Below are 105,014 nucleotides of genomic sequence, written 5' to 3'. Positions count from 1 at the left end.
CCATTCTGTCATCGGTCATCGTCATCTCCATTCTTGGTTCAAGGTCTTGCAACCCGAACCTTCTCGAAGATCGGCGATGGCCGCCAGCGTCACACCCGGCCGCGCGCTGCGCTACGCCGGGGGCTCCGCGCGCGGCCTCCTACACCAAGCGTTGGGACACTACCTCTATTCCCAAAACCTTGATGTCCATCAGATGCTCCTCTCTCCACCTATGCCTGCCACGATGGCAGCGGGTTGGTGGGAAGGCAGTTCATCCCATTAGCTCAGTTACAGGATCACTGTTCAGCTACGTCGATCTTGAGGAGAGGATCCCGGCGCGGCATCCGCTGCGCAAGATCGACGTAGCTGAACAGTGATCCTGTAACCTCGTCCGATCCGCGCATCGCCACCTCCGTCCCTGCCGTCGTGGCGATGAATCATGTTTCTCGATGCGCGTCGAGGTCAGAGTTTTTCAGCAGCCTGTTAAGGGTGTGGCTTCTGTCACATGGCAGCAGGTCCTCCGAGCGCAAAATTTCATCATTGATCTGCCTTGAGCAAACTCCAACCACTAGATGTCGGGTTTGAACAGGTAGCCGTCCGATCCTGCACTGCTGCAGCGCTGCGAAACATTGCATTCTGGTGTCGGAATCGAACGAGGGTGCGATGAAGTATTCAGGCCTGCGCGTGATCAAGGAAGCCCTGACGGGGCACAAGGGCTGGACCGCCGCCTGGCGCGATCCGGAACCGCAGAAACATTATGACTTCGTGATCATCGGCGGTGGCGGCCACGGGCTGGCCACGGCCTATTACCTGGCCAAGAAGTTCGGCAAGAAACGCATCGCGGTGCTGGAAAAGGGCTGGATCGGTGGCGGCAACGTCGGCCGCAACACCACGATCATCCGATCCAACTACCTGCTCGATGGCAACGAGCCGTTCTATGAATACTCGCTGAAGCTCTGGGAAGGGCTGGAGCAGGAGCTGAACTACAACGCGATGGTGAGCCAGCGCGGCATCCTCAACCTCTATCACAATGACGCCCAGCGCGACGCCTTTGTGCGGCGCGGCAATGCGATGATCCTGAACGGCGCCGATGCCGAGCTGCTGAGCGTCGAGCAGATCCGCGACCGTTATCCGTTTCTCGACTTCGCCAATGCCCGTTTCCCGATCCGCGGCGGCCTGGCCCAGCATCGCGGCGGCACGGTGCGCCACGACGCGGTCGCCTGGGGCTATGCCCGCGGTGCCGACAGCCACGGCGTCGACATCCTGCAAAACTGCGAGGTCACCGGCTTTCGCATCGAGGACGGTGTCTGCAAGGGCGTCGAGACCTCGCGCGGCTTCATCGGTGCCGGCAAGGTGGCGTCTTGCGTCGCCGGCTCGTCGAGCCGGGTGATGGCGCTGGCGGGCATGCGCCTGCCAATCGAGAGCCACGTGTTGCAGGCCTTCGTCTCGGAGGGGCTGAAACCGGTGCTGCCGGGGGTCATCACCTTTGGTGCCGGGCATTTCTATTGCAGCCAGTCCGACAAGGGCGGGCTGGTCTTTGGCGGCGACATCGACGGCTACAATTCCTACGCACAGCGCGGCAACCTGCCCACCGTGGAAGACGTCTGCGAAAGCGGCATGGCGCTGATCCCGGCGCTGGGGCGCGCGCGGCTCTTGCGGATGTGGGGCGGCGTGATGGACATGTCGATGGACGGCTCGCCGATCATCGACCGCACACCGGTCGAGGGGCTCTATTTCAATGGCGGATGGTGTTACGGCGGCTTCAAGGCGACGCCGGCCTCGGGCATGGCCTATGCCCATCTGCTGGCCACCGACACCCCGCATGAGACCGCCACGGCCTATCGTCTGGATCGCTTCCGCCGCGGGCGGATGATCGACGAAAAGGGTATGGGCGCGCAGCCCAATTTGCATTGACCGTGAGTATCTCAGCAAAAGTGGGCGCCGGTTTTGCGGTTCGAGATACGAACCAACGAACCGCGCGTATCTCAGCAAAAGTGGGAACCGGTTTTGCGGTTCGAGATGCGAACAGAGGACACGCAAGATGATCATCAATCACCCCCTCCTCGGTCCCCGCGACGCGCAGGAATTCACCTATCTCGGCGACGCCGCCCTGATCGACCGCCCCGACTGGCAGGCCCAGGACGCCGTGGACCAGTTCCACGACTACCTCTACCTGCGCGACAACCCGGCGGGCGAGCATCGCGAGCTCTGGTTCCACGAGACGGGCGACCGCAGCTGGCTGGTCGTGACCCGAAACACCCTGACCCATGAAATCACCAAGGTAGAGCTGGCCCGCGACGTGGCCCGCAGCCGGGGGCGCAGCAAATGACGCAATCCAACCGACTTCAGGGCGGCCAGATCGACCGGTCACGCAGCCTCGACTTCACCTTCGATGGCAAGCGCTTCAAGGGCCATCCCGGCGACACGCTGGCCTCGGCGCTGATGGCCAATGGCGTGCGGCTTATGGGCCGGTCGTTCAAGTATCACCGGCCGCGCGGCGTGCTGACCGCCGGCAGCGAAGAGCCCAATGCGTTGGTCGAGTTGCGCTCTGGCGCGCGGCAGGAGCCCAACACGCGGGCCACCACCGCCGAGCTGTTTGACGGGCTGGAGGCCAAGAGCCAGAACCGCTGGCCCACGCTCAAGCATGACGCCATGGCGATCAACGACCGGTTCTCGAACTTCCTGACCGCCGGCTTCTACTACAAGACCTTCATGTGGCCCGCAGCCTTCTGGGAAAAGCTCTATGAGCCGATGATCCGCAAGGCCGCCGGTCTGGGCTCGCTGTCGCTGGAGGAAGACCCCGACCAATACGACAAGGGTTTCCTGCATTGCGACCTGCTGATCGTGGGTGGCGGGCCTGCGGGCCTCGCTGCGGCGCTGACTGCCGGGCGGTCCGGCGCGCGGGTCATCCTTGCCGACGAGGATTTCGCCTTTGGCGGGCGGTTGAACGCCGAGACCTTCACCTTGGGTGATGCCTCTGGTCCTGATTGGGTCAAGGCGACGCTCGATGAGCTGCGCGCCCTGCCCAACGTCAGGCTGATGTCGCGGACCACGGTGATCGGCGGCTTCGACCATGGCATCTACGGCGCGGTCGAGCGGGTGTCGGACCACCTGCCCGTGCCCGCCCCCGGCAAGCCGCGTCAGATCCTCTGGCGGTTCTATTCCAAGCGGACCCTGCTTTGTGCCGGCGCCATCGAGCGGCCGATTGCCTTCGCCAACAACGACCGTCCCGGCATCATGCTGGCCGGCGCGATGCGCGCCTATGCCAACCGCTGGGCGGCGACGCCGGCGCAGAAGGTGGCGGTCTTCACCAACAATGACGACGGTCACCGCACCGCCGTCGACCTGATGGCGCGCGGCGTCAAGGTCGCCGCGGTGATCGACGTGCGCCCGGATGCCCCCCGCGTGGCCGATTGCGAGCTGCTGGCCGGGGCGAAGGTGATCGACACCGCCGGGCGGCTGGGGCTGAGCTTCATCACCCTGCGGCTGGCCGACGGCTCCGAGCGGATCATCGAATGCGGCGCGCTCGGCGTCTCTGGCGGCTGGAACCCAAATGTGCACCTGACCTGCCACCAGCGTGGCCGGCCGGAATGGAACGAGGCCATCGCCGCCTTTGTCCCCGGCACCCTGCCCGCCGGCCAGAGCGTTGCCGGCGCCGCCGCCGGCGCCTTTTCGACCCATGCCGCGCTGCGGACCGGCACCGATCAGGCCGTCGCGGCGCTGGCGGACCTCGGGCAAAACGCCCAAGCCATCGAGCTGCCGCAGGCCGAGGATGCGCCGGTCAACCTGCAGCCCTTCTGGCATGTCACCGAGGGCAAGGGCCGCGCCTGGCTGGATCAACAGAACGACGTTACCGTCAAGGACGTGAAGCTTGCGCATCAGGAGAACTTCCGCTCGGTCGAACACCTCAAGCGCTACACGACGCTCGGCATGGCCACCGACCAGGGCAAGACCTCGAACATGGGCGGCCTCGCCATCATGGCGGAACTCGCCGGCAAGTCGATCCCCGGTGTCGGCACCACCATCTTCCGCCCGCCCTACACGCCCGTCGCCATGGGCACGCTCGGCGGCCGCGCGCGGGGCAAGGACTTCCACCCGGTGCGCGAGACGCCGAGCCACAAGTGGGCCAAGGAACAGGGCGCCGTCTTCATCGAGACCGGCAACTGGCTGCGCGCGCAGTGGTTCCCGCAACCGGGAGAGACCACCTGGCGCGAAAGCGTCGACCGAGAGGTGCGCGCCGTGCGCGGCTCGGTCGGGGTCTGCGACGTGTCCACGCTGGGCAAGATCGACGTGCAGGGCACCGACGCGGCGGAGTTCCTCAACAAGGTCTACGCCAACGCCTTTGCCAAGCTGCCGGTGGGCAAGACCCGTTACGGCCTGATGCTGCGCGAAGACGGCATTGCCATGGATGACGGCACCACCGCGCGGCTGGTTGAGGATCACTTCGTGATGACCACGACCACCGCCAATGCGGTCTCGGTCTATCGCCACCTCGAATTCGTGCGCCAGTGCCTGTTCCCGGACATGGACGTGCAGCTGATGTCCACCACCGAGGCCTGGGCGCAATACGCGGTGGCCGGTCCGAATTCCCGAAAGCTGTTGCAGAAGATCGTCGACCCCGAATTCGACATCTCCAACGAGGCCTTCCCCTTCATGGCCTGCGGCGAGATCACCGTCTGCGGCGGATTGCGCGCGCGGCTGTTCCGCATCTCCTTTTCCGGCGAACTGGCCTTCGAGATCGCGGTGCCGACACGCTATGGCGATGCGCTGATCCGGCGGATCATGGCGGCGGGCGAGGAATTCGACGTGGTGCCCTATGGCACCGAGGCGCTTGGCGTGATGCGGATCGAAAAGGGCCATGCGGCGGGCAACGAGCTGAACGGCACCACCACCGCGCTCAACCTCGGGATGGGGCGGATGGTGTCGAAAAAGAAGGACGCCATCGGATCGACGCTCTCGGAACGCGAGGGGCTGAACGCCGAGGATGCGCTGGCGCTGGTGGGCTTCCGGCCCCGGGACGCGACGCAGAAGATCACCGCCGGCGGTCACCTGATGGCGGCCACCGGCCCGGTCGATGCGGCGCATGACCAAGGCTATGTGACCTCGGCCGCCTATTCGCCGATCCTCGAGAGCTCGATCGGCCTCGGCTACCTGAAACGCGGGTCAGAGCGGCTGGGCGAGACGCTGCGGCTGGTCAGCCCGCTGACCGGCTCGGACATCGAGGTCGAGGTTGTCTCGGCGCATTTCGTCGATCCAGAGGGGGACCGTCTCCGTGCATGACATGATCGCACTCACCGCGCTTGGCGCGACAAAGCCGCAGGTCGATGACTTCGACGGGCTGCGGATTTCCGAGCGCCCCGATTGGGCGCTGGCCAGCCTCGCGGCCCGGTTGGGGCGCGAGGGGGATTTGGCGGCGGCTGCGCGCGGCTTCCTCGGGTCGGACCTTCCCGGCGTCGGGCGCTGCGTTGAAACACCGCCGTTCCACGTCTTCTGGACCGGGCCTGAGCAATGGATGATCGAGGCGCCGCATGATAGCCACGAGGACCTGGCCGCCCAGCTCAAGGCGGCGGTGGGCGACGCCGGCTCGGTCACCGAACAGACCGACGGCTGGGTGCGGTTCGACCTGGAAGGCGCGGCCTGTCACGACGTGCTGGAACGGCTCTGCAACGCGGATACGCGCGAGATGGCAGCGGGCAGCGCCACGCGCAGCCGGATCGAGCATCTGGGGTGTTTCCTTGTGCACCGGGGGACAGGGCATTTCAGCATCCTCGGGCCGCGGTCTTCTGCCCGCAGCCTGCATCACGCGCTGGTTATGGCGGCGCGGAGTGTGATCTGAGCGGGGTTTGGCTGCTAATGCGAAACTGGCCGCGCGGCAGGCCGTTATGGGAAGTTACCTAGGCCAATCAAGGCGAAACGGGTCTCACCGGGGAAAACGCCGCCCCGGACTTGATCCGGGGCCTCACGGCCGACGAGGAGGTCCCGGATCAAGTCCGGGACGCGAGGAGTTTATTGCTGAGCGGCATCCTTTGCCCCAGCGCGGAAGCAAGGCCGCAGGCCGCCGCGCATCGCCGGCGCGGCTTGAGGTCAAAGGGCGGCGCAGTGCCGGACCATGTCTCCTGCACCCAAATCACGACGGAATCGGCCGGTTCTTTTCCACTCTGAACAGGTTGATCTTCTGCCGGTCCTGCTGCGGCGTGGTGCCAAAGGCCTCGCGGTAGTGGCGCACCAGCGGCGCGGTGGCGGCGTAGCCGACGGCGGCGGCGATGCTGGTCATGCTGTCGTTGGAATAGAGCACCAGCTGCCGCGCCGCCGACATCCGCATGCTGCGGAAGTAGGCCGAGGGGCTCTGCCCGGTGGCGCTCTTGAAATTCCGTTCCAGCTGGCGCGGCGAGAGGCCGACCATCTGCGCCACGTCATCGACGTTGACCGGGTCCTCCAGGTGTTCCCCGAAGATGCCGATCGCCTGCCGCACCGAGGGCGGCAGCATGTCCGACGTGCTCTCGCGGCGCAGCGTCGGCACCTTCTGCCGCACGCCCTGACCGCGCATCAGCGGATGCTGGAACCAGCAGGCGACCTCGGTCGTGACCTCTTCGCCCAGCCGCGCGTCGATCAGCGTCAGCATCAGGTCAAAGACCGCCGCCGCGCCGGAGACGGTCAGCCGGTCGCGGTCGATGATGATGACGTCGCTCTCCATCTTCAGCCCGGGGAACTCGGCGGCAAAGGCCGAGGCGTAGCACCAATGCACGCTGCAGGTATGCCCGTCGAGCAGGCCCGAGCGCGCCAGCGGAAACACCCCGCCGCTGACCCCGCCGATGCGCACGCCGTGGCGGTTGAGGCTGCGCAGCTTGCCGTTCGAGCCGCGCGGGCTGTCGAATTGCGCCAGCGGGCCGGAGAGCAGGAAGAGATAGTCGAGCTCCAGATCATCGCCCAGCGCCTGGTCGGGGTCGAACCAGATATGCGCGCTCGATTCGACCCTTGCGCCGGTCTCGCCGATCAGCTTCCAGTCAAAGGCCGCCTCGCCCGAGATCTCGTTGGCGGCGCGCAAGGGTTCGATCGCCGAGGTCAGGCAGGACATCGGGAAACCGGGGAAGATCAGAAAGCCCAGGGTGGTTGTGCGGTCACCTTTGATCATGGGCACTTCCTGAGGGCAAAGTCCGGCGGGCTCAAGGGGTTTCGGCCTGCGGTGCCGCGCGTCGGCAAGGCCACGCGCCTCGGCCAACGCCGCGAGGGTACCGACAAAAGCGACGCTGCCCCACCCTCACCGGCGTGAAAGTTTATCCTTGACTTGACTGGGATACTAGTAATCATATGCCGTCAATCGAAGGCCGATCAGGCACGCCCCGGGAGGATGGGGCGGTGCCGCGGCCAGGGCGAGTGGAGGCGACAGGGGAGGGTCGCGGCTCACGTTATCCAAGGCGCGGCGGACCGACAACCGGCCACGCATGGATCGCAGGCGCGGCAAGCCCCGCCACAGGCCCACAGACTTTCAGACTGGTTACGATATCCAAGGGAGGACACCATGTACCAGAAACTTACCACCACGCTCTTCGGTGCGGCCGCGGCCGTTGCCCTGCTCGCGTCGGCTGCATCCGCCGCCGAGAACTGGCGCGCCTGGAACATCCACAGCGAGGGCCATCCCAACACTGCCGCGATGGACCGTTTTGCCGAGTTGGTCGAGGCCAAGACCGGCGGCGAAGTCACCATCGAGGTGTTCCACGGCGGCGTTCTGGGCACCCAGCCCGATGCGCTCGAGCAGGTGCGCCTGGGCGCCATCGAGGTCGGCAATTTCAACCTCGGCCCGATCGGCCCGATGGTGAAAGAGGCCAACCTCGTTTCCCTGCCCTTCATCTTCAAGAGCGTGCCGCACATGTTCCGCGTGCTCGAAGGCGAAGCCGGCGGCATGATCTCCGACGCCATGGGCGAAGCCGGCCTGCTGCCGCTGGCTTGGGTCGATGCCGGCGCGCGGTCGTTCTACACGCAAAAGCCGATCAATACGCCCGCCGACGTGGCCGGGCTGAAGATCCGGGTGATGAACAACGACCTCTACACCGCGATGATCTCGGCGATGGGCGGCAACCCCTCGCCGATGGCCTTTGGCGAGGTCTACCAGTCGCTGAAGACCGGCGTCGTCGACGGTGCGGAAAACAACTTCCCCTCGTTCAAGAACGTCGCGCACTACGAGGTGACAACCAACTACTCGCTCTCCGAGCACCTGATCATCCCGGAATGCATCTGCGTCAACACCACCAAGTACAACGCGCTGTCGCCCGAGCTTCAGGCGCAGGTCAAGGAAGCCGCCGAAGAGGCCGGTCTCTACCAGCGTGAGCTCTGGGCAGTGCAGTCCGAGCAGGCCCGCAAGGATGTCGAAGCGGCTGGCGTGATGGTCAACGAGATCGCCGACAAGACCCCCTTTCAGGAGGCGATGGTCGCGGTCTACGACGAGTACCTGGCTGCCAACCCCGACATGCGCAAGCTGGTCGAGATCGCCCAGTCGACCGAGTGACGCCTGATTGACAGCAATGCAGAAGCGCCCGTGACCCCAGGTTACGGGCGCTTTTCGAAAGAGAAGCGCAAATGAACGATACTCCCGAACTGCTGAAGAGCCTCAGAGCGCTGGAACGCGTGTTCGACGCCATCGTCTGGCTCTGTCGCGTGATTTCCGGCGTGGCGCTGGTGGTCATGACGGTGATCTTCGGCTGGCTGGTCTTCGGCCGCTACGTGCTCAACGACACGCCCACATGGGTCGAGCAATATTCGCTGCTGCTGGTGATGCTGATCGCATTTCTCGGGGCCTCGGTCGGGGTCCGCGAGAACACCCACCTCTCGGTGGTGGCCTTTCGCGGCATGGTGTCCACGCGGGTGCGCACGTTTTTCGTGATCGTGTCCGACCTGCTGATGGCGATCTTCGGCGGGCTGATGCTGTGGTACGGCGCCAAGCTCACGATCTTCAAGTGGAGCTCGCTGATCCCGCTGATCCAGATCAGCGAAGGCTATCGCTCGCTGCCGCTAACCGTGGCCGGCGGACTGATCCTCGTCTTCTCTCTCGGCCATCTGACGCGCGTCTTCCTCGGACGAGACAAGCGCGTCGACCACATCGAATAAAGGCAAACCCCCATGGGACTTCTCCTGCTTCTCGGGCTTTTTGCCTTCTGCGTCGTCATTGGCACGCCTGTGGCCTTTGCGCTGGGCATCTCGGCGATTGCCGCCTTCTGGTACGAAGGCCTGCCGCTGATGATCGGCTTCCAGCGCATCGTCTCGGGCATCAACGTGTTTTCGCTGATGGCCATCCCCTTCTTCATCTTTGCCGGCGAGCTGATGTTCCACGGCGGCATCGCCATGCGGCTGGTGCGCTTTGCCTCGGCCGCGGTCGGCGCGGTGCGCGGCGGGCTCGGCATCGTCAACGTGTTCTCCTCGATGCTCTTCGGCGGCATCTCGGGCTCGGCCATCGCCGATATCTCGGCGCTGGGATCAATCCTGGTGCCGGTGATGAAGGACAAGGGCTATGACGCCGATTACGCCGTCAACGTCACCGTGACCTCGTCGATCGCCGGGATCATCATCCCGCCAAGTCACAACATGATCATCTTTGCCATCGCGGCGGGCGGCGGCATCTCGATCTCCAAGCTCTTTCTCGCAGGCGTCGTGCCGGGCGTGCTGATGTGCCTCTGTCTCGCGGCGGCGGCGTACATCGTCGCGGTCAAGCGCGGCTACAAGGCCGAGAAGTTCCCCGGCTGGCAGGCCCTGGCCTTTACCTTCTTCAGCGCCATTCCGGGACTTCTGACCGCGGTGATCATCGTCGGCGGCGTGCTGTCGGGCGTCTTCACCGTCACCGAATCCGGAGCCTTCGGCGCGATCTATGCCTTCCTCGTGACGCTGCTGGTCTATCGCAACATCACATGGGAGAACTTCAAGATCGCGGTGTCGTCGTCGGTCAAGACCACCTCGATGGTGATGATCCTGATCGCCTGTGCGGCGGCCTTTGCCTACATGCTCACCTTCTACCGGGTGCCCAACCTGACGATCGAGCTCCTGACCGGGCTGACCGACAATCCGATCCTGATCCTGCTGATGATCAACGGCGTTCTGCTGCTGCTGGGCATGATCATGGACATGGCGGCGCTGATCCTGATCTGCACGCCGATCTTTCTGCCGGTGGCCAACAGCCTTGGCGTCGATCCCTACCAATTCGGCATGATCCTTCTGGTCAACCTCGGCCTCGGGCTCTGCACCCCGCCGGTCGGCTCCTGCCTGTTTGTCGGCTGTGCCGTCGGCGGGCTGCCGATGGAAAAGGCCGTGCGCACGATCTGGCCGTTCTACATCGCCATCTTCGTGGCGCTGATGCTGATCACCTTCGTGCCGGCCATCTCTCTGACCCTGCCGAACCTGGTCGGGTGAGCGTTCAATAACCACTTGTGAGGTAACAGACAGTGACCCAGACATTCGGACAGACCGATCTGAAAACCAGCCGCATCGTCTATGGCTGCATGGGCGGCGCCGGGGCCTTTGGCGCCCAGGAAGAACGCGATTCCATCGAGGCGCTGCAGGCGGCCTTTGACGTCGGCATCAACTTCTTCGACACCGCCGAGGCCTATGGCGCCGGCTATTCCGAGCAGCTGCTGCACCGCGCCCTTGGCGACAAGCGGTCGGAAATGGTGATCTCGTCCAAGGTGGCCGAAAAGAACGTGGCGCCCGACGACCTGATCGCCGCCTGCGAGCGCAGCCTGAAGAACCTCGGCACCGATCACATCGACCTCTACATGCTGCATTGGCCCAACCGCGAGGTGCCGCTGGAGGACAGCATCGGCGCGCTCAAGCAGCTGCGCGACGACGGCAAGATCCGCTACTACGGCGTGTCGAACTACGGCACCGAGGATCTGGATGCGGCGCTGGCGCTTGGCGAGATCTCGGTCAACCAGCTGCCCTATCACCTGTTCTTCCGGGCCATCGAGTTCGAGGTGCAGCCCAAGTGCAAAACCGCCGGCGTGCCGATCATGTGCTATTCCTCGCTGATGCAGGGTCTGCTGGCGGGCAAGTACCGCTCGCTGCAGGATTTCCCGGTCAACCGCGCCCGCACGCGGATGTTCGATCACCGCAAATGGGCCGAGGTGGTGCACAAGGAAGAGGGCGCCGAGGAGGCCGGGCAAGAGTTGCTCGACGCGCTCTGGGCGCTCACCGAAGAGACGGGTCTGAGCATGGAAGAACTGGCCATCGGCTGGCTGAAATCGCGCAAGGCGGTGGGCGGCGTGATCGTCGGCACCCGCAACGGCGAGCAGAGCCGTGGGCTGAAGAAGCTGCTGGATGTCGAGCTCGACGCCTCGGTGCTCAAGGCGCTTGATGACGCGTCAGAGCGGCTCAAGCAGGAGCTTGGCAAGGACATCGACATGTGGGGCAAGGGCCGCACCCGCTAACTGCCCTTCGCCGCGCTTCGCCCTCCCCGCCACAGTCGGCAGGGAGGGCGTTTTTTTGTTTTAACGGCCCTGTCAGATCGCCGGCAGCGAGGCCACCATGGCCTTGAGCACATCATCGGCGGGCCTGGTCCACCAGTTCTCGGCCGAGAAGATCTCGACCTCGACCAGACCGTCGAAACCCTCGGCCTCGACCATCTGGCGGAACGCCGGAATGTCGATCACCCCCTCGCCCATCATGCCGCGGTCGGTCAGCATGTCGCGGGTCGGGTTCATCCAGTCGCAGACGTGGAACGCGAGCAGACGTTCCTTGCCGGCGCGCTGGATCTGGGCGGCGATCGCCGGGTCCCACCAGATGTGATAGACGTCGAGCGCCACGCCGATGCCGTCGCCCAGCTGGTCGCAGATATCCAGCGCCTGGCCGGTGGTGTTCACGCAGGCGCGGTCGGCGGCATACATCGGGTGCAGCGGCTCGATGCCGATCTTGACGCCCTGGGTGCGGGCATAGTCCAGCGTCTTGGACAGTCCCTCGGTGACGATCTCGCGGGCGGCGACGATGTCCTTCGATCCCTCGGGCAACCCGCCCACCACCATCACCAGGCATTCAGCACCAATTGCAGCGGCCTCATCGACCGCGCGCTTGTTGTCGTCGATCACCTTCTGCGTCAGCGCGCCCTCGGCGGTGTACCAGCCGCCCCGGCAGAGCCCCGAGACACCGAGACCCGCCTCGCGGATCAGCTTGGCCGCGCGGTCGACACCACACTCCTGCAGCTTGTCCCGCCAGGGCGAGATGCCGCCGATGCCGTGACGGACGCAGCCCTCGATGCATTCCTCGAGGCTCCATTGCTTCGACACCGTGGCGGTGTTCAGCGACAGGTCCTTAGCGCTCAGCTCTCTCATGCCGAGATCCCCCGCGCCTGGAACACCGGGCGGGCGCGGCGCACCACTTCCTCGGGGTCGGTGAAGAGCTGCGCTTCGTTGGCCAGACGGATCGCCTCGGCCAGATGCAGCGTGGAGCGCGCGCTTTCCTGACCGGCGACCATGGTGAAGTGATCCTGGTGGCCCATCAGGTAGGCGAGGAAGACCACACCGGTCTTGTAGAACCGCGTCGGCGCCTTGAAGATGTGGCGGCTGAGCGGAACCGTCGGGTCGAAGGTCGCGTGATAGGTGGCCTCGTCGCCCTCGGCCAGCGCGTTCAGCGCCCGGCAGGCGGCGCCGGCGATGGGATCGAAGATGCCCAGCAGCGCATGGGAAAAGCCCTGGTCGTCACCCTTGATCAGCTCGGGGTAGTTGAAGTCGTCGCCGGTGTACATCACCACGCCCTCTGGCAGGCGACGGCGCATGGCGATCTCCTTCTCGGCCGACAGCAGCGAGATCTTGATGCCGTCGACCTTGTCGGCGTTGTCGGCGATGACCGAGAGGCAGGTCTCCATCGCCACCATGTGGTCGGCATCGCCCCAATAGCCCGCCAGCGCCGGGTCGAACATCTCGCCCAGCCAGTGCAGGATCGCGGGCTGCTTGAGGCCCGACAGAACGCGGCCATAGACGCGGGCGTAATCGTCGGGCGATTTTGCCGCCTGCACCAGCGCGCGGCTGGCCATCAGGATGACGCGAGAACCGGTGGCTTCGACCGCCTCGCATTGCATCTCGTAGGCGGCGATCACGTCGTCGATGGTGACGTCCGGTCCCGGCGTCAGGTGGTCGGTCCCTGCCCCGCTGGCGATCAGCGCGCCCTCGGGGGCCACGTCCATGCTGCGCTGGATCAGCTCGAGCGAGGTCGCCCAGTCGAGGCCCATGCCGCGCTGCGCGGTGTCCATCGCCTCGGCCACGCCAAGGCCCAGCGACCAGAGGTGCTGCCGGAAGGCCAGCGTCCGGTCCCAGTCGACGGCAACGCCATCGCCCGGGTCGACCTCGGCCAGCGGATCGGCCACCACGTGGGCGGCCGCATAGGCGGTGCGGGTCCAGCCGCCGCCCGGTGCGGGGACCGGGCCGGCGGTGATCTCGAGCGGCGCAGTGCCCTTGCCCGAGACGGGGAGGATCAGTTTTGCCATGTCAGCCCCCTCAGATGTCCAGCGCCGGCACGTCGAGCCAGCGACGCTCTTCCGAGCTCTTGTAGCCCAGCTCAGCCAGCTGCACGCCCTTGGCGCCTTCTTCCAGCGTGTAGGACCAGGGCGCATCCTCGACCACGTGGCGCAGGAACTGCTCCCATTGCACCTTGAAGCCATTGTCGAAATCGGCGTTGTCGGGAACCTCGACCCAATCCTCGAAGAAGTTCATGGTCTGCTTCTGGTCCGGGTTCCAGACCGGCTTGGGCGTGTTGGCCCGGGCCTGGGAGTAGCAGGTGTGCAGACCGGCCACGGCGCTGCCATGGGTGCCGTCGATGTGGAAAGTCACCAGGTCGTCGCGGCGCACGCGGGTACACCAGGAGCTGTTGAGCTGGGCGATGATGTCGCCCTCGAGTTCAAAGGTCGCATAGGCCGCGTCGTCGGCGGTGGCGTCATAGCGTTCGCCGTTCTCGTCCCAGCGCTCGGGGATATGGGTCACCGCGGTGCAGTTCACCGCCTTGACCGGCGCGACCACGTTGTCGAGCACATAGCGCCAGTGGCAGAGCATGTCGGACACCATGCCGCCGCCGTCCTGCTTGCGGTAGTTCCACGACGGACGCTGCGCGGGCATCCAATCGCCTTCGAACACCCAGTAGCCGAACTCGCCACGCACCGAGAGGATCTTGCCGAAGAAGCCGCTGTCGCGCAGGCGCTTGAGTTTCAAGAGGCCCGGCAGGTCGAGCTTGTCGTGCACGATGCCGTTCTTGACGCCCTTGGCCTTGGCGTGCTTTGCGATGGCAATCGCCTCTTCCAACCCTTCCGAGACCGGCTTTTCCGAATAGACATGCTTGCCCGCATCGATCGCCTTGCGCAGCAGCCCGGGCCGCATCTGGGTGCTGGCGGCGTCAAAGAAGATCGTGTCGTCGGGATTGGCCAGCGCCGCGTCGAGGTCGGTGGTGTAGCGCTCGACACCGTGTTTCGCGGCCAGTTCGGCGATCTTCTTCTCATTGCGGCCGACGATGATCACGTCGGGCACCAGGCGGTCGCCATCCTTGAGCAGAATGCCGCCCTGATCGCGGATCGCCAGAACCGAGCGGATCAGGTGCTGGTTCATGCCCATCCGTCCGGTGACGCCGTGCATGATGATGCCGATGCGTTGTGTTGCCATGGTCTCTTCCCTTGCTTGCATTCCGGCCGCCCCCTCGGGGTCCGGTCTCCTCCAACCCGCCACCCCATCGGTGGCGCCATCACGGACCTGCACGCTGGCAGGTGTTAATCTACCATTTAGTAGGTTAGCTGATTCCTGTCAATCACCCTCATGTTCGAACGGTGCGATTTGCCTGAAGCAGCTGCTGAGGAACGTGAGGCAACAGACTGTCATTGCGACAGAAATTCGGATCGTTACCTGCCAGCATTGCGCCCGCCATCGCCCCGCCCCAAAGCCAGCGGCCGCGAAAGCCCGCGGCCCGAAATCTCACCGGATCGCCCGCTCACAGGCCCGAAGGGTGGCGATGCCGATAGCGGCGGTCACGCTGGCATCAAGACAGCAACGGAAGGGCTCGACACCCACCGGCCGGTCCCAGCCCAGCTCGACCAGCGCCCTGACGATCTCGCCATGCGGATCGGTGCCCATGCCGGGCGCGCCGCGGTTGGTGTCATTGGCATGAACGTGGCCGATCAGGCCGGTCGGCACCCAGTGGCGCAGCAGATCGGCCACCGGTGGTTCGCTCTGTCCGGCGGCGCTCATGTCGATCATGGTGCGAAAGGCCGGGCTGTCGATCGCCCGCGCCAGCGCCACGCCCTGCGCCACCGAGGTCACGGTGTCATCCTCGGCGGGCGACAGCGGCTCGATGCAATAGGTCACGCCGCGCGCCTCGGCGGCCTGCGCCACCGGGGCGAAGAAGGCTGCCAGATGATCAGTCAGCGCAATGTCCGACATGCCCTCGGGCCGCAGCCGCTGTTTCGGCGAGCCATGCACCAGCACCGCCCCGCCGAGATCGGCACAGAGATCGACAAGCCCAAGCAGGATGTCGCGTGCCGCGCCCTGCCCTGCGGGATCGGTGATCGAGACCTCGGGGTAGCCGCTCAGCAGCCAATGCAGCACGGTCACCCGCAGCCCGGCGTCCTCGACCGTCTGTCGGATCTCGGCAATGCGCGTGGCGCTCAGCCGGTGCGGCGCGGGCCCCAAGGTCGATGGCGCCAGCTCCAGCCCCATGTAGCCCAGCGCGGCGGCGATCCGCGCCTGTTCGGCCAAGCTCTTGCCCTCGGCGGCCAAGAGCTCGTTGCAAAGGCTCAGCTCAAGCATTCCGCCGCGCCCCGATCCAGCGCAGCGGCGACAGCGCCAGCCGCCGCAACACCGGCACGTTCATCGCGATCGACAGCACGATCAGCGCCACGAAACCTGCCGAGACTGGCCGGGTAAAGAACGGCGCCAGCTCGCCGTCGCTCAGCGTCAGCCCGCGGCGCAGGCTCTTGTCCAGCAGATCGCCCAGAATGATGCCCAGCACCAGTGGCGCCATCGGGTATTTCATCTGCCGCAGCACAAAGCCTACCAGCCCGAAGAAAACCATGATCCAGATGTCGAAGATCCGCTGGCTGAGCGCATAGGTTCCGATCACGCAAAGCACGAAGACCACCGGCATCAGATAAGCATAGGGCACCTTGAGCACCTGCACGAAGGCGCGCGTCAGGGTCAGCCCGTAGAAGGCCATGAAGAGCGTGGCAATCACCACCATGGCGCTGATCTGCCCGATGAAATCAGGCTGTTCGATCATGATCAGCGGCCCCGGCCGGATGCCGTGGATGAAGAGCGCCGCGATCAACACCGCAGATGAGGCCGAGCCCGGCACCGCCAGGGTGATCGCCGGGATCAGCGAGCCGGGCACCACCGCGGAATTGCCGGTCTCGGCGGCAATCAGCCCCTCGTGGCTGCCGTGGCCGAACTTTTCCTTTTCCTTCGACGTCTTGCGCGCCGCGGCATAGCTGGCCCATGCCCCGATATCCTCGCCCACGCCGGGGATGATGCCCACCAGCGTGCCGATGATGCCGGACCGCGCGATGGTGACCTTGTACCGCCAGAGGTCCATCAGGTCCGGCAGGGTCCGGTCGCTCTTGTCCTTCTTGATCGCCAGTTGGCCGGCGCGGTTCCACATCGCCGTCAGCACCTCGGCAAAGCCGAAGGCGCCGACCATGGCCGGGATCAGCGCGATGCCGGCGTTCAGGTCTTGCAGCCCGAGGTTGAAGCGCACATGCGCGTGGATGCCCTCGGACCCGATCATCGCCACGGCAAGGCCCAGCAGCCCGGCGATATAGCCCTTGAGCGGCGTGGTGTCGGCGGTGAGCTGGCCGGAGATCAGGATGCCGAAGACCGCCAGCCAGAAGAACTCGAAACTGCCGAAGTTGAGCGCGGCCTCTGCCAGCGGCGGCGCCACCAGCACCAGCATCACCACGCCGGCCAATGTGCCCAGCGCCGAGCCGGCGGTGGCCAGCCCCATGGCATAGCCCGCCCGCCCCTGTTTCGCCAAAGGATAGCCGTCAAGCGAGGTGGCGGCGCTGGCCGGGGTGCCGGGAATGTTCAGCAGGATCGCACTGCGCGACCCGCCATAGATCGCGCCCACGTACATGCAGACCAGCACGAGGATCGCAGTGGTGCTGTCGAGCGAATAGGTCAGCGTGGTCATCAGCGCCACGCCCATGGTCGCCGTCAGCCCCGGCAGCGAGCCCACGACGATGCCCAGAAGCGTCGCCCATGCGGCGTGAAACAGCATCTCGGGCGCCATCAGCGTGCCGAACCCGGCGATCAGATCATTGAGACCGCTCATGGCAGACGCACCAGAAAGAGTTCCTGAAACAGCAGCGATGACCCCAGCGCCACACCGGTGCCGAGCGCCAATGCCGCCAGCGCGGCAATGGCCTGCGCCCGGCGCGGGGCGTGCAGCGGAAAGGAGAAGAGCATTGCAAAGGTGGTGGCAAAGATCAGCGTCGCCCAGAAGTAGGGCAGCCAGCCGACCAGCCCCAGCGCATAGACCGTGCAGATCGCCGCGGTCAGGCCCAGCCGGCCCCAGGACCCGCCCGACAGCACCATCGCCCGGCCCCGCTCATGCGCGCTGAAGGACGCGGCAAAGAGCAGCGCCGCGCAGAGCGCCAGCAGAAAGCCCAGGATCATCGGCACCAGCCCGGGGATCGAGGCCGGGTGGATCTGACGGATCTCGAGCCGGTCCATCGTGTAGCCACCATTCAGGAGTGCCAGCCCCAGAAGGAATAGGAGTGCCGCCGTCAGACGGTCGGCCATGGCCATGCGCATGAGATGCCCCTCGTGCTGAAATGCCGGGGCTGGCCCCGGCCGGAAAACCGTCCGGGCGCGGCGCAAGGCCACGCCCGGGTCGACAGATCAGCCCTCTGGGCAGTCGATGCCGATCTCGGAGGGGTTCACCACCGCCTCGCCACGGGTCACCCGGGCGCAGGCCTCGGCGATCACCACCGGCATTGCCTTGTCCAGCGCTTCCTGTCCGTAGCTCGGGGCAAAGACGGCGCCACGGTCGGTGGCATAGGACTTGAGCGCCTCGCTGGACATCACGTGATCCTGCCAGACCTGATTGACGGTGTCATAGACCTCTTGCGGGGCGCCCTTGGGGATGAATACGCCGAAGTAATCGGCCGCCACGTGGAACTCCGGCAGGAAGTCGGTGATCGGCGGCACCGGGTCGATGCCTTCGACCTCGAGCGCGGTGTCGGACAGCACGGTCAGCGCCCGCAGGCGGCCGGCGCGGATCATCTCGGTCTGCTCGACGGCAAGCTGCGTCGTCACCTCGACCTCGCCGCTCGCCGCGGCGATCACCGCCGGGTTGCCGCCGTCATAGGTGATCATCCGCGCTCCCGAGAGATCGCCCTCGGCGCTTTCCTTGATCGCCGCCAGCGCCATGCCGCCGGAGGAGTTCACGCCGGCGGTGCCGACAGTGACCGAGCCGGTCTTCATCGCCTCAAGCAGCGCCGGGAAATCGGCATAGGGCGCGTTTGCGTTGACGCTGACCACCGGCACGTTGGCGACGTGCAGGTAGATCTCGTAGTCCTCGATCGAGGTGTTCTCGATCAGGCCGGTCACCGCATAGGTGGCATTGTTGGCGATGGCGTTGGCGGTCCAGGTATAGCCGTCGCGCGGGGCGTCCAGCGCGGCCTTGGTACCGGTCGAGCCGGAGGCGCCGGGCTGGTTGACCACCACGACCTCGGTGCCCAGCGCCTCTTCGAGGATCGGGGCGACGACGCGGGTGACCTGATCGGTCGATCCACCGGCCGACCACGGCACGATGATGTTGATCGGGCGGTCCGGCTTCCAGCTGTAATCCTGGGCGGCAAGCGGGGCGGCAAGGGCGCTGGCGGCAGCCACGAGCGCGAGAGTTCTGAGAGCTGGCATGATATCTCCTCCGTTATCTACCATGTGGTAGGTTATGAAGACACACCGCACCTGTCAAATCCTTTGCGCGCCTCTTCCCCAGTTTCCTGCAGGCCGGCCATCAGGGTTGCGGCCCACGCCCAGCGCGCAACCGGGGACGGTTGACGGCGCGACCTGTCCGATCTGCCGCCCCCAGCCCTTCCCGTTACGGCGCAACAAAAATATTTTTGTCACGCCTAGTGATTAAAATCTGCAACCATCTAGCCAAAGCCGATTCCAGCGCATAATCTGGGGCGGCAAACTGGTTACTCTACAGGATATGGGGCCCTTGCCATGGGCCCGCCCCTTCCATCCTTCCGACCCAAGGCGCCGAGCACCCATGAACACTCACTTGCAATCGGACCTGAACTGGAACCTGCTTCGCATGTTCTACGTGATCGCCAAGGAGCAGGGCATCACCAAGGCGGCCAAACGGCTGGGGCTCAGCCAGCCCTCGGTCAGCAGCGCGCTGCAGAAGCTGGAAACCCAGCTGCATTGCCAGCTGGTGATCCGCGACAGCCGGCATTTCGAGCTGACCACCCGGGGCACCCGCATCTTTCAGGAATGCCGCGACATCTTTCAGAGCGCCGAGCGCATTTCGCATCTGGTCAGCGACGACGAGTTCGAAGAGCGGCCGCAGCTGCGCTACCAGATCGCCTCGAGCCTGGTCTCGCCGATGATCGACGGGCTGTTCCGGCAATACCACGCCCGCTTTCCCGCCGCGGTGTTTCAGGGCGAGGTCAAGAACAGCCAGTCGATCGTCCGCGCCATCCAGCAGGGCAAGGCGACGCTGGGCTTCGCCCTGCTGGTGCGGCCGCTCGACAACCTGCCGTCAATCCGCATGTTCCGGCGGGAATTCGACGTCTATTGCGGCAAGGGGCATCGCCTCTACGGCCACGAGGGGCTGAGCCTCGGCGAGTTGCAGATCGAACCGCTGATCTCTTACGGCTGCGCCACCGACGGGCCGGATCTCGAGCCGCTGACGCTGCTGCGCGGCGACATGCAGCTGGGCGAACAGATCAACGGCATCAGCACCAACTTCGAGGAATTGCGCCGCATGGTGGTGGCCGATCTCGGCATCGGGCTGCTGCCGCGCAAGACGGTCGAGGATGACGTGGCACGCGGCGATCTCTGGCCGCTGACGGTGGCCGGCGAAAGCATCGGCGCCGATGTCTACCTGGTGCATGCCCCGCGTGAGACGCTGACGCCCACGGAATGGGATTTCGTCGAGATGGCGCTCGAGGTCCGGGACCAATACCCCGACATCGCCTGAGCACCCTGCCCCGACCAAGGCGAAACGGCCGCCCGGTGTCCCGCGCGGCCGTTCTGTTTTTCAGGACCTCAGCTCTGGCTCAGAACCACTTGCCGTCGGAGATATTGTCCGGAATGGCAATCGGCTCGACCGCCGGCAGCGGGATCGATTCGAACTGCGCCTTGATGCCGGAGTTCCACAGCTTGGCCCGGCGCGTCAGGTTGCGCCGGTCGGTCTGCATCCGGCCCCGCGCCAGCACGCAGCCCAGATCGGCCCCGTGATAGCAGTAATCCCCGGCGGAATAGACCCGCAGGTAGAAGGCCTCGTTCTCGTCGCCCAGCGACTGGGGGTTGAGCGCCTGCCGGACGAATTCGACCCTGTCGTCGCTGGTCAGCCGCCAGATGCCCGATTGCGGCGCCTTGGTGATCAGCTCGACCTTGTCCTCGGTCTGCTTGAGCACCAGCTGCGTCCAGTTGTCGTAGTCGTTCCAGCGCGATTGCACCGCCTCGACATCGACCTCGTAATCGACGTCGAGATATTCCAGCAGGTGGAACAGGAACAGCGGGCAGCCGCCATAGGTCGAGGTGATCAGGTTGGTCGGCGGCGTCACGCCGGAGACCCGCGGGTTCAGCTCGCCCAGATAGACCTCGTTGGTGTCGGTATCGAGCAGGAAGTCGAGGCAGAAGACGCCCTTGTAGCCTTCCTTGTAGAGCCGGTCACCGAACTTGCGCGCCATCTCGCGCACCTTGTCAGGCACGCCTTCGGGCAGCAGCGCCGGCGAGGCGTCGTTGCCGCACCAGCCGCCCTTGTAAGGCGTGACCTCGACGAAGCCGGTGATGTCGGTCATTACCGGGCCCACGAAGGTGCCCAGCCGCGTGGCACAGCCCTCGATCGCGCCCGGCAGGTGGTTCAGACGCTTCATCACCTTGAGCTTCTGGTCGATGATCTTGGCGGAATACTTGTCCCAGTCCTTGCGCGACTTGATGAAGAAGGTCGTCCGCCCGCTGTCGCCATACGGCGTCTGCACCACCAGGTCCTTGCCCAGCTTGCCCTTCTCGGCCAGCTCCGTCAGCGCCTCGTAGCTGTCGGCCTCGCCCATGATGTTGGGCGCGCTGTCCACCCCGGCCTCGTTGCCGAGCTGGGTGGTGACGATCTTGCTGTCGAGCCGCTCGCGCAGCGCCGCCGGCGCCAGCGCCACCTCGACACCGATATCGGCGCAAAGCTTTTCCGTGGTCTCGTTGAACATCACGAAGATCGCCTTGCCGCCGGGGTTGGCCTTGGCCTTGGCGACGAATTGCGGATGGCTGACAAGATAGTTGCCGACATCCTCCATCGACTGGAACTCGTCATGCATGATCTTGGTCGGCACGAAGGATCGCGGATGGGTGCCGTCGAAAATGTCGAAGTAATTGATGTACTCGAGCCCGCCGACCCATTGGTCGAGCCCCAGAAGACTGTAGGGCGTGGGCGTGACGATATAGATCGGCTTGGTGTTCTTGCGAAGGTAATTGAAGATCTCGCTGAGGCCGGTCAGCTTTTTCCTGCGGGTGCGTTTCTTGGCGGGTGGCATGTGATTCCCTTTTTTGGTTCCCCAAGCGTCCCCCAGCACTAACAGGTTTGGCAAGGCTTGTGTTTTTATCCACACCTTCCAGCCTGTGCCCAACCGCCCGAAATCGGGCCATCGCCCGGAATTCAGCCAGCGCCGAAGGGGCCCGGCCCGACGGCTCCGGGCGCGGCGACGCGGGCGTTCTGTCGCCGCCGTGCGGCTCACTTCATCGAGGGGCCGCCCATCGGGCCGTCCCACTCCATCTCGACCGCATCGATGTCGTTGCGCACGTAGAAGAAGCGGAAGCCCATGCCGCGCAGCCATTTCTCCAACCGGTCAAGACTGGCCCATTCGCGGCGCAACCCGCGCGCCGATTCCACCAGCGCCCATTGGTCATCGACCAGGAAATAGACCGTCCAGGTGTTGGGGTGCTTCGACTGGTCGGCAAAGCCGCCGCCCGCCACCTCGCGGGCGGTGCGGACGGCGACGGGATGGTCGCCGATCCGTTTCTGCGACGCGAGGCCCGCCAGGTCGTTCTGCCGGATCGTGAATGTCGGCGCCGGGGTTTCCTGCATGGCTGTGGCGATCTCGTCTGCTGAGGCGTTTGACCCGTGATACGGCGCTACTCACCGCCTTTGCAACGCGATGTCGGCGTCAGCTCGGGCTGTCGGCCGGTTCGCTGGCCGGGGTCTCGCCCTCTGCCGCGCCCGCCTCTTCGGTCCGCTCGGGCGCGGCCTCTTCGGCCGACGCCGCGGCCCGCGCGGCGATCTGCGCCGGGGTCAGCGCCTCGACCCGGGTGGCCAGCGTCCAGACATGGCCCATCGGATCGCTCAGCGTGGCGCAGCGTTCGCCCCAATAGGCCAGCTCCGGCTCGGCCAGCACCTGTGCGCCTGCCTCGACGGCCCGGGCAAAGCTGGCATCGACATCCTCGACATACATGTGATGCGCGACCGAGGCCGCGCCCGGCGTCGGCTGGTGGCCATGACCGGCCCAGCCTTCGGTGACAAAGAGCATCGAGCTGCCGACCTTGATCGTGGCAAAGCGCGGCTCGGCCTCGCTGTCGCGGGCCTGCACCTTGGCGTCAAAGGCCGCCTCGTAGAACGCCAGCGCCGCCGGCACGTTCGCCACGGCCAAAGCGGCGGTGCAGGTCCGGTAGCCGCGCGGGGCAACTGCGGGTTTCTTCGGCATCATCTGTCTCCACGTCAGGCGGACGTCTGTCCGTTTTTTAAGCAATAACCTTGGGGCATTATCGCCACCATGGACCATGATGTAGCAGATTGCGCTTGAAACCGCAACACCATGACCCATAGTGTACCTGGTACTCACTGGATTCCCGCCACATGTCCCCCTTTGCCGTCCCACCCCCCGTGCCGCCCCGACCGGGCTATTCCCTCGAGCGCCGCTTTGCCGGCCGCACCGAGGAACGCCCCGGCGTGGTCTGGCAGGATCTGCTGGGCGCCCATTGGCCGGGCTGGCGCGACTGGTACCTGGCACGCGGCGGCACCACCGCCGAGACCAGCCGCGAGGCGCAGCGCGCCCTGCGCCGCCACATGCCGGAGATGACCCGACTGGTGGACACCCTGTCAGAAGCCCTGCCTGACGACCCGGTGCTGGGCGAATTCCTCACCTTCTGGTGCCCGCCGCGCTACCTGGTGAGCTGCACCCAGGCCGCCACCACCGACCTGTCCGGCCCGCTCCTGATGCGCAACTACGACCTCGACCCGGCACTGAGCGAGGCGACGATGCTGCGCTCGAACTGGCGCGGCAAGGTGGTGATGGGCATGGTCGAAGGCCTCTCGGGCCTGTCGGACGGCATGAACGAGGATGGCCTCGCCGTTTCGCTCAGCTTCGGCGGGCGGGTGGTGACCGGCCGCGGCTTCGGCATCCCATTGCTCATTCGCTATGTGCTAGAGACCTGTACCGATGTGCAGGACGGGCTCGAGGCGCTGCGGGCGGTACCCTGCCACATGTCCTACAACGTCACCCTGACCGATCGTCAGGGCCAGGCGGCGACGGTCTTTCTCAGCCCCGACCGCCCGGCGATGGTGCAGTTCACCCCCTGGGCCACCAACCACCAGCTGGGCGTGGAATGGCCGCGCCACGGCCGGATCTCGGCGACGCTGGAACGCGCCCAGGCGCTGAGCCGCATGTTCGCCCAGGGCTATCCCGACGAGGCCACGCTGCAGGCCAGCTTCCTCACCCCGCCGTTCTTCTCGGCCAATTACCGCGCCGGCTATGGCACCGTCTTCTCGGTGGCCTATCGTCCCGCGCTGGGCACGGCGCGGCTGTTCTGGGGCGACGGCAGCAGCCACCTCTGGCAGATCGACAGCTTTGCCCCCGCCACGCTCGCCGTGGGATATTCCGATTTCGGCAGCCGCATGACCGCGGCGCCGACCCTCCTGACAGACCTTCAAAGGACGGCCTGATGACCAGATTTGCCATCGCAGGCATCCAGATGCATGTGACCACCCAGAACAACGTCGCCGAGATGCGCAAGCGCCTGGCACTGCTGATGCACCTCTACCCCTGGGTCGAGATGGTGTGCTTCTCCGAACTGGCGCCGCATGGCCCGGCCCTGCCCAGCGCCCAGGCCGCCGGTGGCGACCTCGACATCGCCTTTGCCGAGATGGCACGCCAGCACAAGGTCTGGCTGCTGCCGGGCTCCTACTTCGAACGGCGCAACGGCCGCATCTACAATGCCGCCCCGGTGTTCAACCCGGCCGGCGAAGAAGTGGCACGCTACGACAAGATGTTCCCCTTCACGCCCTACGAGGAAGGCGTGACCCCCGGCACGGAACCTTGCGTCTTCGATGTGCCCGGCGTCGGCCGTCTGGGCCTGTCGATCTGCTACGACATCTGGTTCCCCGAGCTGACCCGGACACTGGCCTCGATGGGCGCCGAGGTGCTGATCAACCCGGTCAACGCCGCCTTCGTCGACCGCCACGCCGATCTCGCCTGCGCCCAGGCGGCGGCGGCGATGTTCCAGATGTATGTCTTTCACATCAACGGCTTGCTGGCCGGCGGCAACGGCTATTCCCAGGTCATCGACCCGGCCGGCCGTCTGCTGCACAAGGGCAACGTGCAGGAAGAGATGATCCCGCTCGAGGTCGATTTCGCCGAAGTCCGCCGCCAGCGCGAACGCGGCATCCTCAACATGGGCCAGCCGCTCAAGAGCTTCCGCGACAGCCAGGTCCGCTTCCCGATCTACGAGGAAGGCTACCGCTCGGACTACCTCGACAGCCTCGGCCCCCTGCAAAAGGCCCATCGCCTGCGCTGACAACCGCACTCGCGTCCCCGCCAAAGGATCGCGCCACAACACCCATCAGCACCCCGCTCCCCCCTTCCTCTTGCCGAAAATACCCTCGGGGGGTCTGGGGGGCTGGCCCCCCAGTTCAAACTGGGGGTCTGGGGGGCTGGCCCCCCAGCCGGTCGACGTGCGCAGGCACGGCGAAAACACAGGCACCACCTCAGTTCTCGCCACAGCGATAAATCGCAATCTCCCTCTCGAGAAACAGCGGCTTGTTGGGATCGAACGCCGCCGCCACCTCGCAGCGCGCATGCAGGTCGTTGAAAAACGCCCGCATCAACTCCGAATCGACCTCGGAGCGCATGAACTCCGGGTCCTTGACCACGAAGGTCTCGAACCCCTGGGCCCGCCAGTGGTCCAGCTGCCATTCCTCGCGCTGCGGCGGCCAGGCGTGGGCCTGGGCCTGGAAGTCCGGGTCGTCCTCGTCCACCCCTTCCAGACCATAGAGAACCGTCGGCATGCCGATGTAGAACACCGCCCCCGGCGCCTCGTCGGTGATCAGCCGTTCTTCGGCCATCTCCGGCAGTGGCGTGTCGTATTTCTCGGCCAGGTGCTGCCAGCGGGCGATCTCCATCTGCTGCGCCGCACGGGCCTGCGGCAGATGGGTCACCGCCATGGTCATGATCTTCTCGTCGGCCAGGTGCTCGGCGATATAGGCGTCGGTCTCCTGCCACATCGGCGGCGCCAGCGCCTCGGTCACCGCGATGCCGGCGCCCACCAGAGACAGCCCCAGGCCCAGCGCCAGCGTGCCGCCCGCCGCCCGGCCCCACCAGCCCGGCGCGGCAACCAACCCGGCCAGGGCCAGGCCTGACAACAGGGTGAAGCCCGCGAAACTGGCGATCCACAGGTGCTCCGGCTGGCGTGGCCCGGCAAGGAAGCCCAGCGCCAGCGTGCCCAGCGCCAGCGATCCCCAGATCACCAAAAGCGCCGGCTTGCGCCGCAGGCGGCAGGCCGGCAGCGCCAGCAGCAGCGGCGTCAGCAGCGCCAGAACGGCAAAGACCGGGGTCATGCCCCAGGTCAGCGTCAGGGCCCGCTGTGCGAGGGTGGCAAGGCCGGGCCAGATTCCATCACCGGTGCGCAGCGACATCACCGTCTGGATCTTCTGGAATGCGAGGAAGTTCTGGAAATCCAGCAGGATGCCGATGTTCAGCAGTGGCCAGAGCAGCAATACGGTCAGCAGCGCCCGGCCCATGCTGCGCGCCATCGCGCCCAGCCCCTCGGCCGCCAGCAGCAGCCCCGCCATGCCAAAGGCCAGCGGCAGCAGCACGAAGACCCCCGATTGCTTGAAGCTCACCACCAGCACAGCGAAGATGCCCAGCCAGATGTCCCAGCGCCCCGGCCGCCCGGCGTCGAGCCGCGCCAACAGCGCCCAGAACACCGCCACGGTGGCCGTGGCCAGCGCCACGTCGCCCTTGGCGATATGCGACATGAAGACCCCGAGCGGAAAGACCACGCCCAGCGCCCCCAACGCCAACGACTGCCAGAGCCCCAGCCCCACCCGCCGCGCGATGGCAAAGAACAGCGGTGCGATCAGCGCGCCGATCACCGCCGTCACGTAGCGCGCCGTCAGGTAGAAGACCGTCGGATCGGTGAAATACTGCGCCCGGAACTCCCCCGGCGAACCCCACCAGCCCTGCGGCAGCCCCAGCGCGAAGAGCCCGCCAAAGGCCACCCCGTTGATGTAATTGTAGAGCGGTGGATAGAAGTGCTGCCCCGGCACGATCTGCCCCGCCAGCGCCCGCGCGGCATCGTTGATCCGCTCGTCTCCGTGGAAGTAGCCATAGTCCGCGCCCAGCGCCCGCAGCGCGAAAGCCAGAAGAAAAAGCACGAAAACCGCCAGAAGGCGTGTCACAAAATCGGTTTTGCCAGACATGGGTTAACTTTTTACAGTCTAGACTGCCTCGTGCCAGAAAATCCGCACAATTCGGCGTCATTGTCAGCTGACATTGCAGTAAGGCCGCAGCGAGGAGAGATTGTTGCGAGATTTGGAAACGGGTTTGGCCGAGGATTTGACGCAGACCGATACAGGGCTTTCGTTGCCGCTATACGTCGATCTCGACGGGACGCTGGTGCGCACCGACGTGGCGCAGGAGCTGTTGATCGCGGCGCTGGTCCGGCCGCGCAACTGGGCGCCGGTGCTGGCCGCCTGGAAAGCGCATGGCGCGAGCGGCATCAAGCGCGCGGTCTGGGACCGCGACGGGTTTCACCCGGCGCTGCTGCCCTATGACGAGACGGTGCTCGACTATCTGAGGGACGCGCGGGCGCAGGGCCGCCGCATCGTGCTGGCCACCGCCGCCGATCGGCAAGTGGCCGAGGCGATTGCCGTGCATCTGGGCCTGTTCGACGCGGTGCTGGCCTCCGACCCCGGTCACAATCTCAAGGGTGCGGCCAAGCTGGCCGCGATCGAGGCCGACAGCCACGGGCCTTTCGAGTACCTGGGCGACAGCGCCGCCGACATCCCGGTGTGGCGGGCGGCGCATCGGGCGGGCTTCATCCGCCCCGACAGCGCCGCGCAGGCCGAGATGCAGGCCACGGGCGACCGGGTCTCATTGGTCACCGATCCGGCGCCGCCGGCCTGGCGCGGGCTGTGGAAGGCGATGCGGCCGCACCAATGGGCCAAGAACACCCTGGTCTTCCTGCCGCTGTTCTTTGCCCATCTCTATACCGAGGCCGGGGCGCTGGCGCTGGCGGCTCTGGCCTTTCTGGCGATGTCGCTGATGGCCTCCGGCGTCTATCTGGTCAACGACCTGATCGACATTCCCGCCGACCGCCGCCACCGCAGCAAGCGCTTCCGCCCCTTTGCCGCCGGGCTGGTGCGGCCGGTGCACGGGGTGATCGCCGCAGGCACGCTGATGGTGTCAGCGCTGCTGCTGGGCTTTGGCGCGGTGGGCCTGCCCTTCGGCGTGGTGCTGCTGATCTACTTTGTCCTGACCACGGCTTATTCCTTTGCGCTCAAGCAGTATTCGACGGTCGATGTCATCGTGCTGTCGCTGCTCTATACCGTGCGCATCCTTGCCGGGGCGGCGGCCTGTTCGGTCATGCTCAGCCCCTGGCTTCTGACCTTCTCGCTCTTCTTCTTCGTCAGCCTCGCCTACATGAAACGATATATCGAGCTCGACTCGGTCGAGGATGACGACAAGCTGCCGCATCGCAATTACTGGGGGGCCGAGCTGGCGAGCATGCAGATCTTTGGCATCGCCAATGCGGCGGTGAGCCTGCTGACGCTGGCGCAGTACATCAACAGCCCCACCGCGAAAGAGACCTATGGCGCCGATGACATCCTCTGGCTGGCGGTGCCGATGCTGATGTTCTGGATCTACCGCACCTGGATGTGGGCGATCCGTGGCAAGGTGGGCGACGATCCGGTGGTCTTTGCCCTGACCGACCGGATCAGCCAGATCACCCTGCTGGCGGTGGTGACGATGTTCGTGGCCGCGCGCTACCTCGATTTCGTGGGGTTCATCCAGTGACGCCGGCGGGCTTTGCCCTGATCTTCGTCAGTGTCGCCCTGTCGGCGCTGGGCCAGACCTGTTTCAAGACCGGCGTCGGACGCGTGAGCTTTGCCGAAGGCGCCGGCGTGGTGCACAAGAGCCTGGCGATGCTGCTGTCGCCCTGGGTGCTGGGCGGGCTGGCGTTCTATGGCGTTGGCACGCTGCTCTGGCTCTTTGCGCTGAAGCGGATGGACCTGTCGCTGGCCTATCCCTTCGTGGCGATGAGCTTTGTCATGGTGGCGGGATCCGGCGTGCTGTTTCTGGGCGAGACCCTGACGCTGACCCGGGTGCTTGGCATGGCGCTGATCATCTCGGGCCTGCTGGTGATGGCGTTCGGGCGGTAGGTGGGACTGGTCGCGAGAGCCCAGAGTTCGATCCACAGCCCGGCGCGGAAGCAAGGCACCCACAGCGCATCCTAGGTCCAACGCCCCGGCGCGGAATCAAGGCCGCAAGGCCGCCGCGCCATCGTCATGCCAAAGGCATGCCTCCGGCATGACCCGCCCCCCGGGGCGGCGATTTGTTTGAGGTAGGGGCGCCGCTCCGATCTCTTCCGGATCTGGCTGCCATAAAACGCGTCCGAACCAGGCGCGGATCGCCACCCCGCGGCTCGGCGATGGCGCGGCTTGCGCGACCATCGCATGCGTGCACCCGGACTTGCTTGCTGATTTCCCCAAGCCCAGCCCTCGCTCTACACCCCGGCGCGGGCTGAAGGCCGCCGCGCCATCGTCATGCCAAAGGCATGCCTCCGGCATGTCCCGCCCCCCCCGGGGCGGCGATGGCGCGGCTTGCGCGAAACCGTCAGAGGTCCGCATGTCTGCCCAACATTTAGGCACATCGCACAACGAACGCCCCCAAACCCCGCGCGCCCCATTTACAACGGCGCACCAAGCGCCGCATCTGCCCTCATGCCCCGCCCGCTTTCGATCATCATCGTCGAACCCGACCGCGACCGCGCGCTGCTCATCGTCGACAGCCTGCGCGCTGCCGGCGATTTCGAGATTCAGGTCATCGCCGAGCCCACCAGCCTCGCCCGGCAAATCCAGGCGCGGCAACCCGATGTGGTGCTGATCGACATCGAGAATCCCTCGCGCGACATGCTCGAGGAACTGGCGCTGGCCTCGGGCCCTCAGGACCGCGCGGTGGCGATGTTCGTCGACCGCTCGGCCGAGGGGCTCTCGGCCGCCGCCATCGAGGCCGGCGTCTCGGCCTATGTGGTCGACGGGCTGCAGCCCGGGCGGATCAAGCCGGTGCTCGACGCCGCCATCACCCGCTTTCGCATGTTCCAGCGGATGCGCACCGAACTGGCCGAGATGAAACGCGCGCTCGAGGACCGCAAGGTGATCGACCGCGCCAAGGGCATGCTTATGAAGGCCCGCGGGGTCAGCGAGGACGAGGCCTACGCGCTCTTGCGCAAGGCCGCGATGGACCAGGGCAAGCGAGTGGCCGATGTGGCCCAGGCGCTGGTCACGGCAGCGGGGCTCCTGGGATGAGCCTGACACCGCTGACCGTCGGTTTCATCCCGCTGGTGGATGCCGCGCCGCTGATCATCGCTCAGGAGATGGGCTTTGCCGCCGAGGAAGGCATCAGCCTGCAGCTGCGCCGCGCGCCCTCGTGGTCGGCCCTGCGCGATCTGCTCAGTTTCGGCATGGTCGACGCCGCACATATGCTCTCGCCCGTGCCGGTGGCCACGGCGCTGGGGCTTGGCGGCGCCGGCGCGCCGCTCTCGGCGGTCTCGGTACTTTCGGTTAACGGCAATGTTATCGGCGTCAGTCGCGCGCTCGCCGACCGGCTGCGCGACGCCGGCCATGACTTCGGCTTCACCAACGCCCGCGCTGCCGGTCTGGCGCTGATCGCGGCGGCGGGCGACGGGCTGCGGATCGGCGTTCCCTTCCCCTTCTCGATGCACGCCGAGCTGGTCTACTACTGGCTCTCGGCGCTGGGCCTGCCGGCGCCGCAGTCGGTCTTCGTGCGCACCGTGCCGCCGCCACTGATGGGCGATGCGATCCGCGCCGGCGAGATCGACGCCTTCTGCGTCGGCGAGCCCTGGGGCAGCCAGGCGGTCGAGGACGGCATGGGTGCGCTTTTGCTGCCCGGCTCGGCGATCTGGGGCTTTGCGCCGGAAAAGGTGCTGGCGATGCGCACCGACTGGGCCGAGGCGGAAGAGATGCTGCGCGGCCGGCTGATCCGCGCGGTCTGGCGTGCCGGGCGCTGGCTGGGCGATCCGGCCTCGCGCAGCCTGACCGCCGAGATCCTCGCCCGCCCCGATTATCTCGACCTGCCGGCGTACATCCTCGACCGGGCGCTGTCAGGCCGGCTGGTGGTCTCGCCGCGGGGCGAAGAGCGCGACGTGCCGGATTTTCTGGCCTTTCACCGCTCGGCCGCGAGCTTTCCCTGGCGCAGCCAGGCGGAATGGATCGGGCTGCAACTGGCGGCGCGCACCGGGCTTGACCGCAGCACCGCCAAATCCGCTGCCGCCGGGGTCTTTCGCACTGACCTGCACCGCCAGGCCCTGGCCGGTCTCTCGGCCAGCTTGCCCACCGCCTCGTCGCGGATCGAGGGCGGCGTGACCGAGCCGACGGCAGCCCCGGCCGAAACTGGCCGGCTGATTCTCGGCCCAGACCGGTTCTTCGACGGCCGCATTTTTGACCCCGACCGGGCCTGACGCCCATTTCTTGTGCAGCCGCAGCGAAGATCACGCTGCATTGCAGAAAAATCACGGTCCGCCCCGCCCTTTCCTTTGCGCAGCCACAACCTGAACAGGCATAAAGGGCCCACCGGCGGGCAATGGCGTCCGCTGCTGGAATTCTCCCGAACGTCCGGGACCCGAAGAGCAAAGCCGCTCGACCCTTCGCCCACCAGCGAAGTGCGTCAGCGGCTTTTTTGTTTGCCCGACCCTCTCCTCCCGGGCCTCAGTAAAGGACAGACTTTCATGAAGACCCTCCTCCTCGGCCTTGCCGCCTCGACCGCCCTTGCCACCCCCGGCTTCGCGCAGATGCTCGACCTGGAAAAGGACGAGCTGACCTTCGGTTTCATCAAGCTCACCGACATGGCGCCGCTCGCCGTGGCCTATGAACAGGGTTATTTCCTCGACGAGGGACTGTTTGTCACGCTCGAGGCCCAAGCCAACTGGAAGGTTCTGCTCGACGGCGTGATCGGCGGACAGCTCGACGGCGCGCATATGCTGGCTGGCCAGCCGCTGGCGGCAACCATCGGCTTCGGCACCGAAGCGCATATCATCACCCCCTTCTCGATGGACCTGAACGGAAACGGCATCACCGTGTCGAACGAGATCTGGGAGCAGATGAAGCCGAACATCCCGGCCGATGCCGAGGGCAAGCCGATCCACCCGATCTCGGCCGAGGCGCTGGCGCCGGTGGTCGAGAAGTACAAGGACGACGGCAAGCCCTTCAACATGGGCATGGTCTTCCCGGTCTCGACTCACAACTACGAGTTGCGCTACTGGCTCGCTGCCGGCGGCTTGCACCCGGGCTACTACAGCCAGGACAACATCACCGGCCAGATCGGCGCCGACGTGCTGCTCTCGGTCACGCCGCCGCCGCAGATGCCCGCCACCTTGGAGGCCGGCACGATCTATGGCTATTCGGTCGGCGAGCCCTGGAACCAGCAGGCCGTGGTGAAGGGCATCGGCGTGCCGGTGATCACCGACTACGAGCTGTGGAAGAACAACCCGGAGAAGGTCTTTGGCATCACCGCCGAGTTTGCCGAGGAGTACCCCAACACCACGCTGGCAGTGACCAAGGCGCTGATCCGCGCGGCGCAATGGCTGGACGAAAACGACAACGCCAACCGCATGGAAGCGGTCGAGATGCTGAGCCGTCCGGAATATGTCGGTGCCGATGCCGAGGTGATTGCCGCCTCGATGACCGGCACCTTCGAATATGAAAAGGGCGACACCCGCGAAGTCCCCGATTTCAACGTCTTCTTCCGCTACAACGCCACCTACCCCTTCTACTCCGACGCGGTCTGGTACCTGACCCAGATGCGCCGCTGGGGCCAGATCGCCGAGCCCAAGTCGGACAGCTGGTACGACGAGGTCGCCAAGTCGGTCTACAAGCCGGAAATCTACCTCGAAGCCGCCCGCATGCTGGTCGACGAGGGTCTGGCCAACGAGGCCGACTTCCCCTGGGACAGCGACGGCTACAAGGCGCCGACACCGGCCGAGGATATCATCGACGGCATCGCCTATGACGGTCGGGCGCCCAACGCCTATCTCGACAGCCTGCCGATCGGCCTGAAAGGCGCGCAGACGGTCGTCGGCACCGACGTCAAAGGCTGACCCGCCCCGCCGCTCCTCGGCTCCTGCCAGAGCCTCCTCGCGAGGAAAGCCCGCACGGGCTTGAGGAGCGGCCCCAGCTGCCACCGGATTTCAAGGAAGCCCCCCATGACAACCGTCGATCCCGAATTTTCCGCCGCCGAGGCCCGCGAGGCCCGTCGCGCCCGTCTCTTCACCCGCATCAACGCCGCCGACAAATGGTTCCAGGTGCTGGGCCTCAGCTGGGCCACACCGGTGCTCAAGGCCGCCGCCGGCGACAACCCCAAGGCGCAGTTCAAGGAAATCTGGCGCCTGTTGGCGGTGCCGCTGATCGCCATCATCGCCTTCCTGATGCTCTGGTCTACACTGGCACCCAAGGTGCAGACCTCGCTCGGCGCTGTGCCCGGCCCGGCGGAAGTCTGGGTCGAGGCGGTCACCCTGCATGAAGACGCCCAGGCCAAGGCGGCCAAGCGCGAGAAGTTCGAGACGATGGTCGCGGCGCGCAACGACAAGCTCGTCGAGGCCGGCCGCGGTGACGAGGTCAAGGACATCGCCTATACCGGCGCGCCGTCCTACTACCAGCAGATCTGGACCTCGATCAAAACCGTCTTCTTCGGTTTCCTGATCGCCACCGCCGTCGCCGTGCCGCTGGGCATCGCCGCCGGCCTGTCACCCACCGCCAATGCCGCGATCAACCCGCTGGTGCAGATCTTCAAGCCGGTCTCGCCGCTGGCCTGGCTGCCGATCGTCACGATGATCGTCTCGGCGGTCTATGCCACCAACGACGGCATGTTCTCCAAGTCGTTCTTGATCTCGGCGATCACCGTGACGCTCTGTTCGCTCTGGCCGACGCTGATCAACACGGCGCTGGGTGTGGCGAGCATCGACAAGGACCTGGTGAACGTCTCCAAGGTCCTGAAGATGAACACCTATACCAAGATCACCAAGCTGGTGCTGCCCTCGGCCTTGCCGCTGATCTTTACCGGTCTCCGCCTGTCGCTGGGTGTCGGCTGGATGGTCCTGATCGCCGCCGAAATGCTGGCGCAGAACCCCGGTCTCGGCAAGTTCGTCTGGGACGAATTCCAGAACGGCAGCTCTTCGAGCCTCGCCAAGATCATGGTCGCCGTGCTGACCATCGGCGTGATCGGCTTCCTGCTCGACCGGGTGATGTTCGCACTGCAATCGCTTTTCACCTTCTCGAACAACCGCTGACAGCCGCCCTGGCCGCAACGCGGTAGCGCAGAAAGGACATGCAGATGAGCATCCTCAAATTCGACAATGTCTCCAAGAGCTTCGGTGAAGGCACGGCCGCCACCCCGGTTCTCAAGAACATCGATCTGGACGTGCGGGAGGGCGAGTTCCTCGTTCTCCTGGGCTTCTCCGGCACTGGCAAGACGACGCTGATCAACCTGATGGCCGGTCTGGAACAGCCGACCAAGGGGGCAGTCACCTTCAAGGGCAAGCGGATCACCGGCCCCGGCCCGGAACGTGGCGTGATCTTCCAGAGCTACTCGCTGATGCCCTGGCTCACCGTGGCGGGCAATGTGGGCCTCGCGGTTGACACGATCTTCCCCGGCATGGCCAAGGCCGAAAAAGCCGAGAAGGTCGCCAAATACGTCGACATGGTGGGGCTCTCCCACGCCACGCATCGTCGCCCGGCGGAACTGTCCGGCGGCATGCGCCAGCGGGTCAACGTCGCCCGCGCGCTGGCGATGAACCCGGAGGTGCTGCTGCTCGACGAGCCGCTCTCGGCGCTGGATGCGCTCACCCGCGCCAACCTGGCGGACGAGATCGAGGCGATCTGGGAGGCCGACAAGAAGACCTGCGTGCTGATCACCAACGACGTCGACGAGGCGATCATGCTGGCCGACCGGATCATCGCGCTGAACCCCGATGGCACCCTGGGCGAGGAATTTGCGGTCGAGATCCCCCGCCCCCGCGACCGGGCCGAGATGAACCACCACGACGGCTTCAAGGCCCTGCGCGCCAAGGTCACCACCTACCTGATGGACGTGGGCATCGAGGCCAAGGTCGAAGGCTCGCGCATCCTGCCGGACGTGACGCCGATCCATTCGGTGCCGAAGGCCGTCAAGGACGCGCAGGAAGGCATGATCGACGAGCGCTTCCTCGACTTCTCGCAGCTGCACAAGATCTACCCCACCCCGAAAGGCCCGCTCACCGTGGTCGAGAACTTCGACCTCAAGGTGAACCGGGGTGAGTTCATCTCGCTGATCGGCCACTCCGGCTGCGGCAAGTCCACTGTGCTGACCATGGCCGCCGGGCTCAATTCGATCTCCAAGGGCGCGATCCGGCTCGATGGCTACCACGTTCAGGGCGCCGATCCCGAACGCGCGGTGGTGTTCCAGTCGCCGAACCTCTTCCCCTGGCTGACCGCGCGCGAGAACTGCGCCATCGGCGTCGACAAGGTCTACCCCAAGGCCAGCCAGGCCGAACGGCAGGACGTGGTGGAATATTACCTCGAACGCGTGGGTCTGGCCGATGCCATGGACCGCTCGGCCGCCGACATGTCGAACGGCATGAAGCAGCGCGTCGGCATCGCCCGCGCCTTTGCGCTCAGCCCCAAGCTGCTGTTGCTGGATGAGCCCTTCGGCATGCTCGACAGCCTCACCCGCTGGGAGCTGCAGGAGGTGCTGATGGAGGTCTGGTCGCGCACCAAGGTGACCGCGATCTGCGTCACCCATGACGTCGACGAGGCGATCCTGCTGGCCGACCGCGTGGTGATGATGACCAACGGCCCGCAGGCCACCATCGGCCGCATCGTCGACGTCGACCTGCCCCGCCCGCGCACCCGCAAGGCGCTGCTGGAACACCCCGATTACTACGCCTATCGCGAGCAGGTGCTGAGCTTCCTCGAAGAATACGAACACGGCGCCAAGCCCAAGGCCGCCGCCCGCGCCGCGACTCCGGACGAGAAGGAAGCCGCATGATGGAAGCGATGATCGACAAGGACACGCGCACCTTCATCGAGGTGACCGAGGTCTGGGTGCCCGAAGGCGACAGGCTGACCCTCGCCGGAGGAAACTACGGCGACCTGGTGGACTTCAAGGCCGCCTCCGGCCAGACCAGTTTCATCAAGGGCGAAGGCCTGCCCGGCAAGGCCTGGGCCGAGGAGCGACCGGTGGTCTTCAAGTCGCTGGAGCCTGCCTCCTTCAAACGCGCCGAGGCCGCCAGGGCCGCCGGTCTGACCAGCGCCGTCGCGGTGCCGCTGTTTGACGGCAAGGTGCTGAAATCGGTGCTCGTCGTGCTCTGCGGCGACGGCGAGGACCGGATCGGCGCGCTCGAGGTCTGGAAAGGTGCCGACAGCCTGCTGACGCTGGATGACGGCTATTACGGCGCGGCGAAACACTTCGAGTTCGTCTCGAAGCACACCCAGTTCCCCCGTGGCCAGGGCCTGCCCGGCGCAGTCTGGGCGGCCAACACGCCGATCCTGATGCGCGATCTCGGTGCCTCCTACGGCTTTGTCCGGGCCGAAAGCGCCGGCAAGGCGGGGCTGACCACCGGTCTCGGCCTGCCGGTCCCGGTGCCCTCTGGCGAGACCTTCATCCTGACCCTGCTCTCGGCGCGGGGCACACCGATCGCCCGGCGGTTCGAGATCTGGGACGCCCGCGCTGCCCGGGTGGGCAAGGCCAATGACGCGGTGCTGATCGACGGCATCTGCGCCAGCGAAGGCCGGCTCTGGGCCGGCGAGGCAGAAGAGCCGCGCCGCGCCACCGCCTGGCAGGGGCTGATCGGACGCGCGCTGGGCACCGGCCTGCCGGTGGTCGAGCAGGCGGTGCCCGGCATTGCCGCGGGCTACGAGAATTTCGTTGCCCTGCCGATCCATTCCAAGGGCGAGCTGTCTCACATCGTCGCCTGGTATTCTTGAAAGGAAACGACATGCAGAAACTGGTCGTTATCGGCGCGGGCATGGCCTCGGGACGGGTGCTGGAGCATCTGGCCGACGCAGCCCCCGACGCCTATGAAGTCACCCTGTTCAACGCCGAACCGCGCGGCAACTACAACCGCATCATGCTGTCGCCTGTGCTGTCGGGCGAAAAGAGCTATGCCGAGATCGTCACCCATGATGACGCCTGGTATGCCGAGCACAAGGTCACCTGCCGTTTTGGCGAGGCCGTGGTGGGCATCGACCGCGAGCGCAAGGTGGTGATCGGCGAAAACGGCGAAGTGCCCTATGACAAGCTGATCATCGGCACCGGCTCCGCCCCCTTCATCATCCCGGTGCCCGGCAAGGACCTGCCCGGCGTCATCACCTACCGCGATCTCGACGACACCAATGCGATGATCGAAGCCTCCGCCAAGGGCGGCAGCGCGGTGGTGATCGGCGGTGGTCTGCTGGGTCTGGAAGCGGCCGCCGGCCTCGCCCAGCGTGGCATGGACGTGACCGTGTTGCACCTGATGGGTCACCTGATGGAGCGTCAGCTTGACGAAGCCGCAGGCTATCTGCTGCGCAAGGACCTCGAAGGCCGCGGCATCACCGTCAAGACCCAAGCCTCAACCAAGGCCATTCTGGGTGAGGACAAGGCCGAGGCCGTGCTGCTGGAAAGCGGAGAGACCCTGCCGGCCGATCTGGTGGTCATGGCCGTGGGCATCCGTCCCGAGACCCGGCTGGCCAATGATGCGCACCTCGAGGTGGGTCGCGGCATCGACGTCAACGCCCAGCTGCAGACCTCTGATCCCGACATCTATGCCGTCGGCGAATGCGTGGAATTCGACGGTCAGCTCTTCGGCCTCGTCGCCCCGCTTTACGACCAGGCCAAGATCCTCGCCGCCGCGCTGCTCGGCGAAGACGGCGCTTTCGTCCCCAAGGAGCTTTCGACCAAGCTCAAGGTCACCGGCTGCGATCTGTTTTCCGCTGGCGATTTCGCCGAAGGCGAAGGCCGCGAGGACATCGTCTTCCGCGACCCGGCGCGCGGCGTCTACAAGCGTCTCGTCATCGAGGGCAACAAGCTGATCGGCGCGGTGATGTACGGCGATACCGCCGACGGCAACTGGTTCTTCGGCCTGATCAAGGACGGTACCGACATCGAAGAGATGCGCGACACGCTGATCTTTGGCCCCTCCTACCAGGGAGGTGCCGCCGCGGACCCTCTGTCAGCCGTTGCAGCATTGCCGCTTGATGCGGAGATCTGTGGCTGTAACGGCATCTGCAAGGGCACCATCGTTCAGGCCATCGAAGGCGGGGCCACAGACCTCGGCGCGATCAAGGCCACCACCAAGGCCAGCGCCTCCTGCGGCACCTGCACCGGGCTGGTGGAACAGGTCCTGCAAGTCACGCTGGGCGACGATTTCCAGATGCCGACCGCGCAACCGATCTGCGGCTGCACCGACCTCAGCCACGAGGACGTGCGCCGGCTGATCAAGTCGCAAGAACTGAAAAGCCAGGCCGCCGTCTGGCAGGAGCTGGGCTGGACCACGCCCAACGGCTGCCATGTCTGCCGCCCGGCGGTGAACTACTACCTGCTGGCCGACTGGCCGCTGGAGTACCAGGACGACCCGCAAAGCCGGTTCATCAACGAGCGCAAGCACGCCAACATCCAGAAGGACGGCACCTTCTCGGTCGTCCCCCGCATGTTCGGCGGCATGACCACGCCGAACGAACTGCGCGCCATCGCCGATGCGGCCGAGAAGTACAACGTGCCCACGGTTCACGTCACCGGCGGGCAACGCATCGACCTCTTGGGCGTCAAGGGCGAGGACCTGCCGGCGATCTGGGCCGATCTCAACGCTGCCGGCATGGTCTCGGGCCACGCCTATGCCAAGGGCCTGCGCACGGTGAAGACCTGCGTCGGCAAGGATCACTGTCGTTTCGGCACGCAGGACTCGACCGGCCTCGGCATCCAGCTCGAGAAGAAGCTCTGGGGCTCCTGGACACCGCACAAGGTCAAGCTGGCGGTTTCGGGCTGTCCGCGGAACTGCGCCGAAGCGACCTGCAAGGACATCGGCGTGGTCTGCGTCGACAGCGGCTATCAGATCGGCGTTGCCGGGGCTGCCGGCATGGACGTGAAGGAAACCGAGCGTCTGGCAGACGTGGCCACCGAGCAGGAGGCGATCGACCTCGCCACCGCCTTCATGCAGCTCTACCGCGAGAACGCCAAGTACCTTGACCGGCCCTACAAATGGGTCGCCAAGGTCGGGCTCGACTGGGTCAAGGAACGGGTGGTCGACGATCTCGCCGAACGGGCCGCCCTGATCGAACGCTTCGAGCTGTCGCAGACGATCTATCGCAAGGACCCCTGGGCCGAAGAGGCCAGCGCGCGGCCCGAGCAATATGCCCCCCTTGCCGATCTTACCCTGGAGGCCGCGGAATGACCTGGCTTGATATCGGAGACATCAACGACATCCCCCTGCGCGGCGCGCGGGTGCTCAAGACCAAGATCGGCTGCGTGGCGCTGTTCCGCACCGCGCCGGATGAGGTCTTTGCCACCTCGGACCGCTGCCCGCACAAGGGCGGACCGCTGAACCACGGCATCGTGCACGGCCAGTCGGTCACCTGCCCGCTGCACAACTGGGTGTTCGACCTCAACACCGGCGAGGCCCAGGGCGCCGACGAGGGCCGCATCGCCACCTACCCGGTGCGCGTCGAGGCCGGTCGCATCCTGATCGACGCCACCCGGCTGGCACAGCGGAGCGCGGCGTGATGGCCGCCGCAGGCGAGACACGCTCGACCTGCCCCTATTGCGGGGTGGGCTGCGGCGTGCTGCTGCGCCCCGACGGCACCGGGGGGCTCGAGGTCCGGGGCGACCCGGACCACCCGGCCAATCGCGGCAAGCTCTGCTCCAAGGGGACGGCGCTCGGGGACACCGTCGGCCACGCCGGCCGCCTGCTGGCACCGAGGATCAGCGGCCAGGAGGTCAGCTGGAACAGCGCGCTTGATCTGGTGGCCAAGAAGTTCTCGGACACCATCGCGCGGCACGGCCCGGATTCGGTGGCCTTCTACGTCTCGGGCCAGCTTCTGACCGAGGATTACTACGTCGCCAACAAGCTGATGAAAGGCTTCATCGGCTCGGCCAATATCGACACCAACTCGCGGCTCTGCATGGCCTCGACCGTGGCCGGCCACAAGCGCGCCTTCGGCAGTGACACCGTGCCCGGCACCTACGAGGACCTCGACGAGGCCGATCTGGTGGTGCTGGTGGGGTCGAACCTCGCCTGGTGCCACCCGGTGCTCTACCAGCGGCTGCTGGCCGCGCGGGCAAAGCGCGGCACGAAAATCGTCGTCATCGACCCGCGCCGCACCGCCAGCTGCGACGGCGCCGACATGCATCTGGCGCTGCAATCGGGCAGCGACGTTGCGCTCTTCAACCGGCTGCTGGTCGAGATCTACGAGGGCGGTGCCTTTGACAAGGACTACCTACGCCACGTCGACGGCTTCGACGCTGCGCTCGAAGCGGCCTATGCCGATGACGCCGCGGTCACCGGGCTGAGCGAGGCCGAGAGCGCCGCCTTCTGCAAGCTCTGGCTGCGGCACGACAAGGTCGTCACCGTGTTTTCTCAAGGTGTGAACCAGTCGAGCGCCGGCGCCGACAAGGTCAACGCCATCCTCAATTGTCACCTCGCCACCGGCCGCATCGGCACGCCGGGCTGCGGGCCGTTTTCGGTCACCGGCCAGCCCAATGCCATGGGCGGGCGCGAGGTCGGCGGTCTGGCCAACATGCTGGCCTGTCACCTCGACATCGAGAACCCCAGCCACCGCACCGCCGTGCGCGAATTCTGGCAGGCCCCGGCCATGCCCGAACGTCAGGGCCTCAAGGCCGTCGACATGTTCCAGGCGGTGGGCGACGGGCGGATCAAGGCGCTCTGGATCATCCACACCAACCCCGCCGTCACCCTGCCCGACGCCAATGCGGTGCGCGATGCCATTGCCGGCTGCGAGTTCACCGTGGTCTCGGACATCACCGCCGAGACCGATACCGCGCGGCTGGCCGACGTGCTGCTGCCCGCCGCCGCCTGGGGCGAGAAAAGCGGCACCGTCACCAATTCCGACCGCACCATCAGCCGCCAGCGCAGCGTTCTGCCGGCGCCGGGACAGGCCCGCGCCGACTGGGACATCCTCGCCGACGTCGGCCGTCGCATGGGCTGGCACGCCGCTTTCGATTATCAAAGCCCGGCCGAGATCTTTCGTGAATATGCCGCGCTGTCGGGCATTGCCGGCTACTTCGGCCGCGATTTCGACATCTCGGCCCTGCGCGATCTGGAAGACCCGGATTACGACCGCCTCGCCCCCAGCCGCTGGCCGCTGACCGAGGCCCGGCAGGGTGGCCGCTTCTTTGCCGATGGCGCTTTCTTCCACGAGGGCGGCCGGGCCAAGATGCTGCCCCTGCGCCACCGCCCGCCAGAGGCCAAACGCGCGCCGCGCTATCCCTTCCGGCTCAACACCGGGCGCATTCGTGACCAGTGGCACACGATGACCCGCACCGCGTTGTCGCCGCGACTCTCGGCGCATCTGGCCGAGCCTTTCCTCGACATCCATCCCGCCGATGCCGCCGGGCTCGGCCTGCGCCCGGCCGATCTGGTCGAGGTCGAGAGCCCGCAAGGCAGTGCCATCCTGCGCGCCCGGATCAGCACCGACGTGCAGCGCGGCGATGTCTTTGCGCCGATCCACTGGACCGGCGAGACCGCGCCCTCGGCCCGGATCGATGCGCTGGTGGCGCCGGTGGTCGACCCGGTTTCGGGCCAGCCCGAAAGCAAGGCCGGCGTGGTCGCGGTCACCCGGCTCGAGGCCGCCTGGTACGGCTTTGCCGTCTCCTCGACGGACCTCGCGCCAGACTGCGCCTATTGGGCCCGCGCCCGCACGCCCTCGGGCTTTCGCGCCGAACTGGCCGGCACCGCGCCGATTGATGATTGGGAGGCCGAGGCCCGCCGGCTCTTCGGGCTGGAGACAGCCGAGGTGCAATCGGTGATCGACAGCGCCCGCGGCATCGCGCGCCTCGCCTTCTACGACCGGGGTCAGTTGATCGCCGCGCTCTTCGTCGCGCCGGAACCGGTGGCGGTGCTGCGCGACTACCTGGTGACCCTGCCCGGCTCCGAGGCGCCGCAGGCAATCATCGGCGCCCCGCCCGCCGACCAGCCGGACCCCGGACCGGTGCTCTGCTCGTGCTTCTCGGTCGGGGTGAACACCATCCTGACTGCGATCGAGACCCAGGGGCTGATGAGCGTCGAGGCGATCGGCGCGGCGCTTGGCGCCGGCACCAACTGCGGCTCCTGCCGGCCCGAGTTGGCCGATCTGCTGGCGCGCTGTGTCACGCCGGAGGCCGCAGAATGAGCCTTGCACCTTATGTCCGCATCCTCGGCCGCGGGCCGGGCCGGTCGCGCTCGCTGACGCTGGACGAGGCGCAGGAGGCGATGACGCTGATGCTGCGCGGTGACGCCGCGCCCGAGGCCGTAGGCGCGCTGCTGATGCTGCTGCGGATGAAAGGCGAGACGCCGGAAGAAATCGCCGGCTTCGCCCGCGCCGCTTGCGCCGCCCTGCCGGCGCTGCCCCGCTCCGATCTCGACTGGCCGTCTTACGCCGCCGGGCGCACCCGCGGCTTGCCGTGGTTCCTGCTCTCGGCCCGGCTGGTGGCGCGGGCCGGGCATTCGGTGCTGATGCACGGCTTCAACGGCAGTGACGGTGCGGTGCGTGCTGGCCTGGCCCCGGCAGAGATTGCCACGGTCACCGATCCTGCTGAATGCGAGCAAATTCTCGGCACCCACGGCATCGCCTATATGCCACTGGAAACCCTCTCGCCGCAGCTCTTTGCCCTGCTCAGGCTGCGCGACGTGCTGAGCCTGCGCTCCTGCGTCAACACTGTCTGCCGGATGTTCAACCCCGGCGGCGCGGCGGCCTCGGTTCAGGGGGTGTTTCACCCGTCCTATCGCGGCTTGCAGACCGAGGCAGCGCAGCATCTCGGGCTGAAACGCCAAACCGTCATCAAGGGCGGCGGCGGCGAGTTCGAGCGCCACGTCGGCAAGGAGATCGCCACCTTTGGGCTGCGCAATGGCGCGAGTTGGCAGGGCGTGGCCCCGGCGCTCTGCGACGAGACCCGGCGGCTGGACGATGGCGATACCGACCCGGCGCATCTCGCCGCGCTCTGGGCCGGCGAGCGCGACGATGCCTTTGCCACCGCCATCGTCACAGGCACCGCAGCGCTGGCGCTGGAGACCCTGGGCCATTCGCGCGCCGAAGACCTCGCACATTCGCTCTGGACCGGGCGCCACCGCGCCCGCGCCGCCTGACACACCCCGGCCCGACAGGAGACCGACATGAAAAGCTTTCCCATGTTCATCCGCACCACCGGCCGCCGGGTGGTGATCTGCGGCGGCGGCGAACAGGCGGCGCAGAAGGCGCGGCTGATGCTCAAGACCGACGCGACGCTGGTGCTGGCCGCGCCAGAGCTTGACGCCGAACTGGCCGCTCTGGTGGGTGAAGGCCGCGCCATGCAGCACGCAGGCCCGATCACCCCGGCGCTGTTCGAGGGCGCGGCGATGGGCTTTGTCGCCACCGGCTGCCCGGGCCTCGACGCGGCGCTGCATGCGCTGGCCAAGGCCGGCGGCTGCCCGGTCAACGTCGTCGACCGGCCTGATCTCTGCGACCTGACAACGCCCTCGCTGGTCGACCGCGACCCGGTGGTGGTGGCGATCGGGACCGAAGGCACCGCGCCGGTGCTGGCGCGGCAGATCAAGACGCAAGTGGAAGAGATGCTGACGCCCAACCTCGGCGGTCTGGCCGCTCTGGCCGGCCGGATGCGCAGCGCCGTGGCGCAGCGCGTGGCCCCGGCGCAAAGGCGCGCCTTCTGGGCCTGGGTCTTCGCCGATGCGCCGCGCCGGGCCTGGACCCGCGGCGCCGAGCGTGAGGCGGCGCAGGCACTGAAAACCGCGATCTCGCAGGGCCGCGCACCGGGGGCCGAGACCACCGGCTCCATCGCCTTGGTCGGCGCCGGCCCCGGTGCGCGCGACCTGCTGACCCTGCGCGCGGTGCAGCGGTTGCAGGAGGCGGATGTGATCTTCTATGACCGGCTGGTCGATACCGAGATTCTCGAGTTGGCGCGGCGCGATGCCGAGCGGGTCTATGTCGGCAAGGTGGTGGGCGCCCATGCCTGGCCGCAGAACCGGATCAACGCGGTGATCGTGGCGGCGGCGCTGAAAGGGCAGCGGGTGGTGCGGCTGAAAAGCGGCGATCCCGGCATTTTCGGCCGGGCGACCGAAGAGCTCGAGGCAGCCTCTGACGCGGGCATCCCGGTCGAGATCGTGCCAGGCATCACCGCCGCCTGCGCCGCGGCGGCCAGTGCCGGGCGGTCGCTGACCTCGCGCGGGGTGTCCGACACGCTGGTGCTGACCACCGGCACCTGCCGCGACGACGACCCCCTGCCCGACTGCGCCCGCCACGCCCAACCGGGCACGACGCTGGCGCTTTACATGGCGGTGCGGCAATCGGCGCGGATCGTCGACGGCTTGCTGGCGCGGGGCTTGCCCGGCGCGGCTGATGTGACCGTGGCGGTCGAGGTCTCGAAGCCCGGCGAACGACAGCTGCGCTGCCGCCTAGACGGGCTGACGGACTGCCTGGAGGCGCATGCGGTGACGGGGGTGGCGGTGCTGCTGATCACCTGGCCGAAGGCAGTGGAGATGCCGGTGGCGCTGTCGGCGTGAGGAGCTGAGCGCTTGCGGACTTTCGACGTGAGAGGTCCCGGATCAAGTCCGGGACGTGTGGAGCTTTCCGACAAGCCTTGGACTATCCCACCAAGGCGCGGAACAAGGCCGAAGGCCGCCGCGCCATCGCCGGGCCGCCCACTCGGCACGGCGATTGGGTGACGTGGGCGCAGCGCTCATTCAAAGCGCGCAAGTGGCGGGGATAAAGCGAGCAGACCAACCGGTGCATCGCCGCACCGCGGCCCGCCGATGGCACGGCTTGGGGTCGGCGGTGAAGGGTGAGGTCCCGGATCAAGTCCGGGACGTGAGGCGCTTTCGGACAAGCCTTGGACTATCCCTCCAAGGCGCGGAACAAGGCCGCAGGCTGCCGCGCCATCGCCGGGCCGCCCCATCGGCACGGCGATTGGGTGACGTAAAAGCATCGTTTATTCAAAGCGCGCCAGTGGCGGGGATAAAGTGAGCAGAACGATCGATGCATCGCCGTACCGCGGCCCGGCGACGGCGCGGCTCGGGGTATAGGGCGGGCGCAGGAGAGGTCCCGGATCGAGTCCGGGACGCGAACTCCTGGCCTTGCCGCATCGCGAGAGGTCCCGGATCACGTCCGGGACGTCACCTGCCTCACCCCGGCATCGTCTGGGCCAGGCGTTGCAGCAGGCTGTCGCGGGTGATCACGCCCAGCGCCTCGCCGTCGTCGGTGACGGTGATCCGCGAGACGTTGTCGGAGAACATCTGCACTAGGTCGTTGATCGGCGTCCCGGGCGCGACCTGGGGGCCGTCGCCGCTGCCGGGCTCCATCATGTCGCGGGCGCAGAGCACACCCAGCGGGTTCATGTGGGCCACGAACTCGGCGACATACTCGGTGGCAGGGTTCGAGAAGATCTCGCGCGGAGTGCCGCATTGCACGATCCGCCCGCCCTCCATGATGGCGATGCGGTCGCCGATCTTGAAGGCCTCGTCGAGATCGTGGCTGACAAAGATGATCGTGCGGCCAAGGCGTTGCTGCAGGTCCAGCAGTTCGTCCTGCAAACGGGTGCGGATCAGCGGATCGAGCGCGCTGAAGGGCTCGTCCATCAACAAGACCGGCGCCTTGGTGGCAAAGGCCCGCGCCAGGCCCACGCGCTGCTGCATCCCGCCCGAGAGCTCGCCGACCTTGCGGTCGGCCCAGTCCGCCAGCCCCACCAGCGCCAGCTCTTCCTCGGCCTGGGCATTGCGGTCGGTGCGGCTCATGCCGCCCAGCTCGAGCCCCAGCACCACGTTGTCGCGCACCGTGCGCCAGGGCAGCAGGCCGAACTGCTGGAACACCATGGCCACATGCCTGAGCCGCAGGTCGCGCAGGGTCTGGCGGTCGGCATGTGTGACATCGACCATCTCCTCGCCGCAGCGCAGCCGGACCTGGCCCCGCGCCACCGGGTTCAACCCGTTGACCGCGCGCAGCAGCGTCGACTTGCCCGAGCCCGAGAGGCCCATAAGCACGAGGATCTCGCCCTCCTTCACGTCGATGCGGCAGTTGTGCACGCCCAGCACCTGGCCGGTCTGCTGCTGGATCTCGGCGCGGTCCCTGCCCTTGTCCATCAGGGGCAGCGCCTCTTCGGGATGATTGCCGAAGACGATGGAGACATTGTCGAACTCGACGGCGTTTTTCCTTGGTTCGGTCATTTGCGATCCACCCTCAGCATCCGGTCCAGCATGATGGCCACGACAACGATGACGAAGCCCGATTCAAACCCCAGCGAGGTGTTCACCTGATTGAGCGCGCGCACCACCGGCACGCCCAGCCCGTCGGCCCCGACCAGTGCCGCGATCACCACCATCGACAGCGACAACATGATCGTCTGGTTCAGCCCGGCCATGATCTGCGGAAAGGCATAAGGCAGCTCGACCTTGACCAGCTTCTGCCAGCCGGTGGCGCCAAAGGCATCCGCCGCCTCGAGCAGCGCATCGGGGGTCGAGGTCACGCCCAGATGCGTCAACCGGATCGGCGCCGGCACGACGAAGATCACGGTGGCGATCAGGCCGGGCACCATGCCGATGCCGAAAAACACAATCGCCGGAATGAGATAGACAAAGGTCGGCAGGGTCTGCATCAGGTCCAGAACCGGCCGCATCCAGGCATAGAGCCTGGGCCTGTGCGCCACGGCGATGCCTATGGGCACGCCCACCCCCATGCAGACCACGCAGGCCGACAGCACCAGCGTCAGGCTCTCGGTGGTCTCTTCCCAGTAGCCCTGATTGAGGATGAAGAGAAAGCCCAGGACGATGAAGAGCGTGATCTTCCAGCTGCGGTGCAACACCCAGGTCAGCGCCGCGAAGCAGGCAATGATCAGCAGCGGATGCGGCGTCTGCAGCACCCAGAGGATGCCCTCGATCATCGCGTCCATGGCATCCGACAGCGCGTCGAAGAACCACGCGCCGTAGGTCTGCATCAGGTCGAAGACCCAGGCCGCCGATTTGCCGACGGGGATCTTGTTTTCGGTCAGCCAGTCCATCTGTCGCTCTCCCGGTTGCCGAATGTTCTGTGTGCTGTCACTGTTTCCTCCAACCCGCAGGGAGTTTTCCGATGGAACTTGTTTTCTACACCAACCCGATGTCGCGCGGCCGCATTGCCCGCTGGATGCTCGAGGAGGTGGGCGCGCCCTATGAAACAAAGGTGCTGGCCTACGGCCCCGAGATGAAGTCGCCGGCCTTTCTGGCGCTTAACCCGATGGGCAAGGTGCCGACCATCGTGCATGACGGCCAGGTGGTGACCGAGGCGGCGGCGATCTGCGCCTATCTCGCCATGGCCTTTCCCGAGGCGGGACTTGCGCCGGAACCGGGCGAACACGCCGATTTCTTCCGCTGGATGTTCTTGGCGGCGGGGCCTGGAGAGGCCGCGATCACCAATGCCGCCTTCGGCTTCGAGCTGCCCGACACGCCAGAGGCGCGCGGCCGGGCGGGCTATGGCAGTCTCGACATGGTGGCCGATGCGCTGGCGGCGATGCTGGCCGACGGGCGGCCGCATGTCTGCGGCACGCGCTTCACCGCGGCCGATGTCTATGTCGGCGCGCAGATCCAGTTCGGGCTGCAGTTCGGCACCCTGCCGGAACGCCCCGGCTTTGCCGATTACGCCAAGCGGCTGGGCAGCCGCCCCGCGGCCATGCGCGCGGTCGAGCTCGACAACGCGCTGATGCCCAGGGACGGCTGAGCCGCAGGCCTGCGGCCCCTGCCGGGTGGCAGGGGCTGTCTGTTGCCAGACGGTCAGGATCACTCCAACGCGGCCTTTACCGCGGCCATGGCGTCGCCGCCGTCCTTGGTGGTCACGCCGTCGAGCCAGCCGTCGAGCACGCCCATGTTGGCCGAGAGCCAGGTCCTGGCGGCCTCAGAGGGCTCTTCGCCATCGTCGAGGATCGCCGCCATGATCTCGTTCTCCATCGCCAGGGTGAACTCGAGGTTCTGAAGCAGCTTGCCGACGTTGGGGCATTGCTCGACATAACCGGCCGAGGTATTGGTGTGCACGGTGGCACCGCCGAGGTTCGGGCCGAAGTAATCGTCGCCACCGGTGAGATAGGACATCTCGTAGTTGGCGTTCATCGGGTGCGGTTCCCAGCCGAGAAAGACCACCGGCTCGCCGCGACGGTCGGCGCGGGCGACCTGCGCCAGCATGCCCTGCTCCGAGCTTTCGACCACTTCGAAGCCTTCGAGGCCAAAGGCGTTTTCCTCGATCATCGACAGGATCAGGCGGTTGCCGTCATTGCCCGGCTCGATGCCGTAGATCTCGCCATCCAGCGCATCCTTGTGCGTGGCGATGTCGGCAAAGTCCTTGATGCCCAGATCGGCCGCGGTCTTGTTCACCGCAAGGGTGTATTTGGCGCCTTCGAGGTTGGTGCGCACGGTGTCGACGGTGCCGGCCTCACGGTAGGGCGCGATGTCGGCTTCCATGGTGGGCATCCAGTTGCCGAGGAAGACGTCGATGTCGCCATTGGCAAGCGAGGTATAGGTCACCGGCACCGAGAGCACCTTGATGTCGGTCTCGTAGCCCAGCGCCTCGAGCACGGTGGTGGTGGCCGCCGTGGTGGCGGTGATGTCGGTCCAGCCGACATCGGCAAAACGCACTTCGTCGCAATTGGCAAAGGCAGGTGCCGCAAGGCCAAGGGCCAGCGCAGAGGCCGTGATCGCTAGTTTCATGTGGTTCGTCTCCCTGATTATTGTTGACTGACCAGTCAATCAACACCATAGTTTTTTATTGACTGACCAGTCAATCAATAACATATGACTGCCAGACTTCAATGCGGAGGGTCTCATGCCCAAGGTCGGAATGGAACCGATCCGTCGAGAAGCGCTGATACGGGCGACTATTGCCGAGATCGGCGCCAAAGGCACCCTCGACATCACCGTTTCGGCCATTGCGCGCCGGGCCGGCGTGTCGCCGGCGCTGGCGCATCACTATTTTGGCGGCAAGGAACAGCTCTTTCTGTCGACCATGCGGCATATCCTCAGCGTCTACGGCGCCGACGTGCGCACCGCCCTGCGCGGCGCCGCCTCCCCCGAGGCGCGGCTCGAGGCAATTGTCATGGCAGGCTTTGCCCCCGGCCATTTCCACCGCGAGGTGGTCTCGGCCTGGATGAACTTCTACGCGCTGGCGCTGTCGTCCGACGACGCCGCGCGCCTCTTGTCGATCTACCAGCGGCGGCTGCGCTGCAACCTGCGCCACGCGCTGCGCCCGCTGGTCACCGATCCCAGCGCCGCCGCCGAGCGGATCGCGGCGGTGATCGACGGGCTTTACCTGCGCGAGGGCCTTGCCCCGCGCGAGACCGAACAACGCCATGCCGCCGATCTGGCCATGGCCCACATCCAGTTGGAACTGAAAGGAGCCGCGCAATGACCCTGCCCGCCCCCCAGCCCAAGGCCAGCCATTTCGTCGGCGGCTATTACATCGAAGACGCCGCCGGTGACGAGATCGCGGTGATCTATCCCTATACCGGCGAGCAGATCGCCACCGTGCATGCCGCCACAGACAGCATCATCGAACAGGCCATCGCCGCCGCCGTCCACGCGCAGAAGGACTGGGCCGCGCGCTCGGGCACCGAGCGCGGCCGCGTGCTGCGCCGTGCCGCCGACATCATGCGCGCCCGCAACCACGAGCTCAGCCAGCTCGAGACGCTCGACACCGGCAAGCCCTACCAGGAGACCTCGGTGGTCGACGCGACCTCCGGTGCCGACGCGCTGGAGTATTTCGGCGGGCTGGCCGCCAGCCTGACCGGCGAGCACATCCAGCTGGGCGAGGACTGGGCCTATACCATCCGCGAGCCGCTGGGCGTCTGCGCCGGCATCGGCGCCTGGAACTACCCCACGCAGATCGCCTGCTGGAAGGCCGCCCCGGCGCTGGCCTGCGGCAATGCCATGGTGTTCAAACCCTCCGAGACCACGACGCTCTGCGCGTTGAAAGTGGCCGAGATCCTCGTCGAGGCCGGCGCGCCCGCCGGGCTCTTCAACGTCATCCAGGGGCAGGGCGACGTCGGCGCGCGGCTGATTTCCGATCCGCGCATCGCCAAGGTCTCGCTCACCGGGTCGGTTCCCACGGGCCGCAAGGTCTATGCCGCCGCTGCCGAAGGCATAAAGAACGTGACGATGGAGCTGGGCGGCAAGTCGCCGCTCTTGATCTTCGACGACGCCAACCTCGAAGATGCGGTGTCGGGCGCAATCCTCGGCAACTTCTACTCCTCCGGCCAGGTCTGTTCCAACGGCACGCGGGTCTTCGTTCAAGCCGGCATCTACGACGCCTTTGTCGCCCGCATGGCCGAGCGTCTGCAGGGCGTGAAGACCGGCGATCCGCTGGACCCGCAAGTCAACTTCGGCCCGCTGGTCAGCGCCGATCAGCGCGACAAGGTTTTGGGATATATCGAGAAAGGCAAATCCGAGGGCGCCCGCCTCGTGGCCGGCGGCACCGCGATGGAGGGCCCCGGCTTCTGGGTGGCACCGACGCTCTTTGCCGATGTCACCGACGAAATGACCATTGCCCGCGAAGAGATCTTCGGCCCGGTCCTCTCGGTGCTGAAATTCGACGACGAGGCCGAGGCCGTGGCGCGCGGCAATGCCACCGAATTCGGCCTCTCCGCCGGGGTCTTCACTTCCGACATCACCCGCGCCCACCGGGTGATCCGCCAGCTCGAGGCAGGCAGCTGCTTCATCAATTCCTACAATGACGCCCCGGTCGAGGTGCCTTTTGGTGGCTCCAAGATGTCGGGCGTCGGACGTGAGAACGCCAAGGCTGCCATCGAGCATTACTCGCAGCTCAAGTCGGTCTATGTGCGCATGTCCCAGATCGAGGCGCCTTTCTGAGATGCAGGCTGATTACGTCATCGTCGGCGCCGGCTCGGCCGGCTGCGCGCTGGCCCACCGGCTGACCGAGGCCGGGCACCGCGTGATCGTCATCGAACATGGCGGCACCGACAAGGGGCCGTTCATTCAGATGCCCGGCGCGCTGTCCTACCCGATGAACATGAAGCGCTATGACTGGGGCTACCAGACCGAGCCAGAGCCGCATCTGGGCGGGCGGCGGCTGGCCTGCCCGCGTGGCAAGGTGATCGGCGGGTCGTCGTCGATCAACGGCATGGTCTATGTGCGCGGCCATGCCGAGGATTACGACCACTGGGCCGAGTCCGGCGCCAGCGGCTGGTCGGCGGCCGACGTAATGCCCTATTTCCGCCGGATGGAGAACTGGCACCCCAACGGCCACGGCGGCGACCCAGCGCGGCGCGGCAGCGACGGGCCTTTGCACGTCAGCCGCGGCAGCCGGTCCAACCCGCTGGTCAAGGCCTTCGTCGAGGCTGGCCGCCAGGCCGGATACGAGACCACCGAGGATTACAACGGCGCCAAGCAGGAAGGCTTCGGCCCGATGGACAGCACCATTCACGGCGGCGAACGCTGGTCGGCGGCGCGCGCCTATCTCGCGCCTGCCCGCGCCACCGGGCTCTGTACCGTTGTACGCGGGCTGGCCACCCGGGTGATCCTCAGGGACGGTCGCGCCACCGGTGTCGAGCTTCTGCGTCACGGCGGTTACGACACCGTGCATGCTTCGCGCGAGGTGATCCTCGCCGCCTCGTCGATCAACTCGCCCAAGCTGCTGATGCTGTCGGGCATCGGCCCCGGCGCACATCTCGCGCAGCATGGCATCGACGTCGTGGCCGACCGCCCCGGCGTCGGCCAGAACCTGCAGGATCATCTCGAGCTCTACGTGCAGATGGCCGCCTCGCAGCCGGTATCGCTGTTCAAGTACTGGAACCTCTTCGGCAAGGCCTGGGTCGGGCTGCAATGGCTGGCCACGCGCGGCGGGCCCGGGGCCTCGAACCAGTTCGAAAGCGCCGCCTTCATCCGCTCGCGCGCCGGGGTGCGCTATCCCGACATCCAGTACCACTTCCTGCCGATCGCCGTGCGCTATGACGGCAAGGCCGCGGCCGAGGGCCATGGCTTCCAGGCCCATGTCGGCCCGATGCGCTCGCCCTCGCGCGGCGCGGTGAGCCTGCGGTCGCGCGATCCCCGCGCGGCGCCGAAGATCCTTTTCAACTACATGTCCCACGCCAAGGACTGGGAGGATTTCCGCACCTGCATCCGCCTGACCCGCGAGATTTTCGCGCAGGAGGCCTTCGTCCCCTTCGCCGGTCACGAGATCCAGCCCGGCGCCGACCTGCAGAGCGACGACGAACTCGACGGCTTCATCCGCGAACATGTGGAGAGCGCCTATCACCCCTGCGGCACCTGCCGGATGGGAGCGGCCGACGATCCCGCGGCGGTGGTCGATCCGGAGTGCCGGGTGATCGGCGTCGAGGGTCTGCGGGTGGCGGACAGCTCGGTCTTTCCGCGGATCACCAACGGCAACCTCAATGCGCCCTCGATCATGGTCGGCGAAAAGGCCGCCGATCACATCCTCGGCCGCACCCCCCTGCCCCGCGACAACGCCGAACCCTGGATCCATCCCGACTGGCAAACCTCCCAGCGGTGATCCCTGGTCCACCGCCGTCCCGGACCTGCTCCGGGACCTCGCCGTCAGCCAAGAGGCCCCGGATCAAGTCCGGGGCGCGGGGGGATGGTTTCGGGCGCGCGCGTCTGCCTCGGAGCCCCACCGATCCCTATCCTTTGGGCAATCTCGCCGTCCCCGCCCCTCAGCGCAACGCCGTCCCGGACTTGATCCGGGACCTCACCATCAACCGAGAGGCCCCGGATCAAGTCCGGGGCGCGAGAGGATGATGTCGAGGTCGCGCAGCTGCCTCGGAGTATTGACAGTCCAAGTCGGCTAAACACGAACTCGCCCTTCCCTGACATTGCGCACAACGCCGTCCCGGACCCCGCTCCGGGACCTCACCCTCAACCAAAAGTCTCCGGATCAAGTCCCGAGCGCGTGATCGCCACAACCCCGCTCCCGGACCACGCCGAACCCGCCCGTCAGCCGCACGCTCGCCCGTCCAGCCACCCCGGCAAATGCCCGATATCCGGCAGAACCACATCCGCATAAGGCGCCAGGGCCGCCGCTTGCGCCGGCCCCGTCAGCACGCCCACCGTCGCCATTCCCGCCGCGCGCCCGGCGATCAGGTCATGGGTGCTGTCGCCCACCATCACCACCCGCTCGGGCAGGACCTCCACCGCGCTGGCAAAGGCCAAAAGCGGCGCGGCGTCGGGTTTCATGCCGTAGCCGCTGTCGAAACCGGCGATGAAATCGAACCGGTCGAGGATGTCCACCGCCTGAAGATGCGCGCGCGCCGAGGTCTCGGTGTCATTGGTCGCCACGCCCAGTTTCAGGCCGCGTCCCGCCAGCGCGTCGAGCAAGGGCCCCAAAGGCACCGCCGGGGCCAAAGGCGCGCGGCGGGCGGCGGCGTCGAGAAAGGCCTCGACCTCCTCGACCGAGCGCCCCGGCAGCACCCTCGCGAAGCATTCCGCCGCCTCGCGCGCGGTGCCGGCGATCACCGGGCTGTCGGGCTCGAAGCTGCGGCGCGCCAGGTCATAGCGTGCGGACGCTGCCATCTCCTGCGCCAGCGCCGCGTCGCCGCCCGACAGCACCTTGATCACCCCGGCGGCCCAGCCGTCCCAGGTGGCGCTGAAATCGAACAGCGTGCCGTCCTTGTCAAAGAGCACCGCGGCGATCGGCGCGCTCATGTCCAGTGCACCTGCTCGCCACCGGGCAGCGCCGCGCGGGCCAGCATCACCCGGTCGTAGGCCAGGCCTTGGGTGTCACAGAAGCGGATCACCCAGGCGTCGTCCATCATGATGAAATCCAGCACCGAGCCCAGGAATTCGGGCTCGCTGGCGCGGGCGCGCAGCTCGGCCTCGCTGAGGCCGGTCGATCCGAGAAACACCCCGACAAGGTCCTCCTCGCCCACCAGCCAGGCCAGGGCCTGCAGGCCCAGAGTTTCGGCAGTTTCCCGCGTATACGCCATGTGCGCGCTCCAATTTCGCTTCGGGTTAAAGGATTTCTTAACCCTTTCGGCAAGATAGTTAAGGCAAGATTATCCAAGTTCCGAGGATCCCCTGTTGGCACGGCAAATCCTGCTTGTCGATGCGGTTGCAACCAATCGCATCGTGCTCAAAGTGAAACTCGCGGCCGCCTATTACGAGGTTGAACAGGCCGTGAGCGCCGAAGAGGCGCTGGCACAGGTGCGCCGCAAGACCCCGGCGGTGATCCTGATCGGCGGGCTGAATGATGCCGCGCCGGCCGAGCTTTGCCGGCAATTGCGCGAGATCCCGGCCACCGCCCATTGCGTGATCGTGGTGATGCTGTCCGAGGATGGCACCGAGGCCCGGCTTGCCGCGCTCGAGGCCGGGGCGACCAGCATTCTCGACCAGCCCTGTTGCGATGCGCTCTTGCTGGCGCGGCTGCGCGCGCTCTTGCGCGGTCACGAGACCGAGCTGGAGCTGAGGATGCGCGAGGGCACCCACCGTGCGCTCGGCCTGTCGGAGCCTGCGGCGCGGTTCGATCTGCCGGCGCGGGTCGGGGTCATTGCCGAGGACCGGCGCGCCTTGACTTCGCGGCTGCCCGAACTGCGGGCGCTGCTGCCGCATCCGCTCGATCTGCTGGCCCCGCGAGAGGTCTTTCACCCGCGCTCGGCGCCAGGCACCCGCGCGCCGCTGGGGCCGGATGTGCTGGTGATGGCGCTCGATGCCACGAAGTCGGAGGCCGAGATGCAGATCCTGCCGGATCTGCGCGCCCGCACCGCCACGCGCTATGCCGGGGTGCTGGTTCTGGCGCCGGAGGGCGCCGGGCCTCTGGCCGCCGCGGTGCTCGATCTGGGCGCCGACGACGTGGCACCGGCCAATATCTCGGCGCAGGAAATTGCCCTGCGCGTCGACCGGCTGGTGGCACGCAAACGCATGGCCGACCGATTGCGGAGCACGGTGCGTGAAGGGCTGCGCGCCGCCGTCACCGATCCGCTGACCGGGCTGTTCAACCGCCGCTACGCCCTGCCGCACATCAGCCGTATCGCCGAGCGGGCCTGCCGGTTGGGCCGGCCCTTCGCGGTGATGGTTGCCGATCTCGATCACTTCAAGCGGGTCAATGACACCTATGGCCATGCCGCCGGTGACGCCGTGCTTTCGGAACTGGCGCGGCGGCTGCGCGACAACCTGCGCGCGGTAGACCTGGTGGCGCGGATCGGCGGTGAGGAGTTCCTGGTGGTGCTGCCCGATGCCGCCGACGAGCGCGCCGACCGGACGGCGCACAGGCTCTGCGCGGCGGTGTCCGAGGCACCCTTTACCATTCCCGGCCGGGCCGAGCCGCTGCGGATCACAATCTCGATCGGCGTGATGATCGCGCGGCCCGGCAGCGCCGATCCCGGCACCGCCCTGCGACCTGAGGCGCTGCTGCGCTGTGCCGATGCCGCGCTCTACAGGGCCAAGGCGCATGGCCGCAACCAGGTGGAACTGCGCCGCCCGGCGGCCTGAGCGGACTGGGTCACTGGCGGGTTTGACCGGGGACCAAGGACCGTGGTCACAGTCGGCTCCTGCTTGGACCGGCCGCCTGACCGCGCCTACTTCTGGCGATTCTTGTCACGCTCCAGCGCCTCGGCCACGCGGTCGGCAAAGGCGGCGCGCTCCTCGGCGCTCATGCCGGCGACGTAGGACACCAGCACATCCTGGCCACGCTGCTGGCGCGCGGCGGCGCGGGCGTTCTGGCGCTCGAGCACCGCGGCAAAGGCCTCGGCATCAAAGGGCTCGGCCCGCAGCACCGCCAGCGCCTCGGCGTATTCGGCCCTTGCCCTCGCGCGCAGCTCGGACCGCGGACCTTCCTTGCGCATCTCGGCAAAGAGTTGCTTGCCGATTGCCTGCCGGTCGGCGCGGGTCAGCGCCTGGGTGTAGGGCGCCACCGCGTCGCGCGGACTGCGCGGCGGCGGTTTGCCGGGGCCGCCGTTCCACAGGAAACCGGCCACCACCCCGACAATCGCCAGGTTCATCGCCAGCGACAGGAAGAGCACGATCCGCAGCCCCGGCGAGATCCGCCGTGTCTGAATGTCATCCGCCATGGTCAGCTTTCTCCCACCATGAAGTCGAAGCCCGAGATCGGGTCATAAAGCGCCGTCTCGTCGCCGTAGTAGATCGAGGCCGTGTCGCTGAGGCTTTCGGGCGGGCTGATGCCGATCCAGAGACCGCAGACCGAGGCCGCCGCCAGCCCGGCAAAGGCCGGCCAGCCGCCCAGCGCCGCGCCCAGCTGCGCCAGCAGGCCGGGGCGTTTCGCAGCCGCCCGCTCTGGCAGCGCGGCGGGGGCAAAGCCGGCCTGCACGCTCTCGGCATCCGCCAGCACCCGCGCCAGCAGCTCTGGCGGCACCTCGGGGTCGCGGCCCTTGCGGGCCTGCCGCTCGGTGTCCAGCAGCGCATCGAGGAAGGCGTCATCGCCCATGTTGTCAGACCTCGTCATCGGTGTACCCCAGTTCTGCCTTGCGGCCCTCCAGCGCGCGGGCCAGGGCCCGCTTGCCTCGCGCGGTGAGGCTTTCGACGGCCTCGACGCTGATCTCAAGTATGGCGGCGATCTCGGGGTTGCCCAACCCCTCGAAATGCCTCAGTTCCACCGCCCGGCGCTGCCGCTCGGGCAGCGCGGCCAGGGCGTCGGCCAAGGCGGCACGGCGCGCCGCGGCCTGCATCTGCGCCGGCGCATCGCCGGCCTCGTCCACCGGGTCGCCAGCATCTTCCAGCGGTGCGATCCGCCGCCGCCGGCGCAGCCGGTCGGTGGCGAGGTTCGCCACCACCCGCCAGAGCCAGGTCGAGACCTGCGCCTCGCCCTGCCGCCAGTCCGGGGCGATCTTCCACAGGCGCATCAGCGCCTCCTGGGTCACGTCCTCGGCCTCGGCGCCGTCGCCCAGCATGCGGAAAGCCTGGGCATAGGCCCGCGGCGTCAGCCGCAACGTCAGCGCACGCGCCGCCGGCCCGTCGCCATTGGCGTAGAGCACCAGCAGGGCTTCGTCACTGATCTCGTCCGTTGCGTCGAGCGCCATGTCCATGTACCGCGGCCTAAATCCTTTTGTCGCGCTTGGGAACCGGCTGATCGCGCCTGCCCCCTGGCGGCATCCCTGCTGTGGTTCTGTCGCCTCCCCCCGCGCAGGGCAGGGAGAGGCAGGAAACGGGAGAGAGCAAAGGGATGAGAGCCCTCTCCCGTGTGCGGTATCAGTTCTCGGCAGGGGCCGCGCCACGACGGTTGGCCAGGCGTTCCTTGGCGCTGTCGAACTCGGCCTTCGACACGGCGCCGTCACCATCGGTGTCGATCAGCGCGAACATCCGGTCGAAGCGGTCATCGCCACGGCCCTGGCGGGTGTCGTCGCCGCGCTTGCCGCCGCGGTCCTTGCCGGCATGCTCCTTGTCGCCGCGGGCCTTGCCGTCACGGGCGTGGTCCTTGCCCATCTTGCCGCCCTTGCGCATGCCGTCCTTGCCGGCCTCCATTTCGGCGGCGCTGATGGTGCCATTGCCGTCGGTGTCGAGACGTTCGACCATGCGGGCAAAGCGGGCCTCGCGGCGGGCATCGGCGCCGGCCTTCAGCTCGTCAGCGCTCAACTCGCCGTCACCATTGGTGTCGACCATGTTGAAATGCGCCTTGCGGACATCCTGCATCTCTTCGCGGGTCAGGCTGCCGTCGCCGTTCTGGTCGAAGTGCTCGAACTGCAGGGCAGCGCCGCCGCCCATGCCGCCCATGCCACCCTTGGCCAGGGCGCTGGTTGCGGGAAGGCTGAGGGCGATGGCGGCCACCAGGGCGGTGCCGACGAGAGTGTTGCGTGTCTTGCTCATGTTAGGTCCTTTCGGTTTCCTGCTTGAGATGCGGTGGTCGTTTCCGCCGCGATCTGAACCTCAAACGGGCCAGCTCCGGGCTTCCGTCGCCCGTCCCGAATTTTTCTCGGTCACGGCTGCGTGAGCACTCGCGCGACATCCCGACGCAAGGGCGCTTTGTCGGATGTTTTTTCCCTGCGAAGCCCCATACTCTCAGTGGGGTTAGCGAGGTGGTGACGATGAAAAACTATCAGTTCTCCGACCACGATGTGGTCGAAGCAGTGGATGTGCGGCCGATGAAAACGGCCAAGGCCGGCGAGCGTGAGCTCTATCCCGCCCTCTGGAAGGGCTGGCGGCGCAAATGCCCGAATTGCGGCAGCGGTCCGATGCTGTCGGGCTATCTCAAGGTGCGGGATGCCTGCCCGGTCTGCCGGCAGGAGCTGCACCATCACCGCGCCGATGACGGCCCGGCCTATCTGACCATCCTGATCGTCGGTCACCTGCTGGCGCCGATGCTTCTTTGGGTCTTTACCACATGGCGGCCCGAGCCGCTGGTGCTCTTCACCATATTTGGCGTTGGCACGATTGCGCTCTCGCTATATCTTCTTCCGAGGCTCAAGGGTGTGATCGTGGCATTTCAATGGGCGCGCCGGATGCACGGTTTCGGAAAACCGGACGCGCCGCGCCCCTGACGGGGGTAGGATGAGCAGCATCGACAAGACCAAGGTACGTGACGCGGCGACGGTGATCGTCGTGCGGGACAGGGCGACCCGGCCACGCATCCTGATGGGACAGCGCGGTGCGGCGGCGGCCTTCATGCCCAACAAGTTCGTCTTTCCCGGCGGCGCGGTGGATGCCGACGACGCGCGCGTACCGCTGGCCCGTCCGATGCCCCTGCCCTGCGCCGAGCGGCTGCGCGAGGATTGCGCCGAGGATCGCAGCCACGCGATTGCCGCCGCCGCGATTCGCGAGCTCTGGGAAGAGACCGGCCAGCTTCTGGGCCAGCGCGGTCACTGGCCCGGGGCGGTGCCCGACGACTGGCAGGGCTTTGCCAATCTCGGGCTGCTGCCCGACGCCGCGCCGCTGCAATTCGTCTTTCGCGCCATCACCCCGCCGGGCCGGCCCCGGCGGTTCGACGCGCGCTTCTTCCTTATCGACGCGGCCGAGCTGGCCTCGGACCCGGATGATTTCTCGGCCGCCTGCGACGAGCTCAGCCACCTGCACTGGGTGGCGCTCGACGAGGTGCGCGCGCTCGACCTGCCCTTCATCACCGAGGTGGTGCTGGCCGAGGTGGCCGCGCGGGTCGAGGACCCGGCGCCGCCGGCCTCGGTGCCTTTTTTCCGCAACGATGACGAAGAGAGCCTGTTTCTCAGGCTGCGCGGCGCGCCCCTGACGGATTGAGATCATTCTGGCGGCCCCAGGTCACCTTGGCCCAGAACCGTTCGTAGAGCACGTAGTTCACGAAGCCGATGAGCGAATTTACCAGCGCCATGGTGCCGCCCACGGCCATGGACCCGGTGAAAAGCAGCCCCACGAGGCTCATCACCACCAATCCCATGAAAATCCAGATCAATCCTTTGACGATCGTGCGTTCGCGCGTTTCCAAGGTTGCCTCCATGTCATTGAGATGCCCCCGGGATACGCCTGTCGCGCCTGTTGCGACATTCGGAATACAGTTAACAAAATCCCGCAAACGTGATTATTATCACCACATGATGGCAAAAACCGACAAGCGTGTGCGAGCCGAGACCTTTCGCAGCCGCGTGGCCGAGGCGATGGCCGAGGCCGGCACCAACCAGAGCGCGCTGGCCCGCGATATCGGCGTCGACCGCTCGACCGTCTCGCAGCTTCTGTCAGGCAGCGGCGCGCGGTTGCCCAATGGACAGGTGGTGGCGGAATGCGCCCGCGCGCTGGGGGTGTCGTCGGACTGGCTGCTGGGCCTGTCGGACCGGCCGGAGAGCGCGGCGCGCATTGTCGCCGCCGCCTTTCGCATCACCGCCGCGCCGCGTGCGCTGGTCGACCAGCAGATCTTCACCTGGCATCTCGAGGCCGACGGCTACAAGATCCGCTACGTGCCCCCCGCCCTGCCCGACATGCTCAAGACCCGCGAGGTGCTTGACTGGGAGTACACGCCGCACCTCGGCCGCTCGGCCGAACAGGCGATCAATGCGTCGGAGGAACGGCTGAACTGGATGCGTTCATCGGCCTCGGACTACGAGATCTGCCTGCCGCTCTATGAGCTGGCGAGCTTTGCCGAGGGCAGCGGCTATTACGCCGGCCTGCCCCGCGATGCGCGGCAAAGCCAGCTCGAGCGGCTGCAATCGCTGGCCGAACAGCTCTATCCGCGGATGCGCCTCTGTCTCTACGACGCCCGGCGGCTTTATTCCGCGCCCCTGACGATCTTTGGCCCGCTGCAGGCGGTGATCTATCTTGGCAGTCACTACCTGGCCTTTCGCGATACCGAGCGGGTGCGCGTCATGACCCGGCATTTCGACAATCTGGTGCGCGAGGCGACCGTGCCCGCCCGCGATCTTGGCGATCATGTCGAGACCCTGCTGCAGGGGATGTGAGCCTAGCCCTTGGGCGCATGCACGCCCGGCGTTACCGCCCGGCGTTTGAGCTGCGCCTCGCGCAGGGTGAGAAAGACCACCGAGCCGAGGATCACCCCGCCGCCCAGCACCACCACCGGATCGACCGGTTCGCCGAACATCACCGCACCGAGGCTCACCGCCCAGATCAGCTGCAGAAAGGTCACCGGCTGGGTCAGCGTCAGCGGCGCCGCGCGAAAGGCCAGCGTCATGGCGAAATGCCCGCCGGTGGCGAAACAGGCGACGCCGAAACAGACCGCAAGCACCCAGAGATCGGGGGTGACCCAGACCGCAAAGGCAAAGGGCGCGAGCCCCAAAGTGACCGTGACCGAGAGCATCAGGACCACCAGCGTGGCCGAAACCTCGTCCGCCACGATCTTGGCCAGCAGGTAGGAGCAGGCAAACAGCACCGCCGTCGCCAGCATCGCGAGATGGCCGGGGTTCACCTCGCGGAAGCCCGGCCGCAGGATGATCACCGCGCCGAGCAGCGCCGCACAGACCGCGAGGATCCGCCGCATCGCCAGCTTTTCCCCCAGAAACAGCGCCGCGCCGAGGGTGACATAGACCGGCGAGAGGTAGTTCATCGCCGTGACCTCGGCCATCGGGATGCGCGTCATGGCGTAGAACCACAGGATCACGCCGACCGAATGCACCACCCCGCGCGCGCCGAACAGCCGCCAGTGCCGCGCCGACATCTCGGTTGCCAGCAGCGTCCGCCCCATCGGCAGGAAGAAGACCAGCCCCAGCACATAGCGCAGAAAGGCCGCCTCTGCCGCCGGCACCGCATTGTCGAGGTATTTCACCAGCGCCGTCACCGCCACGAAGCACAGCCCCGTGACCAGCATCCAGAAAACCCCGCGCAGGAGGAAAGGTTGGGCTTGGCTCATCCGCGCATCAAGCCGCGAAGGGGGACGATGTGCAAGGCCCGCCGCGTTATCCCAGAATGAGTTTTGCCGCAATCGCCCACATCGTCAGCCCGACCACCACGTCGAGGATCTGCCAGGCCCGGGCCGAGGTGAACAGCGGCCTGAGCAGCCGCGCGCCGAAGCCCAGCGAAAAGAAAAAGACGAAGGAGGCGCTCATCGCCCCCAAGGCAAAGGCCAGACGGTTGTAATATTGCGCCGAGATCGAGCCCAGAAGGACCACGGTATCCAGGTAGACATGCGGGTTGAGCCAGGTCAGCGCGAGGCAGGTCAGCACCGCCGCGCGCAGGTCCTGCGTACTGTCGCCCTTGTCGGCCAGCGCCTCGCCGCCGGCAAATGCCGCGCGGAAGTTGCGCAGCCCGTACCAGATCAGGAAAGCCGCCCCGCCCCAGCGCATCACCGTCTCGAACAGCGGCACAGCCTCGGCCAGGGCGCCGAAGCCCGCCACGCCGGCGGCGATCAGCAGCGCATCGCTGAGCGCACAGGTCAGCACCACCGGCAGCACGTGCAGCCCCTTGAGCCCCTGACGCAGCACAAAGGCATTCTGCGCCCCGATGGCGAGAATCAGGGAAAACCCGAGTGCAAATCCTGCCAGTACCGCCTGCATGTCCGCCCTGCCCTTGTTTTACGTGCATCTTCTGGCGTGCACGACCGGCGAAGTCCAGCCGAGGCGCGCTGCGCTATATTCCGATTTTTTTTGTCGGATATACCTTGCAGCCCCACGGCGGATCAATTACCGATGCTTTTAGTAAGATACTAACCCATGGAGATACAGATGCGGCACACCGCAGTCACCTCGATCCTTGCCCTGACCCTTGGCGCCGGTGCAGCCTTTGCCGAAGGCGAGCTCAACCTCTATTCCTCGCGTCACTATGACACCGACGAACGGCTCTATTCCGATTTCGAGGCGGAGACCGGCATCACCATCAACCGCATCGAAGGCAATGCCGACGAGCTGATCGCGCGGATGGAAGCCGAGGGCGCGAACTCGCCCGCCGACGTTCTGCTGACCGTCGACACCTCGCGTCTGGCCCGGGCCAAGGACGCCGGCGTGCTGCAGTCGATCGACAGCGACGTGCTTGAGGCGCGTGTGCCCGCCTATCTCCAGGATGCCGACAACCAGTGGTTCGGCTTCTCGCAGCGCTCGCGGATCATCTTCTACGACAAGGCCGACGTTGAAAACCCGCCGGCGACCTATGCCGATCTTGCCAAGCCGGAGTACGAGGGCATGGTCTGCATCCGTTCCTCGACCAACGCCTACATGCAGACCCTGCTGGCCGCCATCGTCGAGCACGAGGGCGAAGAGGCCGCGCGCGACTGGGCGCAGGCGGTGAAGAACAACTTTGCCCGCGATCCCCAGGGCGGCGATTCCGACCAGCTGCGCGGCATTGCCTCGGGTGAATGCGAGATCGCGGTCTCCAACACCTATTACTTCGCCCGCGCCGTGCGCACCGAGGTCAGCGGCATCAGCGAGAACCTCGACAGCTTCGGCTGGGTCTTCCCCGACCAGAACGGCAATGGCGCCCACATGAACCTGTCCGGCGGCGGTGTCGCGGTGAACGCGCCGAACCGCGAGAACGCGATCAAGTTCCTCGAGTATCTGACCTCCGACCAGGCGCAGCAGTATTTCTCGGCCGGCAACGATGAATACCCGGCAGTGCCCGGCGTGGCGATCAGCCCCTCGGTGGCCTCGCTCGGCTTCTTCAAGCCCGACAGCGTCGACCTGAGCGCCGTGGCGGGCCAGATTCCGACCGCTCAGAAGATCTTCAACGAGGTCGGCTGGGAGTAATCTCCGCCTCTTCGGATGAGGAAAGCCTCGCCTGTTTCTCAGGCGGGGTTTTTTGTTTGTGGGTTGTAGGCGCAAGCCGGGCCAGCGCCTGCCCGCGGGGTGGCGCTGCTGCGCCAGTTCTGCAGCGCTTTATCCCGGCCAGGTCAGGAAGACCTCGGAACACTCGCTTGCGTCGGCCAAAGCGGCAGCCCGGGGGGGGCGGGCCGCCGCTGGCCCGGCGCCTTTGGCGCAGTTCGGGCCGCGAGGTGCCAAGCCGGGCCAGCGCTTGCCCGCGGGGTGGCGCTGCCGCACCAGTTCGACGGCGCTTTATCCCGGTCAAGTCCGCAATAGATCAGATCGACACGCCTACGCCCGCCAAAGCGCCAGCCCGGTGGGGCGGGCAGGCGCTGGCCCGGCGGCCTGCGGCCTTGATTCCGGGCCCTCGGAAGACCAACGAAAGGCGCTATTCCCGCCCCACCCGACGGCACAGCAGGATCACCGGCAGCACCCCCACCGCCACGATCACCAGGCTCGGCACGGCCGCGCCCTCCAGCCGTTCGTCAGAGGCCAGCCGGTGCGCCTGCACCGCCAGCGTGTCATAATTGAAAGGCCGCAGAATCAGCGTCGCCGGCAATTCCTTCATCACGTCGACAAAGACGATCAGCAAGGCGGTCAGCAGCGAGGGCGTCAGGATCGGCAGATGGATGCGCCGCAACGTCCCGTAGCTGGACTGCCCCAGCACCCGCGAGGCCGCGTCGAGGTTGGGGTTGATCGCGCTCTGCCCGCCCTCGTAGGCGCCGATGGCCGCGGCCATAAAGCGGATCATGTAGGCAAAGACCAGCACCCAGATCGAGCCGGTGAACAACAGCCCTGTCGACACTCCGAACCATTCGCGCATCACCGCGTCGAGCGCATTGTCGAAGGCGGCAAACGGCACCATCAGCCCCACCGCGATCACCCCGCCCGGCACCGCATAGCCCAGCCGGCCCGCATGGATAGCCCAGCGCGCCCCGGGGCTGCGCGAGGCGCGGTGGAAATAGCCCAGCACGATCGCCGCGGTCAGGGTGCAGAGCGCCGCCGTGCCCGCCAGCACCAGCGAGTTCTGGATGAAACCGACGTAGCGCCGGCTCAGCAGGTCCTGCCCCGAGCCCTGCCCCATGATTACCAAGGCCACGATCGGGATCACCGCGCCAAAGAGCACCGGAATGGCGCAGAGCGCCCAAGCCGCGGCCTCTGACCAGCCGCTCAGACGCAGCCGCGTCAGCCGCTCGACCCGCTGGCCGGTGTGATACTTGGCCTCCCCGCGCGAACGCCGCTCGAGCACCGCCAGGGTCAGCGCAAAGGCCAGCAGCCCCAGCGACAGCTGCGCCGCCGCCGCCCGGTCGGCCATGGAAAACCAGCTGGTGTAGATGCCGGTCGCAAAGGTCGGCACGCCGAAATAGGACACCGTGCCATAATCGGCGATGGTCTCCATCGTGGCCAAGAGCACCCCCGCCGCAATTGCCGGCCGCGCCATCGGCAGGGTCACCTGCAGGAAGGCCTGAAGCGGCGTCTTGCCCAGAGCGCGGGCGGCGTGAAAGGTGCTGGCGCTCTGCCCCAGAAAGGCCGCCCGCGCCAGCAGGTAGACATAGGGATAGAGCACCAGCACCAGCATCGCCGCGGCGCCGCCGAGGCTGCGGATCTCGGGGAACCAGTAGTCGCGCGGGCCCCAGCCCATCACCGTGCGCAGCGTGCTCTGCACGATGCCGGGATGATCCAGCAGATGAGTGTAGGCATAGGCCAGCACATAGGCCGGAAAGGCCAACGGCAGCACCAGCATGATCTCGAAGATCCGCCGGCCGCGAAATTCGGTCATGGTGACGAAACAGGCCGCGCCGGTGCCGATGGCGAGCGTGCCCGCCGCGACGCAGGCGACGAGGATCAGCGTGTTGCCGGCATAGCGCGGCAGCACTGTCTCCAGCAGATGGCCCAGAGTCTCGACCCCGCCGGTCAGCCCGGCCAGCGTCACCGCGACAATCGGCAGAAGGCAGAGCATTGCCACGCCAAAGGCCGCGGCGCGCAAGAGGCGCAGCGGTTCGGCCTGGCGGCGCCGGCGGGCGGGGATCAGGGTGCTATCTGTCGGCATCCGAGCTTTTTTGTCAGGTGTTCGACCCGGACGCAAGAGCCACTCAGGGCGCGCGGTCCGCAGGCTTGTCGGGGGCGGCCACGGTATAAGCGCAGCTGTCGGGCTTGAGGTCGATCAGCGGCGTGCCATCCAGACAGTCGAGGCCGCGCACGATCACCTCGGCGCCCTCGATGCCGACGATGGCCACCTTGGACAGGCCGATCGGATTGGGCCGCACCGGCGAGCGCAGCGAAAACACGCCGCGCACCACGCCGTCGGAGCGCGGGCTCTGCAGCACCAGATCGCGACGGCTCTCGTGCAGCCAGTAGAGCACATCGGCAAAGGCATAGCGGTCGAGCCCGGCCAGCCCGGCCGACCAGGGCGCATTCAGCACCAGCCGACATTCCGGCCCGTCGAGCCGCCCCTGCCGCGGGCAGAGGTCGCGGCTGGTGAAAGGCGTGCGAATGACGCCGATGAAGCGCAACGCCGCATCGATGGGCGCGCCGGCCGCCACCGCCACTTCGTTCTCGCGCAGGTCTTCAGTCATGCCGCCTCCTGTCTGACAGCGGCAGCCTAGCGCGAGGCAGGCGGCAGCGACAAGCGACGGCTCAACGCAGGGTCACATTGCCGCGCGAGGTCTCCGGCGCGGCGGCAAAGGCGGCGCTGCGCAGGGGCAGTTCGTAGAAGGTGTGGCAGGCGCGACCGCGGTTCTTGGAGGCATAGAGCGCGATATCGGCATCCTCCTGCAGCACCGCCACATCCAGAGTGTCGTAATCCTCGCTCATGGTGATGCCGATGCTGGCCGAGATTCGGCAGCTGTCCTCGCCAAAGGGGATCGGCCGTTCGAGGCGGGAAATCAGCCGGTCGGAGATATCCGCCAGCCGCCTCCGGTTCATCTTGCCGGCAAAGAGCAGGGTAAATTCGTCGCCGCCGACGCGGGCTACGGTATCCTCGTTGCGGGTCTCTTCGACAAGGATGCGCGCCACCTCTTGCAAAACATGGTCGCCCGCGGCATGGCCCAGGCTGTCGTTGACCGCCTTGAAGAAATCGAGGTCCAAATGCATCAGCGCGAACCGCCCCGGCCCGGCGGCGGCGCGAGAGAGCACGTGATCCATGGCGCGGCGGTTCTTCAGCCCGGTGAGCGTGTCGGTAAAGGCCTGTTCCTCGGCGGCGATCTTGGCCCCTTCGAGCTTCTGGTTGAGCTTGCGCGAGGCCTCCATCGCGGCGGATTTCGCCTCGACCAGGTAGAGCATCTCGATGGTCAGGTCGGTGGCGGCGAAATCCCCGCCGGTCAGGGCAAACTCCCGCACCGCATCGACCACCGAGATGCCGAAGGAGAGGTTGACCACCATGCTGCCCGGCAGGCCCGGTGCCGGCATCAGCACCCCCTTCAGGCCAATCTGCGAACCGCTGCGAAAGCGCAGGCGCAGCCGCGCGCCGGCGTGCTGGCGCAGGTCGCCGGCGTGGCGCACGCTGCGCGGGCGGCGCATCTCGAAGACCTCGAGAAATCGCTGGCCGACAAGTACCTCGTCAGGCCGCAGCTTGGCCAGTGTCGGGCCGGCATGGGCGATATGTCCGGTCGGGTCGAGCACCAGATGCATCGGGCAGAGAACGTCGAGCATTTTCAGACAGGTCTCCATCAGACGCCCCCTGCCCGGGCCAGCCCCAGTTCGAAGCTGCGACCCTCGGCAAAGGCGGCCTCGATCAGGGTGATCTCGATCACCTCGGCCCCGCGCGACAGCCCCTTGTGTTCGAGAAATACCAGCGCCCCGTAATCGTCGGCCATGGCGCGCAGTACGCCTACCAGCGCGTGGCCGATGCCCAGCGGCTCGCCGGCGCAGAGCAGGTTGAACTGGTTGCCGCCGTAGTCGCGCAGCTCCAGCGCCGGCAGCACCAGATCCTCGACCGCGAGCCGCGCGCGGTCGGGCAGATCGTCGAGCGAATGCAGGAAGTCGACAAAGGTCTCGCCGCCAAAGCGCAAGAGCCGGCGCGGCGCCTCGACCGCCGGGTTCGAGATCAGGTAGGTGCCGACATCCTCGAGCACGGTCTCGCGGTCCTTGCCCTGCGCCGCCGCCATCTCGTCGATCATCTGGTGGGTCAGCGCGGTGCTGTAATGCAGCATCGGCTCGAAATCGGTGAAATCCAGCTCGAGCCGGCGCACCAGGTCGCCCCAGGCGGGGGCGCCATAGGTATCGCGGTAAAAACACTGGATCGCCCGATTGATCAGACCATGCATTGCCAAGCCTCCGTTTGCGGGCAGCATGGCGGCAAGAGCGTTAAGGTTTTCCCAACAGATAAAATGCGAGGAATTAACCGCGCCGGCGCGGGCCCGCGGCGGTCACTCCTGCCCGGGGTCGAGCACCTTGCCCAACTGGGCGAAAAGCTTGGCGAAATTCATCGGCTTGCCGATCAGCGGCACGCCTTCGAATTCCTCGGGCAACTGGCTGGCGCTGTAGCCCGAAACGGCGATGAAGGGGATGCCGAGGCTGCGCAGCTCCTTGGCCAGCGGCACCGAGGTTTCGCGGCCGAGATTGACGTCAAGCACCGCGGCAGCGCAGCGCGACTGGCTGAGCAGCGTGCGCGCCTGGGCCACGGAATTGGCCGGGCCCAGCACCTTGTACCCGGCGCGGTCCAGCCCCTCGGCGATGTCGAGCGCGATCAGCGGCTCGTCATCGACCACCAGCACCGTGTTGTCGGGCTTGGTATCGACCGAGCCCTCGGTGCCGCTGAGCGGCGGGCGCGGCGGAAAGGGATCCTCGATCACCCCGCCCGCCGGGCAGGCCAGCCGCCAGATCAGGCCGGTTTTGGCATAGATCGTCTCGACCTCGCCATTGAGCGAGCTGCGCACCAGGTGGCCGGTCATCGTCGCGCCAAAGCCGCGACGCTCTGGCGTGGCCACGTCGGGGCCGCCGGATTCGCGCCATTCGAGCGAGAACTTCTCCTCAGGCCCGCGCGCGGCCACCGCCCAGCACAGCCGCACCTCGCCTTCGGGCGTCGAGAGCGCGCCGAATTTCGCCGCATTGGTCGCCAGTTCGTGCAGCGCGAGGCCAATGGTCTGGGCCGCCGCCGCCGTCACCTCGAGCTCGGGGCCTTCGAGATGGATACGCTTGCCGATCAGGTCCTCGAAATGACTGAGTTGCGCGCGCACCAGCGCGCCCATCGGCACTTGCCGCCAGCCGCTGTCGACCAGCACGTCCTGCCCCGCTGACAGCCCCTGGATGCGCTGGGTGAAGCGTTCGACGAAATCCTCGGGGCTGGTGGCGGCGGTCTGGCGGGCAATCGACAGCACCAGCGACAGCATGTTCTTGGCGCGGTGATTGACCTCGCGCATGAGCATCTTGATCTGCTCTTCGAAGCGCTGCCGCTCGGTCAGGTCGTAGAAGTGGCAGACCACCCCGTCGCGCCCGTCCGGCAGGGTCAGCCGCTCGATCTTCCAGTCATAGGCCTCGCGTTCCGCGGTGTCGGCGCGGCGCTCGATGGTGTTGAGCGCATGATAGGGCTCGCCGGTCTCGAGGGTGTGGCGGAAGCGATCGATGGCCTCGGTGGCAAAGGGTTCCGGCCAGACCACCCGCAGCGCCTCGGCCAGGTCGCAGCCGATCAGCGGCCTGACATTGGAAAAGACCTTCTGCGCGCCGTCGCTGACCTGGTGCAGGCAGAAATCGGCGTCGACGGTGAAGAAGCCGAAGGGCGAGCGCTCGATCAGGTTGCGCAGGGTGTCGCGGGCGTTGACCAGGCTGCTTTCGGCCGCCTTGCGCTCGGTGATGTCGAACCCCGAGGGCACCAGTGCCACGATCTTGCCGGTGCTGTCGCGCATCGGCTTGAGCATGAAGTCGATGTTCATCCGGCCGTCGCCAGCCACCCGCGACACGGCATCGTACCGCACCGTCTCGCCCGCGGCGGCGCGCTGCACTGCATCCTGCAGGCGGGCGGCCTCTTCGGGGTCGTGGGTCCACCAGGGACACTCCCAGAACTTCCGGCCGATCACCTCGTCGCGGGTCACCCCGCCGGCCTCGAGCGCCGGGGCGTTGGCCTCGAGCAGGGTGCCGTCGGGTGCGAGCAGGCCGACAAAGCCCACCGTCAGGTCGATGACGCTGCGCAGCGTGTCGACGTCGGCCGCGAAATCGCGCCGCGGTGGCACGCCGGAAGTGTCGGAGGAAGTGAGGTGGTCCAAGCGGAAAGCCTTTGTCTGTGAGAGCCGCACTGCCCGTCTCCGCAGAGGGCAGTGCTTCACGCTTTCAACTTAGGTGGCAAAGGGCCGGTGGCAAAGATTTTTCGCAAATTCTCAGGGGCGCAGGTTTTTTCGTCAGCGCCTTGTGGCTCATCCCAGCAGGCGCAGCAGCTCCTGCGAGGGCGTTCCGGTCACCGGCAGCCCCTCGCGGCGCTGGAAGGCCTCGATGGCGGCACGGGTCTTGTCGCCAAGGATGCCATCCGCCCCGCCGGTGTCGAAACCGCGCGTGGTGAGCCGCTGTTGCAGGCGGATGCGGTCGTCCTTGGTCAGACCGTACTGATCCGGCGGAAAGCTTGCGCGCAGGGGGCCGGCGCCGGCGATGCGGTCGGCCAGGTGGCCCACGCCCAAGGCATAGGCGTCGGAGTTGTTGTAGCGCTTGATGACGTTGAAGTTCGGGGTGACGGCAAAGACCGGCCCGCCCGGCTCCGGCTGCAGGCTGCGGCCAGAGGGCGCGCCGGGCCCGGCCTCGCCGCCCCAGCGCAGCCCGCGCTGCCAGCCGTGGCGCGAGAGGTAGGCGGCGGTGGAAGCAAGCGCATCGGAGGGATCGTCGGCCCAGATGTCGCGCCGCCCGTCGCCGGTGAAATCCACCGCGTATTCCTGAAAGGTGGTGGGGATGAACTGGGTGTGGCCCATCGCCCCCGCCCAGCTGCCGGTCATCCGTGCCGGGGTGATGTCGCCACGCTGCAGGATGCGCAGCGCCGCCAGCAGCTGAGCCTCGAAGAAGTCACCGCGGCGGCCGTCATAGGCCAGCGTCGAGGTGGCCGAGATCACCGGGATTTCGCCCTGCCGCTCGCCATAGAAGCTCTCGAGCCCCCAGATCGCGGTGACGATATTCCGGTCGACGCCATAGCGCGCCTCGACGGCTTCCAGAACGCCGGCATGGCGGCGCGCGGCGGCGCGGCCCTTGGCAATGCGCTCGTCGGAGGCGGCAATCGACAGGTAATCCTCGAGCGTGCGCTTGAACTCGGTCTGGTTGCGGTCGCGGGTCACCACGCCGGGCAGATAGCCCGCGCCGCGAAAGGCCGCGTCGAGCGTGGCCTGTGAAATGCCGCGCCCGGCGGCGCGGCTGCGGAAACTGGCGACCCAGGCGTCATAGCCCGCGTTGGGCACCGGGCGCAGGTCCGGCGTCAGCCCCGTGGCGCGTCCGCCGCCGACCGTGGCCGCGCCACCGCCGCAGCCCGCCAGAAACGCCGCTGCCAGCCCCGCGCCGAAGGTCCGTCTGGAAATGCTCATCTGCCCTGCCCTGATGCCTGCTCGTGTTGATTTGCGCCAGAGCTTAAACGAAGACCGCGCCGGTGCAATCACTGCACCGGCGCGGCAAGGTCGATCGGCGGGTTTCAGCAGGCAGCCCCGAAGGGCGGCCGGAGCGCCGAGCTCAGAGCTGGTCCATCACCTCGTCCGAGGCTTCGAAATTGGCGGTGACGCGCTGCACGTCGTCGTCGTCTTCCAGCGCGTCGATCAGCTTCATCAGCTTCTGCATGCCGTCGAGATCGAGCTCGGTGGTGGTGGTCGGCTTCCAGATCAGCTTGGTGGATTCGGATTCGCCCAGTTCCGCCTCGAGCGCGTTCGACACCTCGTTCAGATCGGTGTCGGCGCAAAAGATCACATGGCCGTCCTCGGAGCTTTCGACATCCTCGGCACCGGCCTCGATCGCGGCCATCATCACCGTGTCGGCATCGCCCACGTCGGCCGGGTAGACGATCTCGCCTTTGCGGTCGAACATGAAGCCGACCGAGCCGGTCTCGCCCAGGTTGCCGCCGGCCTTGGTAAAGGTCGAGCGCACGTTGGACGCGGTGCGGTTGCGGTTGTCGGTCATCGCCTCGACGATGACGGCAACGCCGCCGGGGCCATAGCCCTCGTAGCGGATTTCCTCGTAGTCGTCGCCCTCGCCGGCCTGCGACTTCTTGATCGCGCGGTCGATCACGTCCTTGGGCACGGATTGCGACTTGGCTTCCTTGACCGCCAGCCGCAGGCGCGGGTTCTTGTCGGGGTCAGGGTCGCCCATCTTGGCGGCGACGGTGATCTCTTTCGAAAGCTTGGAAAACAGTTTCGAGCGGGCTGCGTCCTGACGGCCCTTGCGGTGCTGGATGTTTGCCCATTTGGAATGGCCGGCCATGGCTGCCTCTTCATCATGTCTGCGGATCAGGCGCTTCTATAAGCCAGCGGACATGCCTTTCGCAAGCCGGTTGCACCGCCCTCGCGAACAGGGTCAAGTGGCCTGAACGGAGGCGGCCTGATGACCACGGACCAGATCATTCTCTTCTCGCTCTTCGGGGCGGTCTTCGGCTTCCTGCTCTGGGGCCGGTTCCGCTATGACATCGTGGCCTTCACCGCCCTGCTGCTGGGGGTGGTGCTGGGCGTGGTGCCGACCAAGGACGCCTTCTCGGGCTTTGGCCACCCGGCGACGCTGATCGTGGCGCTGGTGCTGGTGGTTTCGGCCGGTTTGGTGCGGTCAGGCGCGGTGATGCTGATCACCCGCACGCTGGTCGACAGCGGCCGGGCGCTCGGCACGCATATCGCCATCATGGGCGGCGTCGGCGCGGTGCTGTCGGGCTTCATGAACAACGTCGCCGCTTTGGCACTGCTCATGCCGGTGGATATCCAGACGGCACGCAAGGCGGAAAGATCGCCCGCCAAGTCGCTGATGCCGCTCAGTTTTGCCACGATCCTCGGGGGCATGGTCACGCTGATCGGCACGCCGCCCAACATCATCATCGCCTCGATCCGCGGCGAAACCTTCGGCACGCCCTTCAGGATGTTCGACTTTGCCCCGGTGGGCGGCATCGCGGCGCTGGCGGGGCTGGCCTTCGTGGCGCTGGTGGGCTGGCGGCTGATCCCGCAGCGCGAGGATGCGCTGTCGAAGGCGCGCGAGCTCGACCCTTACATTGCTGAACTGACGGTGCCGGCCGAGAACAAGGCCATCGGCCAGCGGGTGCGTGACCTGACCGAGGCCGCCGACAAGGCCGATGTCGCGATCCTCGGGCTGATCCGCGACGGCCGGCGGCGCTATGGCTCGGTGCTCAACACCATGATCGAGGAAGGCGACGCGCTGGTGCTCGAGGCCACGCCAGAGGCGCTGGACGAGTTTCGCACCACCCTCGGCCTCGCCTTTTCCGACGAGCGCCGCGAAGAGCTGCTCAAGGCCGAGACCGAGGGTCTGTCGCTGGTCGAGGTGGTGGTGCCGGACACCTCGCCGCTCAATGGCAGGACGGTGCAGGCGATGGGGCTGGCGTGGCGGCACCGCACGGTGCTGATGGGCATCTCGCGCAAGGGTCGGCGGATCACCCAGCAGATGCGCAAGACGGTGATCGAACCGGGCGACATCCTGCTGCTGCTGGCGCCGCGCGAGACCGCCACATCGGTGGTCGACTGGCTGGGGGTTCTGCCGCTTGCCGACCGCGGCCTGGCGGTGACCCAGGACAGCAAGACCTGGGCCGCCATCGGGCTTTTTGCCGGGGCGGTGGCGGCGGCGAGCTTTGGCCTGATCTACCTGCCGGTGGCGCTGGGGCTGGTGGTGGTGGCCTATGTGCTGCTGAAGATCATCCCGCTGACCGAGCTTTACGACCACATCGAATGGCCGGTGGTGGTGCTGCTGGGCTCGATGATCCCGCTGGGCGCGGCGCTCGAGACCTCGGGCGGCACCGAGCTGATCGCCAGCGCGCTGGTGGGGTTGACCGAGGGCTGGCCGGTCTGGGCGGTGCTGACGGTGCTGATGGTGGTGACGATGACCCTGTCGGATGTGCTGAACAACACCGCCACGGCGATCGTCGCGGCCCCTGTGGGCATCCAGATGGCGCAATCGCTGAATGTCTCGCCCGATCCGTTCCTGATGACGGTGGCGGTGGCGGCCTCGGCGGCGTTCCTGACGCCGATCGGTCACAAGAACAACACGCTGATCCTGGGCCCCGGAGGGTATCGCTTCGGGGACTATTGGCGCATGGGGCTGCCGCTGGAAATCCTGGTGATCGCGGTCTCGGTGCCGGCGATTCTGGTATTCTGGCCGCTGTGATCCGAGGGGTTGGTGCTTTTGGCGGACCCCCGGGGGTTTTACCCCCGGACCCCCAGCGGTATTTGAAAAGAGAAGAAGACAGGGGCACGGCTTGATGGGCCCCGTGGAGCGAGGGTTCTTGATGGCGCAATTTCTGATCCTGCAGCTGAGGCCGGAGGCGGATGCTTCTGACGGGGAATATGCTGCCATCCTCGACAAGGCGGGGCTGAGCCCGGACCGATGTCACCGCATCCGGCTGGATTGCGAAGCCTTGCCGAAGGGTCTGGACCCGAGAGATTTCGCCGGGGTGATCGTCGGAGGCGGGCCGGGCTGCGTGTCGGATGCACCTGAGGCGAAGTCCGAGGTCGAGGCGCGGATCGAGCGGGCGGTGCTGTCACTGATGCCTGCGATCACCGGCAGCGACCATCCCTTCATGGGCTGCTGCTACGGCATCGGCATCCTTGGCGCGCATCTGGGCGCCGAGGTGTCGAAGGCGCGTTATGGCGAGCCGGTGGGGCCGACGCTTTGCCGCGTGACCGAAGACGGGGCGCGCGATCCGCTGCTCGAGGGGCTGCCGGGGGAATTCGAGGCCTTTGTCGGCCACAAGGAGGCGCTGCAGGTGCTGCCCGAGGGCTGTGCGCATCTGCTGGCCTCGGACCCCTGCCCCTTTCAGATGGTGCGTTACGGGCGGAACGTCTATGCGACGCAGTTCCACCCCGAGGCCGATGGCGCGGTCTTCGAGGCGCGCATCCACACCTACCGCGGGCATGGCTATTTCCCGCCCGAGACCGCCGACGAGTTGATCGCTGCCTGTCATGCGGCGGAGGTGACGCAGCCGGAAATCCTCTTGCGGCGCTTTGTCGAACGTTACGGCTGAAGCGGCCAGATGAAGGGGATGGCGAGGCTGGCCAGAACCGCGATGGCGAGGTTCATCGGGATGCCGACGCGCATGAAGTCGGTGAACTTGTAGCCGCCGGGACCGTAGACCAGCGTGTTGGTCTGATAGCCGATCGGCGTGGCAAAGGCGCAAGACGCCGCGATCATCACCGCCACCACCAGCGGCCGCGGATCGAGGCCCAAGGCCTGGGCCAGGCCGATGGCGATGGGTGCCATGATCACCGCCACGGCGTTGTTCGAGACGATCTCGGTGAAGATCGTGGTCAGCAGGAAGACGCAGAACACCACGAGGGGCGGCGGCAGGAGCGCCAGCCCGGGCGCCAGCGCATTGACGGTCAGCGCCACCGCGCCGGAGTGCTGCAGCGCCGCCCCCACCGCCAGCATCGAGAAGATCAGCGCCAGCAGCCGGCCGTCGACAAAGGAGAACGCCTCGTCGGCATCGATGCAGCGGGTCAGCAACACCAGCGCCAGCGCCATCACCGCCAGCGCCAGGATCGGTGCCACGCCCAGCGCCGCCAGCACCACGATGCCCATGAGCGCGCCGATGGCAATCGGCGCATGGCCGCGGCGGAAGCCGCGCGCCGAGGGCTGCGAGACATCGACCAGGTCCATGTCGACCGCCAGCCGCTGGATGTCGGCCGGTGCGCCTTCGAGCAGAAGGGTGTCGCCGACGCGCACGACGATCTGGTCGAGCTGGCGGCCGATGTTCTGTGCCCGGCGGTGCACCGCCAGCGGGTAGACGCCGTAGCGCCGGCGCAGGCGCAGGTCGCCCAGCGAGCGGCCGATCATCTTGCAGCCCGGCGAGATCAGCACCTCGACGGTGGTGGTCTCCACCGCCGAGACCTGGTCGACGCGCTTGAGCTCCTTGTTGCGCTGCAGCGACATCAGCTCGGTCATCTGGGTGCGCAGCACCACGCGGTCGCCGACCTCGAGCTTGACGCCCTGCAGGTTGCGCCGCAGCGACATGTCACCGCGGATCACGTCGATCAGCCGCACGCCTTCGCGCTTGAAGAGTTGTACGCCCAGCACCTCGCGGCCCACCAGGTTCGACTCGGGCGGGATCACCGCCTCGGTGAAGAACTTCATCTTGGAGCGGTCGGCCGAGAGCATGTTGGCCAGCGAATCGCGGTCGGGCAGCAGCCGCGGACCCAGCACGGTGAGAAAGGCGAGACCGGTGGCACAGACCACGAGGCCGACGGGCAGGATCTCGAAGATGCCGAAGGGCTCCATCCCCTGGGCGCGGGCGACACCGTCGACCAGCAGGTTGGTCGAGGTGCCGATCAGGGTGAGCGAGCCACCCATGATCGCGGCATAGCTCAGCGGGATCAACAGCTTGGAGGCCTTCATGCCCAGCGTCTGGCTAAGCCGCACCACCACCGGAATCATCACCACCACGACGGGGGTGTTGTTCATGATCGCCGAGGCCGACATCACCATCAGGATGGTGCCCGCCACGGCGCGTTTCGGCGCGACCTCCGCGCTGCGCTCGGCGGCGCGGGTCAGCACATCGAGCGCGCCGGTGCGCACCAGCGCCCCCATCACCAGGAACATTGCCGCGATGGTCCAGGGCGCGGGGTTCGACAACACCTCGAGCGCCTGGTCGTAGGGCAGCACGCCGGTGGCCAGCAGGCAGGCGACGCCGCCGATGGCCACCACCTCGGTGGGATAGGTCTCGCGCACGAAAAGCAGGAACATCACCGCGACGACCAACATCGCCGTCACCGCCTGTCCGGTCTGAGACAAGCCCAGGAATGTGTCCATGATCGTCCCTTTGCTGCGCCTGCTACTGCGCCTGTCGGCCAGTGTTACCGCCTGGAGCGACGGCGGCAAGGGCCGGTTGCGGCCGGCGTGTCACGCCGGCCCCGATTGCTGCAGCCGCCCGCCCTGGCGCACCATGTGGGCGGCAACCGCCGCGCCGGTGCGGTCGTCGGTCTCGACCATGAAGCCGCAGAGCGTTGCTTCCTCATTGGCGGGCTTGAAGCGCGCCTTGGGCATGCCGGTGACAAAGCGGCGCATCGGCTCGGCCTTCTCCATGCCGATGACCGAGTTGTAATCGCCGCACATGCCGGCATCGGACAGAAAGGCGGTGCCACCCGGCAGGATCTGGGCGTCGCCGGTCGGCACATGGGTATGGGTGCCCACCACCACGCTGGCGCGGCCGTCGCAGAAATGGCCCATGCCCATCTTTTCGCTGGTCGCCTCGCAATGCACGTCGATCAGGCTGGCAGCGACCTGGCCGCCGCGCGGATGTTTGCGCAGCACGCCGTCGACCGCCGAGAAGGGATCGTCGAAGGGGCGTTTCATGAAGACCTGGCCCAGCACCTGCGCCACCAGGATGCGGCGGCCACGGCCGGCATCGAAGATCGCGGCGCCCCTGCCCGGGGCGTCCTTGGCAAAGTTCAGTGGCCGCAGGATGCGCGGCTCGGTGTCGATGAACTGCAGCATCTCGCGCTGGTCGAAGGCGTGGTCGCCCAGCGTGATGCAATCGGCCCCGGCCTCGAGCAGGAGTTTCGCGTGTTCGGCGCTGAGCCCGGCGCCGTTGCTGGCGTTCTCGCCGTTGATCACGACGAAATCGAGCTTCCAGTCGGCCCTGAGGCCCTTGAGCCGCTCGCTCACCGCAGTCCGGCCGGCGCGGCCCATCACATCGCCTAGAAAGAGTATTCGCATGGCAAGGGGCCTAAATCGGCGCCGCCGCCGCCACAAGACGCAAATGCGCCGCAGAGGGGAAATTGGTTGGGGAATAGCGCTGCCAAGGTCACAGAGCACAAGCCGCGCGTTGCCGGCGCGCGCGGTGGCGATCCATCCGGAGTTCGGTAGCGCTTTATCCCAGCCAAATCCGGAGAACCTCGGAGCGAAGCACATACGTCAGCCAAATCGCCAGCGCGTGGGGGCGCGCCGGCGATGCGCGGCGGCCTGCGGCCTTGATTCCGCGCCGGAGCGTTGATCTGGCGGGGGAAGAGAGACGGTTGGCGTCAGAAATCGTGAACACATTGCGCAGGCCGCGCCATGCAAAGACATCGACGCCGGCTCCAACGAGCCCCTACCCCAACCGCTCGAACGTCGTATCGAACGCCCCGGTCAGCGAATTGGCTATCGTCGACGACCCCACCGCCGCCTCGAAAACCGCCTGCAACCCGGCCTCCGGCGCCCCGCCCAGCCGTGCGCGCACATGGGCGCGCACCACCCGTGGCGGCTTGCCGGCCAGTTCGACCTCGGCCTCGACGCCACGCACCTCGACGGCCACCTGAGCCGTCTCGGCCGCATAGTGCAGATCGTTCCAGAAACACCCGCCCAACGCAGCCGCCAGAAGCTCGGCGCCATTGCTGCCCAGCCCCTGCCCCCTGGCGACGCCCAATGGCCGATCGGCCACCAGAACACGGCCTCCCTGGGTCAGGCCAAGGCCCGCTGCCGTGCCCGGGATCGGGCTGAAAACCGTGGAGACATGCCGCGACATCCGACCCTCCCTCGACTGCGCGCCTGTCTCACTCTGCGGCGCGCCGGGGGCCTGCGTCAATCTTTGGCTGCGGGGGTGATCACCTCGGCCTCGGTCACGATCACGTCAAGCGGCTGGTCGGTCGGCTCGAGCGGCAGCTCTGGGTCCTCCTGGGCGCCATAGGCAAAGCCCACCGCCAAGGTGGGCCGCTTGGCGCGCAGCATCTCGAGCGTGCGGTCATAGAAGCCGCCGCCATAGCCCAAGCGTCCGCCACTACGCGAAAACGCCACCAGCGGCACGATCAGGATCTCCGGCTCGATGAATTCCAGCACCGCCGGCACGCTTGCGCCGAAAGGCCCGTCGACCATGGCGCAGCCCGGCTCCCAAAGGGCGAATTTCAGCGGCTTGCCCTTGGCCTCGATCACCGGCACGCAGACCGGTCCATGCGCCGCGGCCTCTTCCATCGCCGGCAGCGGATCGATCTCGGAGCGCATCGCCATGTAGCCCGACAGCGCCACGCCGCGATGCCCGGCCAGCAGCGACGACAGATGCCCCGCGCGCCCCGGCCCGGCCGCCAGATGCGCGGCCTCACGCCGGGCAAAGGCGGCCGCTCTTGCAGCGCGTTTGGCGTCCTCCAGCGTACTCACAGCAACACCACCACCGCCAGCCCGAGAAAGGCAAAGAAGCCCACCACATCCGTGACCGTGGTCACAAACGCACCAGAGGCCAGCGCCGGATCGACCCCCACACGGTCCAGCGCCACCGGAATCACCGTGCCGGCCAGCCCGGCCACCACGAGGTTGATCACCATGGCCGCGGCAATCACGTAGCCCAGCGCCGGCGAGCCGAACCAGAGCACGCCGACGATCCCCATCACCACGGCAAAGATCACGCCGTTGATCAGCCCGACCAGCACCTCGCGCCGGATCACCCGCCAGACGTTGGCCCCGGTCAGGTCGCGGGTGGCGATGGCGCGCACCGCCACGGTCAGCGATTGCGTGCCGGCATTGCCGCCCATCGAGGCCACGATCGGCATCAGCACCGCCAGCGCCACCAGTTGCGCGATCGCCGCCTCGAACTGCGCGATCACCAGCGAGGCCAGAACCGCGGTCACCAGGTTCACCGCCAGCCAGGGAAGCCGCTGCTTGGTGGTTTCGATCACCCGGTCCGACAGCGAGCCTTCGCCGACACCGGCCAGCCGCATGATGTCTTCCTCGTGCTCCTCGTCGAGCACCGCCATGGCGTCGTCGATGGTGATCACACCGACCAACCGGCCCTCGTCATCCACCACCGGGGCGGAGATCAGGTGATACTGGTTGAAGGCATAGGCCACGTCGCCTTCGTATTGCGTCGCCGGAATGACCTGAAAGACCTCTTCCACCAGATCGGTCAGCGGCACCTCGCGGCGCGAGCCCATCAGCCGGCCAAGGGTGACATTGCCCACCGGATGCATCCGCGGATCAACCAGGGTGATGTGATAGAACTGCTCTGGCAGCTCCTCGCTCGAGCGCAGGAAATCGATGGCGTCGCCTACCCGCCAGTGTTCCGGCGCCGCCACCACCTCGCGCTGCATCAGGCGGCCGGCGGAATATTCGGGATAGGACAGCGACTGCTGGACGGCGACCCGCTCGCTGTCTTCCAGCGCGTCGAGAATCGCCTCCTGCTGCACCTCTTCCAGGTCTTCGATCAGGTCGACCACATCGTCGCTGTCGAGCTCGCGGACCGCGTCGGCCAGGACTTGCGGGTTCAGGACCGAGATCACCTCTTCGCGGATGCCCTCGTCGAGCTCCGACAGGATGTCACCGTCGAATTCCTTGTCATACAGCCGGATCAGCCGCGCCCGGTCGTAGGAATTGACCTGCTCCAGAAGGTCGGCGATGTCGGCGGCATGCAGCGGATCCATCGCCGCAACCAGCGCCTCGCGATCCTCGGTCTCGACCGCGTGCAGGATCGCCATCACCGCCTTGCGATCCAGCGCATAGGCGTCTTCCGTGTCGCCCTCGACCACGGGCTGCTCTTCGATCTGCTCGCTCATCACGGGTCCTTCTTGGCGCATCGGACGATTTGCGCGGACCATACGATAGAGTATGGGAAAGCAACAGTGGCGCCGGTGCAATTCGCCGGCGCAAATCCCGGCCGGACCGGATCCGCCGGCGCGCCACGGAAAGGACAGCCATGCACCTGCTTACCGGACAGACCCTGAGCTTTCACGCCGATCCCTTTGCGGTGCCTTTCGGCGAAGCCTGCACCCTGCGCCGCCAGGGCGGCGTGCTGATCGAGGCGGGCCGCATCCTCGCGGTGGACGAAGCCGATACCCTGCGCGCCGCCCACCCCGAGGCAGAGGTCGTTTCCTACGGCGAAGACCTGATCTGCGCCGGATATGTCGACGCCCATGTGCATTATCCGCAGACCGCGATCATCGCCAGCTGGGGGCTCAGGCTGATCGACTGGCTCAACACCTATACCTTCCCGGAAGAGGCGCGCTTTTCCGATCTCGCCTATGCGGCGCAGATCGCCCGCCGCTACCTCGACCTGACGGCGGCGCATGGCACCACAACCATGGCCAGCTTCTGCACCATCCACCCCGAGAGCGTCGAGGCGCTCTTCACCGAGGCGCAGGCGCGTGGCCAATGCGTGATCGCCGGCAAGACCTGCATGGACCGCAACGCCCCCGACACCCTGCGCGACAGCGCGCAATCGGCCTATGACGACAGCAAGGCCCTGATCGCGCGCTGGCACGGCCGGGACCGGTTGCACTATGCGATCACCCCGCGCTTCACCCCCACCTCGACGCCAGACCAACTGGCGGCCCTGGGCGCGCTCTGGGGCGAACACCCCGATTGCCTGATGCAGACCCACCTCAGCGAACAGACCGACGAGATCGCCTGGGTCCGCGCCCTCCAGCCCGAGGCGCGCGACTACCTCGACACCTACGAGGCGCATGGCCTCTTGGGCGCCCGCGGTCTCTATGGCCACGCCATCCACCTCACCCCGCGTGAGATCGAGCGGCTGGCCGAAACCGGCGCGGCGTTGGTCCACTGCCCGACGTCCAACACCTTCATCGGCTCGGGCCTGTTCGCCACCGCCGCGATAAAGACCCGCGGCCTGAGCGTCGGCCTCGCCACCGACACCGGCGGCGGCTCCAGCTTCTCGATGCTGCGCACCATGGCCGCCGCCTACGAGATCGGCCAGCTCACCGGCACGACCCTGCACGCCGCCCAACTCATCTGGCTGGCCACCCAAGGCTCGGCCCGCGCCCTGCACCTCGACCACGAGATCGGCAATCTCGCCCCGGGCATGGCGGCCGACATCACCGTGCTCGACCTCGCCTCGACACCCGCCATCGCCCAGCGCCAGGCCGAGGCCGAAGACCTCTGGGAGGCGCTTTTCCCGACGATCATGATGGGCGACGACCGCGCGATCCGCGCCACATGGATCAACGGGGCACGCGTGGCCGGCACGGCCTAGCTCCGGTCCCGGGTTACCAGCGGCGCGCTGGCGGCTGGCGTCGTGTGGCGTATTTGAGAAAGAGAAGAAGCAGCAGGGTCTTCTTCTCTTTGAAAAATACGCCACACCAACACCCGTCAAAGGCGCTGCGTCACGGTCAGCGCGTCACCTGGGCCACGGGGCGAAAATCAGCGCGCGGAAGCGCTCATTTTGAAGGGCTCAACAGCCGTGGCGGGCGAGGACCATGACCCAGGTGTTGCCCGGCCCCCGCGCCACGCCGAGCTCGGCCATGGCGGCGCTCAGCATGTTGCGGCGGTGCCCGGGTGAGCCCTGCCAGCCGGCCAGCACAGCGTCGAGGCTGCGCTGGCCTTGGGCGATGTTTTCGGCCACCGCGCACCAGCTGTAGCCGGCGCGGCGCACCCGGTCGCCGACAGAGGCGCCGTCGACGCCCCGGTGCGAGAAGTAACCGCGCTGCGCCATGTCGTCGGCATGGGCCTGGGCCACCGCCTCGAGCACCGGGGACCAGCGCAGCGGGGCGCGGCCGGACTGTCGGCGCAGGTGATTGACCTTGGCGAGCGCGGGTTCTTCGCCGGCGCTCAGGGGGTGGGCGCAGAAGGCCAGTCCGGCGGTGATGAGGGCGCGCCGGTTCATGTCATCAGCCGATCTGCCAGGGCGGATTGTCGCCGCAGTGCCGCGCCAAGGTCGAAGGACACCACCGCGCCAGACCGCACCACGGGGCGGCCTTCGACGAAGAGGTCGCGCACACGGCTCGGGCCGGCGAGCAGCAGCGCGGCCATGTCCCAGCTGCCCGACGCCTCGACGCCGGACATGTCCCAGACCGCGACGTCGGCGCGTTTGCCGAGGGCGACCTGGCCGCAGTCGGACCGGCCCAGCACCTCGGCGCCGCCGCGGGTGGCGATGCGCAGCGCCTCGCGGGCCGACATGGCATCGGCGCCGCGCGAGACCCGTTGCAATAGCATGGCCTGGCGCGCCTCCAGCGCCAGGTTGCCGCTGTCGTTCGAGGCCGAGCCGTCGACGCCGAACCCGACCTTCACCCCCGCATCGCGCATCGCCCGGACCGGCGCGATGCCAGAGCCGAGGCGACAGTTCGAGCAGGGGCAATGCGCCACGCCGGTGCGGGTTCTGGCAAAGAGATCAATCTCTTCCCCGTCGAGCTTCACGCAATGGGCGTGCCAGACGTCGTCGCCGGTCCAGCCCAGGTCCTCGGCATATTGCCCCGGGCGACAGCCGAACTTCTCCAGTGAATAGGCGATGTCCTCGTCGTTCTCGGCCAGGTGGGTGTGCAGCATCACGCCCTTGTCGCGCGCCAGCAGCGCGGTGTCGCGCATCAGCTCGCGGCTCACCGAAAACGGCGAACAGGGCGCCAGGCCGACGCGCACCATGGCGCCCTCTGACGGGTCGTGGAAGGCATCGACGACGCGTTGCATGTCGTCGAGGATCGCGCGTTCCTGCTCGACAAGGCTGTCGGGTGGAAGCCCCCCGGCGCTTTCGCCGATCGACATGGCGCCGCGGGTGGGATGAAAGCGCAGGCCCACCTCGCGCGCGGCGGCGATGGTGTCGTCAAGCCGCGCGCCGTTGGGATAGAGGTAGAGGTGATCGGATGACATCGTACAGCCCGAGAGCGCCAGTTCCGCGACTCCCACCTGCGCCGAGACGAACATCTCTTCCGGGCCGAAGCGCGCCCAGATCGGGTAGAGCGTCTTGAGCCAGCCGAAGAGCAGCGCATCCTGGCCGCCGGGCACCGCGCGGGTCAGGGTCTGGTAGAGGTGGTGATGGGTGTTCACCAGCCCGGGCGTGACCAGGCAGCCTTGGCAGTCGATGATCTCGCCGGTGCTGGCCAGCCCGGTGCCGATCTCGGTGATCACGCCGTCGCGCAGGCGGATGTCGCAGTTGCCCAGCTCGCGGCTGTCGTCGTCCATGGTCAGGACGAGGCCCGCCCGTTGCAGCAGAATTTCGGTCATGAGAAACCTCAGAGAAAGCGCCCATTTCTGAGGTGAAGCCCGCCGCGCCGGTAACGGGCAAAGTTCGCGCGGCGTTGCCGCAAGCTAGCAAGGCCGCGCGCGCAGATCAAGCCTGGCTCAGCCGCGCCATCGCTGCCGCGTGCAGCGCCGCGCTGCCGGCGGCCAGCACCTGACCGCCGTTGTGCACCGGCCTGCCCTGCCAGTCGGTGACCTTGCCGCCGGCGGCCTCGATCACCGCGATCGGCGCCTGTATGTCATAGGCGTTGAGCCCGGCCTCGATCACCAGGTCCACCTGCCCCGCCGCCAGCAGCGCATAGGCGTAGCAGTCCATGCCGTAGCGGGTCAGCTTGACCTCGGCCGCGACGCGGTCAAAGGCCGCGCGTTCGTCGGGTGTGCCGACCTCGGGGAAGGTGGTGAAGAGCAGCGCGTCCGAGAGCTGGTCGATGCGCCGGGTGGCAAGGTCGCGCGCGCCCTGCGGCCCGTCCATCCGCGCAACACCGCCGCCGCCGCGAAAACGCTCGCCGATGTAGGGCTGGTCGATCATGCCGAGGATCGGGCCGTCGGCATCGGAGAGGGCGATCAGCACGCCCCAGGTCGGCGTGCCGCTGATGAAGCCGCGGGTGCCGTCGATCGGATCGAGCACCCAGGTCAGCCCGCTGCTGCCGGCGCTGTGGCCGAATTCCTCGCCGAGGATGCCGTCTTCGGGGCGCCGCCGGGCCAGCACGTCGCGCATCGCCTGTTCGGCGGCGCGGTCGGCCAGGGTCACCGGGTCGAAGCCGCCGGCTTCCTTGTTCTCGGTGCCGAGGGCCGCGCCCCTGAAAAACGGCAAAATGGCCGCACGCGCCGCGTCGGCCATCTCATCGGCCACCTGCCAGAGGTGGCGCATCTCATTGTCTTGCATCGCTCTCTTCCGCCCTTCGACGCGGCGCCGGGCGCCGCAACTCGGGGTGGTTATGCGACGTCACTCAGCACGCGGGCAAGCTCGAACAGCCGCCGACGCTGGTTTTCCGGGATGGCGTAGTAGGATCGCACAAGGTCGAGCGCTTCCTTGTCCCCCAGCAGATCGGCAGGCACGTTGCTTTCGGCCGAGTGTGCCGCTTCGCTGTCGCCGGCCTCGATGCCTTCGAAGAAGAAACTGACCGGAACGTCCAGCGCATCGGCAATATCCCAAAGACGGGAGGCGCTGACGCGGTTGGCACCGGTTTCGTACTTTTGAATCTGCTGGAATTTGATGCCGACATGTTCAGCCAGTTGCTGCTGGGTCATCCCGACCAGCCAGCGACGGTGCCTGACACGTTTGCCAACATGAACATCCACGGGGTGTGGCATACTATTCATCCTTCACTTCGCGCGGCGCACCGCACGACTCGTGCAGGACAGCGCATTCTTTTGCTGTAACGAGGCCGGGAATCCCCCCGGCTCGACGATTTCGACTGTGCACCCCTGCAGCGTCACGAAGAATATGGGAGGTGATGAAGAAAGCAAGGAAAAAGAACGCGTTTAGAGTTTACGGTTAACATACAGAACACGTGGAGCGGTACCAAAACACCGCTCAGGGCCTCCCAAAGGCGCGACATGTCACGCCCTTTACATTGCTCCAGATGCGGGAAACTGTAAAGGCTCAGGGCAATCGTCAAGGGAAATCTGACACAAATGCGTGCATTCCACATCGCCTCTTCCGGTGCGCCGGCCGCGCTTGTCGAGATCGACATGCCGGAGCCGAAACCCGGCGAAATCCGCGTCAGGATCGCGGCCTGCGGGCTTAACTTCGCGGATTTGCTCATGGAAAAGGGCACCTACCAGGATACGCCCGAGGCGCCCTTCACCCTCGGGATGGAGGTGGCGGGCATCATCGACGCGCTCGGAGCGGGGGTCGAGGGCTTTGCGCCTGGCGACCGGGTGGCGGTGTTCGGCGGTCATGGCGGGCTGGCCGAGTTCGGCTGCTTCGAGGCCGCCCGTGCCGTTGCCATTCCGGAAACGATGAGTTTCACCGATGCGGCCGCCTTCCAGATCGCCTACGGCACCTCTCACCTCGCTCTGGACTACCGCGCGCGGCTGCAGAAGGGCGAAACGCTGCTGGTTCTGGGCGCGTCCGGTGGCGTCGGGCTGACCGCCGTCGAGATCGGCCGGATCATGGGCGCGACCGTCATTGCCTGCGCCCGCGGGGCGGACAAGCTCGAAGCCGCCCGCGCCGCCGGGGCGCATCACCTGCTCGACAGCGACACCTGCGACCTGCGCGCCGACGTCAAGGCGCTTGGCGGGGCGGATGTGGTCTATGACCCGGTGGGCGGCGAGCAGTTCAAGGCCGCCTTCCGCGCCTGCAACCCCGAAGCGCGGCTGCTGCCGATCGGCTTTGCCAGTGGCGAGGTGCCGCAGATCAAGTCGAACCACCTGCTGGTCAAGAACCTCTCGGTTCTCGGGCTCTACTGGGGCGGCTACCTCAAGTTCAAACCGCAAGTGGTTGCCGATTCGATGAAAACCCTGATGGAATGGCACCGCGACGGGCGCATCACCCCGCATGTCAGCCACGCCTTGCCGCTGGAAGAGGCCGGCCGGGCGATGCAGCTGCTGCGCGACCGCAAGTCCACCGGCAAGGTGGTGGTCACGATCTGACCGCTACCCGCGCCGTCACAGCGTGTCGTAGCCCTGTTCGATCATCTCGGCCAGCACGTCCACCGGCGTCTTGCCGTTGCGACGGTTACAGTAGAGGTTGATCTTGTAGCTGCCGAGGTCCGGCAGGTCGCAGCCCTGCGGCAGTTCCACCAGCACCTTGGGCGCGGTCCCCTCTAGCAAGGCGGTCACCGCCAGATCGGCGCTGACCGTAGCCTCGACGGTGCGGTCGCTGTCGGTCTCGACCGTCGAGATCCAGTCGATCCCCGCCGCATCCAGCCGGTCGACCACGCCGGGACGAAAGGCGCAGACCCGCGCCTGGGCGAGGTTGAGCGGCCGCTGCCGCCAGGCCTGCCCCCCCGGCGCGCCGATCCAGCGCAGGGCGATCTCGGTCAGCGTCTCGCCGCCGCTGTCGACCTCGCTTTCCGTGGTCAGGATCAGGTCGACCGCGCCGCGGGCGAAGTCATCCTTGAGCGCGCGGGTATTGCCGGTCACCAGGTTGACCCGCACCCGCGGCATCTCGACCGCGAAACGCTGCAGCACCCGCGGCACCACCGGGTAGACGATGTCATAAGGCACCCCGAGGGATATCTCGCCCGAGAACTCCTCGTGGGTGAGCCTGGCAAAGGCCTCGTCGTTGAGCTCGACCATGCGCCGCGCATAGCCCAGGAGCTGCTCGCCAGAGGCCGTCAGCCCGATCTGCCGCGCCGAGCGGTCGAGCAGCTCGAGGCCCAGCAGCTCTTCGAGCCGCTTGAGCTGCATCGAAACCGCCGATTGCGTCAGGTTGAGAAAGCCCGCCGCGCGGGTCACGCCGCCGGTCTGGGCCACGGCCACGAAGCTGCGCAGCACGGTCACGTCAAGATTGCGCATGATCATCAGACTCCGTGATGTGAGGGATCAAGAACATTCGTTTTCACTATGTGTCGCTCTGACCTATGTATCAAGAGACAAAATACGTCAGGCCCCAATCATCAAGAAAGCACGGAGAGCCCCATGGCACATATCCTTCACATCCCGCACAGCCGCCGCCGCGGCCTGTCCCTGCCCCGCCTCGCCGATCTGCTGGCGCTTCATCGTCAGCGCCGGGCGCTGGCCCGGCTCGACGCAAGCCGGCTCGACGATCTGGGGCTCAGCCGCGACGAGGCGCTGCGCGAGGCTGACAAACCGATTTGGGACGTTCCGGCACACTGGTCTCGCTGAGCGAGAGCCACAATCGGTGCAACAGCCGCAAAACACGTCGAATCCCCGCTTCAACGATCTTGAAAATCACGGCCGTTCCGCCAATATTCAGGGGGACGGCCCGCATTCGCGTGCCACCTGATCTTTTTCGGAGGACTTCGATGGCTGACTACAACACAATCCGGACGTCTGCGGCAGGCGCCCGCGCCGCCCAGATTGACGAGGGCCTGCGCGCTCACATGAACAAGGTCTACGGGACCATGTCGATCGGCATGCTGCTCACCTTCGCGGTGGCATGGGCCGTCGGCACAAGCCCGCAGCTGCTGGCCGTGTTCCGTGACCCCGCCACCCTGCAGCCGAACATCCTCGGCTGGATTATCATGTTCGCGCCGCTGATCATGGTCTTCGCCTTCGGCGCGATGATCAACAAGCTGTCCGCCGCCGGCGCGCAGCTGTTCTTCTTTGCCTTCGCGGCGGTGATGGGCCTCTCGCTCAGCTGGATCTTCGTGGCCTTCACCGGCTTCTCGATCGCCCAGGTCTTCCTGGTGACCTCGATCGCCTTTGCCGGTCTGAGCCTGTTCGGCTACACCACCAAGAAGGACATCTCGGGCTGGGGTTCGTTCCTGATCATGGGCGTGATCGGCCTGCTGGTGGCCTCGATCATCAACATCTTCCTGGGTTCGCCCGCGATCATGTTCGCGATCTCGATCCTCGGTGTGCTGATCTTCGCCGGCCTGACGGCTTATGACACGCAGAACATCAAGAACACCTATCTCGCCCACGCCCACAATGGCGATGCCGAGTGGATGGGCAAGGCGGCAATCATGGGTGCGCTGAACCTGTACCTCGACTTCATCAACATGTTCATGTTCCTGCTGCAGCTGATGGGCAATCGCGAGTAACGCGCGCCTGCCAGGACAGAGAAACAAGGGCCGGTCATCTGACCGGCCCTTTTGTTTTGGCGGGGGCTGGAGTGGCGTTGAGAGTGGCGCTGGGGAGAGACGCCAGTTGACACCCCGGACGGCCGCCCAGAGGCCCTGTCAGCCGGGCGCAGGCGGCGAGGACGCCCGCCAGGGCGGATGAGCCCCCGCAGAACGAAAAACGCCGCGCGGCCCATGGGGCGGCGCGGCGTCTTCAAGGTCCGTCAGGCAGATCGCTTACTTGATCTTGCCTTCCTTGTACTCGACGTGCTTGCGCACGACGGGGTCGTACTTGCGCTGCGTCATCTTCTCGGTCATCGTCCGCGCATTCTTCTTGGTCACGTAGAAGTGGCCGGTGCCCGCGGTCGAATTCAGGCGGATCTTGATGGTGGTCGGCTTCGCCATGTCTCGTCTCCTGCGTGGCGCGGGCCGGGGCCATCGCGCACTCGAAAATCTCTATGAAGGTCGCCTTCTACCCGGCTGCGGCCCTGAGTCAAGCGGTTTTCTCGCGCTTTCTGCGACAGGCCGCATTTCCCGGTGTCAAAGCGCCGATCGGGGGCTCTGCCCCCGGCCTGCGGCCTCCCCCGAGGGTATTTTCGGCAAGAGGAAGACAGGGGGTCGGTCCCCTGTCAGAGGATTGCGCGGAAGGCCTGTAAGCCGGATTCTGTTCCGGTCTTGCGACCGGTGATGACCATTCCTCTTGGCACAGGGTTACCCCTGCACCTCCAGCTGCCAACCCGGGCCTCTCGGGCTGAAGCATCCCTGCGCCGATATCCCCGAAAGGATCAACCGCGCGCGAGGCCCCTATTTGGCATTGCTCCCGGTGGGGCTTGCCTTGCGGAGACTGTTGCCAGCCTCCCGGTGGGCTCTTACTCCACCGTTTCACCTTTCCCCCGAACCGTTGCCGGCCGGGGTAGTCTGTTCTCTGTGGCGCTGATCCGTCGGGTTGCCCCGCCCGGGCGTTACCCGGCACCGTTGCTTCAGGGAGTCCGGACTTTCCTCGGGACGTCGCCGCCCCGCGGCCATCCAGCCTTCCGCGCTAGGCGCATCTAGGCGCTGGCGGTCCTGCGGTCAACGGGAAAGCGTGCGGCCAGTCCCGAGAGCAGCGCCATGTCCTCGGAAGAGAGAGGCTCAAGCGCCCAGGGGCGGAAGCGGGCGCGGAAGGCGTCGAGCAGGGTCTCGTCGGAGACCTCGGCGGTGTAGCCGGCCGTGGCGGCCAGTTGGCGGAAGCTGGAAGGCGCTGGGGCCTCTGGTGCAGGCTCCGGCCAGATGGCGAGGCCCCGCAGCGCCAGGCGGCGCCAGTCGAAGCGGCGGCCGGGGTCCTGCTTGCGGCCCGGGGCCATGTCGGAATGGCCGATGACACGCTCTGGCGCGATCTGCCAGCGCGCCAGAACCCGTGGCAGCAAAGCCTCGAGGCAGGCCATCTGCGGCTCGGAGAAGGGCTGTGCGCCGGTGTTGGTGATCTCTATGCCGATCGAGCGGGAATTGACGTCCGTCACCGCGCCCCAGCGCCCTGCCCCGGCATGCCAGGCGCGCTGGTCCTCGTCCACCATCTGGATCAGATCGCCGGTGGTCGAAATCAGGTAATGCGCCGAGACCTCGGCCTCGGGGTTGCAGAGCCAGTCACGCGCGGCGACGGTCTCGGCCATGGCGGTGTAATGCAGCACCACCATGTCGGGGCGCACCCCGCCGCGCCGCGCCCCGCAATTGGGCGAGGGATGCCAGAGCGCCTGCGGGTCGCGCAAGGATCAGCCGCCCCGCACCCGGCGGAAGGGCCGCGGATCCCAGGAACAGGCAAAGCCGTCGCCATCCGGATCCAGCGCCTTGCGGTCCTTCTCGGGCCCGCCATTGGCGAGGAAATCCTCCTGCGCCAGGTCCGGGCTGGCAAAGCTGGCACAATTGCGCTGGTGCTTGGCCTGGGAATTCAGCGACGAGCGCTTGTAGATCGCGGTGCCGACCGGGTTGTTTGTCTGCAGGGCGAAGGCCACGATATTGGGCCTGTCGCTGCCCTCGCGGGTCGGCAGATCGGTCACCGCCACCACGCGGTATTGCGACTGCGCCTCGCGCAGCCGGGCGGCATCGTCCTGGATGTCACGCTCGCCCGACACCGCCTGGAAATCCTGCTCGCGGCTGATGCCGGAGGCATCGGTCACCGCGGGCGGCGGGTTGTCGGGGCTGGCCTGCAGCGGCGCCACGCCGGAATTGATCGCTGCCGCCCGGCGCGACTCGTCATCCACCGGTTCGCCGTCGAGCGACATGGTGGTGACCGGCGCTGCACCTTCGAGCCTGAGGTCGCGTTCCAGCCGCGCCGTCCGCTCCTGGTCGACGCGGTCGAACCCCACACCGGCACCGCTGTCCGGCACGGCCGGAGCACAGGCCGACAGACCACCCAGCGCGCCCAGCGCCACACTCATCAGCAAAAAACGCATGCTTCGGGCCTCATACCTGCTCGTTCGCGGTGGCTTACCACCATTTCGCCGGCTTGGAAACAAAACCCGCCGCCTGCTCCAGCGCGTAGGCGCAATTCAGCAGGTCGCCCTCTTCCCAGGGCCGGCCGATCAGCTGCAGCCCCAGCGGCAGCCCCTGGGCATTGGTGCCGGCGGGCACCGAGATGCCGGGCAGTCCGGCGAGGTTCACGGTCACGGTGAAGACGTCGTTGAGGTACATCTGCACCGGGTCGGTGTCCTTCATCTCGCCCAGGCCGAAGGCCGCAGACGGGGTTGCCGGCGTCAGGATGGCGTCCACCCCTTGGGCAAAGGCCTCTTCGAAGTCGCGTTTGATCAGCGTCCGCACCTTGCGGGCGCGGTTGTAATAGGCGTCGTAGAACCCGGCCGAAAGCACATAGGTCCCGACCATGATCCGCCGCTGTACCTCGTGGCCGAAGCCTTCGGCGCGGGTCTTCTCGTACATCTCGGTGATGCCGTCGCCCTGCGCCAACTGCGCCCGGCGGCCATACCGCACGCCGTCATAGCGCGCGAGGTTGGAAGACGCCTCGGCGGGCGCGATCACGTAGTATGTGGGCAGCGCGTATTTGGTGTGCGGCAGCGAGATGTCGACGATCTCGGCCCCGGCATCGGCCAGCATGCGGCGGCCTTCGGCCCAGAGGGCCTCGATCTCGTCGGGCATGCCGTCCATGTGGTATTCGCGCGGAATGCCGATCTTCTTGCCCTTGATGTCGCCGGTCAGCATCGCCTCGAAGTTCGGCACCGCCAGGTCGGCCGAGGTGCTGTCCATCGGGTCGTGGCCGCACATCGCTTCCAGCATGATGGCGGCGTCGCGCACGTCCTTGGTCATCGGACCGGCCTGGTCGAGCGACGAGGCAAAGGCGACGATGCCCCAGCGCGAGCAGCGGCCATAGGTGGGCTTGATGCCGGTGATGCCGGTGAAGGCCGCCGGCTGGCGGATCGAGCCGCCGGTGTCGGTGCCGGTGGCGGCGAGGCAAAGGTCCGCCGCCACGGCGCTGGCCGAACCACCGGACGAGCCGCCGGGCGTCAGCTGCGCGTCGTCATTGCCGCGCTTCCACGGGTTGACCGCATTGCCATAGGTCGAGGTCTCGTTCGACGAGCCCATGGCAAATTCGTCCATGTTGAGCTTGCCCAGCATCACCGCGCCGGAGTCGAACAGCTGTCGGGTCACTGTGCTCTCATACTCGGGCTTGAAGCCGTCGAGGATCCTCGAAGCCGCCTGCGAGGCCACGCCCTTGGTGCAGAACAGGTCCTTGATGCCCAGCGGAATGCCACACATGTCGGGCGCGTCGCCGGCCTTGATCCGCGCATCTGCGGCGCGCGCCTGCTCCAGCGCGATCTCCGGCGTCTTGTGCACCACGGCGTTGAGCGCATCCGCGCCCTCGATCGCCGCGAGGCAGGCCTCGGTCAGTTCGACACTTGTGACATCGCCCTTGCGCAGCGCGTCGCGCGCCTCGGCGATCTTCATTCCATTCAGCTCAGACATCACTCAACCACCTTCGGCACTGCAAAGAAGCCTTCCCGCGCATCCGGCGCATTCGACAGGACCTTGTCCTGCTGGCCACCGTCCGTCACCCCGTCCTTGCGGCGCTTCAGCCGCATCGGCGTGACCGAGACCATCGGTTCGACCCCCTCGACGTCAACCTCACCCAGCTGCTCGATGAAGCCGAGGATATTGTTGAACTCCTGCGCCAGCGCCGGCAGGTCCTTCTCGTCCACGCGGATGCGGGCCAGTTTCGCCACCTTGGCGGCGGTGCCTTGATCGATCGACATCGGGTCGCTCCCAATCCATTCAGGTCTGGCAAGGGCTTTACCGCCCCGCCCCGCCGCCCGCAACCATATGCCGGTGGTAAACCACGATCATCCAGCCCAGCATCACCGCATTGAGCAGATGCCAGAGGAAATGCGTGCCGATCGGCCAGACATCACAGAGCGGCGCGTCCAGCGCCCGAAAGGTGATCGAGACCGCCAGCACCGCCGCCCCCAGCGCCAATCCGCCCGCCACCTCCGGCAGCCGTCTGCGCAGCGCCACGGCATAAAGCCCGATCAACAACGCCACCGCCACGTAAGCCGCCGACCCGCCAATCACTGGCACAGGCCCCAGGACCCACACCACCAGGGCCGCATAGGGAAAGAACACCCCCACCCCAAGCACCGAAGCCCAGACCGGCAGGCCCCAGAACTCCCGGTTGGCCAGGTAGACATAGACCAGCACGAAGACCGCAATCGGCAGCACATCCGCCACCCCGGCCCAGGCCTCGGCAAAGGTGTGAAACTGCCCCGACCCCAGACCGATCAACGCCAGCACGACACACAGCCCCCGCGCCCATCCTGTCACCCGCGGCCAGAGCCAGAGCGCCACCAGCACGAAGCCGAGGTTCGTCACCGCATTCAAAGGCTCCGCCCAGAGCCCCGACCCCACCCGCTCGCAATAGCCGTCCACCGCCTGTCGCCAATCCACCCCTGCCCCTTCCTCTTGCTGAAAATACCCTCGGGGAGCGCGAGGGGCTGGCCCCTCGCTCCCAGCCTCCGCCATCTGGACGACCGCCCCGATCATGCTAGGCTCTGCCCAAACCACAAGGGAGTTCACAGATGTTGCTCATTTGGCTTGGTCACGGGTCCTTCCGCCTCGAAAGCGGCGAGGCGCGGATTCTCATCGACCCCTGGCTCACCGGCAACCCGATGCTCGACGAGGACCGGCACGAAGAGGCCACCTCGGGCGCCACGCATATCCTGCTCACCCATTGCCATTCCGACCATGTGGTCGACGTGATGCCGCTGGCCCGCAGGCTCGAGATCCCGGTGATCGGCCAATACGACGTGATGAGCCACTGGGCCGAGACCGAGAGCATCGAGACCATCGGCTTCAACAAGGGCGGCACGGTCGAGGCCGCGGGCGTCAGGCTGACCATGGTGCCCGCCTCGCACAGCTCCACCTTCAGCTCCGACACCGGCCCTCGGGCCGCCGGCAGCGAGGTGGGCTACATGATCGAGGCCGAAGGCAAGGTGATCTACCTCTCAGGCGACACCACGATCATGGCCGACATGGAGTGGATGGGCGACTACCACAAGCCGCAGATCGGCATCCTCTCGGCCGGGGGCCATTTCACCATGGACATGAAGGCCGCCGCCTATGCCGCCAGGCGCTACTTCGACTTCAAGACCGTGATCCCCTGCCACTACAAGACCTTCCCGATCCTCGAACAATCGGCACAGGAGATGAAAGACGGTCTGCCCGGCGTGAAGGTCATCGAGCCGGAGCTGCTCGATCCGATCGAGCTTTGATGGCGGCGCATTTCTGATGGGGTATCGGTGGGTTGCAAACCCACCCTACGCCAAATGCGACGGGTGGGTTTTCAACCCGCCGCACCTGAACGGTCACACCCTCCCGCGTAGGGTGGGTTTTCAACCCACCGCCCCGCCGCACCTAACGGCCTCACCATACCCCGTAGGGTGGGTTTCGAACCCACCACCGCCGGGCCACACACATCCTCACAAGAACCCCGCCACCTCCTCCACCGGCGCGGCCGCCAGGGCCAGAGCCTCGCCCAGATCCACGCTCTTGTTGAACAAGGCCCGTCCCACCACAGCCCCCGCGACATTGCGCACGTATTTCAGCCGCGCCAGGTCGTCGAGCGTCCGCACCAGCCCGCTGGCAATCACCGGATGGCGCGATTGTGCCGCAAGGTCGGTGACCAGCGCCAGGGACGCCTCGGCGTCGCTCAGATCGCTGTCGATATCGGTCACCATGATCGCCGCCAGCGGATCGCCCTTGAAATGGTCGATGAAATCGCCGGGCGCAAAGGCCGAGGTCTCGCGCCAGCCATGGGTCATCACCCGGCCCTGATAGACATCGACCGCCAGCACGATCTGGTCGGGGTGATATTTCGCCGCCTCATGCACCAGGTCGGGCTGGTTCAGCGCCGCGGTGCCGATCACCACCCGGCCAACCCCCATGTCGAGCAGCTGTTCGATCCGCTCGCGCGAGCGCACGCCACCGCCGACCTGCAGCGGCGCCTCGGCCGCGAGGATCAGCTCCTGCAGCAGCGCGTCCTGCGGCGCCTGGCCGGCAACGGCGTCGAAATCGGTGACATGGATCCACTCGGCCCCGGCATGGGCAAAGCCGCGCACGCAGTCGCGCGGGTCGAGGTGCCAGATCTGTGGCTCCTCGAGCCGCCCGCGATACAGGCTGACCGGCTGGCCGTTCTGAAGTTCGATGGTCGGATAAAGCTGCATGACACCCCTCCTTGCCGCATGACTATAGCATTAGGCGGGGGATCGGGCGAACGCCGCGCGAAACGCGGCGCTCTTTCACTCGATTTCGACCTGCGGGTGCCGGGCTCAGCCGGCGCGGCGCAGCGCCATGCCCTGTTCGATGGTGGCATCGGCCACATGCGCCGGGCTGGTGTCCTGGCGCGCGGCGGCATCGAGGATGCCGCGCATGGTGGTCTCGAGTTGCGACAGGCGCTCGGCGACATAGCTCTCGCGCGCCTCGATCCGCAGGATCTCGGTCGCGACATTGATGATGCCGCCGCCGTTGGCGACGTAATCCGGCAGGTAGAGGATGCCGCGCGCCTGCAGCGCATCCGCCGCCGCGTCATTGGCCAGCTGGTTGTTGGCCGCGCCGCAGACCATCGCGGCCCTCAGCTCCGGCACGGTCTGGCCGTTGAGGATGCCGCCGATGGCGCAGGGCGCAAAGACATCGGCCGCGACCCGGTGGATCGCATCGGGTGCGGCGACCTCGGCGCCAAAGGCCACCCGCGCCTCCTCGACCCGCGCCGCCACGGTATCGGCGACGATCAGCTGCGCGCCGGCCTTGGCCAGCAGCTCGCAGAGGTACCAGCCGACATGGCCCAGCCCCTGCACCGCCACGCGCTTGCCCGACAGGTCGCTGCTGCCGAACTGCCGCGCCGCGCCGATCTTCAGCGCGTTGAACACGCCCTGCGCGGTGATCGGCGAGGGATCGCCGCTGGCAAAGGGGCCGTCGGCCAGGCCGGCGACGAATTTGGTCTCCGACGACAGCACCTTCAGATCGGCGGGCGTCATGCCCATGTCCTCGGCCGTCCAGTAGCGGCCCTGCAGCGCCTCGACCGCGCGGCCCATGGCGCGCAGAAGGGCCTCTGTCTTGTCGCTGCGGGGATCGCCGAGGATCACCGCCTTGCCTCCGCCCAGCGGCAGGCCGGCGGCGGCGTTCTTGTAGGTCATCCCGCGCGACAGGGCGAGCACATCGGCCAGCGCCTCGTCAAAGCCGGCATAGACCCGCATCCGCAGCCCGCCGGCGGCGGGGCCAGCCTGGGTGGAATGCACCGCGATCAGCCCCTCGAGGCCGCTGTCGCGGTCGGTCACGCGGTAGACCTCTTCATGGGTGGTGCAATCGATCCGGGTCAACATGGCTCTCTCCTCCTGTTTGAGCGAATCTTACCGCGGGCGTGGCGCAAAAACTCACCAAAGAGCATTGCCGTGCCGGGTGAAATTAGGGAAAATCTCCAAAACACCCGGGGGATTTGGGGAATGGATGCAACAGACGCCAGGATCGTGCAGGCCCTGCAACGCGACGGCCGCCAGCGGCTGGCCGATCTGTCGGAAAAGATCGGCCTGTCGGCAACGCCGCTGGCCCGCCGCATCGCCCGGCTGGAAGAGACCGGCGTGATCACCGGCTACTCCGCCCGGGTCGACCAGGAGAAGCTGGGGCTGCCGCTCAACATCTTCATCTTCGTCGAACTCGAGCAGCAGAGCCGCAAGGCGGTTTCGGCCTTCGAGGACGCGCTGCGGCGCTTCGACGAGGTGATGGAATGCTACCTGATGACCGGAACGCGCGACGTGATGCTGCGGGTGGTGGCGCGCGACCTCACGGCCTTTGACCGGTTCCTCGAGGACGGTCTGATGCAGGTGCCAGGCATCCGCAACATGCGCTCGAGCTTCGCCCTGCGGACGATGATCCGGCGGGATGTTCTGCCGATGTAAGGGGGTCGGCGGGCTGCGCTGCCCTGGAGGCCGATCCGGGGGCATGGGGTGAGCGGAGAGGTCCCGGATCAAGTCCGGGACGGCGTTGGGTGTGGGTGACGGCGTCTGCGCCTGTCGCGCCCGGCTTGGTCACAGGTTCCACCTGCCACCCAGAGCTCCGCGCCCCGGACCCCGATCCGGGGCCTCATGGGGTGAGCGGGGAGGTCCCGGATCAAGTCCGGGACGGCGTGGGGTGTGGGTGACGGCGGCAGTGACTGTCGCGCCCGGCTGGCTCACAGGTTTCACCTGCCACCCCGCGCGTCGCGCCCCGGACCCCGATCCGGAGCCTCATGGGGCGGGTGGAGAGATCCCGGATCAGGTCCGGAACGGCGTTGTGCATGGGTGACGGCGGCAGCCTCTTTCACCCCAAGCCTGCTCACAGGTGTCACCTGCCACCCCGCGCATCGCGTCCCGGACCCCGATCCGGGACCTAAGAGAGCAACCCTCCCGCGGACAACCCAAAGCGCCCCCCTCACCCGGTAATCTCGAACCCCGTCACATCGGGCAGCGGCGAAACGACCTCGACCGACACGTCGCGCACCGCGGCAGCGCCGGGGCCGGCCCACATCGCGTCGAGCATGTCGTCGACCTGTTCGGGTCGGCCGACAATCAGCGCAGTGACCGAGCCGTCGGGGTTGTTGCAGACCCAGCCGCGGAGCCCGAGGCTCTCTGCCAGGCCTTGGGTCCAGGCGCGAAAGGCCACGCCCTGCACGCGGCCCATCACCCGCGCCTGTCTTGCGATTTCCTGTGCCATATCCGGACCTTCGCTTGTCTTCGGCCCAGTGTGCCACCATTTGCGCCGCCGCGAAACCATTTCGGCGGCCGGGTGGCGGGGCTTTGCCCGTGGCCGGGGTTCGCCTCTGGGCGCGGATTGGATGCTCCACTGCAAGCGCGTCCTCGAATTTGCGCTCAACGGCAAGGCGCAGCAGCGATCCGGCCTCTGGCAGATGCTGCGCCAGCACCACCGGCCGCGTCTAGCCGCACCCGTACCGGACGCCGGCCTTCGCCCCCTCGGAGCACAGCCCCAGCCCCGAAGCCCCCTCAGCCGACACCCGCAACCGCACCCCGCAGGCCAACCACCGCCCTTGGCTGCGTAAAATCGCACGCTGGCTGATCGGCTGCCATTGACCGTTCATCAAATCCATTACATATCCCGGTCATGACAGACCTCGCCCATATCCGCAATTTCTCGATCGTCGCCCATATCGACCACGGGAAATCCACCCTCGCCGACCGGCTCATCCAATCCACCAACACGGTGGCCGAGCGGGACATGAAGGCTCAGCTGCTCGATTCCATGGATATCGAGCGCGAACGCGGCATCACGATCAAGGCGCAGACCGTGCGCATCGATTACATCGCCAAGAACGGCGAGGCCTATGTGCTCAACCTGATCGACACCCCCGGCCACGTCGACTTTGCCTACGAGGTTTCGCGCTCGATGCGGGCGGTCGAAGGCTCGCTTCTGGTGGTCGACTCGACCCAGGGCGTCGAGGCGCAGACTCTGGCCAATGTCTATCATGCGCTCGATGCCGACCACGAGATCGTGCCGGTGCTCAACAAGATCGACCTGCCGGCGGCGGATTGCGACCGGGTGGCCGAACAGATCGAGGATGTCATCGGCATCGACGCCTCCGAGGCCGTGCAGGTCTCGGCCAAGACAGGCATCGGCATCGCCGAAACGCTCGAGGCCATCGTCCACCGCCTGCCCGCCCCCAAGGGCCAGCGCGACGCGCCGCTCAAGGCGATGCTGGTGGACAGCTGGTACGACAGCTACCTCGGCGTCGTCGTGCTGGTGCGGATCATGGATGGCGTGCTCAAGAAGGGCGACAACATCAAGATGATGCAGACCGGCGCGAAATACGGCATCGACCGCATCGGCGTCTTCCGCCCGGCGATGACCGTGATCGACGAACTGGGACCGGGCGAGATCGGCTTCATCACCGCCTCGATCAAGCAGGTGCGCGACACCAAGGTCGGCGACACCATCACCCATGAGAAGAAGGGCGCCGACAAGCCCCTGCCCGGCTTTGCGCCGTCGCAGCCGGTGGTCTTCTGTGGCCTTTTCCCCGTCGACAGTGCCGAGTTCGAGGACCTGCGCGACGCGATCGAGAAACTGGCGCTGAACGACGCCTCCTTCAGCTACGAGATGGAGACCTCGGCGGCGCTGGGCTTCGGCTTCCGCTGCGGCTTCCTCGGGCTGTTGCACCTCGAGGTGATCCGCGACCGGATCGAGCGGGAATATGACATCGAGCTGATCACCACCGCGCCCTCGGTGATCTATCACATCTATTCCAAGGACGGCTCGATGATCGAGCTGCACAACCCCGCCGACATGCCCGACCCCTCGACCATCGACCACCTCGAGGAGCCGCGGATCAAGGCGACGATCCTTGTTCCCGACGAGTTCCTCGGCGACGTGCTCAAGCTCTGCCAGGACCGCCGCGGTATCCAGATGGACCTGACCTATGCCGGCAGCCGCGCCATGGTGGTCTATGACCTGCCGCTGAACGAGGTGGTCTTCGACTTCTACGACCGGCTGAAATCGGTGACCAAGGGCTATGCCTCCTTCGACTATCAGATGACCGAATACCGCGAGGACAACCTCGTGAAGATGCAGGTTCTGGTCAACGACGAGCCGGTGGACGCGCTCTCGACCATGGTGCACCGCGACCGCGCCGAGATGCGCGGCCGGGCGATGTGCGAGAAGCTCAAAGAGCTGATCCCGCGCCACATGTTCAAGATCCCGATCCAGGCGGCCATCGGCGGCAAGGTCATCGCCCGCGAGACCCTGTCCGCGCTGCGCAAGGACGTGACGGCGAAATGCTACGGCGGCGACGCGACGCGGAAGAAGAAGCTGCTCGAGAAGCAGAAGGCCGGCAAGAAGAAGATGCGGCAGTTCGGCAAGGTGGATATCCCGCAGGAAGCGTTTATTTCAGCGCTGAAGATGGATGGGTGATATTCCCTCGGCAGCATGCGGCCTCGTCGACATAGGTCATTCCCGAGCGGACGTAGCAATTATCTCGGTGACATTTTGCAATGGAAGATTATGGCCTTAACTTCTTTGAGCTCTTGCCTGACCCAGTCGAAATTTCTGATTGCGTTCTCGACGAATGCAGGCAATCAGGCGATTTTCGGCAAATACTCTTTGAGTATTACAAGAATGTATCCATGTTGTGCTGCATCTGCTCGCAAATTATCCCCGAGTCCCCAGGATGGTTAACTAGCACCGATAAGAAGAGATATGTACTTTTAGGCCTATTAACCCGCTGCACGAGGATCTTGGCTGCACACTTAGAGTTTTTTCAGGATGGGCGATACGGCGATGTCACGACAATATTGGATCGACCTCTCTTAGAAACATGCGTGAAGGTGCGGTGGATCTCCCAAGACCGAGGGGAACAGCGACTTCAAAGATATTTTGAGGACAGCCTGAAATCTGACCTTGAGTTGCTCGATAAAATCAAAAGCAACATCAAAGCTCGTGGAGGGCTTGAACTTCCAATTGAAAAGCGGATGCTACATAGCATTCGCAAGAATGCCGAATTTGCCGGCATAGGTATTGACGATAAAGAGATAAACTTGAAACGCGCCCCTTCCTTAGCTGATATGGTGCGAGATATCGGAGAAGACCGATTTATGTATACCATAGTCGGAAAGATTTCTTCTCACGCCGTCCATGGTAGCTTGGCTAACTTACTTTACCTATACCTCGATGCAGATCAGAAGATTGACGGTCGCTTCATTCCTGCCGTCGAGTTTCCAGCTGCCCACGTTAATCAATATGTTTTTAATTGCCTATTCGTACTAGATGCCTGCTTGGATTTTGTGAGTTTCAATTTTGAGGATGGCGATGAGATGGACTACTTCTCGGCTGTTCTAACGACTTACTCTAGCGAGATCTTGGAATTGTACCGAGAGATAGTAGGGGGTGATTTTGACCCTCCGGCTTCCTAGTTATATTGAACCAAATGCGTTTTTCGTTGCTGCATACTCTCACCGTATGCACAAATGCATACGCCTACACCCGCAATCGTGACCCCCACCCCCTCCCCCTCCATGCTACCCTCCCCCGCACACAACCTCGGGGGAGACACACCATGAAACACCTCATCACCGCCGCCGTTCTGGCGCTGCTGGCCGGTCCGGCCGCTGCGCATCAGTGCCCGGCCGACATGGCCGCCGTCGATGCGGCGCTCAAGACCGCGAGCCTCAGCGCTGCCGATCTCGCCCGCGTCAAGCAGCTCCGCGCCGAGGGCGAGCAGCTGCACCGGGCCGGCAGCCATGGCGCCTCGGTCCGGGCGCTGGCCGAGGCCAAGGCGCTTCTGGGGCTCTGAGCCTCGGGGGCCGGAGCCTCAAGGCCAAGGAGACAGATTTCTTCGGGACCTTGGCCGGGGATGCACTAGGATCCGGGACAGCAATCAACCGGAGGAACCCTCATGTCCCATGTCTATCCCGTCACCGAAGTCTACGGCTCGTCCACCGAGAGCATCGACGATGCGGTCAAACAGGCGGTGCGCACCGCCTCCAAGAGCCTGCGGCACGTCGAATGGTTCGAGGTCACCGACATCCGCGGCCATGTGGCCGACGGCGAGGTGGCGCATTTCCAGGTCGGCGTGAAGCTCGGCTTCCGGCTCGACCGCGAGGGCGATTAAGGGATCGAGCGTTCGACCACGCGGCCTGCGGATTGCAGGTCGCGGCCCGCGCCCTTGACGGTTTCGCAGCCTGCCAGCGCCAGCAGGGTGACCGCGGCAATTACCAGGTTTCGCATGTTCCGGCCTCGTTTGTTCTTGCCCGAGAGGCCTTAGCGCGGCGGGGCGCGGTTGGAAAGTGGGCTTAACGGCCTATGGCGCGATGTCGCGCAAGAGCCCCCTGGCGCAGCGCTCGATCAGGCTGAGCGCACCTTCGTAATCGCCGGTGAAATAGGGATCGGGGACGTGATCCTCGGGGCCTTCGGCGTAGTCGGTAAAGAGCCGCACCGGGGTCCCGGCGCCGCCGCGCAGCTCCTCGATATTGGCAAGGTTCTCGGCATCCATCGCCACGATCAGGTCGAAGGCGTCGAAATCCGCAGGCGAGATCTGCCGGGCGCGCAAGGGGCTCAGGTCATAGCCCCGCGCCCGCGCCGCCGCCTGCATCGGCGGATGCGGCGGGTTGCCCACGTGCCAGTCGCCGGTGCCGGCGCTGTCGAGCGACAGGTCGGCGTCGCCGGCCAGCGCCCGGGTCACCCCTTCGGCGGCGGGCGAGCGGCAGATGTTGCCGAGACAGACGAAGAGGATGCGGGTGGTCATATGCGCGCGCCTTTGCCAATATCGCACAGGGTGTAGCCTGCCCCGCGGATCGGGGCAATCTTGACAGCACAGCGGGGCCACATGGGCAGGATCGTCATTCTCACCGGCGCCGGCATCTCGGCCGAAAGCGGGCTGGGCACCTTTCGCGACGAAGGCGGGCTTTGGGCGCAGCACCGGATCGAGGATGTCGCCACGCCGGAGGGCTATGCCCGCAACCCGGCGCTGGTGCATCGCTTCTACAACGCCCGCCGCATTCAGGCCGCCGCCGCCGCGCCCAATGCCGCGCATCTGGCGCTGGCGCGGCTAGAGGCCGAGCACAGCGACGTGGTGACCATCGTCACCCAGAATGTCGATGACCTGCACCGCCGCGCCGGATCGCACCACGTGTTGCAGATGCACGGGCGGCTGGCGGGGGCGCTCTGCGACATCTGCGGCCACCGCTGGGAGGCACCGCCGGAAATGGACGAAGAGACCCCCTGCCCGGCCTGTCACCGGGCCGCCGCGCGGCCCGATGTGGTCTGGTTCGGCGAGGTGCCGCATTACATGGACGAGATCGCCGCCCTGCTGGCCGAAGCGCGGTTGTTCGCCGCCATCGGCACCTCGGGCCAGGTCTACCCGGCGGCGGCCTTTGTCGAAGAGGCCCGCGCCGCCGGGGCCGAGACGGTGGAAATGAGCCTGGAGCCCACCGCCGTCTCGCACCTGTTCGACGACTGCCTTGTCGGCCCGGCGACGGAGACCGTGCCACGCTGGGTGGAGGGGATGCTGGGCTAGTTGCCCTTGCCGTCGTGGGCGTGTGCGTCGTGGTCCATGTTGTCGTGGTCCATGTCACCGTGGTCCGTGGCCGCCTCCGCGCCCGGCTGGCGCTCGAGGTCGACCGGGATCTCCAGGGCAATCTCGCCGGCCCGCTCGAAGGTCAGCGTGACCGCGACGGTCTCGCCCTGAACGAAGGGCGCGGTCAGCCCCATGAACATCACGTGGTCGCCGCCGCGCTGCAGCGCGTGGACGCCACCGGCCGGCAGGGCGATGCCCTCTTGCAGGTGGACCATCTTCATCACGCCGTCGCCAGCCTCCTTGTGGCTGTGCAGCTCGACCCGCGCAGCGGCGACGGAACTGACGGCGATCAGGCGATCGTCGTCGGCACCGTGGTTGTGGATCAGCATGAAGGCCGCGCCGGCGCGCGGGTTGGACGCACGGGCATAGGCGTCTGCGATGTGGATGTCGCCGGCAAGGGCAGTTGTGGCAAGCAGGCTGGCGGCAAGCGCCGCGGACAGGCGGGTCAGGGTCATCTGAAACTCCGTGAATGGGTGTGAAAAGGGAACAGGGATCACACCCGGGGCGGCGGCCCTCTGGCGCAGGGGCTGGGCGTTGCCTGGCTGGCGGCGTCAAGCGCGCCGATGGGGGCCCCCCGCAGCCTGACGAACTCCGGGGCGCGCAGCAAGGGCACGGAGGCCGGCGGCGCGTCAAGAGGCGCCAGCACGCAATCGGGGCAGATGTGCGCAGGCGGGATCGGCGCGCCCTCGGCGTCGATCAGCACCACCTGCGTCCCCGCCCCGGTGCAGAGCACCATGACATTCACCGCCACAGTCCCGCCGCGCGCCGCGACCGAGGCCTGGCCGGTGACGGTCAGCATCAGGGCCAGACACAGGCCGATGAAAGGGCGGAGCCAGCAGATCATGCGCCGAGGGGTATGCGATTTTTCCCGACGCTCCAAGAGGCCGCGACCGCAGGTCGCGCCGCATCACCTCTTGGTGAGGGGGCTGTCGCGGGGGCGGCTCTGCGGGCATGCTGTCCCGGCACCGCCACCGGAGACCCGCCATGCTGACCAGACGTTCCCTTCTCACCGCGCTTGCCGCCGCGCCGCTGCTGCCCCGCGCCGCTTTCGCCCGCGAACCGCAGGTCTTTCAGACCGGCGGTGTGGCGATCAACCGCGCCGATCCCGTGGCCTATTTCGACGGCGCCGGCCCGGTGCTGGCCGAGGCCACGCATGCCGCGCAATGGAACGGCGCCACCTGGCATTTCGCCAGCGCCGCCGCGCGGGACGCCTTTGCCGGTGATCCCGAGCGCTATGCCCCGCGCTTCGGCGGGTATTGCGCCTTTGCCGCCTCTCGCGGCTACCTCGCGCCGACGGTGCCGGAGGCCTGGACGGTCTACGAGGGCCGGCTCTACCTCAACGCCAACCTGCGCGCGCGCGAGCTGTGGCTGCAGGACATTCCGGGGAACATCGCCAAGGGCGAGGTGAACTGGCCGGGGATTCTGGGGTAAGCCGCGCCCGGAAAGCGCTCGCGTGGGGTGGGTTTTCAACCCACCGGTGCGGGGTGGTGGGTTACAAACCCACCCTACGATCTCGGGAAGAGGCAGTCCGCAGGGCGCAAATGTTTCGCGCACTGTTAGTGTGGGGCGGGAAAGTTTTAAAGATGTGATTGCGCGGGTTGGATAAGATGTGGTGAACAAGCTTGCAGAACACACAACGCAGGCACTCGTAAAATGGTGCGTGCGACCATACTTCTACAGATTCTAATTATAACATCCAAGAATGCCTGTTCACTGACCGGAATTTCATGCCAGTTACGCTGTCCAAGAACGCGATCTTTTCAGCTTCCGACTGACCCTCAAACTCCGCTATCTTTGCACGACGCGCTACTGAAACCCCTCGGGGCGTCAATTTATAGTCGTCGAAATCGCCTGAAATAATTAGATAGGGATTTGGGGATACCAGCTTCCGAAGTCGTAACTCGCGAACCGCTGGATGCTTCCGATTTAACGGAACCATGTCTGGCTGTTGTGTTAGCATAAACTTCAAGATGGCTCGGGATGCGGGCGCGAGCTCTATTGAGTTCGCAATCAGATTATCGAAAATTTTGTAAGCGTGCCCTTTAATGAATAGAAGGCCAATGGACAGAGCTTTAAGGATTATCAGTCCTACAGAAACAAAGAACACTAAGAAGATCCAGAGCTTCACCTCAGCCACTTCTTCAGCTATCTCAAAATTTTCGTTTAATTGAAATGGGTTAAACAACAAAACTCCGGAAACAAATGCTACCACGAACAATAGGTGCCACGGGCGCACAACCGTTTCAAATAGGTTCCAAATTTTCGATAGGAACTCGCTCATTGCGTCACCCCAAAACCCCCTTAAACTCCCGCCATTCCCCCTTGGACATGCCAGAGGTTTCCTGCGTCACTTCCTCACCTTTCAGCATCCTCCGCACGCACTCAAGAGCTGTGGAACTCAAAGTCGCCCCACCCATCCGGTAGTCCTCGAAGGCGCGATAGGCAAAGGGCACCCAGTCGGCGACGACCTTGCAGATCTCGTCGGCATAGACGCGGATTTCGTATTGCGCATGGGCGTCGGCGCGCAGGCGGAGGAAGTGCAGCAGGTTGTGCAGATCGACCTTCCAGTACCACTGCGTGTAGATGTTGGCCGGCAGGTTCATCCGCGCCAGTTCCCGCGCGAGGCCCTGCTGGCCCTCGTCGGAAATCATCTCTTCGTAGTGGTCATAGGCGCGCATCGCGTCATCGCGGAGATAGCGCAGCACGCGGTCGGCCTCTTCGCCCGAGAGCGCCTCGCCCCGGCCCTGGTTGTTGACCGAGGATTGCGCCGCCAGAG

General features: G+C 66.6%; 103 protein-coding genes and 1 other RNA gene (1 of these 104 running past the window's edge). 47 read left to right on the top strand and 57 right to left on the bottom strand.

The window, feature by feature from the left end; all coding sequences use genetic code 11:
• Nucleotides 1–642: 642 nt before the first annotated feature.
• From ACN0SE_RS04305 to ACN0SE_RS04290, 4 genes are all read left to right on the top strand, one after another.
• Nucleotides 643–1,893 (top strand): sarcosine oxidase subunit beta family protein, encoded by a 1,251-nt coding sequence (locus ACN0SE_RS04305; protein ID WP_417523249.1) that lies wholly within the window; start codon nt 643–645, stop codon nt 1,891–1,893.
• Nucleotides 1,894–2,020: 127 nt separating this feature from the next.
• Entirely contained in the window at nt 2,021–2,308 is a 288-nt protein-coding gene (locus ACN0SE_RS04300) for a sarcosine oxidase subunit delta (RefSeq protein ID WP_417523248.1), read from the top strand.
• Nucleotides 2,305–5,259 (top strand): sarcosine oxidase subunit alpha family protein, encoded by a 2,955-nt coding sequence (locus ACN0SE_RS04295; protein WP_417523247.1) that lies wholly within the window; start codon nt 2,305–2,307, stop codon nt 5,257–5,259. Before ACN0SE_RS04300 ends, ACN0SE_RS04295 begins: the two co-directional genes overlap by 4 nt.
• 1 nt (nt 5,260) lies before the next feature.
• Nucleotides 5,261–5,815 (top strand): sarcosine oxidase subunit gamma, encoded by a 555-nt coding sequence (locus ACN0SE_RS04290; RefSeq protein WP_417523246.1) that lies wholly within the window; start codon nt 5,261–5,263, stop codon nt 5,813–5,815.
• A gap of 291 nt (nt 5,816–6,106) precedes the next feature.
• Here the strand turns inward: ACN0SE_RS04290 and ACN0SE_RS04285 are convergent, their stop codons facing one another.
• Entirely contained in the window at nt 6,107–7,111 is a 1,005-nt protein-coding gene (locus ACN0SE_RS04285) for a GlxA family transcriptional regulator (protein WP_417523245.1), read from the bottom strand.
• Between the two features lie 387 nt (nt 7,112–7,498).
• On the opposite strand from ACN0SE_RS04285, the gene ACN0SE_RS04280 reads away from it, so the two are divergent.
• The 4 genes from ACN0SE_RS04280 to ACN0SE_RS04265 all read left to right on the top strand — a co-directional run bounded on the left by ACN0SE_RS04280 (nt 7,499) and on the right by ACN0SE_RS04265 (nt 11,387).
• Nucleotides 7,499–8,482, top strand: coding sequence for a TRAP transporter substrate-binding protein (locus ACN0SE_RS04280; RefSeq protein WP_417523244.1), 984 nt, complete (start codon nt 7,499–7,501; stop codon nt 8,480–8,482).
• A 71-nt stretch (nt 8,483–8,553) separates the two neighbouring features.
• Nucleotides 8,554–9,081, top strand: a complete 528-nt coding sequence (locus ACN0SE_RS04275) for a TRAP transporter small permease (RefSeq protein WP_417523243.1) — start codon at nt 8,554–8,556, stop codon at nt 9,079–9,081.
• A 12-nt stretch (nt 9,082–9,093) separates the two neighbouring features.
• Nucleotides 9,094–10,374, top strand: a complete 1,281-nt coding sequence (locus ACN0SE_RS04270) for a TRAP transporter large permease (RefSeq protein ID WP_417523242.1) — start codon at nt 9,094–9,096, stop codon at nt 10,372–10,374.
• Between the two features lie 32 nt (nt 10,375–10,406).
• On the top strand, nt 10,407–11,387 hold the full coding sequence (locus ACN0SE_RS04265; RefSeq protein WP_417523241.1) for an aldo/keto reductase: 981 nt from the start codon (nt 10,407–10,409) through the stop codon (nt 11,385–11,387).
• Nucleotides 11,388–11,459: 72 nt separating this feature from the next.
• Here the strand turns inward: ACN0SE_RS04265 and ACN0SE_RS04260 are convergent, their stop codons facing one another.
• The 7 genes from ACN0SE_RS04260 to ACN0SE_RS04230 all read right to left on the bottom strand — a co-directional run bounded on the left by ACN0SE_RS04260 (nt 11,460) and on the right by ACN0SE_RS04230 (nt 18,839).
• A complete protein-coding gene (locus tag ACN0SE_RS04260) occupies nt 11,460–12,284 on the bottom strand; it encodes a sugar phosphate isomerase/epimerase family protein (protein ID WP_417523240.1) in 825 nt (274 codons plus the stop codon).
• The gene (locus ACN0SE_RS04255) at nt 12,281–13,435 is read right to left on the bottom strand and encodes a dihydrodipicolinate synthase family protein (RefSeq protein ID WP_417523239.1); all 1,155 of its coding nucleotides are present in this window, start codon (nt 13,433–13,435) and stop codon (nt 12,281–12,283) included. Before ACN0SE_RS04255 ends, ACN0SE_RS04260 begins: the two co-directional genes overlap by 4 nt.
• A 10-nt stretch (nt 13,436–13,445) precedes the next feature.
• Nucleotides 13,446–14,597 (bottom strand): Gfo/Idh/MocA family protein, encoded by a 1,152-nt coding sequence (locus ACN0SE_RS04250; protein ID WP_417523238.1) that lies wholly within the window; start codon nt 14,595–14,597, stop codon nt 13,446–13,448.
• A gap of 306 nt (nt 14,598–14,903) precedes the next feature.
• Nucleotides 14,904–15,734, bottom strand: coding sequence for a sugar phosphate isomerase/epimerase family protein (locus tag ACN0SE_RS04245; RefSeq protein WP_417523237.1), 831 nt, complete (start codon nt 15,732–15,734; stop codon nt 14,904–14,906).
• Nucleotides 15,727–17,250: a tripartite tricarboxylate transporter permease gene (locus tag ACN0SE_RS04240; RefSeq protein WP_417523236.1), complete on the bottom strand. Its 1,524-nt coding sequence runs from the start codon at nt 17,248–17,250 to the stop codon at nt 15,727–15,729. Before ACN0SE_RS04240 ends, ACN0SE_RS04245 begins: the two co-directional genes overlap by 8 nt.
• A complete protein-coding gene (locus ACN0SE_RS04235) occupies nt 17,247–17,732 on the bottom strand; it encodes a tripartite tricarboxylate transporter TctB family protein (protein ID WP_417523235.1) in 486 nt (161 codons plus the stop codon). The genes ACN0SE_RS04240 and ACN0SE_RS04235 overlap by 4 nt, the downstream gene beginning before the upstream one ends.
• Nucleotides 17,733–17,819: 87 nt before the next feature.
• The gene (locus tag ACN0SE_RS04230; protein ID WP_417523234.1) at nt 17,820–18,839 is read right to left on the bottom strand and encodes a Bug family tripartite tricarboxylate transporter substrate binding protein; all 1,020 of its coding nucleotides are present in this window, start codon (nt 18,837–18,839) and stop codon (nt 17,820–17,822) included.
• Nucleotides 18,840–19,197: 358 nt separating this feature from the next.
• On the opposite strand from ACN0SE_RS04230, the gene ACN0SE_RS04225 reads away from it, so the two are divergent.
• Entirely contained in the window at nt 19,198–20,130 is a 933-nt protein-coding gene (locus tag ACN0SE_RS04225) for a LysR family transcriptional regulator (RefSeq protein ID WP_417523233.1), read from the top strand.
• 79 nt (nt 20,131–20,209) lie between these two features.
• Here ACN0SE_RS04225 and ACN0SE_RS04220 read toward each other — a convergent pair whose 3' ends face one another.
• The 3 genes from ACN0SE_RS04220 to ACN0SE_RS04210 form a co-directional block, all read right to left on the bottom strand.
• On the bottom strand, nt 20,210–21,679 hold the full coding sequence (locus ACN0SE_RS04220) for a biotin carboxylase (RefSeq protein ID WP_417523232.1): 1,470 nt from the start codon (nt 21,677–21,679) through the stop codon (nt 20,210–20,212).
• Between the two features lie 197 nt (nt 21,680–21,876).
• Nucleotides 21,877–22,230 carry a hypothetical protein gene (locus ACN0SE_RS04215; protein ID WP_417523231.1) on the bottom strand — a complete coding sequence of 118 codons (354 nt, stop codon included), beginning with the start codon at nt 22,228–22,230 and terminating at the stop codon, nt 21,877–21,879.
• A gap of 79 nt (nt 22,231–22,309) precedes the next feature.
• On the bottom strand, nt 22,310–22,843 hold the full coding sequence (locus ACN0SE_RS04210; protein ID WP_417523230.1) for a VOC family protein: 534 nt from the start codon (nt 22,841–22,843) through the stop codon (nt 22,310–22,312).
• A 179-nt stretch (nt 22,844–23,022) separates the two neighbouring features.
• Between ACN0SE_RS04210 and ACN0SE_RS04205 the strand changes: the two genes are divergently transcribed.
• Both ACN0SE_RS04205 and ACN0SE_RS04200 read left to right on the top strand, forming a co-directional pair.
• A complete protein-coding gene (locus ACN0SE_RS04205) occupies nt 23,023–24,081 on the top strand; it encodes a C45 family autoproteolytic acyltransferase/hydolase (RefSeq protein ID WP_417523229.1) in 1,059 nt (352 codons plus the stop codon).
• On the top strand, nt 24,081–24,932 hold the full coding sequence (locus ACN0SE_RS04200; protein ID WP_417523228.1) for a carbon-nitrogen hydrolase family protein: 852 nt from the start codon (nt 24,081–24,083) through the stop codon (nt 24,930–24,932). The genes ACN0SE_RS04205 and ACN0SE_RS04200 overlap by 1 nt, the downstream gene beginning before the upstream one ends.
• A 190-nt stretch (nt 24,933–25,122) precedes the next feature.
• On the opposite strand, the gene ACN0SE_RS04195 is transcribed toward ACN0SE_RS04200, so the two are convergent.
• Nucleotides 25,123–26,835: a hypothetical protein gene (locus ACN0SE_RS04195; RefSeq protein WP_417523227.1), complete on the bottom strand. Its 1,713-nt coding sequence runs from the start codon at nt 26,833–26,835 to the stop codon at nt 25,123–25,125.
• A 103-nt stretch (nt 26,836–26,938) separates the two neighbouring features.
• Between ACN0SE_RS04195 and ACN0SE_RS04190 the strand changes: the two genes are divergently transcribed.
• From ACN0SE_RS04190 to cysG, 13 genes are all read left to right on the top strand, one after another.
• Nucleotides 26,939–28,432, top strand: a complete 1,494-nt coding sequence (locus ACN0SE_RS04190; RefSeq protein WP_417523226.1) for a UbiA family prenyltransferase — start codon at nt 26,939–26,941, stop codon at nt 28,430–28,432.
• Entirely contained in the window at nt 28,429–28,797 is a 369-nt protein-coding gene (locus tag ACN0SE_RS04185) for a DMT family transporter (RefSeq protein ID WP_417523225.1), read from the top strand. The genes ACN0SE_RS04190 and ACN0SE_RS04185 overlap by 4 nt, the downstream gene beginning before the upstream one ends.
• Nucleotides 28,798–29,358: 561 nt before the next feature.
• A complete protein-coding gene (locus tag ACN0SE_RS04180) occupies nt 29,359–29,943 on the top strand; it encodes an ANTAR domain-containing response regulator (RefSeq protein ID WP_417523224.1) in 585 nt (194 codons plus the stop codon).
• Nucleotides 29,940–31,115, top strand: coding sequence for a CmpA/NrtA family ABC transporter substrate-binding protein (locus ACN0SE_RS04175; RefSeq protein ID WP_417523223.1), 1,176 nt, complete (start codon nt 29,940–29,942; stop codon nt 31,113–31,115). Before ACN0SE_RS04180 ends, ACN0SE_RS04175 begins: the two co-directional genes overlap by 4 nt.
• A 267-nt stretch (nt 31,116–31,382) precedes the next feature.
• Nucleotides 31,383–32,750, top strand: coding sequence for a CmpA/NrtA family ABC transporter substrate-binding protein (locus ACN0SE_RS04170; protein ID WP_417523222.1), 1,368 nt, complete (start codon nt 31,383–31,385; stop codon nt 32,748–32,750).
• 105 nt (nt 32,751–32,855) lie between these two features.
• Entirely contained in the window at nt 32,856–33,938 is a 1,083-nt protein-coding gene (locus ACN0SE_RS04165) for an ABC transporter permease (protein WP_417523221.1), read from the top strand.
• Between the two features lie 44 nt (nt 33,939–33,982).
• Nucleotides 33,983–35,674: an ABC transporter ATP-binding protein gene (locus ACN0SE_RS04160; protein ID WP_417523220.1), complete on the top strand. Its 1,692-nt coding sequence runs from the start codon at nt 33,983–33,985 to the stop codon at nt 35,672–35,674.
• Nucleotides 35,671–36,612 (top strand): GAF domain-containing protein, encoded by a 942-nt coding sequence (locus ACN0SE_RS04155; protein WP_417523219.1) that lies wholly within the window; start codon nt 35,671–35,673, stop codon nt 36,610–36,612. Before ACN0SE_RS04160 ends, ACN0SE_RS04155 begins: the two co-directional genes overlap by 4 nt.
• Nucleotides 36,613–36,623: 11 nt before the next feature.
• On the top strand, nt 36,624–39,056 hold the full coding sequence (gene nirB / locus ACN0SE_RS04150; RefSeq protein WP_417523218.1) for a nitrite reductase large subunit NirB: 2,433 nt from the start codon (nt 36,624–36,626) through the stop codon (nt 39,054–39,056).
• Nucleotides 39,053–39,385, top strand: coding sequence for a nitrite reductase small subunit NirD (gene nirD, locus ACN0SE_RS04145; protein WP_417523217.1), 333 nt, complete (start codon nt 39,053–39,055; stop codon nt 39,383–39,385). The genes nirB and nirD overlap by 4 nt, the downstream gene beginning before the upstream one ends.
• Entirely contained in the window at nt 39,385–42,009 is a 2,625-nt protein-coding gene (locus ACN0SE_RS04140; protein ID WP_417523259.1) for a molybdopterin-dependent oxidoreductase, read from the top strand. The genes nirD and ACN0SE_RS04140 overlap by 1 nt, the downstream gene beginning before the upstream one ends.
• Entirely contained in the window at nt 42,006–42,962 is a 957-nt protein-coding gene (locus ACN0SE_RS04135; RefSeq protein ID WP_417523216.1) for a glycosyl transferase family protein, read from the top strand. Before ACN0SE_RS04140 ends, ACN0SE_RS04135 begins: the two co-directional genes overlap by 4 nt.
• 27 nt (nt 42,963–42,989) lie before the next feature.
• The gene (gene cysG, locus ACN0SE_RS04130; protein ID WP_417523215.1) at nt 42,990–44,372 is read left to right on the top strand and encodes a siroheme synthase CysG; all 1,383 of its coding nucleotides are present in this window, start codon (nt 42,990–42,992) and stop codon (nt 44,370–44,372) included.
• Between the two features lie 618 nt (nt 44,373–44,990).
• On the opposite strand, the gene choV is transcribed toward cysG, so the two are convergent.
• Nucleotides 44,991–46,028 (bottom strand): choline ABC transporter ATP-binding protein, encoded by a 1,038-nt coding sequence (gene choV, locus ACN0SE_RS04125; protein ID WP_417523214.1) that lies wholly within the window; start codon nt 46,026–46,028, stop codon nt 44,991–44,993.
• Nucleotides 46,025–46,858: a choline ABC transporter permease subunit gene (gene choW / locus ACN0SE_RS04120; protein ID WP_417523213.1), complete on the bottom strand. Its 834-nt coding sequence runs from the start codon at nt 46,856–46,858 to the stop codon at nt 46,025–46,027. Before choW ends, choV begins: the two co-directional genes overlap by 4 nt.
• A gap of 71 nt (nt 46,859–46,929) precedes the next feature.
• Between choW and ACN0SE_RS04115 the strand changes: the two genes are divergently transcribed.
• Nucleotides 46,930–47,553 (top strand): glutathione S-transferase family protein, encoded by a 624-nt coding sequence (locus tag ACN0SE_RS04115; protein ID WP_417523212.1) that lies wholly within the window; start codon nt 46,930–46,932, stop codon nt 47,551–47,553.
• Between the two features lie 59 nt (nt 47,554–47,612).
• On the opposite strand, the gene ACN0SE_RS04110 is transcribed toward ACN0SE_RS04115, so the two are convergent.
• Entirely contained in the window at nt 47,613–48,533 is a 921-nt protein-coding gene (locus ACN0SE_RS04110) for a choline ABC transporter substrate-binding protein (protein WP_417523211.1), read from the bottom strand.
• A 115-nt stretch (nt 48,534–48,648) separates the two neighbouring features.
• Here ACN0SE_RS04110 and betI point away from each other — a divergent pair, with 115 nt between their 5' ends.
• From betI to betA, 3 genes are read left to right on the top strand one after another with little or no spacing between them, the layout of a single operon-like run.
• Nucleotides 48,649–49,230, top strand: coding sequence for a choline-responsive transcriptional repressor BetI (gene betI, locus ACN0SE_RS04105; protein WP_417523210.1), 582 nt, complete (start codon nt 48,649–48,651; stop codon nt 49,228–49,230).
• A complete protein-coding gene (gene betB, locus ACN0SE_RS04100; RefSeq protein WP_417523209.1) occupies nt 49,227–50,687 on the top strand; it encodes a betaine-aldehyde dehydrogenase in 1,461 nt (486 codons plus the stop codon). The genes betI and betB overlap by 4 nt, the downstream gene beginning before the upstream one ends.
• A gap of 1 nt (nt 50,688) precedes the next feature.
• Complete coding sequence (gene betA / locus ACN0SE_RS04095) at nt 50,689–52,347, top strand: choline dehydrogenase (protein WP_417523208.1); 1,659 nt, start codon at nt 50,689–50,691, stop codon at nt 52,345–52,347.
• A gap of 440 nt (nt 52,348–52,787) precedes the next feature.
• Here betA and ACN0SE_RS04090 read toward each other — a convergent pair whose 3' ends face one another.
• Entirely contained in the window at nt 52,788–53,495 is a 708-nt protein-coding gene (locus ACN0SE_RS04090) for an HAD family hydrolase (RefSeq protein WP_417523207.1), read from the bottom strand.
• A complete protein-coding gene (locus ACN0SE_RS04085; RefSeq protein ID WP_417523206.1) occupies nt 53,492–53,776 on the bottom strand; it encodes a DUF3572 domain-containing protein in 285 nt (94 codons plus the stop codon). The genes ACN0SE_RS04090 and ACN0SE_RS04085 overlap by 4 nt, the downstream gene beginning before the upstream one ends.
• Nucleotides 53,777–53,870: 94 nt before the next feature.
• Between ACN0SE_RS04085 and ACN0SE_RS04080 the strand changes: the two genes are divergently transcribed.
• A complete protein-coding gene (locus ACN0SE_RS04080) occupies nt 53,871–55,277 on the top strand; it encodes a diguanylate cyclase (protein ID WP_417523205.1) in 1,407 nt (468 codons plus the stop codon).
• Nucleotides 55,278–55,363: 86 nt separating this feature from the next.
• Here ACN0SE_RS04080 and ACN0SE_RS04075 read toward each other — a convergent pair whose 3' ends face one another.
• The 4 genes from ACN0SE_RS04075 to ACN0SE_RS04060 form a co-directional block, all read right to left on the bottom strand.
• The gene (locus ACN0SE_RS04075; RefSeq protein ID WP_417523204.1) at nt 55,364–55,855 is read right to left on the bottom strand and encodes a periplasmic heavy metal sensor; all 492 of its coding nucleotides are present in this window, start codon (nt 55,853–55,855) and stop codon (nt 55,364–55,366) included.
• 2 nt (nt 55,856–55,857) lie between these two features.
• Complete coding sequence (locus tag ACN0SE_RS04070) at nt 55,858–56,247, bottom strand: hypothetical protein (RefSeq protein ID WP_417523203.1); 390 nt, start codon at nt 56,245–56,247, stop codon at nt 55,858–55,860.
• The gene (locus ACN0SE_RS04065; RefSeq protein ID WP_417523202.1) at nt 56,234–56,827 is read right to left on the bottom strand and encodes an RNA polymerase sigma factor; all 594 of its coding nucleotides are present in this window, start codon (nt 56,825–56,827) and stop codon (nt 56,234–56,236) included. The genes ACN0SE_RS04070 and ACN0SE_RS04065 overlap by 14 nt, the downstream gene beginning before the upstream one ends.
• 163 nt (nt 56,828–56,990) lie before the next feature.
• Complete coding sequence (locus tag ACN0SE_RS04060; RefSeq protein WP_417523201.1) at nt 56,991–57,605, bottom strand: EF-hand domain-containing protein; 615 nt, start codon at nt 57,603–57,605, stop codon at nt 56,991–56,993.
• Nucleotides 57,606–57,880: 275 nt separating this feature from the next.
• On the opposite strand from ACN0SE_RS04060, the gene ACN0SE_RS04055 reads away from it, so the two are divergent.
• Both ACN0SE_RS04055 and ACN0SE_RS04050 read left to right on the top strand, forming a co-directional pair.
• On the top strand, nt 57,881–58,276 hold the full coding sequence (locus tag ACN0SE_RS04055; RefSeq protein WP_417523258.1) for a DUF983 domain-containing protein: 396 nt from the start codon (nt 57,881–57,883) through the stop codon (nt 58,274–58,276).
• 10 nt (nt 58,277–58,286) lie between these two features.
• Complete coding sequence (locus tag ACN0SE_RS04050; RefSeq protein WP_417523200.1) at nt 58,287–58,985, top strand: NUDIX hydrolase; 699 nt, start codon at nt 58,287–58,289, stop codon at nt 58,983–58,985.
• Here the strand turns inward: ACN0SE_RS04050 and ACN0SE_RS04045 are convergent.
• Nucleotides 58,954–59,190 (bottom strand): DUF2061 domain-containing protein, encoded by a 237-nt coding sequence (locus ACN0SE_RS04045; protein ID WP_417523199.1) that lies wholly within the window; start codon nt 59,188–59,190, stop codon nt 58,954–58,956. The genes ACN0SE_RS04050 and ACN0SE_RS04045 overlap by 32 nt on opposite strands.
• 106 nt (nt 59,191–59,296) lie before the next feature.
• Between ACN0SE_RS04045 and ACN0SE_RS04040 the strand changes: the two genes are divergently transcribed.
• Nucleotides 59,297–60,154 carry a helix-turn-helix domain-containing protein gene (locus ACN0SE_RS04040; protein WP_417523198.1) on the top strand — a complete coding sequence of 286 codons (858 nt, stop codon included), beginning with the start codon at nt 59,297–59,299 and terminating at the stop codon, nt 60,152–60,154.
• Nucleotides 60,155–60,156: 2 nt separating this feature from the next.
• Here the strand turns inward: ACN0SE_RS04040 and ACN0SE_RS04035 are convergent, their stop codons facing one another.
• Nucleotides 60,157–61,059: a DMT family transporter gene (locus tag ACN0SE_RS04035; RefSeq protein ID WP_417523197.1), complete on the bottom strand. Its 903-nt coding sequence runs from the start codon at nt 61,057–61,059 to the stop codon at nt 60,157–60,159.
• A 46-nt stretch (nt 61,060–61,105) separates the two neighbouring features.
• The gene (locus ACN0SE_RS04030) at nt 61,106–61,702 is read right to left on the bottom strand and encodes a LysE/ArgO family amino acid transporter (RefSeq protein WP_417523196.1); all 597 of its coding nucleotides are present in this window, start codon (nt 61,700–61,702) and stop codon (nt 61,106–61,108) included.
• Nucleotides 61,703–61,870: 168 nt separating this feature from the next.
• Here ACN0SE_RS04030 and ACN0SE_RS04025 point away from each other — a divergent pair, with 168 nt between their 5' ends.
• Entirely contained in the window at nt 61,871–62,884 is a 1,014-nt protein-coding gene (locus tag ACN0SE_RS04025; RefSeq protein ID WP_417523195.1) for an extracellular solute-binding protein, read from the top strand.
• 442 nt (nt 62,885–63,326) lie between these two features.
• On the opposite strand, the gene ACN0SE_RS04020 is transcribed toward ACN0SE_RS04025, so the two are convergent.
• The 7 genes from ACN0SE_RS04020 to ACN0SE_RS03990 all read right to left on the bottom strand — a co-directional run bounded on the left by ACN0SE_RS04020 (nt 63,327) and on the right by ACN0SE_RS03990 (nt 71,311).
• A complete protein-coding gene (locus tag ACN0SE_RS04020; protein WP_417523194.1) occupies nt 63,327–64,988 on the bottom strand; it encodes an ABC transporter permease in 1,662 nt (553 codons plus the stop codon).
• 43 nt (nt 64,989–65,031) lie between these two features.
• On the bottom strand, nt 65,032–65,514 hold the full coding sequence (gene tsaA / locus ACN0SE_RS04015) for a tRNA (N6-threonylcarbamoyladenosine(37)-N6)-methyltransferase TrmO (protein ID WP_417523193.1): 483 nt from the start codon (nt 65,512–65,514) through the stop codon (nt 65,032–65,034).
• Between the two features lie 61 nt (nt 65,515–65,575).
• Nucleotides 65,576–66,607 carry a diguanylate cyclase domain-containing protein gene (locus tag ACN0SE_RS04010; protein WP_417523192.1) on the bottom strand — a complete coding sequence of 344 codons (1,032 nt, stop codon included), beginning with the start codon at nt 66,605–66,607 and terminating at the stop codon, nt 65,576–65,578.
• On the bottom strand, nt 66,607–67,203 hold the full coding sequence (locus tag ACN0SE_RS04005) for a heme NO-binding domain-containing protein (protein ID WP_417523191.1): 597 nt from the start codon (nt 67,201–67,203) through the stop codon (nt 66,607–66,609). The genes ACN0SE_RS04010 and ACN0SE_RS04005 overlap by 1 nt, the downstream gene beginning before the upstream one ends.
• 102 nt (nt 67,204–67,305) lie before the next feature.
• Nucleotides 67,306–69,138 carry an HWE histidine kinase domain-containing protein gene (locus tag ACN0SE_RS04000; protein ID WP_417523190.1) on the bottom strand — a complete coding sequence of 611 codons (1,833 nt, stop codon included), beginning with the start codon at nt 69,136–69,138 and terminating at the stop codon, nt 67,306–67,308.
• A 147-nt stretch (nt 69,139–69,285) separates the two neighbouring features.
• On the bottom strand, nt 69,286–70,428 hold the full coding sequence (locus ACN0SE_RS03995) for a lytic murein transglycosylase (protein ID WP_417523189.1): 1,143 nt from the start codon (nt 70,426–70,428) through the stop codon (nt 69,286–69,288).
• Between the two features lie 142 nt (nt 70,429–70,570).
• Nucleotides 70,571–71,311, bottom strand: coding sequence for a YebC/PmpR family DNA-binding transcriptional regulator (locus ACN0SE_RS03990; RefSeq protein WP_417523188.1), 741 nt, complete (start codon nt 71,309–71,311; stop codon nt 70,571–70,573).
• Nucleotides 71,312–71,431: 120 nt separating this feature from the next.
• On the opposite strand from ACN0SE_RS03990, the gene ACN0SE_RS03985 reads away from it, so the two are divergent.
• Both ACN0SE_RS03985 and ACN0SE_RS03980 read left to right on the top strand, forming a co-directional pair.
• The gene (locus ACN0SE_RS03985; RefSeq protein WP_417523187.1) at nt 71,432–73,204 is read left to right on the top strand and encodes an SLC13 family permease; all 1,773 of its coding nucleotides are present in this window, start codon (nt 71,432–71,434) and stop codon (nt 73,202–73,204) included.
• 121 nt (nt 73,205–73,325) lie between these two features.
• Nucleotides 73,326–74,060: a glutamine amidotransferase gene (locus ACN0SE_RS03980; protein WP_417523186.1), complete on the top strand. Its 735-nt coding sequence runs from the start codon at nt 73,326–73,328 to the stop codon at nt 74,058–74,060.
• Here ACN0SE_RS03980 and ACN0SE_RS03975 read toward each other — a convergent pair.
• The 5 genes from ACN0SE_RS03975 to mgtE form a co-directional block, all read right to left on the bottom strand.
• Nucleotides 74,051–75,841: an SLC13 family permease gene (locus ACN0SE_RS03975; RefSeq protein ID WP_417523185.1), complete on the bottom strand. Its 1,791-nt coding sequence runs from the start codon at nt 75,839–75,841 to the stop codon at nt 74,051–74,053. The genes ACN0SE_RS03980 and ACN0SE_RS03975 overlap by 10 nt on opposite strands.
• A gap of 90 nt (nt 75,842–75,931) precedes the next feature.
• Entirely contained in the window at nt 75,932–76,747 is an 816-nt protein-coding gene (locus ACN0SE_RS03970; RefSeq protein ID WP_417523184.1) for a TIGR00282 family metallophosphoesterase, read from the bottom strand.
• A 373-nt stretch (nt 76,748–77,120) separates the two neighbouring features.
• Nucleotides 77,121–77,534: an OsmC family protein gene (locus ACN0SE_RS03965; protein WP_417523183.1), complete on the bottom strand. Its 414-nt coding sequence runs from the start codon at nt 77,532–77,534 to the stop codon at nt 77,121–77,123.
• A gap of 56 nt (nt 77,535–77,590) precedes the next feature.
• Complete coding sequence (locus ACN0SE_RS03960) at nt 77,591–78,160, bottom strand: 5-formyltetrahydrofolate cyclo-ligase (protein WP_417523182.1); 570 nt, start codon at nt 78,158–78,160, stop codon at nt 77,591–77,593.
• Nucleotides 78,157–79,548, bottom strand: a complete 1,392-nt coding sequence (mgtE, locus tag ACN0SE_RS03955) for a magnesium transporter (protein ID WP_417523181.1) — start codon at nt 79,546–79,548, stop codon at nt 78,157–78,159. Before mgtE ends, ACN0SE_RS03960 begins: the two co-directional genes overlap by 4 nt.
• A 140-nt stretch (nt 79,549–79,688) precedes the next feature.
• On the opposite strand from mgtE, the gene guaD reads away from it, so the two are divergent.
• Complete coding sequence (gene guaD / locus ACN0SE_RS03950) at nt 79,689–80,981, top strand: guanine deaminase (RefSeq protein ID WP_417523180.1); 1,293 nt, start codon at nt 79,689–79,691, stop codon at nt 80,979–80,981.
• A 198-nt stretch (nt 80,982–81,179) separates the two neighbouring features.
• Here the strand turns inward: guaD and ACN0SE_RS03945 are convergent, their stop codons facing one another.
• From ACN0SE_RS03945 to ACN0SE_RS03930, 4 genes are all read right to left on the bottom strand, one after another.
• Entirely contained in the window at nt 81,180–81,611 is a 432-nt protein-coding gene (locus ACN0SE_RS03945) for a CAP domain-containing protein (RefSeq protein WP_417523179.1), read from the bottom strand.
• On the bottom strand, nt 81,608–82,942 hold the full coding sequence (locus ACN0SE_RS03940) for an 8-oxoguanine deaminase (protein WP_417523178.1): 1,335 nt from the start codon (nt 82,940–82,942) through the stop codon (nt 81,608–81,610). The genes ACN0SE_RS03945 and ACN0SE_RS03940 overlap by 4 nt, the downstream gene beginning before the upstream one ends.
• A gap of 106 nt (nt 82,943–83,048) precedes the next feature.
• Nucleotides 83,049–83,843, bottom strand: coding sequence for a histidinol-phosphatase (gene hisN / locus ACN0SE_RS03935; protein WP_417523177.1), 795 nt, complete (start codon nt 83,841–83,843; stop codon nt 83,049–83,051).
• Nucleotides 83,844–83,893: 50 nt separating this feature from the next.
• A complete protein-coding gene (locus tag ACN0SE_RS03930; protein WP_417523176.1) occupies nt 83,894–84,271 on the bottom strand; it encodes a helix-turn-helix domain-containing protein in 378 nt (125 codons plus the stop codon).
• Between the two features lie 324 nt (nt 84,272–84,595).
• On the opposite strand from ACN0SE_RS03930, the gene ACN0SE_RS03925 reads away from it, so the two are divergent.
• The gene (locus tag ACN0SE_RS03925; RefSeq protein WP_417523175.1) at nt 84,596–85,555 is read left to right on the top strand and encodes an NADPH:quinone oxidoreductase family protein; all 960 of its coding nucleotides are present in this window, start codon (nt 84,596–84,598) and stop codon (nt 85,553–85,555) included.
• A gap of 15 nt (nt 85,556–85,570) precedes the next feature.
• On the opposite strand, the gene ACN0SE_RS03920 is transcribed toward ACN0SE_RS03925, so the two are convergent.
• A complete protein-coding gene (locus tag ACN0SE_RS03920; protein WP_417523257.1) occupies nt 85,571–86,425 on the bottom strand; it encodes a LysR family transcriptional regulator in 855 nt (284 codons plus the stop codon).
• Between the two features lie 120 nt (nt 86,426–86,545).
• Between ACN0SE_RS03920 and ACN0SE_RS03915 the strand changes: the two genes are divergently transcribed.
• Nucleotides 86,546–86,752 carry a DUF1127 domain-containing protein gene (locus ACN0SE_RS03915; protein WP_417523174.1) on the top strand — a complete coding sequence of 69 codons (207 nt, stop codon included), beginning with the start codon at nt 86,546–86,548 and terminating at the stop codon, nt 86,750–86,752.
• A 140-nt stretch (nt 86,753–86,892) separates the two neighbouring features.
• Nucleotides 86,893–87,633 (top strand): Bax inhibitor-1 family protein, encoded by a 741-nt coding sequence (locus tag ACN0SE_RS03910; RefSeq protein WP_417523173.1) that lies wholly within the window; start codon nt 86,893–86,895, stop codon nt 87,631–87,633.
• Between the two features lie 255 nt (nt 87,634–87,888).
• Here ACN0SE_RS03910 and rpmG read toward each other — a convergent pair whose 3' ends face one another.
• The 7 genes from rpmG to ACN0SE_RS03875 all read right to left on the bottom strand — a co-directional run bounded on the left by rpmG (nt 87,889) and on the right by ACN0SE_RS03875 (nt 92,577).
• Nucleotides 87,889–88,056, bottom strand: coding sequence for a 50S ribosomal protein L33 (rpmG, locus tag ACN0SE_RS03905; protein ID WP_417523172.1), 168 nt, complete (start codon nt 88,054–88,056; stop codon nt 87,889–87,891).
• A gap of 232 nt (nt 88,057–88,288) precedes the next feature.
• An RNA gene (gene rnpB / locus ACN0SE_RS03900) (RNase P RNA component class A) lies at nt 88,289–88,689 on the bottom strand.
• A gap of 11 nt (nt 88,690–88,700) precedes the next feature.
• Nucleotides 88,701–89,324: an N-acetylmuramoyl-L-alanine amidase gene (locus ACN0SE_RS03895; RefSeq protein WP_417523256.1), complete on the bottom strand. Its 624-nt coding sequence runs from the start codon at nt 89,322–89,324 to the stop codon at nt 88,701–88,703.
• Nucleotides 89,325–89,399: 75 nt separating this feature from the next.
• Nucleotides 89,400–90,080 carry a hypothetical protein gene (locus tag ACN0SE_RS03890; RefSeq protein ID WP_417523171.1) on the bottom strand — a complete coding sequence of 227 codons (681 nt, stop codon included), beginning with the start codon at nt 90,078–90,080 and terminating at the stop codon, nt 89,400–89,402.
• A 34-nt stretch (nt 90,081–90,114) separates the two neighbouring features.
• Nucleotides 90,115–91,602, bottom strand: coding sequence for an Asp-tRNA(Asn)/Glu-tRNA(Gln) amidotransferase subunit GatA (gene gatA, locus ACN0SE_RS03885; RefSeq protein ID WP_417523170.1), 1,488 nt, complete (start codon nt 91,600–91,602; stop codon nt 90,115–90,117).
• Nucleotides 91,602–91,889 (bottom strand): Asp-tRNA(Asn)/Glu-tRNA(Gln) amidotransferase subunit GatC, encoded by a 288-nt coding sequence (gene gatC / locus ACN0SE_RS03880; protein ID WP_417523169.1) that lies wholly within the window; start codon nt 91,887–91,889, stop codon nt 91,602–91,604. The genes gatA and gatC overlap by 1 nt, the downstream gene beginning before the upstream one ends.
• 37 nt (nt 91,890–91,926) lie before the next feature.
• Nucleotides 91,927–92,577 (bottom strand): hypothetical protein, encoded by a 651-nt coding sequence (locus ACN0SE_RS03875; RefSeq protein ID WP_417523168.1) that lies wholly within the window; start codon nt 92,575–92,577, stop codon nt 91,927–91,929.
• A gap of 131 nt (nt 92,578–92,708) precedes the next feature.
• Here ACN0SE_RS03875 and ACN0SE_RS03870 point away from each other — a divergent pair, with 131 nt between their 5' ends.
• Complete coding sequence (locus ACN0SE_RS03870) at nt 92,709–93,401, top strand: metal-dependent hydrolase (protein ID WP_417523167.1); 693 nt, start codon at nt 92,709–92,711, stop codon at nt 93,399–93,401.
• 207 nt (nt 93,402–93,608) lie between these two features.
• On the opposite strand, the gene ACN0SE_RS03865 is transcribed toward ACN0SE_RS03870, so the two are convergent.
• Nucleotides 93,609–94,352, bottom strand: coding sequence for a HisA/HisF-related TIM barrel protein (locus ACN0SE_RS03865; protein ID WP_417523166.1), 744 nt, complete (start codon nt 94,350–94,352; stop codon nt 93,609–93,611).
• Between the two features lie 105 nt (nt 94,353–94,457).
• The gene (locus ACN0SE_RS03860) at nt 94,458–95,507 is read right to left on the bottom strand and encodes a Glu/Leu/Phe/Val family dehydrogenase (protein WP_417523165.1); all 1,050 of its coding nucleotides are present in this window, start codon (nt 95,505–95,507) and stop codon (nt 94,458–94,460) included.
• 120 nt (nt 95,508–95,627) lie between these two features.
• Here ACN0SE_RS03860 and ACN0SE_RS03855 point away from each other — a divergent pair, with 120 nt between their 5' ends.
• Nucleotides 95,628–96,080 (top strand): Lrp/AsnC family transcriptional regulator, encoded by a 453-nt coding sequence (locus ACN0SE_RS03855; RefSeq protein WP_417523164.1) that lies wholly within the window; start codon nt 95,628–95,630, stop codon nt 96,078–96,080.
• A 511-nt stretch (nt 96,081–96,591) separates the two neighbouring features.
• Here the strand turns inward: ACN0SE_RS03855 and ACN0SE_RS03850 are convergent.
• A complete protein-coding gene (locus ACN0SE_RS03850) occupies nt 96,592–96,873 on the bottom strand; it encodes an acylphosphatase (protein WP_417523163.1) in 282 nt (93 codons plus the stop codon).
• 405 nt (nt 96,874–97,278) lie between these two features.
• On the opposite strand from ACN0SE_RS03850, the gene lepA reads away from it, so the two are divergent.
• The 4 genes from lepA (at nt 97,279) to ACN0SE_RS03830 (ending at nt 100,774) form a co-directional block, all read left to right on the top strand.
• Nucleotides 97,279–99,078: a translation elongation factor 4 gene (lepA, locus tag ACN0SE_RS03845; protein ID WP_417523162.1), complete on the top strand. Its 1,800-nt coding sequence runs from the start codon at nt 97,279–97,281 to the stop codon at nt 99,076–99,078.
• An 80-nt stretch (nt 99,079–99,158) separates the two neighbouring features.
• The gene (locus tag ACN0SE_RS03840) at nt 99,159–100,076 is read left to right on the top strand and encodes a DUF5677 domain-containing protein (RefSeq protein WP_417523161.1); all 918 of its coding nucleotides are present in this window, start codon (nt 99,159–99,161) and stop codon (nt 100,074–100,076) included.
• Nucleotides 100,077–100,219: 143 nt separating this feature from the next.
• Nucleotides 100,220–100,456 carry a hypothetical protein gene (locus tag ACN0SE_RS03835; protein WP_417523160.1) on the top strand — a complete coding sequence of 79 codons (237 nt, stop codon included), beginning with the start codon at nt 100,220–100,222 and terminating at the stop codon, nt 100,454–100,456.
• Nucleotides 100,457–100,558: 102 nt separating this feature from the next.
• On the top strand, nt 100,559–100,774 hold the full coding sequence (locus ACN0SE_RS03830) for a dodecin (RefSeq protein WP_417523159.1): 216 nt from the start codon (nt 100,559–100,561) through the stop codon (nt 100,772–100,774).
• Here the strand turns inward: ACN0SE_RS03830 and ACN0SE_RS03825 are convergent.
• Both ACN0SE_RS03825 and ACN0SE_RS03820 read right to left on the bottom strand, forming a co-directional pair.
• The gene (locus tag ACN0SE_RS03825) at nt 100,771–100,890 is read right to left on the bottom strand and encodes an entericidin A/B family lipoprotein (RefSeq protein WP_417523158.1); all 120 of its coding nucleotides are present in this window, start codon (nt 100,888–100,890) and stop codon (nt 100,771–100,773) included. The genes ACN0SE_RS03830 and ACN0SE_RS03825 overlap by 4 nt on opposite strands.
• Nucleotides 100,891–100,963: 73 nt before the next feature.
• Nucleotides 100,964–101,407, bottom strand: a complete 444-nt coding sequence (locus tag ACN0SE_RS03820; RefSeq protein ID WP_417523157.1) for a low molecular weight protein-tyrosine-phosphatase — start codon at nt 101,405–101,407, stop codon at nt 100,964–100,966.
• Between the two features lie 81 nt (nt 101,408–101,488).
• On the opposite strand from ACN0SE_RS03820, the gene ACN0SE_RS03815 reads away from it, so the two are divergent.
• The gene (locus tag ACN0SE_RS03815; protein ID WP_417523156.1) at nt 101,489–102,178 is read left to right on the top strand and encodes an NAD-dependent deacylase; all 690 of its coding nucleotides are present in this window, start codon (nt 101,489–101,491) and stop codon (nt 102,176–102,178) included.
• Here ACN0SE_RS03815 and ACN0SE_RS03810 read toward each other — a convergent pair.
• Nucleotides 102,175–102,693, bottom strand: a complete 519-nt coding sequence (locus tag ACN0SE_RS03810; protein ID WP_417523155.1) for a copper chaperone PCu(A)C — start codon at nt 102,691–102,693, stop codon at nt 102,175–102,177. The two genes, ACN0SE_RS03815 and ACN0SE_RS03810, sit on opposite strands and share 4 nt — an antisense overlap.
• A gap of 38 nt (nt 102,694–102,731) precedes the next feature.
• On the bottom strand, nt 102,732–103,082 hold the full coding sequence (locus tag ACN0SE_RS03805; RefSeq protein ID WP_417523154.1) for a hypothetical protein: 351 nt from the start codon (nt 103,080–103,082) through the stop codon (nt 102,732–102,734).
• Nucleotides 103,083–103,222: 140 nt separating this feature from the next.
• Here ACN0SE_RS03805 and ACN0SE_RS03800 point away from each other — a divergent pair, with 140 nt between their 5' ends.
• Complete coding sequence (locus tag ACN0SE_RS03800) at nt 103,223–103,669, top strand: YHS domain-containing (seleno)protein (protein ID WP_417523153.1); 447 nt, start codon at nt 103,223–103,225, stop codon at nt 103,667–103,669.
• A 256-nt stretch (nt 103,670–103,925) separates the two neighbouring features.
• Here ACN0SE_RS03800 and ACN0SE_RS03795 read toward each other — a convergent pair whose 3' ends face one another.
• Nucleotides 103,926–104,519 carry a super-infection exclusion protein B gene (locus ACN0SE_RS03795; RefSeq protein ID WP_417523152.1) on the bottom strand — a complete coding sequence of 198 codons (594 nt, stop codon included), beginning with the start codon at nt 104,517–104,519 and terminating at the stop codon, nt 103,926–103,928.
• A 4-nt stretch (nt 104,520–104,523) separates the two neighbouring features.
• Nucleotides 104,524–105,014 carry the 3' portion of an FAD-dependent thymidylate synthase gene (gene thyX, locus ACN0SE_RS03790; RefSeq protein WP_417523151.1) on the bottom strand. 415 nt of this gene lie beyond the right edge of the window, so 491 of the gene's 906 nt are visible here — the last part of the coding sequence; its start codon lies off the right edge, out of view; it ends in the stop codon at nt 104,524–104,526.

The organism is Marinovum sp., assembly GCF_048263515.1.
Lineage (GTDB): Bacteria > Pseudomonadota > Alphaproteobacteria > Rhodobacterales > Rhodobacteraceae > Marinovum.
This window is presented reverse-complemented; position numbering and strand designations above follow the sequence as displayed.

What these genes read in the sequence shown, in the direction of transcription:
- ACN0SE_RS04305 (WP_417523249.1), top strand. Translation starts at nt 643, where the DNA reads ATGAAGTATTCAGGCCTGCGCGTGATCAAGGAAGCCCTGACGGGGCAC.
- ACN0SE_RS04300 (WP_417523248.1), top strand. Translation starts at nt 2,021, where the DNA reads ATGATCATCAATCACCCCCTCCTCGGTCCCCGCGACGCGCAGGAATTC.
- ACN0SE_RS04295 (WP_417523247.1), top strand. Translation starts at nt 2,305, where the DNA reads ATGACGCAATCCAACCGACTTCAGGGCGGCCAGATCGACCGGTCACGC.
- ACN0SE_RS04290 (WP_417523246.1), top strand. Translation starts at nt 5,261, where the DNA reads ATGATCGCACTCACCGCGCTTGGCGCGACAAAGCCGCAGGTCGATGAC.
- ACN0SE_RS04285 (WP_417523245.1), bottom strand. Translation starts at nt 7,111, where the DNA reads ATGATCAAAGGTGACCGCACAACCACCCTGGGCTTTCTGATCTTCCCC.
- ACN0SE_RS04280 (WP_417523244.1), top strand. Translation starts at nt 7,499, where the DNA reads ATGTACCAGAAACTTACCACCACGCTCTTCGGTGCGGCCGCGGCCGTT.
- ACN0SE_RS04275 (WP_417523243.1), top strand. Translation starts at nt 8,554, where the DNA reads ATGAACGATACTCCCGAACTGCTGAAGAGCCTCAGAGCGCTGGAACGC.
- ACN0SE_RS04270 (WP_417523242.1), top strand. Translation starts at nt 9,094, where the DNA reads ATGGGACTTCTCCTGCTTCTCGGGCTTTTTGCCTTCTGCGTCGTCATT.
- ACN0SE_RS04260 (WP_417523240.1), bottom strand. Translation starts at nt 12,284, where the DNA reads ATGAGAGAGCTGAGCGCTAAGGACCTGTCGCTGAACACCGCCACGGTG.
- ACN0SE_RS04255 (WP_417523239.1), bottom strand. Translation starts at nt 13,435, where the DNA reads ATGGCAAAACTGATCCTCCCCGTCTCGGGCAAGGGCACTGCGCCGCTC.
- ACN0SE_RS04250 (WP_417523238.1), bottom strand. Translation starts at nt 14,597, where the DNA reads ATGGCAACACAACGCATCGGCATCATCATGCACGGCGTCACCGGACGG.
- ACN0SE_RS04245 (WP_417523237.1), bottom strand. Translation starts at nt 15,734, where the DNA reads ATGCTTGAGCTGAGCCTTTGCAACGAGCTCTTGGCCGCCGAGGGCAAG.
- ACN0SE_RS04240 (WP_417523236.1), bottom strand. Translation starts at nt 17,250, where the DNA reads ATGAGCGGTCTCAATGATCTGATCGCCGGGTTCGGCACGCTGATGGCG.
- ACN0SE_RS04235 (WP_417523235.1), bottom strand. Translation starts at nt 17,732, where the DNA reads ATGCGCATGGCCATGGCCGACCGTCTGACGGCGGCACTCCTATTCCTT.
- ACN0SE_RS04230 (WP_417523234.1), bottom strand. Translation starts at nt 18,839, where the DNA reads ATGCCAGCTCTCAGAACTCTCGCGCTCGTGGCTGCCGCCAGCGCCCTT.
- ACN0SE_RS04225 (WP_417523233.1), top strand. Translation starts at nt 19,198, where the DNA reads ATGAACACTCACTTGCAATCGGACCTGAACTGGAACCTGCTTCGCATG.
- ACN0SE_RS04220 (WP_417523232.1), bottom strand. Translation starts at nt 21,679, where the DNA reads ATGCCACCCGCCAAGAAACGCACCCGCAGGAAAAAGCTGACCGGCCTC.
- ACN0SE_RS04215 (WP_417523231.1), bottom strand. Translation starts at nt 22,230, where the DNA reads ATGCAGGAAACCCCGGCGCCGACATTCACGATCCGGCAGAACGACCTG.
- ACN0SE_RS04210 (WP_417523230.1), bottom strand. Translation starts at nt 22,843, where the DNA reads ATGCCGAAGAAACCCGCAGTTGCCCCGCGCGGCTACCGGACCTGCACC.
- ACN0SE_RS04200 (WP_417523228.1), top strand. Translation starts at nt 24,081, where the DNA reads ATGACCAGATTTGCCATCGCAGGCATCCAGATGCATGTGACCACCCAG.
- ACN0SE_RS04195 (WP_417523227.1), bottom strand. Translation starts at nt 26,835, where the DNA reads ATGTCTGGCAAAACCGATTTTGTGACACGCCTTCTGGCGGTTTTCGTG.
- ACN0SE_RS04180 (WP_417523224.1), top strand. Translation starts at nt 29,359, where the DNA reads ATGCCCCGCCCGCTTTCGATCATCATCGTCGAACCCGACCGCGACCGC.
- ACN0SE_RS04175 (WP_417523223.1), top strand. Translation starts at nt 29,940, where the DNA reads ATGAGCCTGACACCGCTGACCGTCGGTTTCATCCCGCTGGTGGATGCC.
- ACN0SE_RS04170 (WP_417523222.1), top strand. Translation starts at nt 31,383, where the DNA reads ATGAAGACCCTCCTCCTCGGCCTTGCCGCCTCGACCGCCCTTGCCACC.
- ACN0SE_RS04165 (WP_417523221.1), top strand. Translation starts at nt 32,856, where the DNA reads ATGACAACCGTCGATCCCGAATTTTCCGCCGCCGAGGCCCGCGAGGCC.
- ACN0SE_RS04160 (WP_417523220.1), top strand. Translation starts at nt 33,983, where the DNA reads ATGAGCATCCTCAAATTCGACAATGTCTCCAAGAGCTTCGGTGAAGGC.
- ACN0SE_RS04155 (WP_417523219.1), top strand. Translation starts at nt 35,671, where the DNA reads ATGATGGAAGCGATGATCGACAAGGACACGCGCACCTTCATCGAGGTG.
- nirB (WP_417523218.1), top strand. Translation starts at nt 36,624, where the DNA reads ATGCAGAAACTGGTCGTTATCGGCGCGGGCATGGCCTCGGGACGGGTG.
- nirD (WP_417523217.1), top strand. Translation starts at nt 39,053, where the DNA reads ATGACCTGGCTTGATATCGGAGACATCAACGACATCCCCCTGCGCGGC.
- ACN0SE_RS04140 (WP_417523259.1), top strand. Translation starts at nt 39,385, where the DNA reads ATGGCCGCCGCAGGCGAGACACGCTCGACCTGCCCCTATTGCGGGGTG.
- ACN0SE_RS04135 (WP_417523216.1), top strand. Translation starts at nt 42,006, where the DNA reads ATGAGCCTTGCACCTTATGTCCGCATCCTCGGCCGCGGGCCGGGCCGG.
- cysG (WP_417523215.1), top strand. Translation starts at nt 42,990, where the DNA reads ATGAAAAGCTTTCCCATGTTCATCCGCACCACCGGCCGCCGGGTGGTG.
- choV (WP_417523214.1), bottom strand. Translation starts at nt 46,028, where the DNA reads ATGACCGAACCAAGGAAAAACGCCGTCGAGTTCGACAATGTCTCCATC.
- choW (WP_417523213.1), bottom strand. Translation starts at nt 46,858, where the DNA reads ATGGACTGGCTGACCGAAAACAAGATCCCCGTCGGCAAATCGGCGGCC.
- ACN0SE_RS04115 (WP_417523212.1), top strand. Translation starts at nt 46,930, where the DNA reads ATGGAACTTGTTTTCTACACCAACCCGATGTCGCGCGGCCGCATTGCC.
- ACN0SE_RS04110 (WP_417523211.1), bottom strand. Translation starts at nt 48,533, where the DNA reads ATGAAACTAGCGATCACGGCCTCTGCGCTGGCCCTTGGCCTTGCGGCA.
- betI (WP_417523210.1), top strand. Translation starts at nt 48,649, where the DNA reads ATGCCCAAGGTCGGAATGGAACCGATCCGTCGAGAAGCGCTGATACGG.
- betB (WP_417523209.1), top strand. Translation starts at nt 49,227, where the DNA reads ATGACCCTGCCCGCCCCCCAGCCCAAGGCCAGCCATTTCGTCGGCGGC.
- betA (WP_417523208.1), top strand. Translation starts at nt 50,689, where the DNA reads ATGCAGGCTGATTACGTCATCGTCGGCGCCGGCTCGGCCGGCTGCGCG.
- ACN0SE_RS04090 (WP_417523207.1), bottom strand. Translation starts at nt 53,495, where the DNA reads ATGAGCGCGCCGATCGCCGCGGTGCTCTTTGACAAGGACGGCACGCTG.
- ACN0SE_RS04085 (WP_417523206.1), bottom strand. Translation starts at nt 53,776, where the DNA reads ATGGCGTATACGCGGGAAACTGCCGAAACTCTGGGCCTGCAGGCCCTG.
- ACN0SE_RS04075 (WP_417523204.1), bottom strand. Translation starts at nt 55,855, where the DNA reads ATGGCGGATGACATTCAGACACGGCGGATCTCGCCGGGGCTGCGGATC.
- ACN0SE_RS04070 (WP_417523203.1), bottom strand. Translation starts at nt 56,247, where the DNA reads ATGACGAGGTCTGACAACATGGGCGATGACGCCTTCCTCGATGCGCTG.
- ACN0SE_RS04065 (WP_417523202.1), bottom strand. Translation starts at nt 56,827, where the DNA reads ATGGACATGGCGCTCGACGCAACGGACGAGATCAGTGACGAAGCCCTG.
- ACN0SE_RS04060 (WP_417523201.1), bottom strand. Translation starts at nt 57,605, where the DNA reads ATGAGCAAGACACGCAACACTCTCGTCGGCACCGCCCTGGTGGCCGCC.
- ACN0SE_RS04055 (WP_417523258.1), top strand. Translation starts at nt 57,881, where the DNA reads ATGAAAACGGCCAAGGCCGGCGAGCGTGAGCTCTATCCCGCCCTCTGG.
- ACN0SE_RS04050 (WP_417523200.1), top strand. Translation starts at nt 58,287, where the DNA reads ATGAGCAGCATCGACAAGACCAAGGTACGTGACGCGGCGACGGTGATC.
- ACN0SE_RS04040 (WP_417523198.1), top strand. Translation starts at nt 59,297, where the DNA reads ATGATGGCAAAAACCGACAAGCGTGTGCGAGCCGAGACCTTTCGCAGC.
- ACN0SE_RS04035 (WP_417523197.1), bottom strand. Translation starts at nt 61,059, where the DNA reads ATGAGCCAAGCCCAACCTTTCCTCCTGCGCGGGGTTTTCTGGATGCTG.
- ACN0SE_RS04030 (WP_417523196.1), bottom strand. Translation starts at nt 61,702, where the DNA reads ATGCAGGCGGTACTGGCAGGATTTGCACTCGGGTTTTCCCTGATTCTC.
- ACN0SE_RS04025 (WP_417523195.1), top strand. Translation starts at nt 61,871, where the DNA reads ATGCGGCACACCGCAGTCACCTCGATCCTTGCCCTGACCCTTGGCGCC.
- ACN0SE_RS04020 (WP_417523194.1), bottom strand. Translation starts at nt 64,988, where the DNA reads ATGCCGACAGATAGCACCCTGATCCCCGCCCGCCGGCGCCGCCAGGCC.
- tsaA (WP_417523193.1), bottom strand. Translation starts at nt 65,514, where the DNA reads ATGACTGAAGACCTGCGCGAGAACGAAGTGGCGGTGGCGGCCGGCGCG.
- ACN0SE_RS04010 (WP_417523192.1), bottom strand. Translation starts at nt 66,607, where the DNA reads ATGGAGACCTGTCTGAAAATGCTCGACGTTCTCTGCCCGATGCATCTG.
- ACN0SE_RS04005 (WP_417523191.1), bottom strand. Translation starts at nt 67,203, where the DNA reads ATGCATGGTCTGATCAATCGGGCGATCCAGTGTTTTTACCGCGATACC.
- ACN0SE_RS03995 (WP_417523189.1), bottom strand. Translation starts at nt 70,428, where the DNA reads ATGAGCATTTCCAGACGGACCTTCGGCGCGGGGCTGGCAGCGGCGTTT.
- ACN0SE_RS03990 (WP_417523188.1), bottom strand. Translation starts at nt 71,311, where the DNA reads ATGGCCGGCCATTCCAAATGGGCAAACATCCAGCACCGCAAGGGCCGT.
- ACN0SE_RS03985 (WP_417523187.1), top strand. Translation starts at nt 71,432, where the DNA reads ATGACCACGGACCAGATCATTCTCTTCTCGCTCTTCGGGGCGGTCTTC.
- ACN0SE_RS03980 (WP_417523186.1), top strand. Translation starts at nt 73,326, where the DNA reads ATGGCGCAATTTCTGATCCTGCAGCTGAGGCCGGAGGCGGATGCTTCT.
- ACN0SE_RS03975 (WP_417523185.1), bottom strand. Translation starts at nt 75,841, where the DNA reads ATGGACACATTCCTGGGCTTGTCTCAGACCGGACAGGCGGTGACGGCG.
- ACN0SE_RS03970 (WP_417523184.1), bottom strand. Translation starts at nt 76,747, where the DNA reads ATGCGAATACTCTTTCTAGGCGATGTGATGGGCCGCGCCGGCCGGACT.
- ACN0SE_RS03965 (WP_417523183.1), bottom strand. Translation starts at nt 77,534, where the DNA reads ATGTCGCGGCATGTCTCCACGGTTTTCAGCCCGATCCCGGGCACGGCA.
- mgtE (WP_417523181.1), bottom strand. Translation starts at nt 79,548, where the DNA reads ATGAGCGAGCAGATCGAAGAGCAGCCCGTGGTCGAGGGCGACACGGAA.
- guaD (WP_417523180.1), top strand. Translation starts at nt 79,689, where the DNA reads ATGCACCTGCTTACCGGACAGACCCTGAGCTTTCACGCCGATCCCTTT.
- ACN0SE_RS03945 (WP_417523179.1), bottom strand. Translation starts at nt 81,611, where the DNA reads ATGAACCGGCGCGCCCTCATCACCGCCGGACTGGCCTTCTGCGCCCAC.
- ACN0SE_RS03940 (WP_417523178.1), bottom strand. Translation starts at nt 82,942, where the DNA reads ATGACCGAAATTCTGCTGCAACGGGCGGGCCTCGTCCTGACCATGGAC.
- hisN (WP_417523177.1), bottom strand. Translation starts at nt 83,843, where the DNA reads ATGCAAGACAATGAGATGCGCCACCTCTGGCAGGTGGCCGATGAGATG.
- ACN0SE_RS03930 (WP_417523176.1), bottom strand. Translation starts at nt 84,271, where the DNA reads ATGCCACACCCCGTGGATGTTCATGTTGGCAAACGTGTCAGGCACCGT.
- ACN0SE_RS03925 (WP_417523175.1), top strand. Translation starts at nt 84,596, where the DNA reads ATGCGTGCATTCCACATCGCCTCTTCCGGTGCGCCGGCCGCGCTTGTC.
- ACN0SE_RS03915 (WP_417523174.1), top strand. Translation starts at nt 86,546, where the DNA reads ATGGCACATATCCTTCACATCCCGCACAGCCGCCGCCGCGGCCTGTCC.
- ACN0SE_RS03910 (WP_417523173.1), top strand. Translation starts at nt 86,893, where the DNA reads ATGGCTGACTACAACACAATCCGGACGTCTGCGGCAGGCGCCCGCGCC.
- rpmG (WP_417523172.1), bottom strand. Translation starts at nt 88,056, where the DNA reads ATGGCGAAGCCGACCACCATCAAGATCCGCCTGAATTCGACCGCGGGC.
- ACN0SE_RS03895 (WP_417523256.1), bottom strand. Translation starts at nt 89,324, where the DNA reads ATGGTGGTGCTGCATTACACCGCCATGGCCGAGACCGTCGCCGCGCGT.
- ACN0SE_RS03890 (WP_417523171.1), bottom strand. Translation starts at nt 90,080, where the DNA reads ATGCGTTTTTTGCTGATGAGTGTGGCGCTGGGCGCGCTGGGTGGTCTG.
- gatA (WP_417523170.1), bottom strand. Translation starts at nt 91,602, where the DNA reads ATGTCTGAGCTGAATGGAATGAAGATCGCCGAGGCGCGCGACGCGCTG.
- gatC (WP_417523169.1), bottom strand. Translation starts at nt 91,889, where the DNA reads ATGTCGATCGATCAAGGCACCGCCGCCAAGGTGGCGAAACTGGCCCGC.
- ACN0SE_RS03870 (WP_417523167.1), top strand. Translation starts at nt 92,709, where the DNA reads ATGTTGCTCATTTGGCTTGGTCACGGGTCCTTCCGCCTCGAAAGCGGC.
- ACN0SE_RS03865 (WP_417523166.1), bottom strand. Translation starts at nt 94,352, where the DNA reads ATGCAGCTTTATCCGACCATCGAACTTCAGAACGGCCAGCCGGTCAGC.
- ACN0SE_RS03860 (WP_417523165.1), bottom strand. Translation starts at nt 95,507, where the DNA reads ATGTTGACCCGGATCGATTGCACCACCCATGAAGAGGTCTACCGCGTG.
- ACN0SE_RS03855 (WP_417523164.1), top strand. Translation starts at nt 95,628, where the DNA reads ATGGATGCAACAGACGCCAGGATCGTGCAGGCCCTGCAACGCGACGGC.
- ACN0SE_RS03850 (WP_417523163.1), bottom strand. Translation starts at nt 96,873, where the DNA reads ATGGCACAGGAAATCGCAAGACAGGCGCGGGTGATGGGCCGCGTGCAG.
- lepA (WP_417523162.1), top strand. Translation starts at nt 97,279, where the DNA reads ATGACAGACCTCGCCCATATCCGCAATTTCTCGATCGTCGCCCATATC.
- ACN0SE_RS03840 (WP_417523161.1), top strand. Translation starts at nt 99,159, where the DNA reads ATGGAAGATTATGGCCTTAACTTCTTTGAGCTCTTGCCTGACCCAGTC.
- ACN0SE_RS03835 (WP_417523160.1), top strand. Translation starts at nt 100,220, where the DNA reads ATGAAACACCTCATCACCGCCGCCGTTCTGGCGCTGCTGGCCGGTCCG.
- ACN0SE_RS03830 (WP_417523159.1), top strand. Translation starts at nt 100,559, where the DNA reads ATGTCCCATGTCTATCCCGTCACCGAAGTCTACGGCTCGTCCACCGAG.
- ACN0SE_RS03825 (WP_417523158.1), bottom strand. Translation starts at nt 100,890, where the DNA reads ATGCGAAACCTGGTAATTGCCGCGGTCACCCTGCTGGCGCTGGCAGGC.
- ACN0SE_RS03820 (WP_417523157.1), bottom strand. Translation starts at nt 101,407, where the DNA reads ATGACCACCCGCATCCTCTTCGTCTGTCTCGGCAACATCTGCCGCTCG.
- ACN0SE_RS03815 (WP_417523156.1), top strand. Translation starts at nt 101,489, where the DNA reads ATGGGCAGGATCGTCATTCTCACCGGCGCCGGCATCTCGGCCGAAAGC.
- ACN0SE_RS03810 (WP_417523155.1), bottom strand. Translation starts at nt 102,693, where the DNA reads ATGACCCTGACCCGCCTGTCCGCGGCGCTTGCCGCCAGCCTGCTTGCC.
- ACN0SE_RS03805 (WP_417523154.1), bottom strand. Translation starts at nt 103,082, where the DNA reads ATGATCTGCTGGCTCCGCCCTTTCATCGGCCTGTGTCTGGCCCTGATG.
- ACN0SE_RS03800 (WP_417523153.1), top strand. Translation starts at nt 103,223, where the DNA reads ATGCTGACCAGACGTTCCCTTCTCACCGCGCTTGCCGCCGCGCCGCTG.
- ACN0SE_RS03795 (WP_417523152.1), bottom strand. Translation starts at nt 104,519, where the DNA reads ATGAGCGAGTTCCTATCGAAAATTTGGAACCTATTTGAAACGGTTGTG.